The sequence below is a fragment of the Desulfosudis oleivorans Hxd3 genome (assembly GCF_000018405.1).
GTDB classification, from domain to species: Bacteria; Desulfobacterota; Desulfobacteria; order Desulfobacterales; family Desulfosudaceae; genus Desulfosudis; species Desulfosudis oleivorans.
This window is the reverse complement of sequence record NC_009943.1, coordinates 2297798-2413140: the sequence shown is the minus strand read 5'-3', so window position 1 is coordinate 2413140 and position 115343 is coordinate 2297798. Positions and strand designations below refer to the sequence as shown.

General features: G+C 56.1%; 103 protein-coding genes (1 of these 103 cut by a window edge). 56 read left to right on the top strand and 47 right to left on the bottom strand.

Annotated features, from left to right (window positions below):
* Nucleotides 1-1163 carry the 3' end of a thrombospondin type 3 repeat-containing protein gene (locus DOLE_RS10225; protein ID WP_012175410.1) on the top strand. It extends 2803 nt beyond the left edge of the window, so 1163 of the gene's 3966 nt are visible here — the last part of the coding sequence; its start codon lies off the left edge, out of view; it ends in the stop codon at nt 1161-1163.
* Between the two features lie 72 nt (nt 1164-1235).
* Here the strand turns inward: DOLE_RS10225 and DOLE_RS10220 are convergent, their stop codons facing one another.
* From DOLE_RS10220 to DOLE_RS10210, 3 genes are all read right to left on the bottom strand, one after another.
* Nucleotides 1236-1643, bottom strand: a complete 408-nt coding sequence (locus tag DOLE_RS10220; RefSeq protein WP_012175409.1) for an NINE protein — start codon at nt 1641-1643, stop codon at nt 1236-1238.
* Nucleotides 1644-1756: 113 nt separating this feature from the next.
* Nucleotides 1757-3502, bottom strand: coding sequence for a sugar phosphate nucleotidyltransferase (locus tag DOLE_RS10215; RefSeq protein ID WP_012175408.1), 1746 nt, complete (start codon nt 3500-3502; stop codon nt 1757-1759).
* Nucleotides 3499-6144: a 1-acyl-sn-glycerol-3-phosphate acyltransferase gene (locus DOLE_RS10210; RefSeq protein WP_012175407.1), complete on the bottom strand. Its 2646-nt coding sequence runs from the start codon at nt 6142-6144 to the stop codon at nt 3499-3501. Before DOLE_RS10210 ends, DOLE_RS10215 begins: the two co-directional genes overlap by 4 nt.
* A 148-nt stretch (nt 6145-6292) precedes the next feature.
* Here DOLE_RS10210 and DOLE_RS10205 point away from each other — a divergent pair, with 148 nt between their 5' ends.
* The 3 genes from DOLE_RS10205 to DOLE_RS10195 all read left to right on the top strand — a co-directional run bounded on the left by DOLE_RS10205 (nt 6293) and on the right by DOLE_RS10195 (nt 8657).
* Nucleotides 6293-6928 carry a DUF3786 domain-containing protein gene (locus DOLE_RS10205; protein WP_012175406.1) on the top strand — a complete coding sequence of 212 codons (636 nt, stop codon included), beginning with the start codon at nt 6293-6295 and terminating at the stop codon, nt 6926-6928.
* A complete protein-coding gene (locus DOLE_RS10200) occupies nt 6915-7571 on the top strand; it encodes a class I SAM-dependent methyltransferase (RefSeq protein WP_012175405.1) in 657 nt (218 codons plus the stop codon). Before DOLE_RS10205 ends, DOLE_RS10200 begins: the two co-directional genes overlap by 14 nt.
* 120 nt (nt 7572-7691) lie before the next feature.
* Complete coding sequence (locus DOLE_RS10195; protein ID WP_012175404.1) at nt 7692-8657, top strand: NAD(P)H-dependent oxidoreductase; 966 nt, start codon at nt 7692-7694, stop codon at nt 8655-8657.
* 464 nt (nt 8658-9121) lie between these two features.
* Here DOLE_RS10195 and DOLE_RS17440 read toward each other — a convergent pair whose 3' ends face one another.
* On the bottom strand, nt 9122-9970 hold the full coding sequence (locus DOLE_RS17440; RefSeq protein ID WP_012175403.1) for a hypothetical protein: 849 nt from the start codon (nt 9968-9970) through the stop codon (nt 9122-9124).
* A 274-nt stretch (nt 9971-10244) separates the two neighbouring features.
* Here DOLE_RS17440 and DOLE_RS10185 point away from each other — a divergent pair, with 274 nt between their 5' ends.
* Nucleotides 10245-10514, top strand: coding sequence for a hypothetical protein (locus DOLE_RS10185; protein WP_012175402.1), 270 nt, complete (start codon nt 10245-10247; stop codon nt 10512-10514).
* Between the two features lie 60 nt (nt 10515-10574).
* On the opposite strand, the gene DOLE_RS17435 is transcribed toward DOLE_RS10185, so the two are convergent.
* Both DOLE_RS17435 and DOLE_RS10175 read right to left on the bottom strand, forming a co-directional pair.
* Nucleotides 10575-11267, bottom strand: a complete 693-nt coding sequence (locus DOLE_RS17435; RefSeq protein ID WP_012175401.1) for a ribonuclease HI — start codon at nt 11265-11267, stop codon at nt 10575-10577.
* 28 nt (nt 11268-11295) lie between these two features.
* Nucleotides 11296-12468 carry an exo-beta-N-acetylmuramidase NamZ family protein gene (locus DOLE_RS10175; RefSeq protein ID WP_012175400.1) on the bottom strand — a complete coding sequence of 391 codons (1173 nt, stop codon included), beginning with the start codon at nt 12466-12468 and terminating at the stop codon, nt 11296-11298.
* A gap of 134 nt (nt 12469-12602) precedes the next feature.
* Here DOLE_RS10175 and hisC point away from each other — a divergent pair, with 134 nt between their 5' ends.
* The 6 genes from hisC (at nt 12603) to DOLE_RS10145 (ending at nt 19408) form a co-directional block, all read left to right on the top strand.
* On the top strand, nt 12603-13691 hold the full coding sequence (hisC, locus tag DOLE_RS10170; RefSeq protein WP_012175399.1) for a histidinol-phosphate transaminase: 1089 nt from the start codon (nt 12603-12605) through the stop codon (nt 13689-13691).
* A complete protein-coding gene (cmk, locus tag DOLE_RS10165) occupies nt 13688-14356 on the top strand; it encodes a (d)CMP kinase (RefSeq protein WP_012175398.1) in 669 nt (222 codons plus the stop codon). Before hisC ends, cmk begins: the two co-directional genes overlap by 4 nt.
* Before the next feature lie 105 nt (nt 14357-14461).
* Nucleotides 14462-16276, top strand: a complete 1815-nt coding sequence (locus tag DOLE_RS10160) for a 30S ribosomal protein S1 (RefSeq protein WP_012175397.1) — start codon at nt 14462-14464, stop codon at nt 16274-16276.
* Nucleotides 16277-16398: 122 nt separating this feature from the next.
* On the top strand, nt 16399-17298 hold the full coding sequence (gene sppA / locus DOLE_RS10155; RefSeq protein WP_012175396.1) for a signal peptide peptidase SppA: 900 nt from the start codon (nt 16399-16401) through the stop codon (nt 17296-17298).
* Between the two features lie 54 nt (nt 17299-17352).
* Nucleotides 17353-18282 carry a putative 2-dehydropantoate 2-reductase gene (locus tag DOLE_RS10150; protein WP_153304409.1) on the top strand — a complete coding sequence of 310 codons (930 nt, stop codon included), beginning with the start codon at nt 17353-17355 and terminating at the stop codon, nt 18280-18282.
* Between the two features lie 118 nt (nt 18283-18400).
* Nucleotides 18401-19408 carry a hypothetical protein gene (locus DOLE_RS10145; protein WP_012175394.1) on the top strand — a complete coding sequence of 336 codons (1008 nt, stop codon included), beginning with the start codon at nt 18401-18403 and terminating at the stop codon, nt 19406-19408.
* 73 nt (nt 19409-19481) lie between these two features.
* Here DOLE_RS10145 and DOLE_RS17430 read toward each other — a convergent pair whose 3' ends face one another.
* Nucleotides 19482-20279, bottom strand: a complete 798-nt coding sequence (locus DOLE_RS17430; RefSeq protein WP_012175393.1) for a response regulator — start codon at nt 20277-20279, stop codon at nt 19482-19484.
* Between the two features lie 257 nt (nt 20280-20536).
* Between DOLE_RS17430 and DOLE_RS10135 the strand changes: the two genes are divergently transcribed.
* From DOLE_RS10135 to DOLE_RS10100, 8 genes are all read left to right on the top strand, one after another.
* Nucleotides 20537-22438 (top strand): bifunctional acetyl-CoA hydrolase/transferase family protein/GNAT family N-acetyltransferase, encoded by a 1902-nt coding sequence (locus DOLE_RS10135; RefSeq protein ID WP_012175392.1) that lies wholly within the window; start codon nt 20537-20539, stop codon nt 22436-22438.
* A gap of 18 nt (nt 22439-22456) precedes the next feature.
* Entirely contained in the window at nt 22457-24421 is a 1965-nt protein-coding gene (acs, locus tag DOLE_RS10130; protein WP_012175391.1) for an acetate--CoA ligase, read from the top strand.
* Between the two features lie 159 nt (nt 24422-24580).
* A complete protein-coding gene (locus DOLE_RS10125; protein ID WP_012175390.1) occupies nt 24581-25618 on the top strand; it encodes a histone deacetylase family protein in 1038 nt (345 codons plus the stop codon).
* The gene (locus DOLE_RS10120) at nt 25615-27345 is read left to right on the top strand and encodes an AMP-binding protein (protein ID WP_012175389.1); all 1731 of its coding nucleotides are present in this window, start codon (nt 25615-25617) and stop codon (nt 27343-27345) included. The genes DOLE_RS10125 and DOLE_RS10120 overlap by 4 nt, the downstream gene beginning before the upstream one ends.
* A gap of 306 nt (nt 27346-27651) precedes the next feature.
* A complete protein-coding gene (locus DOLE_RS10115; RefSeq protein ID WP_012175388.1) occupies nt 27652-29115 on the top strand; it encodes a lipase family alpha/beta hydrolase in 1464 nt (487 codons plus the stop codon).
* Between the two features lie 393 nt (nt 29116-29508).
* Nucleotides 29509-30552, top strand: a complete 1044-nt coding sequence (locus tag DOLE_RS17425; protein WP_012175387.1) for a glycosyltransferase family 2 protein — start codon at nt 29509-29511, stop codon at nt 30550-30552.
* On the top strand, nt 30543-31544 hold the full coding sequence (locus DOLE_RS10105; protein WP_332306745.1) for a glycosyltransferase family 2 protein: 1002 nt from the start codon (nt 30543-30545) through the stop codon (nt 31542-31544). The genes DOLE_RS17425 and DOLE_RS10105 overlap by 10 nt, the downstream gene beginning before the upstream one ends.
* Before the next feature lie 47 nt (nt 31545-31591).
* Nucleotides 31592-32710: a glycosyltransferase family 4 protein gene (locus DOLE_RS10100; protein WP_012175385.1), complete on the top strand. Its 1119-nt coding sequence runs from the start codon at nt 31592-31594 to the stop codon at nt 32708-32710.
* Between the two features lie 58 nt (nt 32711-32768).
* Here DOLE_RS10100 and DOLE_RS10095 read toward each other — a convergent pair whose 3' ends face one another.
* The 10 genes from DOLE_RS10095 to rfbF form a co-directional block, all read right to left on the bottom strand.
* The gene (locus DOLE_RS10095) at nt 32769-33722 is read right to left on the bottom strand and encodes a GDP-mannose 4,6-dehydratase (RefSeq protein ID WP_012175384.1); all 954 of its coding nucleotides are present in this window, start codon (nt 33720-33722) and stop codon (nt 32769-32771) included.
* Nucleotides 33723-33975: 253 nt separating this feature from the next.
* Nucleotides 33976-34878 (bottom strand): glycosyltransferase family 2 protein, encoded by a 903-nt coding sequence (locus DOLE_RS17420; RefSeq protein ID WP_012175383.1) that lies wholly within the window; start codon nt 34876-34878, stop codon nt 33976-33978.
* Nucleotides 34879-34920: 42 nt separating this feature from the next.
* On the bottom strand, nt 34921-36444 hold the full coding sequence (locus tag DOLE_RS10085; protein WP_012175382.1) for a lipopolysaccharide biosynthesis protein: 1524 nt from the start codon (nt 36442-36444) through the stop codon (nt 34921-34923).
* Nucleotides 36445-36448: 4 nt separating this feature from the next.
* Nucleotides 36449-37231, bottom strand: a complete 783-nt coding sequence (locus DOLE_RS10080; protein ID WP_012175381.1) for a cephalosporin hydroxylase family protein — start codon at nt 37229-37231, stop codon at nt 36449-36451.
* 47 nt (nt 37232-37278) lie between these two features.
* Entirely contained in the window at nt 37279-38238 is a 960-nt protein-coding gene (locus DOLE_RS10075) for a class I SAM-dependent methyltransferase (RefSeq protein ID WP_208596978.1), read from the bottom strand.
* Nucleotides 38239-38326: 88 nt separating this feature from the next.
* A complete protein-coding gene (locus DOLE_RS10070) occupies nt 38327-39178 on the bottom strand; it encodes an NAD-dependent epimerase/dehydratase family protein (protein ID WP_012175379.1) in 852 nt (283 codons plus the stop codon).
* Nucleotides 39175-40398, bottom strand: a complete 1224-nt coding sequence (locus tag DOLE_RS10065; protein WP_012175378.1) for a class I SAM-dependent methyltransferase — start codon at nt 40396-40398, stop codon at nt 39175-39177. Before DOLE_RS10065 ends, DOLE_RS10070 begins: the two co-directional genes overlap by 4 nt.
* Nucleotides 40395-40970, bottom strand: coding sequence for a dTDP-4-dehydrorhamnose 3,5-epimerase family protein (locus DOLE_RS10060; RefSeq protein ID WP_012175377.1), 576 nt, complete (start codon nt 40968-40970; stop codon nt 40395-40397). The genes DOLE_RS10065 and DOLE_RS10060 overlap by 4 nt, the downstream gene beginning before the upstream one ends.
* A complete protein-coding gene (rfbG, locus tag DOLE_RS10055; RefSeq protein ID WP_041280493.1) occupies nt 40958-42061 on the bottom strand; it encodes a CDP-glucose 4,6-dehydratase in 1104 nt (367 codons plus the stop codon). Before rfbG ends, DOLE_RS10060 begins: the two co-directional genes overlap by 13 nt.
* Nucleotides 42043-42819: a glucose-1-phosphate cytidylyltransferase gene (rfbF, locus tag DOLE_RS10050; protein ID WP_012175375.1), complete on the bottom strand. Its 777-nt coding sequence runs from the start codon at nt 42817-42819 to the stop codon at nt 42043-42045. The genes rfbG and rfbF overlap by 19 nt, the downstream gene beginning before the upstream one ends.
* Before the next feature lie 392 nt (nt 42820-43211).
* On the opposite strand from rfbF, the gene DOLE_RS10045 reads away from it, so the two are divergent.
* The 3 genes from DOLE_RS10045 (at nt 43212) to DOLE_RS10035 (ending at nt 45401) form a co-directional block, all read left to right on the top strand.
* Nucleotides 43212-43925: an enoyl-CoA hydratase gene (locus tag DOLE_RS10045; protein WP_012175374.1), complete on the top strand. Its 714-nt coding sequence runs from the start codon at nt 43212-43214 to the stop codon at nt 43923-43925.
* 168 nt (nt 43926-44093) lie between these two features.
* On the top strand, nt 44094-44510 hold the full coding sequence (locus DOLE_RS10040; protein ID WP_012175373.1) for a DUF134 domain-containing protein: 417 nt from the start codon (nt 44094-44096) through the stop codon (nt 44508-44510).
* A 30-nt stretch (nt 44511-44540) separates the two neighbouring features.
* Nucleotides 44541-45401 (top strand): Mrp/NBP35 family ATP-binding protein, encoded by an 861-nt coding sequence (locus DOLE_RS10035; RefSeq protein ID WP_012175372.1) that lies wholly within the window; start codon nt 44541-44543, stop codon nt 45399-45401.
* A gap of 243 nt (nt 45402-45644) precedes the next feature.
* Here the strand turns inward: DOLE_RS10035 and DOLE_RS10030 are convergent, their stop codons facing one another.
* Together DOLE_RS10030 and DOLE_RS10025 are read right to left on the bottom strand one after the other, a co-directional pair.
* Nucleotides 45645-46250 (bottom strand): YfaZ family outer membrane protein, encoded by a 606-nt coding sequence (locus DOLE_RS10030; protein ID WP_012175371.1) that lies wholly within the window; start codon nt 46248-46250, stop codon nt 45645-45647.
* Between the two features lie 196 nt (nt 46251-46446).
* The gene (locus DOLE_RS10025; RefSeq protein WP_012175370.1) at nt 46447-46659 is read right to left on the bottom strand and encodes a hypothetical protein; all 213 of its coding nucleotides are present in this window, start codon (nt 46657-46659) and stop codon (nt 46447-46449) included.
* 106 nt (nt 46660-46765) lie between these two features.
* Here DOLE_RS10025 and DOLE_RS10020 point away from each other — a divergent pair, with 106 nt between their 5' ends.
* The 8 genes from DOLE_RS10020 (at nt 46766) to DOLE_RS09985 (ending at nt 57078) form a co-directional block, all read left to right on the top strand.
* Nucleotides 46766-49645 (top strand): DEAD/DEAH box helicase, encoded by a 2880-nt coding sequence (locus DOLE_RS10020; RefSeq protein ID WP_012175369.1) that lies wholly within the window; start codon nt 46766-46768, stop codon nt 49643-49645.
* Nucleotides 49646-50168: 523 nt separating this feature from the next.
* Nucleotides 50169-50981: a 2-amino-3,7-dideoxy-D-threo-hept-6-ulosonate synthase gene (locus DOLE_RS10015; protein WP_012175368.1), complete on the top strand. Its 813-nt coding sequence runs from the start codon at nt 50169-50171 to the stop codon at nt 50979-50981.
* 17 nt (nt 50982-50998) lie between these two features.
* The gene (locus tag DOLE_RS10010; RefSeq protein WP_012175367.1) at nt 50999-51991 is read left to right on the top strand and encodes a 3-dehydroquinate synthase II; all 993 of its coding nucleotides are present in this window, start codon (nt 50999-51001) and stop codon (nt 51989-51991) included.
* Between the two features lie 13 nt (nt 51992-52004).
* Complete coding sequence (gene pheA / locus DOLE_RS10005; protein ID WP_012175366.1) at nt 52005-53105, top strand: prephenate dehydratase; 1101 nt, start codon at nt 52005-52007, stop codon at nt 53103-53105.
* Nucleotides 53106-53118: 13 nt separating this feature from the next.
* Nucleotides 53119-54390, top strand: a complete 1272-nt coding sequence (gene aroA / locus DOLE_RS10000; protein ID WP_012175365.1) for a 3-phosphoshikimate 1-carboxyvinyltransferase — start codon at nt 53119-53121, stop codon at nt 54388-54390.
* Nucleotides 54391-54469: 79 nt separating this feature from the next.
* Nucleotides 54470-54898 (top strand): shikimate kinase, encoded by a 429-nt coding sequence (locus DOLE_RS09995; protein ID WP_012175364.1) that lies wholly within the window; start codon nt 54470-54472, stop codon nt 54896-54898.
* 288 nt (nt 54899-55186) lie between these two features.
* Nucleotides 55187-56251 carry a chorismate synthase gene (gene aroC / locus DOLE_RS09990; protein ID WP_012175363.1) on the top strand — a complete coding sequence of 355 codons (1065 nt, stop codon included), beginning with the start codon at nt 55187-55189 and terminating at the stop codon, nt 56249-56251.
* Nucleotides 56239-57078, top strand: coding sequence for a prephenate dehydrogenase/arogenate dehydrogenase family protein (locus DOLE_RS09985; protein ID WP_012175362.1), 840 nt, complete (start codon nt 56239-56241; stop codon nt 57076-57078). Before aroC ends, DOLE_RS09985 begins: the two co-directional genes overlap by 13 nt.
* 15 nt (nt 57079-57093) lie before the next feature.
* Here the strand turns inward: DOLE_RS09985 and DOLE_RS18215 are convergent, their stop codons facing one another.
* The 5 genes from DOLE_RS18215 to DOLE_RS09965 form a co-directional block, all read right to left on the bottom strand.
* Nucleotides 57094-57402 (bottom strand): hypothetical protein, encoded by a 309-nt coding sequence (locus DOLE_RS18215; RefSeq protein WP_153304408.1) that lies wholly within the window; start codon nt 57400-57402, stop codon nt 57094-57096.
* A gap of 40 nt (nt 57403-57442) precedes the next feature.
* Nucleotides 57443-57997 carry a DUF2939 domain-containing protein gene (locus DOLE_RS17975; RefSeq protein ID WP_083766578.1) on the bottom strand — a complete coding sequence of 185 codons (555 nt, stop codon included), beginning with the start codon at nt 57995-57997 and terminating at the stop codon, nt 57443-57445.
* 125 nt (nt 57998-58122) lie between these two features.
* A complete protein-coding gene (locus DOLE_RS09975; RefSeq protein ID WP_041280491.1) occupies nt 58123-58488 on the bottom strand; it encodes a PilZ domain-containing protein in 366 nt (121 codons plus the stop codon).
* 39 nt (nt 58489-58527) lie between these two features.
* Nucleotides 58528-59823, bottom strand: coding sequence for an OmpP1/FadL family transporter (locus DOLE_RS09970; RefSeq protein ID WP_167320872.1), 1296 nt, complete (start codon nt 59821-59823; stop codon nt 58528-58530).
* A gap of 133 nt (nt 59824-59956) precedes the next feature.
* On the bottom strand, nt 59957-64066 hold the full coding sequence (locus DOLE_RS09965) for a hypothetical protein (protein WP_012175359.1): 4110 nt from the start codon (nt 64064-64066) through the stop codon (nt 59957-59959).
* 469 nt (nt 64067-64535) lie between these two features.
* Between DOLE_RS09965 and DOLE_RS17415 the strand changes: the two genes are divergently transcribed.
* On the top strand, nt 64536-65297 hold the full coding sequence (locus tag DOLE_RS17415; RefSeq protein WP_012175358.1) for a TetR/AcrR family transcriptional regulator: 762 nt from the start codon (nt 64536-64538) through the stop codon (nt 65295-65297).
* A 117-nt stretch (nt 65298-65414) separates the two neighbouring features.
* Here DOLE_RS17415 and DOLE_RS09955 read toward each other — a convergent pair whose 3' ends face one another.
* A complete protein-coding gene (locus DOLE_RS09955; RefSeq protein WP_012175357.1) occupies nt 65415-67691 on the bottom strand; it encodes an FG-GAP repeat domain-containing protein in 2277 nt (758 codons plus the stop codon).
* Between the two features lie 146 nt (nt 67692-67837).
* Nucleotides 67838-69406, bottom strand: coding sequence for a HEAT repeat domain-containing protein (locus DOLE_RS09950; RefSeq protein ID WP_012175356.1), 1569 nt, complete (start codon nt 69404-69406; stop codon nt 67838-67840).
* 413 nt (nt 69407-69819) lie between these two features.
* On the opposite strand from DOLE_RS09950, the gene DOLE_RS17410 reads away from it, so the two are divergent.
* Nucleotides 69820-70593, top strand: a complete 774-nt coding sequence (locus DOLE_RS17410) for a TetR/AcrR family transcriptional regulator (protein WP_012175355.1) — start codon at nt 69820-69822, stop codon at nt 70591-70593.
* A gap of 351 nt (nt 70594-70944) precedes the next feature.
* Here the strand turns inward: DOLE_RS17410 and DOLE_RS09935 are convergent, their stop codons facing one another.
* Nucleotides 70945-71679 (bottom strand): response regulator, encoded by a 735-nt coding sequence (locus tag DOLE_RS09935; protein WP_012175354.1) that lies wholly within the window; start codon nt 71677-71679, stop codon nt 70945-70947.
* A gap of 157 nt (nt 71680-71836) precedes the next feature.
* Nucleotides 71837-72475 (bottom strand): MBL fold metallo-hydrolase, encoded by a 639-nt coding sequence (locus tag DOLE_RS09930; RefSeq protein WP_012175353.1) that lies wholly within the window; start codon nt 72473-72475, stop codon nt 71837-71839.
* A gap of 85 nt (nt 72476-72560) precedes the next feature.
* Between DOLE_RS09930 and DOLE_RS09925 the strand changes: the two genes are divergently transcribed.
* From DOLE_RS09925 to DOLE_RS09910, 4 genes are all read left to right on the top strand, one after another.
* Nucleotides 72561-73676 (top strand): SPL family radical SAM protein, encoded by a 1116-nt coding sequence (locus DOLE_RS09925; protein ID WP_012175352.1) that lies wholly within the window; start codon nt 72561-72563, stop codon nt 73674-73676.
* Between the two features lie 2 nt (nt 73677-73678).
* A complete protein-coding gene (locus tag DOLE_RS09920) occupies nt 73679-74107 on the top strand; it encodes an NUDIX domain-containing protein (RefSeq protein ID WP_012175351.1) in 429 nt (142 codons plus the stop codon).
* 188 nt (nt 74108-74295) lie between these two features.
* Nucleotides 74296-76377: an elongation factor G gene (fusA, locus tag DOLE_RS09915; RefSeq protein ID WP_012175350.1), complete on the top strand. Its 2082-nt coding sequence runs from the start codon at nt 74296-74298 to the stop codon at nt 76375-76377.
* A 1-nt stretch (nt 76378) separates the two neighbouring features.
* Nucleotides 76379-77089 carry an AAA family ATPase gene (locus DOLE_RS09910; RefSeq protein ID WP_012175349.1) on the top strand — a complete coding sequence of 237 codons (711 nt, stop codon included), beginning with the start codon at nt 76379-76381 and terminating at the stop codon, nt 77087-77089.
* A gap of 15 nt (nt 77090-77104) precedes the next feature.
* Here the strand turns inward: DOLE_RS09910 and DOLE_RS09905 are convergent, their stop codons facing one another.
* The 10 genes from DOLE_RS09905 to DOLE_RS09860 form a co-directional block, all read right to left on the bottom strand.
* A complete protein-coding gene (locus DOLE_RS09905; protein WP_012175348.1) occupies nt 77105-79306 on the bottom strand; it encodes an alpha/beta fold hydrolase in 2202 nt (733 codons plus the stop codon).
* Nucleotides 79307-79521: 215 nt separating this feature from the next.
* Nucleotides 79522-81297, bottom strand: a complete 1776-nt coding sequence (locus DOLE_RS09900) for a sensor histidine kinase (RefSeq protein WP_012175347.1) — start codon at nt 81295-81297, stop codon at nt 79522-79524.
* 200 nt (nt 81298-81497) lie between these two features.
* A complete protein-coding gene (locus DOLE_RS09895) occupies nt 81498-82199 on the bottom strand; it encodes a response regulator transcription factor (RefSeq protein WP_012175346.1) in 702 nt (233 codons plus the stop codon).
* A 12-nt stretch (nt 82200-82211) separates the two neighbouring features.
* Entirely contained in the window at nt 82212-82892 is a 681-nt protein-coding gene (gene phoU, locus DOLE_RS09890) for a phosphate signaling complex protein PhoU (protein WP_012175345.1), read from the bottom strand.
* A 186-nt stretch (nt 82893-83078) separates the two neighbouring features.
* Nucleotides 83079-83834 (bottom strand): phosphate ABC transporter ATP-binding protein PstB, encoded by a 756-nt coding sequence (gene pstB / locus DOLE_RS09885; RefSeq protein ID WP_012175344.1) that lies wholly within the window; start codon nt 83832-83834, stop codon nt 83079-83081.
* Between the two features lie 13 nt (nt 83835-83847).
* Entirely contained in the window at nt 83848-84732 is an 885-nt protein-coding gene (gene pstA / locus DOLE_RS09880) for a phosphate ABC transporter permease PstA (protein ID WP_012175343.1), read from the bottom strand.
* A gap of 9 nt (nt 84733-84741) precedes the next feature.
* Complete coding sequence (gene pstC / locus DOLE_RS09875) at nt 84742-85638, bottom strand: phosphate ABC transporter permease subunit PstC (RefSeq protein ID WP_041281045.1); 897 nt, start codon at nt 85636-85638, stop codon at nt 84742-84744.
* Nucleotides 85639-85782: 144 nt separating this feature from the next.
* Nucleotides 85783-86619: a phosphate ABC transporter substrate-binding protein gene (locus DOLE_RS09870; RefSeq protein WP_012175341.1), complete on the bottom strand. Its 837-nt coding sequence runs from the start codon at nt 86617-86619 to the stop codon at nt 85783-85785.
* 381 nt (nt 86620-87000) lie between these two features.
* Nucleotides 87001-87984 (bottom strand): electron transfer flavoprotein subunit alpha/FixB family protein, encoded by a 984-nt coding sequence (locus DOLE_RS17405; RefSeq protein ID WP_012175340.1) that lies wholly within the window; start codon nt 87982-87984, stop codon nt 87001-87003.
* An 8-nt stretch (nt 87985-87992) separates the two neighbouring features.
* Complete coding sequence (locus tag DOLE_RS09860) at nt 87993-88769, bottom strand: electron transfer flavoprotein subunit beta/FixA family protein (protein ID WP_012175339.1); 777 nt, start codon at nt 88767-88769, stop codon at nt 87993-87995.
* Nucleotides 88770-89049: 280 nt separating this feature from the next.
* On the opposite strand from DOLE_RS09860, the gene DOLE_RS09855 reads away from it, so the two are divergent.
* The 18 genes from DOLE_RS09855 (at nt 89050) to DOLE_RS09775 (ending at nt 104650) form a co-directional block, all read left to right on the top strand.
* Nucleotides 89050-89760, top strand: a complete 711-nt coding sequence (locus DOLE_RS09855; RefSeq protein WP_012175338.1) for a histidine phosphatase family protein — start codon at nt 89050-89052, stop codon at nt 89758-89760.
* 205 nt (nt 89761-89965) lie between these two features.
* Nucleotides 89966-91168, top strand: a complete 1203-nt coding sequence (locus tag DOLE_RS09850) for an acyl-CoA dehydrogenase family protein (RefSeq protein ID WP_012175337.1) — start codon at nt 89966-89968, stop codon at nt 91166-91168.
* 89 nt (nt 91169-91257) lie between these two features.
* On the top strand, nt 91258-91938 hold the full coding sequence (locus tag DOLE_RS09845) for a TetR/AcrR family transcriptional regulator (protein WP_041280488.1): 681 nt from the start codon (nt 91258-91260) through the stop codon (nt 91936-91938).
* Nucleotides 91939-92073: 135 nt separating this feature from the next.
* Complete coding sequence (locus DOLE_RS09840; RefSeq protein WP_012175335.1) at nt 92074-92952, top strand: amidohydrolase family protein; 879 nt, start codon at nt 92074-92076, stop codon at nt 92950-92952.
* Between the two features lie 185 nt (nt 92953-93137).
* Nucleotides 93138-93896, top strand: a complete 759-nt coding sequence (locus DOLE_RS09835; protein WP_012175334.1) for an SDR family oxidoreductase — start codon at nt 93138-93140, stop codon at nt 93894-93896.
* The gene (locus tag DOLE_RS09830; RefSeq protein WP_012175333.1) at nt 93893-94720 is read left to right on the top strand and encodes an SDR family oxidoreductase; all 828 of its coding nucleotides are present in this window, start codon (nt 93893-93895) and stop codon (nt 94718-94720) included. The genes DOLE_RS09835 and DOLE_RS09830 overlap by 4 nt, the downstream gene beginning before the upstream one ends.
* A gap of 26 nt (nt 94721-94746) precedes the next feature.
* On the top strand, nt 94747-95817 hold the full coding sequence (locus DOLE_RS09825) for a hypothetical protein (protein WP_012175332.1): 1071 nt from the start codon (nt 94747-94749) through the stop codon (nt 95815-95817).
* A 282-nt stretch (nt 95818-96099) separates the two neighbouring features.
* On the top strand, nt 96100-96912 hold the full coding sequence (locus DOLE_RS09820) for a DUF3786 domain-containing protein (RefSeq protein ID WP_012175331.1): 813 nt from the start codon (nt 96100-96102) through the stop codon (nt 96910-96912).
* Between the two features lie 241 nt (nt 96913-97153).
* Entirely contained in the window at nt 97154-97330 is a 177-nt protein-coding gene (locus DOLE_RS17970; RefSeq protein ID WP_012175330.1) for a Trm112 family protein, read from the top strand.
* An 8-nt stretch (nt 97331-97338) separates the two neighbouring features.
* Nucleotides 97339-97878, top strand: coding sequence for a DUF4416 family protein (locus DOLE_RS09815; protein WP_012175329.1), 540 nt, complete (start codon nt 97339-97341; stop codon nt 97876-97878).
* A gap of 155 nt (nt 97879-98033) precedes the next feature.
* Nucleotides 98034-98918: a YicC/YloC family endoribonuclease gene (locus tag DOLE_RS09810; RefSeq protein ID WP_012175328.1), complete on the top strand. Its 885-nt coding sequence runs from the start codon at nt 98034-98036 to the stop codon at nt 98916-98918.
* A gap of 174 nt (nt 98919-99092) precedes the next feature.
* Nucleotides 99093-99386, top strand: coding sequence for a DUF370 domain-containing protein (locus tag DOLE_RS09805; RefSeq protein ID WP_012175327.1), 294 nt, complete (start codon nt 99093-99095; stop codon nt 99384-99386).
* 12 nt (nt 99387-99398) lie between these two features.
* Complete coding sequence (gmk, locus tag DOLE_RS09800; protein WP_012175326.1) at nt 99399-100031, top strand: guanylate kinase; 633 nt, start codon at nt 99399-99401, stop codon at nt 100029-100031.
* Entirely contained in the window at nt 100028-100798 is a 771-nt protein-coding gene (gene rlmB, locus DOLE_RS09795) for a 23S rRNA (guanosine(2251)-2'-O)-methyltransferase RlmB (RefSeq protein WP_012175325.1), read from the top strand. Before gmk ends, rlmB begins: the two co-directional genes overlap by 4 nt.
* A gap of 314 nt (nt 100799-101112) precedes the next feature.
* Nucleotides 101113-102354, top strand: a complete 1242-nt coding sequence (gene icd / locus DOLE_RS09790) for an isocitrate dehydrogenase (NADP(+)) (RefSeq protein ID WP_012175324.1) — start codon at nt 101113-101115, stop codon at nt 102352-102354.
* Between the two features lie 4 nt (nt 102355-102358).
* A complete protein-coding gene (locus DOLE_RS09785) occupies nt 102359-103198 on the top strand; it encodes a ComF family protein (protein WP_012175323.1) in 840 nt (279 codons plus the stop codon).
* A 103-nt stretch (nt 103199-103301) separates the two neighbouring features.
* Nucleotides 103302-104114 carry a carbon-nitrogen family hydrolase gene (locus DOLE_RS09780; RefSeq protein WP_012175322.1) on the top strand — a complete coding sequence of 271 codons (813 nt, stop codon included), beginning with the start codon at nt 103302-103304 and terminating at the stop codon, nt 104112-104114.
* Nucleotides 104111-104650, top strand: a complete 540-nt coding sequence (locus DOLE_RS09775) for an NUDIX domain-containing protein (protein WP_012175321.1) — start codon at nt 104111-104113, stop codon at nt 104648-104650. The genes DOLE_RS09780 and DOLE_RS09775 overlap by 4 nt, the downstream gene beginning before the upstream one ends.
* A gap of 38 nt (nt 104651-104688) precedes the next feature.
* Here the strand turns inward: DOLE_RS09775 and DOLE_RS18515 are convergent, their stop codons facing one another.
* The 4 genes from DOLE_RS18515 to DOLE_RS17960 form a co-directional block, all read right to left on the bottom strand.
* On the bottom strand, nt 104689-104994 hold the full coding sequence (locus DOLE_RS18515) for a hypothetical protein (RefSeq protein WP_012175320.1): 306 nt from the start codon (nt 104992-104994) through the stop codon (nt 104689-104691).
* A gap of 154 nt (nt 104995-105148) precedes the next feature.
* Nucleotides 105149-105997 (bottom strand): methyltransferase domain-containing protein, encoded by an 849-nt coding sequence (locus DOLE_RS17400; protein WP_012175319.1) that lies wholly within the window; start codon nt 105995-105997, stop codon nt 105149-105151.
* Between the two features lie 128 nt (nt 105998-106125).
* Nucleotides 106126-106539 (bottom strand): type II toxin-antitoxin system VapC family toxin, encoded by a 414-nt coding sequence (locus DOLE_RS17965; protein WP_012175318.1) that lies wholly within the window; start codon nt 106537-106539, stop codon nt 106126-106128.
* The gene (locus DOLE_RS17960) at nt 106523-106759 is read right to left on the bottom strand and encodes a type II toxin-antitoxin system Phd/YefM family antitoxin (RefSeq protein WP_012175317.1); all 237 of its coding nucleotides are present in this window, start codon (nt 106757-106759) and stop codon (nt 106523-106525) included. The genes DOLE_RS17965 and DOLE_RS17960 overlap by 17 nt, the downstream gene beginning before the upstream one ends.
* 281 nt (nt 106760-107040) lie before the next feature.
* On the opposite strand from DOLE_RS17960, the gene DOLE_RS09760 reads away from it, so the two are divergent.
* Both DOLE_RS09760 and DOLE_RS17395 read left to right on the top strand, forming a co-directional pair.
* Nucleotides 107041-108810, top strand: coding sequence for an N-acyl-D-amino-acid deacylase family protein (locus DOLE_RS09760; protein WP_012175316.1), 1770 nt, complete (start codon nt 107041-107043; stop codon nt 108808-108810).
* Between the two features lie 179 nt (nt 108811-108989).
* Nucleotides 108990-110261: an RHS repeat domain-containing protein gene (locus tag DOLE_RS17395; protein WP_012175315.1), complete on the top strand. Its 1272-nt coding sequence runs from the start codon at nt 108990-108992 to the stop codon at nt 110259-110261.
* Nucleotides 110262-110910: 649 nt separating this feature from the next.
* Here DOLE_RS17395 and DOLE_RS18800 read toward each other — a convergent pair.
* The 5 genes from DOLE_RS18800 to DOLE_RS09735 all read right to left on the bottom strand — a co-directional run bounded on the left by DOLE_RS18800 (nt 110911) and on the right by DOLE_RS09735 (nt 115177).
* Complete coding sequence (locus tag DOLE_RS18800; RefSeq protein WP_083766576.1) at nt 110911-111204, bottom strand: type II toxin-antitoxin system RelE/ParE family toxin; 294 nt, start codon at nt 111202-111204, stop codon at nt 110911-110913.
* Complete coding sequence (locus DOLE_RS09750) at nt 111204-111389, bottom strand: hypothetical protein (protein WP_012175314.1); 186 nt, start codon at nt 111387-111389, stop codon at nt 111204-111206. The genes DOLE_RS18800 and DOLE_RS09750 overlap by 1 nt, the downstream gene beginning before the upstream one ends.
* A gap of 400 nt (nt 111390-111789) precedes the next feature.
* On the bottom strand, nt 111790-112674 hold the full coding sequence (gene lsrF, locus DOLE_RS09745; RefSeq protein ID WP_012175313.1) for a 3-hydroxy-5-phosphonooxypentane-2,4-dione thiolase: 885 nt from the start codon (nt 112672-112674) through the stop codon (nt 111790-111792).
* A gap of 14 nt (nt 112675-112688) precedes the next feature.
* Nucleotides 112689-113072, bottom strand: coding sequence for a VOC family protein (locus DOLE_RS09740; RefSeq protein ID WP_012175312.1), 384 nt, complete (start codon nt 113070-113072; stop codon nt 112689-112691).
* An 8-nt stretch (nt 113073-113080) separates the two neighbouring features.
* Entirely contained in the window at nt 113081-115177 is a 2097-nt protein-coding gene (locus tag DOLE_RS09735) for a bifunctional aldolase/short-chain dehydrogenase (protein WP_012175311.1), read from the bottom strand.
* Nucleotides 115178-115343 lie beyond the last annotated feature (166 nt).

Below are 115343 nucleotides of genomic sequence, written 5' to 3'. Positions count from 1 at the left end.
TGGCCCTTGACGGCCAGGGCGACTTTTCCACGGATATCGACAATGACGGGCTGGCCGACGGGTGGGAGGTTGAAAACAGGCTGGATCCGACTTCGACCGATACGGATGGCGACGGCATGCCCGATGCCTGGGAAGTTGCCAGGGGTACCGATCCCCTGGTGGCGGACGCGGACGGCGACCTGGACGGTGACGGCCTGATCAACTGGTATGAATACCAGGGCGGCACCAACCCGGCTTCGGCAACAGCCGGTCCCGGGATTCCGGACGTGGTGAGCCCGGACAACGGCACCTCAGGGGTGGCGCTGGCGCCGGCCCTGACAGTTGACTACCGGGTCGGTTACAGCGGCGACACCCATGCCGCATCGGTATGGCAGGTGGCCCTGGATGCCGGTTTTTCAAACCTTGTTTTTGACGCCGCTTCGAATGAGGCGCTTCTTGAAATGGCGCTTCCCGAGGCCATGCTGTCGCCGGGCACCTCCTATTTCTGGCGGGCCCAGTTTGTCGATGACAATGGTACGGACTGGCTGTGGTGCGACCCCGTGTCTTTTACCACCGATGCGGCGCCGTTTACCGATGCCAACAGCAACAATATTCCGGACGACCAGGAGGTGACGGCTGCCACGGACCTGGACGATAACGGGGTGAACGACAACACCCAGAACCTGCCGCGGGTGACGGCCCTGGATGGATCTCAGCTGGGCCTGGCCCCCGGCGGCAGCGGGCAGACGGTTGCGGCCCTCAGTATCACCGACCCGGCCGACCTGCCCGATGATTCGGCCATGCCGGATGACCTTCCTCTGGGCCTTGTCAGCTTCCGCGTGACAGTCGAGAACCCGGGAGACACGGCTGTGGTTACGGTCTATTTTTCCGAACCGCTGGATAACGACGCTGTTTGGTACAAGTATGACCCGGTAAACGGGTGGCAGGATTATTCGGCAAACGCTGCTTTTGCCGGTGATATGCGCAGTGTTACCCTGACCCTGACCGATGGCGGGGCAGGGGATGCTGACGGCGTGGCCAACGGCGTGATTGTGGATCCCTCAGGCCCGGCTGTTACGGACGGGACAGCGCCTTCAGCCCCGGCTGCCGCCGGCGGGGGTGGCGGATGTTTTATTGAAACGATGGCGGTTTTTTTCCGGCCTTTTCTAGCGCCGGAAATTTGAGGGCAGTCAAAACCGCCGGACTCATAATGAGCCCGGCGGTTTTTTTATGTCATATCCAATGGGGTCCCCGGATTATACGTCTGTTGATGACCGGTTGATCATGGTGATCTGGTTGTTTAAGGTGCAGAAGTCGTAAAGATAGCCTATGAGAAAAAGTCCCCCGGTGAGCAGGTAGATAATGCCGGTGATCCACTTTCCCATGTACATGCGATGCACCCCGAAAACGCCCAGAAAAGTGAGCAGCAGCCAGGCAATGTTGTAGTCGATTTTTCCGGATGCAAACCGCAGGTCGGCCTGCCGGTCCATGGCGGGGATCAGAAACAGGTCGACGATCCAGCCGACCAGAAACAGGCCGAAGGTGAAAAACCAGATGGCGCCGGTGATGGGCCTGCCGTAGTAAAACCGGTGGGAGCCGGTAAATCCGAACAGCCAGAGAATGTAGCCGAAGGTCTTCATGTGAGTGTCGTTGGAGTTGTTCATAAAATACCTCCTTGGTCGTTTTTGGGGTTACAGCCGTTTTTTATCCAACCGGTATCGGGATCGCTATCGGTATCGAAACCGATTTGCGTTTCATTCCATTTATTCCCAATATATTACGAGCTGTTTTGGCCGTTTGCCCTTATCCGTTCGGCAATATCCCGGGCCAGGGCCTTTAATTTGGGAAAAGGTTTATCAATGGCCTGCTCCATCTCTTCCACATGGCCGGGCAGGGAGGCCGCAGCCGTTGGAATATACCGGGCAAACTGTTTTTTCCCTTTTTGCGTAAGAAATCCAAAGGCACCGAGCATCTGAAGGTTACGTGTCACTTTACAACAGGCGTATCCTTTCAGGAAATTGGCCGGATCAAAGGCTTGGTACTCTTCAAATCGGTCCATGTATTCATGGACCAGTCGCTCCTGAACCGGTTGGGGCAGGGCCACATAGGGGTCGATGAGCAGGGAGGCCAGGTCATACTGCACCGGCCCGATCCGGGCGCCCTGAAAATCGATGAAAAATGGATTTTTATCTTTGATCATGATGTTGCGGGACTGCATGTCCCTATGGATTATTAACTTAAAGCCAAACGTTAATGTTTTGTCGACAACTATCTCAAATTCATCATAAAGTCTTTTATAAAAACCTTCAAGCCCAAGGTAGCCGGATACAAAGGCCTGCGTAAAATAGCGGCACTCCTTTTCCAGGACCAGGGTCTTGTCATATTCCGGCGTCTGGCAGGTCCAGGCCGGGTCAAATCCCTGAGCGCCTTTGACGGCCAGGGTGATCAGGTTCCGGATCACGGGCAGATAAAGGCCAACTGTGCTCTCTTCGGTATGGGCACGGAGCACAAGGTCCTGCAAAGAGGTGGGGCCCAGATCTTCCATAACCACCAGACCCGCAAATGGATCAGCATTATGTATTTTGGGAACATGTACGCCTTTATCGTAAAAATGCCTGCCAATGGCTTCATACGCCTGAGTTTCACCGGTGCCCTCCACTGCCCTGATACCCCGGTCGCAGGCCACCAGGCTGCCCGAATCTGAAACAAGGCGGGCCCACCGGGCATCGGAGCCGTCCGGGGCAATTTCCTGCAAACGGACAGGCGTCGCCTTGCCAAAGGCCCGGATCTGCGCGGTTTCAACTGTTCTTTCAAAGGCCGTCTGCCGGTAGTCCCCGGGTGTGCCGATATCGTGCCAGGTGTGGCCGGAAACAGTCATGGCCTGAAGCGGGACACCCTCTGAAATCATCCGGTCATACACCTCGATGATGTTGGAAAACGCGCCTGCCGGGGGAAGAAATTCAAAAATTCGCGGATCAATTACATGAATGCCGGTAAAGGCCAGCTGCCGAATGCCCGCGGCCTCGGCCTTCCGGTTTTCTCCAAACCCGGTGATGCGATCCTTCTCATCCACCCATACCCGGTTAAAGCGCGGGAAGTCGTGCAGCACCAGGGTGACCGGGGCGTCGTGGCCATGGTGAAATCGCAGCACATCGGCCGGGTCGATATCCGTATAAATATCGCTGTTGATCACCAGAAACGGGCCGCTGTTCAGAAAATCGGCGCAGTTGGCAATGGCGCCCCCTGTGCCAAGAATCTCAGGCTCGTAACGGGTCTGCACCGGCATGGGGTAGCCCTGACGCCAAAGAAAGGACTCGATTTTTTCGTGCAGGTGGTGGGTGTTGACAATGGCGCCCCGGCACCCGGCATCGGCCAGCCGGGTCAGAACGATCTCCAGCAGGGGACGGTTATCTATGGTAAACAGGGGCTTGGGCGTGAGCCGGGTATAAGGCAGCAGCCGCTTACCAAAACCGGCGGCCAGGACCAGGGCGCGCCACTCTCCGGATGTTTCCATCAGTGTCATGCCATCAGCATCAGGAAGGTGTGAATCCGGTCTTCGTAAAAATCGGCCTTGGTCCTGTCGTCAGCGGTAATCACCTGCTGATCCATAAAAAAGTGGTAGGCATTCTGGACCGTGAGCTTGGAAAGGGCTTCAAGGCGCTCTATTTCATTGTTTTTAAACATTTTTTTACCGTGAGCCAGGAGATGTTTGATCTCTTCTTTCTCGTCTGCGGGTTTGCCGTTCGGCGATGATTCTTTCTGTTTCAGGTAATTGAGCACCACCAGGTAGGACTCAAAATAGGGGGCCAGAAAAGCGGCAAACAGTTTTAATTTTTTCAGGCCTTCCGGTGTCAGGTCATACGAACCATGACCCTGGTCGCCGGGAATGATCATGTCGTCCGCCTGGAACGCTGTCATGCTCTCTTTGATAAATTCCGGGTCCGGGGTCTCAATGCTCAGCACAAACTCATTTTCAAGAAGGTGCCGGAGAAACGCAAAGGGCTTGGTCAGGTCCGTGGTGTTGAACTGAAAGGTGTTGCGCTCCAGAACGGCAAGAGCGGTGAACGCAACCGGCACAAAAAAGCAGATGCAGGTGTTTTTATAATACTCCATGGTGGGCCGTTTGGACTCGTTGATCATGAACAGCGGGTTCTCCTTGTCGCTGTCGATCTCAAAGTGTTCAATAAGCTTGCGGCTGACAAAGGCGTCCAGCGCGTTGTTAAACGCATAGGCATGGTTGGAGGTGATGGTGTCCGCCAGCCGGACTCCCAGGGATTGCAGGCAGGTCAGATAGGTCTCCATGATGGACATCAGGTAGTCTGATGTGAACCGTTTCCGGGGGCAGGTGAGAATAGCGCAGGAGACGATGCTGTAAGGGGTCACCGTGGTGACATTGTCGATACGTTTGGTCAGGATGTGGGAGAGGGTGCCGATAAACTCCCGCCGTGCGTCCGGATCAAGAGCGGCAAGATCGGTGCCGGTGTGGGCCAGAAACTCCTTGAGCGAGAGGGGCTCGTTGAAGTTGACGTAAACCTTGCCATACCTGGATTTGAGGGATTTCCTGGCCTTGATCAGTTCCGGCAGGTTTTCCGCCTTTTTTTCACCGCCCTTGATTTCGCGAATATAGGAGGCCTCTTCAATGATCCGGTCATACCCGATGTTGACCGGCACAAACATCAGATCGCTGCATGCGCCCTGGGCATACGCGTCCAGAATAATGGAGAGCAGACCGGTTTTTGGGGAGAGCATCTTGCCGGTCCGGCTGCGGCCGCCTTCCAGGAAGAACTCTACATTAAACCCTTCCTGAAGAATTTTGTAGATGTACTCAAAAAATACTTTTGAATAGAGCTTCTGCCCCTTGAAGGTGCGCCGCATGAAAAAGGCGCCGCCACCCCGGAAGATGGGTCCCAGGGGCCAGAAGGAGAGATTTTTGCCGGCCGCGATATGGGGGCAGGCGATGTTGTTGTAATAAAGCACGTAAGAGAGCACCAGGTAGTCCAGGTGACTTTTATGGGTGGGCACGAAGATCAGGGGCGCCTGTTGCGACACCTGCTTGAGCCGGTTGAGGTTTTCATGATCAATGGCCATGCCGTCAAAAATATGCTTCAGCATCCAGGTCAGCACCATGTCGTAGGTCATGACCCAGTTCAGGCTGTAGTTGGCGGCGATCTCATCCAGGTATTCGTATGCCTCCTTGCTTGTCTGGCGCACCGGCTGGCCAGTTTCAGCGGCCACCTCTTCCACAAACGACTGGAGCCGGCGGCTGCCCATGATGGCTTCCTTGATCTCTTCCCGGGATTTTAAGACCGGACCGGTGACCCGCTGGCGCAGCAGGTTGATCCGGGAGAGCAGCAGGCGGCGCAGGGCCAGTGCCTGGTACTCCTCCCGCATGTTGATGTTTTCCGGGTCTTCCAGGAAATATTTCAGGTTGATCGGCTCGCAGAGTTCAAGAAAGGTGCTTTTGGGGTTGGAAAACAGGGTAAACAGGCGCCGTATTCTGCCCGGCCGCTTGGTCAGGCCGCCGAAGAAGAAGTCAAGCAGGCCCGGCTTGGTCTTCAGGGGCCGTTTGGAAAAAAAAAGCACCTGGGGAACAATGAAGATAGGGGTGGTGGTGCTTTTTTGAATACGGATCAGTTCCTGGACCGGGTTGGTATTGGATTTCATCAGCCGGGGGTAAAAGGTGCGGTTGCCGAATAACGAAAAAAAGGCGGTGCTGCCCCCGGTGAGCTGTTTTTTGAAATAATCGGTTTTATAAGGCGTCAGAAAGGAGAAATGCCGGAAAAAATAGTCCAGGTTGGCCAGGACCACCCTGAAAATACGGCCGGCCGGCTGCAGCAAAACGATCCGCTGGCCGATGGCCACTTCCGGGGCCGGCAGGTCGTGCCTGGCGTACTGGGTGTTGCAGAGCAGAAACTCTATTTTACTTTTGTACTTGGAGACATACACAATGATGCCGGATTTTGAATTTTCCTGGATTCGCGCGGTCTTGTCGTCTCCAATGGCGGTTTTTGAAAAAAAGAGGGCCGACACCGCGCGGGTCAGAATGCCGCTCTGTTGCGGGAAAAAGGACAGGAAATGGTCGTGGGTGTTGTCCAGCAGCCGGCCGGTGTAACCGGCGAAAAAACGACCCATGGCGCTGACCGCGCTTTTGATGGAATCAAACATGATCGTATTTTAAAAACTCCCAATGAATTTTTTTTGATGATCGGATATGGTATGCAATGATACGCTACCGAATATCCGGGGTACCCGCGGCAGGATTGCCGAGCCGGGCATCCCCCCTGTCAGTGTAAGATGCAACAGGATGAACAAAATGTCAAATCCCGGTTCCATATTTGAAAAAACCTACATCGATTACCTGGCCCAGGTCAACCGCCTCGACATCGGTGCCCGTGCTTCCCGGCTGGGAATCGAAACCGCCGGTGAAAAAGGAGTGCGGGTGCCGTTGCTGGGCCAGGCGTTCCATGTCTCCGGAAAAGCGGTCCAGGATGCCGGTGGCCGGCGGCCCGGCTTTGACCTGTGCGTGGTGCTCTGCAAATATTTGCTTCTCTGCCCGGACTCGCCCCCTGAAGGGGAGGAATGGGTCACTTACCGGGGACTGAAGGATGCCGGTCCGTTGACGGTGTTTTTCAAGAATGAGGTGGAGCAGGCCATTGCCGCCTGTTTTGCCGGCCGGTTGCCGGCCTTGCGCAATGCCTGTGCCGCGCTGGGCGGCCAGGTCCGCGACCCCGATGGCGCGTATGACCTGGTGGCATGGTTTGCCGCCTTGCCCAGAGTTCCCCTGCTGTTGCAGTTCAATGACAAAGACGAGGAGTTTGCAGCCGAATGTCGTCTGCTGTTCGAGGAGCGGGCCGAGGCGTATCTTGATGCCGAATGTTTGGCCATGCTGGGCCGGCACCTGCGAAAGCGGTTGCGGCAGAAGGGAAGGCAGGACAATGGTGCCAATTGACCGGCAGGCCGGCTTCTGGGACCGGGTGGCGCGGGACAGGTCATTTACCCACGCGCTGGAGCCGGAGCGGTTTTTGCCCCTGGTCCCTGAAACCGGCCGCATTCTGGATGTGGGGTGCGGCTACGGCCGTATCGGCGATCAGCTTTACCGGATGGGATACACCGATGTTTGGGGTGTGGATGTGTCGGAAAAGATGATTGAGCGGGGCCGGAAAACATTCCCCCATCTTCGCCTGGACATCCTGCCCGGCACCGGCCTGCCCCATGATTCGAATTGTTTTGACGCGGTACTGCTGTTTGCCGTGCTCAACTGCATTCCCACGGATGCCGGCCAGTCGGCCCTGGTCGCGGACATTTTCCGCGTGCTGCGCCCCGGGGGCATTGTCTACATCAGCGATTACTGGATTCAGCCCGATGCCCGGAACCGCCGGCGGTACGACCAATTCAAAGAGAGATACGGCATGTACGGCGTGTTTGAGATTGACGGCGGCGGCGTGGTGCGGCACCATACCCGGCAGTGGACAGAGACCCTGCTTGCCGGCTTTCAGACCATAGACCTTTATGATATAAAAGTAACCACGATGAATGGTAACCCGGCTTTGGGGTTTCAGTATATCGGCAGGAAACCGGAAGAAGAGCGGTGAAATCGATTTCGATCCCGATCCCGATCCCGATAGCGATTCAAGGAGAAGGTGGGGCATCGGCCTGAAAGGGATTTCAGCACCATTGCTTCAGATCTTTATTATTCAAAACAGGAGACGCAAATGTTTGCACTGGGATTGATGGGCAGTCCGCGAAAAAAAGGCAACTCCGCCTACCTGCTTTCCGCCTTTCTCAAGGCGCTTGAAGCAAAGGGGGCTGTCACCCATACCGTGGTGGTGGCGGAAAAAGAGGTGCTGCCCTGCATCGGCTGCACCTACTGCGAAAAGCACGGCCGCTGTTTTCAGCAGACCGATGACATGGCAAAGGAAATGTACGGCCTGTTCCGCCGGGCCGATATCGTGGTGGCGGCTACGCCCATGTATTTCTACAGTGCCCCGGCCCAGCTGAAGATGGTGATCGACCGGACCCAGACCCTCTGGTCCCGCAACTACCGGCTGAACCTGCGCGATCCCCGGGCCGGGAGCCGGGCCGGGTTCATGCTCTCCCTGGGCGCCACAAAAGGGAAAAACCTTTTTGAGGGCATCAACCTCACGGCCCGCTATTTTTTTGACGCGGTCAGCGCTGAATTTACCGGCTGGCTGGGCTACCGCCGGATCGAGAACCCCGGAGACATGGAAAAGCAGGAGGGGCTTGCCGCCGATATCGCGGCGGAAGTCAGCAAGCTGGACGCCCTGTTTGCCCGCAAAAAAATGGTGTTTGTGGGCACGGACAACACGTGCACCAGCCGCATGGCCGAAGCGTTTGCCATGGCCATGGCCGGTGACCGGGTGGAAGCCATGAGCGCCGGTATGAGCCCGGCGGAAAAGATCGATCCTGAAATGGAGGCCGCCATGGCGGAAAAGGGTGTGGACATGGCTTTTGGCCGCCCCCGTTTAATGGATGACGTGCTGTCGGAGATAAAACCCGGTATCGTGGTGACCGTTGGCATCGTTCCCGATTTTACCCCGGTGCCCGGCGCTCAGGTCGTGGCATGGGAGATTCCGAATATCGAAGACCGATCCCCGGAAGGGGTGCGCCGCCTGCGGGATGATATTGAAGCGAGGGTGGCGGCACTCATTCAGGGATAACACCGATTCCAGTCAAGACCCTGAAAGATATATCTGCTGCGTTGTATCTTACGCTTGCTTCATTGCCCTTATCGAAATCGCTATCGCTATCGAAATCGGTATCGATACGTTTCTGTTCTGACGGCAATTCGATTTCGATCCCGATCCCGATCCCGATTTGGATTATAACGCGGAGTCTGTAGGCGGCATGAATGAAAGAGATTGCTTCGTTGTCCCGCTCCCGCGTGACGCCTCGACATAACTCAGGCCTGTAAGCCCTGTCCTTTAATACAAATAATACCCACGGAGAATGGTTTTACAGGTGCAGGGAAAGAGCTCAAGTCATTGCGTAAGGTAAATCTGCTGCGTTGTATCGTGCTCTTACTCGTGCTCGTAATCGTCTTTTTGTTTCGATCAAGAGTACGAGTACGAGCAAGAGCAAGAAACAACAGGGACGCCGGGTCCCAATGGCCAATCCGTATATTTCATGAAACATTCGGGTCAAAGGCCGTTTCAAAGGGCCATTCTCCCCGGCCCAGGAGCAGGCGGGTGATCAGCTTGACAAAGAGCCAGACGATCACAAGGGGCAGCAGGATCGTCTGGACCAGGAACACCACGATCAGGTCCAGTATGTGGTCCACCAGCCGGGCGGCCTTCTCTTTCAGGGACTCGGCCTGTTCGGCCAGCCCGGCGACCGCCTCCATGACCCCGCTCTTTTTTTCAGCGGCGGCAATGCCGTCGGACTGGGCCTGAAGGGTCGCGGCGGCGGTTTCATAGGTGTCATTGAGAAACAGTTTATAGGCGGCGTGGTTGACGGCGGCCATGGCCGGAATCATGCCGGTGAGCAGGATGGTGATCACCAGGGTCTTGCACCCGGACCGGAACAGGAGACGGCCTGCCGAATATCCGGAAATTCTTATGACCAGGGCCAGGATCAGCAGGGCCCCGGCCAGGGGCAACAGCACCATCACCCCGAGCCACGGCATGGCCTGGTTGATAAACATCTGAATGCCCACGGACACGCAGCTGGCCAGCATGATCAGGGAGAACCACTCGGCCAGGTCATTGATGGGGTCCAGCCATTCAAACGGGGCAATGGTGGCAGACCCGCCGGTGCCCAGCAGTTTGAGAGAGCCTCCGGCCTCTATTTTTTGAAGCACGGAAACAAGGGCGTTGATGGCCCGTGCCCCGGCAAAGGAGATGGATGCCTTTTTCAGGGTGTTCTGAAGGTAAATATCGCCGCTCTTTTCCATGGGCTCGGCAAGAAAAATCGTTGTCGCGAACAGGGCCGCCAGCACCATCAGCAGCACCGTGGTCATGAGTGAATGTTTCATTTCAGGCCTCCATGTAAGGGGTGGGATGGTCGCCCGCGACGATCCGGCCGCCGGTTGTTGTGCACTATATCATGAAACAGCAGAATATTTGAAGAACCCCCCGGTCACGGCAGCAGGGCGGGGGTGCGGGTGAAAATTCCGTCAAAACGTGCATGGTTTTAGCTTGAGTTTGCCAAAAGGTATGTTATAATGCCGTTTTTTGAATGTACAGGATGCTTCGTATTTTGTAAATTCAGCATGTTGCAAATAACTTTGGTCAAAGGAGGACAGTGTTATGAAAACATTGATTGGCGGCGCGATCGCATCCGTGATCGGTATTATTCTTCTTGCGGTATGGTTTAATGCATTTCTGACCATTCTGGCGGGGATCATTCCCCTGGTGCTTCTGATGGGCGGCGGTCTGGCCCTTTACCTGGGTTTTGATGAACTCAAGGACACCTGGAAGAACGATACCGCCACTGCTCCTGCCGGTGACAGCAGGGAAGACGAGGTCGCTGAACTGAAAAAAGAGATTGAAGCGCTCAAGGGCAAGGACAACGCTTAATCGTCCTGCTTCGCGTTTTGTCTGTTTATTGAAAAGCCCGTGCCCATGCACGGGCTTTTTTTATTCCGCAAGCTTCTGAATCGCCTCGGTGGCCAGCCGGTCCGCTGTCTCGTTTTCCGCCATGCCGGCATGACCCTTGACCTTGAAAATTTTCAGGTCTGAAAATGTTCGCATCAGCTTTTGAATGCCGGCAATCAGTTCCACGTTTTTCTGCGCCTTCCAGCCCAGGGTGAGCGCGCCCAGGGAATAAGCGCTGTCCGTGAAAAGGCGCACCGGCAGTTTTTTGTTTTTGATTTCCAGCAGGGCCGCTTCAATGGCCTTGAGCTCGGCGATGTTGTTGGTGGCGTGGCCGATGTAGCGGGAGATGGTTTTTTGGCTGTTGCCGTATATCAGCAGCACGCCGATGCCGGCCGGGCCGGGATTGCCCGAGGCGGCCCCGTCGGTGAAGACCTGAATGGCGTCTTTTTCCGCCATTGCCGCCGCTACCTCTGTTCCATTTCCCGCAAAATTTTTTGCCGGGACGGGCTTCTTTTTTGCCGGTGATTTTACCGTTGATGTTGCCGGGGCCGCGCCAGGCCGGTCAAGGGGGCGAAGGCTTTCCTTATGCACACGGTACTCATGGGGCTGATCCAGCTGATACTTGATACGCACCTTTCCGTCCTGGACCAGCAGGTCACCGGCCGGGCCGGTTTCAACCCACACCTTGTTGTTTTTAAAGGCCATCCGCTTCCAGCCCGGCGTGTCAGTGCTCACCGTCCTCCCCTTTACCCGGATATTTCGGTTATGTGTAGAGGTGAAAGTTTTTGCTCAGGGTCTTAAACGATTCAAGATCGTCGTGCCATTCCTGTTCCAGGGCGAAAATTTCTTCCTGCTGTTCGATCCGTTTTCGCAGGTTGCCGTCCCCCAGGATCAGGTCAATGGGCATGCGCTCATGTTCATATTCGTAGGGCGGCGGTTTCCATGCAAAGGCATCGCCGTGAATATTGATCACCACCTGCAGCAGGGCCAGGGAGAGCGTATAGGAACGGTAATGATCAGGCGCGACCGGGTGAATTTGAAAGCCCTGACACGGCACGCCCTGCCACTTGCTCGACGTGGGTTCAAACACCATGGGCCGCAGCACCACGCCTTTTAAAAATTCGGGTTGAATGCGGGCCGCCACGGCGTGCGTATCAAGAAAGGGGGCGCCGAAATATTCAAAGGGCCGGGTGGTGCCCCGGCCTTCGGAGATGTTGGTGCCTTCCCAGATCACCTGGCCGGGATAAACAAGCGCTGAATCCGGCGTGGGCAGGTTGGGCGAGGGCGCCACCCAGGGCAGGCCGGTGTCGGCAAATCGCATGGACCGCTGCCAGTGGGCCATGGGCACAACGGTCAGGTCACACCCGATGCCGAACCGGTCGTTGAAAAGCCGGGCCAGTTCGCCGATGGTCAGGCCGTGGCGCATGGGAAGGGGATACCGTCCCACAAAAGAGGCCCATTCCGGCGCCAGAAGGTTTCCCTCCATGGTGATGCCGTTTATCGGGTTGGGCCGGTCCAGCACCACCACCGGTTTCCCGTGATCACGGGCCGCTTCCATACAGTAGGACAGGGTGTAAATAAAGGTATAGACCCGGGTGCCGGCATCCTGAAGGTCGATGACCAGGGTGTCGATGGCATCCATCATTTCCGGGGTGGGAATCCGGGTGTCACCGTAGAGACTGAAGACCGGAATGCCCAGGTCGGGGTCTGTAAAACCGGCGGACTCGACCATGTTGTCCTGTTTTTCGGCAAAAAACCCGTGCTGGGGGGAAAAGAGGGCGGTCAGCCGGCCGGGAAACGTTTCGCGGAGCAGGTCCCTGGCATGGCGCAGGTGCCCATCTACGGACGCGGGGTTGGCCAGCAGTCCCAGCCGTCCGGTCAGGGGCCACCGGCCCGGCGATTCACACAGTATCTCGATGCCTGGTCTGGTTCTCATAGGCCTTGCATTTCAGTCAAAATCTGTTTACAACCCGGACCATACCCATATATAAATGAAAACTCGATTTCCACGAAAGAGCATTAGCACACCCCGGGTTGAATTTAAAGCACGGATGCATGGAGAAGCGGAACATGAAGATATCGCCGCCGGACTATATTTTATCAATCAAGCCCTATGTGCCGGGAAAGCCCATTGAAGAGCTGGAGCGGGAATACGGCATCTCGGGATCTATCAAGCTGGCCTCCAATGAAAACCCCCTGGGGCCGTCCCCCCTGGCCCTGGCCGCCATTGAAAAAGCACTTTCCGGGCTGCACCGCTACCCCGACGGCAGCGGGTATTACCTGGTCTCAAAACTTGCGCAAAAACTGGGGGTGGCCCCGGAGTCCATTGTCCTGGGCAACGGTTCCGACGACATCATCGGCATGCTCACCCGGGCCCTGCTGCTGCCCGGCGACGAGGTGATCATGACCGATCCCTCATTTGCCATGTATGATATCACCACCTGCATGGTCAACGCGCGGTCGGTCTATGTGCCGCTGATCGACCGGGCACTGCCTCTTGACACCGTGGCCGGTGCCGTTACGTCAAAAACAAAGATGGTGTTTCTCACCAACCCCAACAACCCGACCGGCACGGTTTTTTCCGGAAAGGCGTTTGAACGGTTTCTGGAGGCGGTGCCCTCCGATGTGGTGATTGTGGTGGATGAGGCCTACATCGAGTTTGTTCAGGACCCGGAGTGTGCCCGGGCCTTTGATTTTCTTGACAACAGCCGTCCTCTCGTGGCGTTGCGCACCTTTTCAAAGGCCTATGGCCTGGCCGGCATTCGGGTGGGATACGGCGTCATGCCGCCGTATCTGGCGGCGATTCTAAACCGCATTCGCCAGCCCTTTAATGTCAACTCCCTGGCTCAGGTGGCGGCTATTGCGGCTCTGGATGATGAGGCCTTTTTAAAACAAACCCTGGCCGTGGTGCATGACGGGCTGGCCTGGCTTTATGCCGAGCTGGAGAAAATGGGCCTTCGCTGTTTTCCCTCCCAGGCCAATTTTTTTCTTGTCGATGTAAAAAAAGATGCCGCCGCTGTTTTTGAAGAGATGTTAAAGCAGGGCGTGATCATTCGCTCCATGGTCTCCTACGGATATCCTTCCTATATCCGGGTAACCGTTGGTCTGCCGGAGGAAAACGCCCGGTTTGTGGCGGCGTTAAAGGCGGTGCTGAAATGAAGCCTCTGCTGATTACCATCGACGGCCCGGCCGGCGCCGGTAAAACAACGGTCAGCAAGGCCCTGGCCCGGTGCCTGGGCTATCGGTACGTGGATACCGGTGCCCTGTACCGGGGCGTGGCCCTGGCCGCCAAAGAAAAGGGCGTGGCCCCTGAGGACGACGACGGGCTGGAGCGGCTGTGTACGGGACTTCGGCTGCGCTTTGTGGTGAATGAGGACGGGTCGCGGCTGTTTGACGGGGACCGGGACATCAGCGGTCTGATCCGCACCTCGGAAATCAGCATGCTGGCCTCGGCCGTTTCGGCCCGGCCGGTGGTGCGGAAATTCCTGTTTGACCTTCAGCGCCGACTGGGAGAAGAGAAGAATGCGGTTTTCGAAGGCCGGGACATGGGCACGGTGGTGTTTCCCGAGGCGGAGGTGAAGTTTTTTCTGGATGCCTCTGTTGAGGAGCGTGCCCGGCGGCGCTATGACGAGCGGTCCGCGGATGAGACCCGTACCCTGGAACAGATCGCCGAAGAGATTCGCACCCGGGACCACAATGACCGGACCCGAAGCCACGCGCCCCTCAAACCCGCCAATGACGCGATTTTACTGGACTCCACCGCGATTTCCATCGACCAGGTTGTCCAATCCATGCTGTCCCGCATAAAACAGGTCGATTTTTGAAAAAGGCGTGACTTTTCATTTGCATTTTACCTGTCATACTGATAGGTTTCCCGAATCAAAAGGCCCTGCGGGGCCGTTTAAATTCCGGTAAGGGGGTTTTTTTTAATGGTAGACAACAACACAACGCAGGATGCAGACAACATCGAAAACGAAGAAAGCGGCATGGAAAGCATGGAAGAACTCATGGCCATGTATGACCACACCTTCAAGCAGTTCACCGAGGGTGAGGTGGTCGTGGGCAAGGTCATTGCCGTGGACAAGGACTATGTGCTGGTGGACATCGGCTACAAGTCCGAAGGACAGATCAACATCAACGAGTTCAAGAACGAAAAGGGCGAGGTCAACGTCAAGATCTATGATGATGTTGAAGTGATGATTGAGTTCTGGGACGAGGAACATGAAAAGCTCGTTCTGTCCAAGGACAAGGCCGAAAAGGACAAGATCTGGGAGACCATCAAGGACACCTTTGACAATGACGGCGTGGTCAGCGGCGTGATCATCAATCGCGTCAAAGGTGGTTTTTCCGTGGATGTGGGGCTTCAGGCATTTTTGCCGGGTTCCCAGGCCGACCTTCGGCCCATCCGCAACTTTGACGAGATGGTGGGCCAGACCTATGATTTCAAGGTCCTCAAGTACAATCGCCGGCGCAACAACATCGTGCTGTCCCGCCGGGTACTGCTGGAAGAGACCCTGGCCACCAAGCGGGCTGAACTGATGGAGACCCTGGCCGATGGCCAGGTGGTCGAAGGCATTGTGAAAAACATCACCGAGTACGGTGTGTTCGTGGACCTGGGCGGCATCGACGGCCTGCTGCACATCACCGATATTTCCTGGGGCCGGGTGCGCCACCCCTCCGAGCTGTTTACTGTGGGCGACAACGTGACCCTGAAGGTGCTCTCTTTTGATCTGGACAAGAAAAAGATATCCCTGGGCATGAAGCAGCTGACCCCGGATCCCTGGGAGTCGGCGGCCGAGAAGTACCCGGTGGGTGTCAAGACAACCGGCAAGGTTGTGAGCATCACCAACTACGGCATTTTCGTGGAACTGGAAGAGGGCGTCGAGGGCCTGATTCACGTGTCTGAGATATCCTGGACCCGCAAGATCCGCCACCCCTCCAAGGTGGTCAACATCGGGGAAGAGGTGGATGCCGTGGTGCTGGACATTCAGCCCGGCAACCGGCGTATCTCCCTGGGCATGAAGCAGGTGGAGCCCAATCCATGGGAGGTGATCAGCGAGAAGTACCCCGTGGGCACGGTGATCGAAGGCCGCATCAAGAACATCACCGATTTTGGTCTGTTCATCGGCATTGATGATGATATTGACGGCTTGGTCCATATTTCCGACATCTCCTGGACCAAGCGGATCAAGCATCCTTCTGAGATATACAAGAAGGGGGACCTGGTGCGGGCCGTTGTGCTGGAGATCGACAAGGCCAACGAGCGTTTTTCCATGGGCATCAAGCAGCTTGAGTCTGATCCCTGGGAGAGTGTCCGGGACCGCTACCCCATCGGCACCAAGGTGTCGGGCGTTGTGACCAATGTTACTGACTTCGGCATTTTTGTGGAGCTGGAAGAGGGTATTGAGGGGCTGGTGCACGTATCTGAGGTCAGCACCGAGCGGATCAAAACACCGGTGGGTCAGTACGAAGTGGGCGCCGAGCTGACCGCCCGGGTGATGAACGTCAATGCCGACGAACGCAAGATCGGCCTTTCCATCAAGCGGCTCGACGTGGAAGATGACAAGACCCTGCTCAAGGACTACGTGGACAACTCCAGGGGCACCACCTCCGCCTTTGGTGAGCTGCTGCGGGAAAACCTTCAGAACGGCTTTACCCTTCAGGGGAATCAGGATGCTGCCGAAAAAGAGGCCGCAACATCCGACAAAGACGACGAGGACGAACCGTCGGACACCGACGCGTAAAAAAAGGCGGCTTGCTTTTTTTCACGCGGTTGTAGGATAATCATAAACCGGGGGCCGGATGGTCACGCCCCCGGTTTTTATTTGGGGTTCATCTATTCGGTCATTTCCGGCAGGAGAGAGTCATGTTTTCCAGAAGACATCCGTTTCTTTTTTTCATCCTGGTGCTGTCTGCCATTGTGTTTGGTTCAGCCACGGTTATTTCTTTTGTGGTGGGCCTCTATTCGGGCAAACCCGCTTTCGAGTCCGGTGAAAGGGTGGGGATTGTGGAGGTGAAGGGGGTTATTCTCTCTTCTGAACAGGTGATCGAAGAACTGAAAACCTTTCGTGAGGAGGATGCCATTCGGGCCATTGTGGTGCGCATCGACTCGCCCGGTGGTGCCGTGGGACCGGCCCAGGAGATATTCCGGGAAATTCATAAAACCGCTGCAACCAAAAAGGTTGTGGCCTCCATGGGCTCCGTGGCCGCGTCGGGCGGCTATTATGTGGCGTCGGCAACGGAAAAAATATTTGCCAATCCCGGCACATTGACCGGCAGTATCGGCGTGATCATGAGCTACACCAACTTTCAGGAGCTGATGGACAAGATTGGGCTGCTGCCCGTGGTGATCAAAAGCGGCAAATACAAGGATATCGGGTCTCCGGTGAGACCCCTGGAAGAACGCGAAAAACGGATTCTTCAGGAGTTTGCCGATGATATTCACCAGCAGTTTATTGATGACGTGGCCGCCGGCAGAAACATGGATGCCGGGGCGGTGGCGAAGCTGGCGGACGGCCGCATCTACACCGGCAGAAAAGCCCTGGAGCTGGGCTTGGTGGATGAACTGGGCAACCTGGAAGACGCGGTGGAAACCGTCGGCCGGATGGCGGGCATTAAAGGCGATATTGTTCAGGTCTACCCGGAAAGAAAGACAAAGTTTTCCCTGACCGAACTGTTGACAGGCTCCTCAGCCGAAGAGCTGGCAAACACACTGATGCACGGTCAGGCTCTTTCCGCCGGCTACCTTTACCGGCCGGGATTGTAACATCAAATTAAAATCGGGATCGAAATCGGGATCGGGATCGAAATGGAAGAAACAATGAACTTTGCCATCATCGGAACCGGAGCCGTGGGCGGATATTACGGCGGTCTGCTCTGCCGTCACGGGTTTGAGGTCCATTTTTTGCTGCGTGGGGATTATGTCCATGTTCAGGAAAAAGGCCTGACCATTGACTCAAAGGACGGCAGTTTCCGGTTGAAACAGGTCAACGCCTATTGCCGCGCATCGGACATGCCCCGGTGCGACGTGGTGATTGTGGCCCTGAAAACAACGGCCAATGATCGGCTGGCCGGCATTCTGCCCCACGTGGTCAAGCCCGGCGGCGTGGTGGTGGCCCTTCAGAACGGCCTGGGCGTTGAAAAGACGATTCAGGAGATCGTCCCTGATGCCACGGTGATCGGGGGCCTGTGTTTTCTGTGCAGCAACAAGATCGGGCCGGGCCATATTCATCACCTGGATTTCGGGTCGGTCCGTCTGGGCCAGTACCGGGCCGATGGCGCGGCCGCCGGCATCACGCCGGAACTGCGGCAGGTGGCTGATGCGTTTTCGGCCGCCGGCATATCGGTGGACCTGGCCGAAGACCTGGCCCTGGCCCGGTGGCAGAAGCTGGTGTGGAACATGGCCTTTAACGGCGTTACCGTGGTGTTAAACGCCACCACGGATCAATTGATGGCCGATCCTTCGGCCCTTGCGCTGGTGCGCGGCATCATGGAAGAGGTGGTGGCCGGCGCCAGGGCCTGCGGGCATCCGCTGGATGAAAATTTTATTGAGATCATGATCGCGGCCACAAAAAACATGGTCGCCTACCGGCCCAGCATGATGCTCGATTTTGAAGCCGGCAGGGAGCTGGAAGTCGAGGAGATTTACCGTCTGCCCATTTCAATGGCCGCCGCGGCCGGCGTGGCCATGCCCCGGTCCGAAACCATTGCCCTACAACTGGAATTCCTGGACCGCCGGAACCGGGGATGAAGTAAGGGTGCAAGCCCCCCCCTGGGTCCTTCGCCCCTTTTGTGCCGTGTGATACAGATTTTTCGGTTCTTGTCCAGTGGAGCGGATTTTTTTAAAACGATTTCAAAGGAGATCAGCCATGGCTTTACCTCAGGGATACACGGTGGAAAAGGTGTTCGGTCAAACCGGCCCATTGGCCGACGGACTGGTCCGTTTCTGGGTAGGCAACGGTGCTCTGGATGAAGCCGGGGCTCGTCAGCGGGTTAACCATGTGGCCTGTGTGCTGAAAAACGGGAACGGGGATATTCGTGGCGTCTGTTCCATCGTAGCCACGGCACTGCCCCTGCTGGGCAACCGCAATATATGGGTGTACCGCCAGTTTCTTCCGGATACAGACCGCTCTTATGAGGCCTTTGTGGCCCTGTTCAACGGTACACGTGAAATCGCCCAGAACCTGCTGGAGAAGGAGGGGGCTCAGAAGGCGCCCACCGGTATTTTTGTGATCCTGCCGGACGAGGCCATGGCCCGGCGGTATCCTCAGGCCTTCTGGCCCGAAACAGCCCTGTTTTATGCCGGCCGCACCAGCCAGGGCCAGCATTGCCGCATCGCGTGGCTGGATGAACCCGGCGGCTGGGCCGACGTGCACCGGGAACTGGAACCGGGCTTTTCCATGGAGTGGGTGTTTGGAAAGGTTGACGAGAAACTGGCTGAAGAGATTGTCTCCTTCTGGCTGGCCGAGGGGGCCATCAAGGAAGACAGAGCGCGTCAGCGGGTGCCTGAAGCCGCCAAGATTGGCCGGGATCCCAATGGAACCCTGGCCGGTGTTTGCACCCTGCAATACCGGCAGACCCCCCGGCTGAATAACATGCCGCTGTGGCATGTAAGGGCCTTTGTCAGCAAACCCCATCGACGCTCCAGCCTGGCGTTCTGCCTGCTTCACACCACTGTGGATGATATGCAGGTTCTTTATGACACAGGGGAAGAACGCCGGGCACCAGGCTTTTTCATGGAGGTCGAAAATCCATCCCTGCGCCAGCTTACCCACCAGGGCCTGTGGGCCTATCGCCGTTTTGCCTACCTGGGAGATGATGCAAGGGGAAACCATCTGCGGGTTCAGTATTTCAAGGGGGCGGAACTGAATTTTTAGAGGTGGGTTGTTATAGGGAGATTCTCGTGAAACATCCGGGCTAACGGTGAGGGCGGGCCCGGATGAACGGGTGTCAGTCCCACTGGTACAGCGAGGCAATGTCGTCGCTGTCTTTGGCGGGGTCGTCTTTCTTTTTTGCCGGTTCCGGGGGCCTGGCCGGCCGGGGCGGTCTGGGGGCCGCCGGTTTTGCTTTTTTCGTGGCCGCCATCTCATCCTTTCGGCGGGACCCCTCCATCAGGAGGTTCATCAGCGGCTGCTTGATCTCTTTTTCTTTCTGCCGGTTGAGCTCCAGGATTTCAATCACGGCCGACTCCCAGCAGATCATCTCTATGACTGCTTTTTCAGCCGCCAGGTCCCCGGTTTCCGCGGCGATGAGGGCGCCCTCCAGGCAGTACAGCCGTCCGCTTTTTCCATCGGATTTCACCCGCAGCGTACAGCTTTTGCTTTCCATCTGGATCAGCTGCAGAAAAGAGGCCAGGCTGATGCCGTTGACCGCGCCCCTGGCATTGGATTCAAATATCTCGCGAATGGCGGCCAGCAGCAGGTCCACATCAATGGGTTTCTCAAAGTATTTGAGGGAGCCCATGGCATCAATGCGCTGTTCCAGCTCCGGGGAGCCGTTGGCCGTCATTACAAACACCGGCGTTTCAGGATGGTGATTGCTCAGGTGGGCCAGCAGCTCAAACCCGTCCATCACCGGCATTTCGATGTCAGTTATCACCAGGTCGACCTTCACAGACCGGGCCTGGGCCAGGGCCTCCTTGCCGTTTTCAGCGGTAAGAACCGTAAATTCACTGGTGTACGGCTCCAGTTTTTTGGCCAGAAAGTGCCGTACCAGCTTGGTGTCGTCGACGATCAGAATGGTTTTCATGAAGTGGTCTGTCCGACTGCAAAGATTTTATAATGAAACAAACAGGAAGCTGTATTTATAGTCCTTATCTATAGCAAACCCGGTTTGTGTGTCAATCTTTTTCCGTGCCCGGCCTGTAATTCGTTACCCGGAAAAGCACGCCGGCCCTGCCCGGACCACCGGAACGGCGGCAGAAAGGGGTTGTGGCCCGCAACTGCCTTGTGCTACTATCAATACTGTCAAAAGCGCAATCAACTTTTTTCAATTTGTGGTGCCCCATGCAAGCCCGATACTGGCCTGATGAATATGTCCGGAAAAAAAGAACCGCCAAAGAGGCCCTGTCGGTTCTCAAGTCCGGTCGCCGGATATTTATCGGTTCTTCCTGCGGAGAGCCTCAGCACCTGGTGAACACCCTGGTGGAAGAGGCCGACCGGTTCTCCGACCTGGAAATCGTCCGGCTGATGGGGCTCGAGCGATCACCCATCACGCGCCTGGTCAACCAGGACCGGCTGAACAGCTTCCATGTCCGCAACATTTACCAGGGCGCCGGCGATGCCCGCCACCTGGCGCCCAGCCGGCCGTTTATCACCCCCATCAACATGTCGGCGGTGCCGGACCTGTTCCGCAAGAACCAGCTTCCCCTGCACGCGGCCCTGATTCAGACCTCGCCGCCGGACGACTTCGGCTGGATGAGCCTGGGTATATCGGTGGATGTGGGCATGGCCGCCGCCACGTCCGCGGATATCGTCATTGTCCAGGTCAATGCCCGCATGCCCCGGGTCCTGGGGCACAGCTTCATCCATGTCAATGACGTTGACTTTGTCGTGGAGTGCGATGAGCCGCTTTACACCATTCCGGAGCTGCCCGAGCTCGAATCGGCGCACAAGATCGGTCGGCTGGTGGCCAACCTGATCGAAGACGGTTCCACCTTTCAGCTGGGCCTGGGCGCAACACCCAAGGCCATCCTGCTGGCCCTGTCCGAAAAAAACGACCTGGGGGTCCATACCCAGTTTGTCATCGACGGTATCATGGACCTGGTCTCCCGGGGTGTGATCACCAATCGGCGCAAGGGGCTCAATGAGGGCAAGATCGTGGCCAGCAACGCCGTGGGAACGGAAAATCTGTACGAGTTTGTTCACGACAACCCCTCTATTGAGTTCTTCCCGGCCGATTATGTCAGCAATCCCGGGGTTATCGCCCGCCACAACAAGATGGTGGTGGTCAACATGGTAAAGGAGATGGACCTTGTGGGCCAGGCCTCGGTGGACGCCCTGCCGCACAACTACTTCGCGGGCGTCTCCAGCATTCCGGACTTTGTTCATGGCGCGGCCATGGCCCCGGGAGGCCGGTCGATTTTGCTGATTCCCAGCACCTCGGTGGACAGGAAGACCAGCCGCATCGTGCCCCGGCTGTCGGGCAACGTGGTGGTTTCCATGAACGATGCCGGGTTCGTGGTCAGTGAATTCGGCGCGGTCAACCTGTTCGGCAAAAACCTTCAGGAGCGGGCCACGGCCATGATCTCCCTGGCCCATCCCGACTTCCGGGAAGCGCTTTTTGAACAGGCTCGGGACATGGGATTACTGGCGCCGGGCCGCAAATTGAGCGAATCCCTGCGCGGCGTATACCCGGCCGGCCTGGAAGAGACCCGGACCTACGACGGCCAAACCGTCAAGTTCCGGCCGGCCAAACCCGTGGATGACCGGCGCATTCAGGAACACTTTTACAACCTGGACAAAAAGGATGTGATCGCCCGGTTTTTTCAGAATAAGACCTGTTTTTTCAGGGACGACCTCGAAGGAATGTATGAAATCGACTACATCAAGAACCTCACCATTCTGGCGGTCACCGGTGACTTCGGGTTCGGCGAGGTGGTGGGCATCGGGGCCTACATGCTGGAGTCCCCCGGCAACATGGCCGAAGTGGCTTTTTCGGTGAGCCGGCCGTGGCAGGGAAAAGGCATTGCCACCGTGATCCTGCACAAGCTGGCCTATGCCGCCATGGGCAACGGCATCGCCGGCCTGGTGGCCTATACCGAACCGGCCAACACGGCCATGAAAAAGCTGTTTGCCACGCTGCCCTATGCGATAAAGACCAGCCGGGATACGGACATGGTGACCATGACCTGTTATTTAAACGACGAACAGCCGGCACCGGATGCCGGCCCGGCCCAACGTGATTGATTTCCAAGGAGATGGCCAATGACCGAGTTTAAAAAAGCCTATGACGCCCATCTGGAAGAGTTTCAAAAAAACGCCCATATCAAGGGCATGGAGGCGTATCAGCGGCTCTACAGGGAATCCCTGGAAAGTCCCGATACCTTCTGGGCACGCCAGGCCGACCATTACCTCACCTGGTATAAAAAGTGGGACACCGTGCTGGACTATGATTTTTCCGAGGCCCGGATTCAGTGGTTCGGCGGTGGCCGGCTGAATGCCTCATTCAACTGCCTGGACCGTCACCTGGAAACCAGGGAAGAGGCGGTGGCTTACTACTGGGAGGGGGATGATACGGCCCGGGCTCAGGCCTATACCTACGGCGAGCTCTATCGCCGGGTCAACCGGTTTGCCGCGGCCCTGCGCCACAAGGGGGTTAAAAAGGGGGACCGGGTCATTATTTATCTGCCCATGATCATCGAGCTGCCTGTGGCCATGCTGGCCTGCGCCCGCATCGGCGCCGTTCACAGCGTGGTGTTCGGCGGTTTCAGCGCCGAGGCCATTGCCAACCGCATCAACGACTGCGGAGCCAAAGTGGTGATTACGGCCGACGGCGGTTTCCGGTCGGGCAAACCCGTGGCCCTGAAAAAGAACGTGGACGAGGCGTTGAAAAAGTGCCCGGCGGTAAAAACCGTGATTGTGGTCAACCATGTGGACTCCGGGATTTTTCTTACGCCCGGGCTGGAGCACTGGTGGCATGAACTGATCGCGCTCCCCGGCCTGGCCGACGAGGTGGAGCCGGAGCCCATGGACGCCGAGGACCCGCTGTTTATCCTTTACACCAGCGGCAGCACCGGCAAGCCCAAGGGCGTGGTCCACACCCACGGCGGATATCTTCTTTACGCGGCCATGACCATGGAGTACGTGTTTGACCTGCACCCGGGCGATATCTTCTGGTGCACCGCCGACATCGGGTGGATCACCGGCCACAGCTATATTCTTTACGGCGCCCTGGTCAACGGCGCCACCAGCGTGATGTTCGAGGGCGTTCCCAGCTATCCCGATTTTGACCGGTTCTGGGCCATTGTGGAAAAATACCGGGTCAACAAATTTTATACCGCGCCCACGGCCATCCGATCCCTGGCCAGGGAGGGCGAGGCCCATGTGAAGAAGCACGATCTTTCCAGCCTGATGCTGCTGGGCACGGTGGGCGAGCCCATCAACCCCGAGGCCTGGCGCTGGTATCACCACCATATCGGCAGGGACTGGTGCCCCGTTATCGACACCTGGTGGCAGACCGAGACAGGGGGCCACATGCTCACGCCCCTGCCCGGCGTAGCGCCTGTCAAGCCCGGTTCATGCGCCTTTCCCTTTTTCGGTATCGACCCGGTGATCATAGACGATGCCGGAGAGCCGGTCAAACATCCGGATGAAGAAGGGCTTCTGTGCATTCGCAAGCCCTGGCCCGGCATGGCCCGCACGGTTTTCGGTGATCATGAGCGGTTTATCTCCACCTATTTCAGCCAGGCTCCGGGCATGTATTTCACCGGCGACGCGGCCCGAAAAGATGAGGACGGCTACTTCTGGATCATCGGCCGCATTGATGACGTGATCAATGTATCCGGCCACCGCCTGGGCACGGCCGAACTGGAGTCGGCCCTGGTGCTGCACCCCCACGTTGCCGAGGCCGCAGTGGTGGGCTTTCCCCACGCCATCAAAGGGCAGGGCATCTATGCCTTTGTGATTCTCAAGACAGGCAGGGAGCCGTCCGATGCGCTGAAAAAGGAGCTGGTGGCCCAGGTGCGCCGGGAGATCGGCCCCATTGCCACCATCGACGTGGTGCAGTGGGCCGAAGGCCTGCCCAAGACCCGCAGCGGAAAGATCATGCGCCGCATTCTCAAAAAGATCGCGGCCAATAAGCTCGATGAACTGGGCGATACCTCCACTATTGCCGATGAATCGGTGATTGAAAAACTGATTAAGGATAAGGTGGACGTTTCCAAATTATGAATTTGACCTTATAAAATTGTATCTTCTCCGATTTAGTGGGTGCGCAGGGTTCAAGGATTCAAGGGGTCGAGGGGCCAAGGGGCCAGGTGCACTGCCACAACACCCCCCTGAGCCCTTGAATCCTTCCAGCGGTCCGCGTATGACAGGAAATGACGAAGCATGTCTCGCAAGGTAGCCATATCCCGGGATGACCGCTTTCTGCTTCACAAAACCGGTCACGCCCATCCGGAGAGCCCCTCCCGGCTGGCTTCGATCTATCGCATGGTGGACCGGCATTTTGCCGGCACAGTGACAACAATGACGCCGGAGCCGGCCACCCTGGACCAGCTGGAGCTGGTCCACACCCCCGGCCATGTGAAAAAAATATTAAAGACCGCTGAGCACAAAATCACCAGCATGGCGCCGGACACGCCGGTCAGCGGCCACTCCTACCTGGCGGCCTGGCTGGCGGCCGGGGCCTGCATGCAGGGGGTGGACCTTCTTTTGTCCGGCGCCTGCCGCGCCTTTTTCTCCCTGGTGCGGCCCCCGGGCCACCACGCCCTGCCGGACCGGGCCACCGGTTTCTGCCTGCTCAACAACCTGGCCATCGCGGCCCGGTATGCCCGAATGCGTTACAACCTGGAACGGATTCTGATCGTCGACTGGGACGTGCATCACGGCAACGGCATTCACGACATCTTTTACCGGGAGCCAGGCGTTTTCTACGTCTCTTCTCATGACCTGATGCTGTTTCCCTATTCCGGGGAGGCAGGCGATACCGGCGAGGCCGGGGGCAGGGGGTTTACCCTGAACATGCCCCTGTCCCGCTCCTTTGGCGACGGTGACATGGCATACATCTACCGCACTGTGCTGACGCCGGTTTTCCGGTGGTACACGCCCTCAATGGTAATGATCGCCGCCGGGTTCGACGCCCATGCCGACGATCCCCTGGGCCGTTCGGCCTGGAGCGAAAACGCCTATTTCCTGCTTGCGCGCCTGGTGTGCGAACTGGCCGATGCCGATCATGTTCCCCTTCTGCTTTCCCTGGAAGGCGGATATGACCCCGGCGCCAATGCCGCGTCAGCCAAAGCCGTGCTGGAGGCCCTGGTCTCATACGCTCCGGCCGGACCGGTGCCGGCGCCCCTGGACCCGAATGCGGCCGACGAACTGCTGGAGACTGTTTTTACAACCCACAAACCTTATGGAATCGTGTCATGATCAAGGCCCGGATACCCGCCCATAATTCCCACGCCAACCTTTCCGGCTACGTGGCCGCGCGCCGGTCGTTCAAGTGGTCGAATGCGGCTGCCGAACTGGGCATCAACAGCGATGCCGGGGTCAACATCATCGCGCAATCCATCGATAAATGGGCCGCCCGGCCGGACACGGCCGGACAGCCGGCCATGATATTTCACAAGGGCGGTCACACCGATATCTACACCTTTTTGCAGATGCGCGACATCTCGGCCCGGTGGGCCGGTTTTTTTGTCAAAAACGGTCTTGAGGCCGGCGACTGCCTGATGATTTTTCTGCCGCCCTGCCGGGCGTTCTTTTTTGCCATGGCCGCCTGCGCAAGGGCAGGCATTGTGTTCTGCCCGGTGTTTGCCTCTTCCGGTTACAGTGAACTGGAGTCCCGGCTGGCCGATATCGCGCCCAAAGCTGTCCTGACCGACCCCGGCCTGGTGGAGATGATTCCACCGGAAAGGGCCGCAGCATTGAAAACCCTTTTTCTCACCACAGACGCTCCCGGGCTGTATGACAATGAAATTGTTGTGGGAGACGGGCCCGCGTCCCTGCCTGCCGACTTTTCACCGCGCCTGGTGACCCCGGGAACCGCCCTTTATGTCGTTTACACCTCCGGCTCCACCCGGCCGCCCAAGGGTATCATTCACGGCCATGGCGATATGGTCGGCATCTACGCCTCCGCGAAATGGGTACTGGACCTGAAGGCCGATGACGTGCTGTGGACCGATGCCGACCCGGCCTGGGTCACCGGAACGGTTTACGCGGCCCTGGCCCCCTGGCTTTGTGGCGTGGCCTCTGTGGTTTCAGAAGCCCCTGCCCCTTCTTCCGCCGTCAATGCGTACCGCACCCTTGAGGCCTGCCGGGTGACGGTGTGGTACACCACGCCCAATACCATCCGTGGCCTGATGGAGGCCGGCGAGGACCTGCCCGGCCGTTACAACCTGGACGCCCTGCGCCATATCGTCACCGTGGGTGCCCCGTTAATGCCCGATCCTTTTTACTGGGTCCGAAAACACCTGGGCCTTTCTCCTCATGACAACTGGTGGATGTCTGAAACCGGCATGATCTGCATCGCCAATCTGCCCTGCCTGGACATTAAGCCCGGCGCCATCGGCAAACCCCTGCCCGGCATCGAAGCCGCCGTCCTGGACGACAGCGGCTGGGAACTGCCGGCCCTCTCCATCGGACAGCTGGCCCTCAAGTCCGGGTGGCCGGCCATGATGGTCGGGTTGTGGGGTGACCGGGCCCGGTATGAGGGTCATTTCCAAAACAACTGGTTTCTCACCGGCGATATTGCCCTTCAGGACGAAGAGGGCTATTTCTATCACCAGGGACGGCTGGACGATATTCTGAAAACCAGGGAAAACCGGGCCATCGGGCCCTTTGAAATCGAACAGGCCCTGTGCGGTCACCCGGCCGTGGCCGAAGCCGCAGTCATTGCCAGGGGAGGGGACCGGGACACCGGCACCTCTTCGATCAAGGCTTTTGTCACCCTGAAGCCTGGCAATCCGGCTTCCTCCCGGCTCAATCGGGAGATCCGCATGTTTCTCAAGGCCGGCGTGGCCCCGGACATTGACGTGGATGAAATCACCTTTACTGAAAAACTGCCCCGCACCCGCAACGGTAAACTCCTGCGCCGTGTCCTGCGCGCCTGGGAACTGGGGCTGCCCGGCGGGGATGCAGTCAGTATGGAAGATTGATGATGGCTTGTCGCGCCGAAGCACGCAAGGGCAAAGGCAGAACCGGGCAAACCATTAAAATTGGTTCATCTCCCGAAACAAGCCTCTGGACCCTCGACCCCTTGAATTCTTGAACCCTGCGCACCCACTAAATCGGAGAAGATCCTTAAAACCCGCCTTTTCTATACAGCATTCAGTATATCGACCAAAATAATAAAAATATAATCTATCATTATTTTTTTTCTTTTCATTCGCCCGCATTGATAGTAGAAAAATACAACCCCTGTTTCAGTCAAAACTCAAACCTATTGCGCGGGAGGATAAACCATGAAACTGCACCCCAGGCTGCACCCAATCATCTATGTCCGTGGTTTTGCCATGCGGGATTCTGAAATTGAAGATACGGTGAACACACCCTACATGGGCTTTAACCTGGGCTCGACCCGGATAAGGCAATCTCATGATCGGTCGTTTTTACAATACATCTTTGAATCGCCGTTGATCCGGCTGATGAAGGAATACGGATATAGTGACGTCTACCTGGATGGCAAGATACGTGATGACCGCATTCCCCGGCAGAGCATCATCATCCATCGCTATTATGAACAGGCGGAAACAGGGGAAGGCCGGCGCCCAGGCATCATGGACGCGGCCAGGGATCTGAGCGACCGGATTGAAGAGGTGCGGAATCATGTTTGCGGCGGAGACCCGAAGGCCGAACGTGCCTTCAGGGTCTATCTCGTGGCCCATTCCATGGGCGGCCTGATATGCCGCTGCCTGCTGCAGAATGATAAGGTGGGCAGCCGGGTGGCAAAGCAAAGCGTTGACAAGGTCTTCACTTATGGAACGCCGCATAACGGCATTGAGATCGGCGGGATCAATGTGCCGGGGATTCTTGGCTTGTGGGACATCAGCAACTTTAATCGCGGCAATATCGCCAAATTCCTCGATCTCAAACCGCGTGGCGGCAAGGTCAATCATCTGGATGGAAAGTTCCCGGCAGAGCGGTTTTTTTGCCTGGTCGGCACCAATCCCCGGGATTACAATCTTGCCCGCCTGGTTGTCGGCGCATCCAGCGACGGCCTGGTGCGAACTGAAAATGCCTATGTGGAAGGCGCGCCCCGTGTGTACTGTCACCTGAGCCATAGTGGTCATTACGGTATGGTGAATTCGCAGGAAGGATACCAGAACCTGGTGCGCTTTCTGTTCGGAGATCACCGGGTGATCCTGCGCATGGTGCCGGAAGCGCTGCCCCTGCCGCCGTCCATTCGCAGGGAATATGACGCCAAAAAACGGGTGCGCGGCTCCTACCTGTTCGAATGCACCATGATGCCAAGAGGTGAGGCCGCAATTCCGCTCAGTGACCGGCGCGCCGAACATGCGTCGGCCGTATTCAGAACCTATGACGAGTTGTTTTATCCGGAGCGTGCCGGCCTGCAGGCGCCAAGATATCCCGTACTGGGAAGTATTTTTCTGGACTCTTCGAAAATCACCTCCGGTAAAACCATGGTCTTTACCGTGGATCTTACCGTGCGCAGCACGGATTTCTGGGTGGATGGTATTTTATCGAAAAAGCGGCGCATTCCGGATGAAAATCTTTACCGGGACAAAATCGTCTTGAAAGTTGTGTTGAATAAGGACCAGTGGACGCTTCGTTATATTGAATCAGACGACAACTGGGGCGAAAACCGGGGGACCGGGCTGAGCCGGGATGACGCGGGGCCGTATATCCCCCTGGCTAATCGCAAGGGGTTTCGCGCAAAGCTCTATTTTGACGTGACGTCATGGTAGAAAGCAAAATCACGGATGTTGATTTAAAAGCCGAACCCGGATATTTCATGAAATATTCGGGTTAAGCTGAGCATCTGTTCGTAGTAACGCCGTCAGGCGTTCTACCCCGGCCGCACACGATGCCCTTACGGGCACACTACAAACGGATGCTTCGTCCGCAACGCACATCCCTGTTCGTAGTGACGCCGTCAGGCGTTTTACCCCGGCCGAGTACGATGCCCTTACGGGCACACTACAAACGGATGCTTCGTCCGCAACGCACACCCCTGTTCGTAGTGATGCCGTCAGGCGTTCTACCCCGGCCCTGCCCGGTGTTTTGCCGGTTGACTTCACCTGCGCTTGCCACTAAGATGGGCCGAATACAAGAACCTGAAATTCGTAAGGGAAAACCATATGTCAAACATCCGGCTGCTCGGCATGGTCGTGGGTCTTGCGCTTTTTCTCTTAAGCTTTCGTATCTTCCGCGGCCAGAAGTGGAACCGGGCCAATTTTTTCCTGTTTGCCGGGTCCGGCCTGTTTCTTTTTGCTCTTTCCCTCAATCCCGGCCTGATAAACATTTTACAGCGCATGCTGGCCCTGGATGATGCGGAACGGGGCCGGTTGATGGCCCTGCTGATTTTTGCCGTTGGAGTGCTCTGGTTTGCCCTCATTCTGATGCGCACCTCCTTTCTGAAACACAAGTACCAGTTTGACCGGTTTGTGCGGGCCGTGGGCATCGCAAATTACATTGAAAAAATTCGAACCGACCTTGCCGGATGTGACGTGGCGGTTCTTATTCCGGCCTATAATGAGGCAGACAACCTGCGGGCGGTCCTGCCCCGTATCCCCAAAGAGGTGGGCGGGCTGAAGCTGGGGGTGGTGGTGGTGGACGACGGCAGCGACGACGGCACCTGTGAGTGCGCGATTGCTGCCGGGGCCTTTGCGGTTCGCAGCCCCATCAATCGGGGCGGGGGCGCGGCCCTGCGGCTGGGATATGATATCCTGCAAAAGGCGGATATCGACATCTGCGTCACCATGGATGCCGACGGCCAGCATAACCCCGAGGAGATTCCCGCACTGCTTTCCCCGCTGCTGGAAGAACAATGCGATATTGTTATCGGCTCCCGCATTCTCGGGTCCAGGGAAAAGGACAGTCTGTTCAGGCTGGCAGGGGTCTATTTTTTCAGCTTTATCATCAACCGGCTCACCGGCCTTAATATCACCGACCCGTCCAGCGGGTTCCGGGCCTTTAAAATGGACGTGGTCCGGCGCGTCCCCTTGGACGAGGACCAGTTTCACACCAGCGAGCTGATCATCAACGCGGCCAAGGGCGGTTTTTGCATTCGCGAGGCCCCCATCACCATTCTTCGACGAAAATACGGTGAAAGCAAAAAAGGCAGAAACTGGCTGTACGGCCTCAATTTCGCAAAAATTGTTGTTCGAAGCTGGTGGAGATAGGTGTGAAAGCCAGCGTGATTATTTCGGCTTATAATAATCTGGAGGACCTCCGTCTTTTATTGCCGAGCCTGGAGCAGCAGGTTCTGGATCGCCATGAGATGGAAGTAATTTTGCGGGATGACGGTTCCGGTGACGGCACCGGTGACTGGGTCCGGCAACACCATCCATGGGTACAGCTCATACAGGGAGAAAATGCTGGCTTTTCGAAAAGCAATAATATAGCCGCAGACAGAGCAACCGGCGAAGCCCTTGTTTTTATAAACGCTGACACGATTCTTGACAAAAGATTTATTACTGCCGGGTTGAATGTGTTTGATCATGAGCCGCTTCTGGGGGGGCTGAACTGCAACATGATCATGCCCTGGGTGATGGATGTAAGCGCGTTTCTTGAAGGTCAACGTCCGGCAGCCGGACACGGCCATTTTTTAAACCGGTACGGTTTTGCGGAGTATCGGGAAGTGAAGACGGAACGCTGCCGAACCGCTTTTTTAAGCGGCGGCGGCTGTTTTGTGCGCCGCATGGCCCTGGGAGAGGAATCCCCGTTTGCCGAAGACCTCTGGGGCGGCACTTCCTACTGCGAGGACCTGGACCTGTCGTTGCGGCTGCTGGCAAAGGGGTGGCGACTCTGTTTTGAACCTGCCGCGATTCTGTACCACAACCAGCGCCCGGTTCAGGAGGCCGGTTTCAACCAGTTGAAAAAGTTTCTCCGGATCAGCGCCAACCGAGTCACGGTCTATGCGATCAACCTTTCCCTGTCCTGTTTTCTGAGGGTATTTCCCCGGCTTTTTTACGGGGTGTTTCATAAAGTGGTTCTGCTGCCCTTGCCGGAAAAAATCAGAAAAAAGATACTGGCGGGTGCTCTTATTATGATGCCACTGTTTCTTATGCTGCTGCCCTATTGGATCTATCGCGGAATAGGCTGGGCGTCTGGAAGAAACTCCATTCAGACGCTTTCATTCTTAAAGGAGGGAACCTATGGCTGCGATATATAGCCAATACAAATACTCATTTTATTTGGCCTGAAGAAAGGTGTTAACTGGTGAAAATAGGCATTAACGCGCTCTATCTGCTTCCAGGCAAGGTCGGGGGCTCGGAAACATATATCAGAAACCTTGTGAAGCACCTCGATCTTCTCGGCGGGGATAATACCTATTTTATTTTTATAAACAAGGAAAGCATCGGTGTATTTCCGGAAACGTCGCGCATAAAGACAGTGCTTTGCCCCATCCACGCTGCCAGTCGTCCGATCCGTATACTTTGGGAACAATGCATCCTGCCTTTTCAAATTAAAAAATATAACATTGATGCCGTACTTTCGGCAGGAATGACGGCTCCTTTCTTCTGTCCGGCGCGGTCGATTCTCACCATCTTAGATCTTCAGCATATCAATCAGCCGCAGAATTTTTCACGCTTTCATCTGTTTTTCCTGAGGTCGATAATCTACTTGAGCGCAAAAACCGCAGACGGCATAATGACCATTTCCGAGCATGTAAAACAGGACATCGTGAAGTTTTACAAAATACGTCCGGAAAAGATCGCCGTGGGCTATCTCGCTGTACAGCATAATATTTTTACGCCCGCAGCCGGGAAGGACGATTTGGCTATAAGAGCAAAGTATGGTCTCCCTGAGCGTTATATTCTTTATGCCGCAGCTTTATTGCCCCACAAGAACCATGAGCGGCTTTTAACGGCATTTAAAGCGGTTAAAGACAAGATCCCCGGTAAAAAGCTTGTGTTTACCGGTGCGTGGAACCAGGGATACGATAAGGTCGCAAACACAATCTCTGCGTTGGACCTGAAAAAAGATGTCATCATGCTTGGCTGGCTTCCTTTCGAAGAGATATCCGCGGTCTTTCGCGGGGCGGAGCTGTTCGTCTATCCCACCCTTCATGAAGGGTTCGGTCTCCCTATTCTGGAAGCCATGGCGAGCGGCGTGCCGGTTGTCTGCTCAAAAATCGAACCGCTCATCGAGGTTTCGGGGGATGCGTCGATGTTTGTGGATCCTTTGGACCCTGCCGACATTGCGAACGGGATTTTGTCCGTCCTTACCCAAAACCACCTTCGGGAACACCTTGTGGAAAAAGGTGCAAAACGCGCACGTCAATTCACGTGGGAAGCAACAGCGCAAACAACGCTTGTGTTTCTTAATCGGGCATAGAGGACAAGGCCAGCCCAGGCATGGCCAGAACTCAAATGGAAGGATAAAACGTCCGTATTTATAATGTTTCGTTAACCATAAGCCGCACCACCTCTTCCACCTTGTTTTTTGCCTGCCAGCCGAGTTTCTTCATTGCACAGGCCGGGTTTGCATGGCTTTGCACCAAATCCAACGGACGCAACAGTTCAGGCCTCGTCTCTACATGTTTTTCCCAGTCAAGGTTAAATGCAGCAAACACCAGTTCTACAAAGTGCTCCAGGCTGGTGCTGTGCCCGGTAGCAATGACAAAATCAGCAGGCGAGTCCATCTGCAGAATACGCCACATGGCGTCAACATATTCAGGTGCCCATCCCCAGTCCCGGACCACTTTAATATTGCCCAGCACCAGCGTTTCTTTTGACCCCATGGAGATACGGCGGGCGGATTCGATGATTTTTCGGGTGACGAACCGTTCCGGTCTCAGACATGACTCGTGGTTGAACAGGATGCCGGTGCAGGCGAACAATCCATACGCCTCCCGGTAGGTGGCTACCTGCCAGTGGGCCGCGCTTTTTGCCACGGCGTAAGGGCTCTGCGGGTGGAACGGCGTGGCCTCGTCCGCCGGTTTGTCCACCGTGGTCTCTCCGAAACATTCGCTGGATCCGGCATTGTAGAATCGGATTTTTTTGGAAAGAAACCGTATAGCTTCCAGCATGTTAAGGGTCCCCAGGCTGATGCTTTCCATGCTTTCGACCGGCTGCTCAAAGGAAAGCCCCACTGAACTCTGTCCAGAAAGATTATATACCTCATCCGGCTCCACATCGTTGAGGACGTGCAGCACGCTTCTGAAATCATTCAGCGCCATGGAATAGGTTTTGATGGAATTCAGGATGTCCAGTTTTTTCAGGTTGGAAAAGGTGGCGTTCTGGGCATCTCGGGATGTGCCGCATACCCGGTATCCTTTTTCTACCAGAAGTTTGGCCAGATAGGCCCCGTCCTGGCCGCTTACCCCGCAAATCAAGGCTTTTTTCATCTAGTCATTCCCCAGTACTTTTTTATCAACATTCAGGGTTTCAGCCGCATATTTTTTATGAGAACATTTTAGCGCGTACACGACCTTTTGTTTTCATCCGAATCATTGCCACGCATCTATGTAATGCAACCGGCCGGCAGATCAAGAGCCGCCGCCGGATTGGTTTCTGATGAAACTTCATAAAACATATCGAAAAACCGCCATGCTGCTGGAACCTGGAAGTTTGATGGTTGCAAAGTTTCTTCATGGGGGATTAAACCGAAGGGAATAATTTCTTCTTGATAATAAATTTCATCGCTAATATCCAGAATACAGGACGTTTCAGGAGAATCAATCCAAAAACAGATGAACCAATCACCAGTTTTCCCCAGATAGAGCGTGATTCGTACGCAGCCCCTTTAAAGACGATATCAACCCATGCGGCTTTTGCAATAGATACCATGGGAAACATCGCCTGCATCCTTGACAGCCCCATTGAACGGGCAATTTGACGGTAACTCAGGGTCGCACCACCCAACTCACGGTGGGCATGGGTATCCGGGACGGTTTTGAGCTTGCCCAGGGCCGACAGGCCGGCAATAAGCAGCCAGTCTCCACCCATTGTATTCGACAGGTTAATCTGTCTGATTTGCGCTGTGCGCATCAAGCCATAAAACATACCATTATCCGAAACCTTTATATAATATACAAGAACCCTTAGCCACCACCGTTCTTGTAAAAGGTTGAACCATCTGCCGTCACAGGCCGGTACGCCACTGCGATAGTATCGAGGGCTTCCGCTTACCAGGGATAACGCGGGGTCTGAAAGCAACTCCCGCATACAGGACTTCACATAAGATGAATCAATCCAGTCATCATCTCCAAGCCACATAAAAAATTCGCCGGAGGCCATTTCAAGGACTTTTGAGAAATTAGCGGTTGCTCCCAGATTGACGGGTTGCCGAATATATTTTATCCGGCTGCCATGAGTGTCGGTATAAAATTGACAAACTTCCGGTGTTCTGTCGGTTGACGCATTGTCCGATACCAGCACCTCGATGTTCGGATAGTCCTGCCCCAGGGCCGACTCAATCGAACGGCGCAACAGATCGGCACGATTATAGGTGGGAATACCGATACTGACTTTAGGTGTAGTGGCAATCTTTTCAATGATCATAATTTGTGTACTTCTTTGTTCGTGTCCACGGTTGTTAACACTTCAAACTTTTCGTTTCAAGTGTGTCAAACCAATGCCAGCCATGCTCAAAAGTCTTGCTCTTAGAAGGTTTGAAGACAATGAAGAACCCACCAAGCCAATACTTCCGACAAAAAACAGGAACCCCAACCAGCTTATTCTATTCTCATAACTGTTCGGCTGGATTAGGTTTGCCATTAACATGACGCTGAGGCACGTGATAATGGGTGGTAAAACATCCGCAAAATACCATCGCCGCTTTTCAGATGGAATCAGTCGACGGTGCATCAATTGGACAGCCACTATCACATAGCCGGAATTCAGTGCCACCCAGATCCATGCGGCACCCACAGGCCCATAAATGGGAACCAGCCACAAGATGGCGGGCACCAGAATCATTACTGCTACCGTGTTAACTTGAATGGCCAGTCGGGTCCACCCATGGGCGATCTGCAACAGGTAGGGGATATGCATCAAGCCGTTTAAAAATGTGCCGACTACAAGCACCGACAGGATGGGGGCCGCATTTTCCGCAAGGTGGACATCCCCGGACCACATGAAGACAATACCCTTGGCAAAAAAAACAAGCAGCAGGACAACAGGGGCTGTCAGGGCCGTGACGATCTGTGCGCTTTGATGATAGATAGTGATCAGGCTCTCCCGGTCGTCCATGGTGACCAGCTCTACCATGCGGGGATAAACAGACTGGGTGATAGGACCGACAAGCATGAAAACTACGCCGGCAATAGTCGCGGCCAGGGCATAATAACCAAACGTTGCCAGGGGCAGGAGGCGGGCGAGCAACAGCTTGTCCACCTGCGTCAACAGCAGGGCCAGAAAGGTGATCCCCACCATGCCGCTGGCAAAGTGCCGGACTTCTGTCAAGGCCCGGCGGGATATGCTTGCAGGACAGGTCGTTTCGGGCAGCGACCTGTAGAGTTTAATGGCAAACACGCATACCGTTATCAGCGATGAGACACCCTGCCATATAAAAAAAGCCTGGATTGTGGGGAATCCCCATGCCAGCAGCAGCACAACGCCGCCATGTCGCAGCGTGGCAAGCCCTGCGTTGACGGAGTTAAACCAGATTTGCCGTTGAAGTCCAATCAATGCCCCCCTGTAGATGCCTTCGCATAAACGCAGGGCCAGCACAACGGCAAAGATGGCAATCGCCTGGGCCACGACCTCATCCGGAAGCTGCTGGTTGCGGATCCAGGTGTGCGCCAGATATCCGGATGCCGACCATACGGCCAGGGTGATGAGACCGGCCAGACTGAAGCAGACAACTTCCAGGCTGCGCAGCAGGTTGCGAATGGACTGGGCCGTATGCGCCCCGGCGGTGAACCTTGCCATTTCCCGGTTGAGCGTGGGCGTTATGCCCATGTCGATCAGCGGCAGCCATGCCTGCATCACGGCGAAAAAGCCGATCAGGCCAAAGGACTCCATCCCCAGATACCGGATGTACAGGGGGACAAAGGCGATGGACATGAGCGATGCCCATCCCTGGCCCAGGTAGTTGGCAATAATGTTGGCCCCGACCCTGGACATGATCTTATTCGACCCTCTTCAAATAACCGTCCGGTGCAACAGTGATCAGCAGCTTGTGCTCGATCTCCTTGTCAATTTCAAATTCCCGGTGCGTTTTTAAAAATTCATGGACGGCGGTTTTAGGGTTATTGCCTTTAGCCCAGGGCCGATTCGAAAAAAAATCTTCCGGCAGGTCCTCGACGATGGTGTCAAACACCATGCAGTAGCTTCCCGGGCTGACAAGGGGGGCGTAAGCCTCCAGTTCCGCCAGCACATGGTCATGGGTGTGCATGGAGTCAAGGCAGACCAGAATCCGGCTGAACTCTTTTGCAACGGCATGGACTTTTTGAATGACCTCGGCGTCAACCGAAGACCCTTGAATCATTTGAATGCGGCCGGCCATGGGATGGGCCTCAATGGCGGCGCGATTATGTTCGCGGATATCGATATCAATGCCCAGCACCCGACGAATGGGATTGCCGGGGTCCAATAGCTCGCCTTTTTCCGCGGCATCACAATATTCAAGCAGGGCCAGCATGGAGGCGGAAAAAATCAATGATCCGCCGTGGGCAATGCCGGTTTCAAGAATCAGGTCCGGCTTGACCTTCCAGATTAATTCCTGCATGGCGGCCATGTCCTGGGGGTACTGAATGATCGGCCGGCCGAGCCAGTCAAAGTTGTAGGAGTAGCCGGGCATGATACTGGTTCTCATGAACTCTTCGGCCACCTTTTTCATCTGGCTTTCCTTGTAGGATTCAACGCGCTGACGGCGGGCGTTCATAAACAGCTGTATGGCATCTTCATTCATGGCTTTAATCCCGTGGTGGTTTTTCGGATAGATTATTCACTTTTCTTTTATGGCAAAACATACTGGTATTTCGTTCCGCTCTGGCTTCTGATTTCGTCAAGATAGTTCGGGTTCATTACAAAAATAACATCCCCCGGCCGCAGCCTTTCAAAAGCGGATTCCGGGCTCAGCACGTGCAACCCAGTGGCCGGAAGGTATCTGTTCTGTTTTGCCGGATTGATATCAATGGCAAAGTCCGGAATATGGCCTCTCCGGTGAAGGTGCAGCGAAAACAGGACTCCCTTGGAGGCGGCGCCCCACACGACATGCAGCCTGCCGGGTGTCTTGGTTATAATGTCGATGGCATCATCAATGCCTGAAAAAAAATCAGAAGGGGTAGAAAAGACCTCACTATTTACGGAGTCGTTGAGGCCAAGTGACGCGATGTCGGCCACGACAAAAATATACTGGCCGCCAAAAAATCGGCCGCTGTCTATGATTTTTCCGAAAAACCGGTTGAAGTCAGAAAGTCTGAAATAGTTAACATGTTCGTAAAAAATATCAAACCATGCGTGGTTCTCCATGATCCAGTCCAGGCAGGGGACTTCTATATAAATCAATCCTTTTCCGCCGTTGGCAGTTGCTATTTGTTTAAGAAACTCAAAGGGGAGGGCGATGTGTTCAAGTACATGGCGCAGGACAATCACATCACCGGTCACCCCGAGCGCTGGAGAGAAGTGCTCCCGGATGATGTATGGCGCGTTCCCTTCATAGGCGGGATCAAGCCCGGTTATAGCCATATTGCGGGTATGCAGCATCTCCGTAAAAGTGCCTTTTCCGCACCCCACTTCAAGGACGGTTTTCCCGGCACCATGTTTTTCAATAATACCGGCGACCTGGTCTAAATGCCGGGTGAAGACGGCTGAACATCCCTGTTCGTTCTGATAGTTTTTGTCATATACTACTTTTTCAGGCTGAAAAGCCACATTGGACACAATGCCGTGAAGGGGGCTTTGGGCCAACCGCATGTCTCCCCTGACACACGCCATGGCTTCCGCCCGGGTATTGTAAACCCTGTTTTGTAACACCGGGAGATCCGGGATCTCAAGGATGGTTTTATGGCTCATGTTTTAATACTTGATCCAGTTTTTCAGGAACACCCCAGAACGACATCGGTTCATACTCCGGGTAGGGATAATAGCCCAGGTTCAGGGATATGTTTGACTGTCGTTCGGCGATTCGTTGTTCCACCAGCTGGCGCACGGAAACGGGCTGGCCGCTGCAGCAGTTGATAATGCCCGTGCACTCCGGGTGCCCGACCAGCAAGGCCACACGCCGGGCCACTTCCTCAACCGGCAGGTAATCGCGCAACTGCTCGCCGCCCGACATGTTGAATACAGGCTCATCATTATCAATCGCCGCATCCAGAAGGGAGAGAAGGCTGTTGGGGCTCTGTCCCGGTCCGTACATATAAAACAGCCGGATCCATTGCAGGTTAAAATCGTGATAACGATGAAGCATCTCAAGAGATTTGCGCAATGTGTCTTTTGCCAGGCCATAGGGGTTGGAAGGCATTGTCGGGGTGTCTTCCGATAAAGCGCCTTCCTGCATGCCATACTCAAAACAGGTGCCGGTAACCATTATCCGGGTTACGCCCGACTGCACCAGACGTTTGATAAAAAAATAGGACGCAGGCAGATTCTCTTCAAAATGGAACAGGCTTTTATAGTTCGGCAGGCCCGGCCATGCCAGATGGATTGCCATATCCAGTGAATCCGGCAACAGAGTTGGGTTTGATGTTTCCGTCAAAAGATCAAAAACGATAGGGGTGACCTTATCATACCAGGGCATGGAAGTCGCTTTTCTGGCATCACGGGATGCCGTCACGACTTCATGGCCTCGGGTCAACAACTCGGGCACAAGATGCCTGCCCACAAAACCAGTGGCTCCGGTTACCAGGATTCTCATAACAGCTCCAGTTCCGGCACGGCCACAAAAAATCGGCCGCCCCATTCGGAGATTTTGCCTTGCTGCCGCATGACCTCATCCTTGAGGTTCCACGGCAGAATCAGCACATAATCCGGCTTTTCTTCCTGTAATGCAGACGGTGGCAGGATAGGGATGCGGCTGCCGGGCAGAAACCTGCCCTGCTTGGAAGGGGCCGCGTCGCAGACAAAGGCAAGCAGGTCCGGTTTGATGCCCGCGTAGTTGAGCAGGGTGTTTCCCTTGGCTGCGGCGCCGTAAGCGGCAACGGTGTTGCCCTGCAGTTTCTGTTCGATCAGAAAAGCAAGCAGGTCGTTTTTTATTTTGTCGGCCCGGGCCTGAAATGACTGGTAAACGTTTTCATCCAGCAGGCCGTTTTGCGTTTCTTTGTTTAAAAGACGGCTGACCGAAGGGTCGTCCGGGCGCCGGTCTTCCCGGTGACAGCCGTAAACCCTCAGGCTTCCGCCATGGGTGGGCAGCTCTTCCACGTGCCACACCCGGAGCTCATATGCCTCAAATATCCGGCAGACCGTGTAAAGGGAAAAATAGGAAAAATGTTCGTGATAAATGGTGTCGAACTGGCATTCGCGGATAAGGTTCAGCAGGTGGGGAAATTCCAGGGTAATGGTTCCGCCGGGTTTTAAGGCTGCCTTCAGGCCGGCGGTAAAGTCGTTGATGTCCGGCACATGGGCGTAAACATTGTTGCCGATAATCAGGTCCGCCTGCCGGTTTTCATCGACCAGCTGTTTTGCCAGGTCGGCACCGAAAAACTTTCGTAATACCGGAATACTCAGCCGCTCGGCCGCGTCGGCAGTGGCAGTGGTGGGTTCAATACCCAGGCAGGGAATACCGGCAGCCACAAAGTTCTTCAGCAGGTAGCCATCATTTGAAGCCACTTCCACTACAAAGCTTTGGTCATTAAGCTCAAGCCTCGCTGTGATCATACGGCAGTAGTCGGCCGCGTGATTCAGCCAGGTGGTGGCGGTGGATGAAAAATAGGCGTAATCCGGTGCAAAAAGCTGGTCTGCCCTGGCGTAGTCCTCCGTCTGGACCAGCCGGCAGTTGGTACAGGCCATCACCCTGAGGGGATAAAAGGTCTCCGGCCTGTTCAGGTCCGCGGCGTTCAGGTAGGCGTTGGAGGGCGGGGCCGTGCCAAAGTCCATGAGGGGAAGAGTCAGTTCAGATCCGCAATGACGGCATCTCATAAGGCAACCCCCTCAAATGAATCGCCCAAGAATGGATGACCCTGGTCTCTGTCCGAAAGTGTGACAAGTTCATCCGGCCACTGAATATTGATGGCCGGGTCCTGAGGGTGAAGCCCGCCCTCGTGATCCGGCGCGTAAACCGCGGAGTGACAATAGAGCATCTCAACATCGTCGGTCAGGGTTTGAAAACCGTGGGCAAAGCCTTCAGGAATTAAAAGGGCGTTGGCCGCTTCAGGGGCTAGAATTTCTCCGTGCCACTTCAGAAATGTGGGGGACCCTTTGCGGGTATCAACGGCAACATCAAACACCCGGCCTTTAAGACACATCACCAGCTTTTTCTCAGCGTGGGGTGGGCGCTGAAAATGCATGCCCCGCAAAGTTCCGGCAGCGGCGGTATAAGTGTGGTTGATCTGCGCAATCGGCCCGTCCCATCCGGCCCGGGTCAGCTCTTCGGCACAGAACAGCCGCTCCAGAAACCCCCTGGCATCGCCCATTCGTTTTCGCTGGACAAGACAAAGACCGGAGAGGGGCAGGGGGGTGATGTCGAAGCGCGGCGTCGTTATTGCGCCCATGGCAATCCTTTTGAACGGGCCGACTCGATATAGGCCGCCAGATCCGCGCCGGTCAGAATCGTAGCCTGGTTGTAAAACGCCTGGTACCAGGCTGCGGTCCTTTCAAGGGCCTGGTCACAGTTCCAGACCGGTTGCCAGCCAAGTTTCCGCCTGGCTTTAGAAGAGTCCAGCCGGAGCAGACCGGCCTCGTGGGGCTGGTCCGGCTGTTGGTCCACATCAAAGTCCAGGTCGGACCAGTGAGTTTTTAACCGTTTCAGAAGCGTTATTACCGGAAGCGTGTCTTCTTCCGACGGCCCAAAATTCCAGGCATCGGCAAGTCCCCGGTCTCCTTCAATCAGGCGTTGTCCCAGCATCAGGTATCCGGAAAGCGGCTCCAGCACATGCTGCCAGGGACGGAGTCCATGGGGGTTACGGATTTTCATGGTTTCTTTTTTGTTGAAAGCACGGGCCACGTCCGGAATCAGGCGGTCTTCGGCCCAGTCGCCGCCGCCGATCACATTACCGGCCCGGGCCGTGGCCATCAGGGCCGGATGGCCGGTGCCTGTAGAAAAAAAAGAATTCCGGAAAGCGGCGGTGACAAGTTCCGCGCACCCCTTGGAGGCGCTGTAAGGGTCATGGCCGCCCATGGGGTCGCTCTCCCGGTATCCCCATTCCCATTCATTGTTCTGGTAGCACTTGTCACTGGTCACGATCACCACGGCCCGCACGGATTTTGTCAGCCGGCAGGCCTCGAGTATGTTGGCCGTGCCCATGACATTGGCGGCAAAGGTGTCGAGGGGTTCACGGTAGGACCGGCGCACCAGGGACTGAGCGGCCAGGTGAAAAACGATTTCCGGCTGAAAGGACTGAAAGCAGTCAATTACTTGTCGGATATCCCGGATGTCGGTTTCAGGGGTTTCGTCACCCGGGTTGAGCAGAGAGAAGTGATTGGGCCGGGTCTCGGGCGCCAGGGAGTAGCCGTACACATCGGCGCCCATTTGCGAAAGCCAGAAGGAGAGCCATGACCCTTTAAAGCCGGTATGCCCGGTGACCAGCACTCTCCGGCGGTGATACGCGTTCTGAAAAAGGTTTTTCATTTCCAGGTCTTCCATTCGGCCTGATTGTTTTCCCATAACTGGTTCAGATATATCTTGTCGCGAAGCGTATCCATGCATTTCCAGAATCCATGGTGTTTATAAGCATACAGCTGCCGGTCTTTTGCCAGAGTTTCAAGGGGCGCACGTTCAAACACGCTTTTGTCCCCGTCTTTGATGTAATCCAACACTTTTGGCTGGCAGACAAAGAACCCGCCGTTGATCCAGGCCCCGTCTCCTCTGGGCTTTTCGTGGAACTCCTCAATCAGCCCGTTGTCATCGGAATCTACAGCCCCGAATCGCCCTTCCGGTTGAACCGATGTCATGGTCAGGGCTTTCCCATGCGATTGATGAAAATTTACTAAAGCATGAAGATCAATGTCGGCCACGCCGTCTCCGTATGTCAGCATAAAGGGTTCGTTTTCGACAAAGGTTTTTGCCCGCAGGATTCGGCCACCGGTCATGGTGTTGGTGCCGGTATCCAGAAGGGTTACCTTCCAGGGTTCACAGGCATTGTTGTGAATCTCCATCCGGTTGTTTTTCAGGTCAAAGGTGACGTCGCTTTGGTGAAGAAAATAGTTGGCAAAATATTCCTTGATCACATATCCCCTGTACCCGAGCAGCACCAGAAAATCATTGAAACCGTAATGGGAATAGATTTTCATGATATGCCACAGGATGGGTTTGCCGCCGATCTCCACCATGGGCTTGGGCCGGACATCGGTCTCTTCACTGATACGGGTGCCCAGCCCGCCCGCAAGAACCAGAACTTTCATTTGTCGCTCCTTTGCCCCTGTTTTAGCAGGACAAATGGCCGCCATTGTCGGTGCAAATCTTTTAATGGTTTCTCCTGCGCATGCAGGGGTATCGTTTTTCGCATCATTAAAAACCTGCTGATCATGCGCCCGCCACTGCGTTTTGTCGCCTTACTTTACCCGCACTTCGTTCATTTTTCAAGTGTTGATCAATGCTTATCCGACCAGGAGATGATGGGCTGTGTTTACGGTGCCGGTTTTGTCTTGCCGTCCGGCAGTGAGGGTTGTATTATTCCCATGCGATTAAAAGTGTTGCGGCTACTCCCCGGAACGGCAGGTTTTTCATTCCGGCGGCAAAGAAGAAACAACCAGTTAAAGAACATAAAAAGTCTTTTTATTGTTACGGAGAAAACATGGAACAGCCGATACTGTTTGAGTGTGAAGGCGAAGTGGCGGTTATCACCCTGAACCGGCCGGAGCGGCGCAATGCCATCAACCAGGCCCTGCTGCAGGGGTTGTATGACGCCATTGACCGGGTGGCCGGGGATGGGGGTATCAAGGTGGCGATTATCACCGGAAGCGGTAAGTCTTTCTGTTCCGGCCTGGACCTGGCCTGCCTGGCCACGGACAACCTGATCGACCCCAGGGGTGACGGCAGGGACATGGTGGACGTAATGGGAGAGTGCGAAAAGCCAATCATCGGCGCGGTCAACGGCTATGCCATTACCGGCGGGTTTGAGCTGGCGCTCAACTGCGATTTTCTGATTGCCTCGGAAAACGCATCTTTTGCCGACACTCACGCCAAGGTGGGTATTCAGCCGGGGTGGGGCATGACCCAGTTTTTACAGCAGGCCGTGGGCCGGCGCCGGGCCAAGCAGATGTCTCTGACCTGCGAGTTTATTTCAGCGGGCAGGGCGCTGGAGTGGGGCCTGGTAAACGAGGTGGTGGCGCCGGATGTGTTGATGGACCGGGCAAAAACCGTTGCCCGCCAGATCTGCGCGGTGAATTTTGACATGGCCCTGACCGTCAAGCGGCTGATCGAGCACCGCGACAAGTCCTTTTTCGTCGATGCCCTTGCCAACGAGCGCAAGGGGTTGAAAGAGCTGGCCCGGCTGACGAGAAGCTGATTTTTTTGAATAGGGTATTTGGTCAATTTTACGCTGGATTGCCCGGTCAAGCCGGGCAATGACATGTTTGCGCCGGGTTTTCTTATGGAAAAGCTTGACATTCCCTTGGGCAGTCCTTATCAATAAGTCACCAAGAAACAAATTTTGAGCATATACTCATAATAGACTATGCCGAGACCTACGAAAACACGAACAGTTGTCTCTGAACCGGATGTCTGCTACTTCAAGCCCCGGGGGGTGCCTTTGCGCATGCTCAGGGAGGTGGGGCTGACCGTGGACGAGCTGGAGGCCCTGATGCTGGCTGACCTGCAGGGCCTTCCCCACGAGGAGGCGGGCCGGCACATGAATATCTCCAGGGCCACCTTCGGCCGGGTGGTGCGCAAGGCCCGGAAGACCGTGGCTGATGCCCTGGTCAACGGCATGGCCATTCGCATCGAGGGCGGCAACTATCTTCGCACCGGTCCGGACGGGGCCGTGCTTTTCTGCGGCAAATGCCGGCAGGAGTGGCCCGTTGTCTCAAGCGGCGGGACGCCCCATGAGTGTCCCATGTGCAAAAAGGAAGAAGATAAAAAGGCGGAAAAATAACGCCAGGGTTGATATAAAAGGAGCAGAACCATGAGCAACACACAGCAGGGGGTTCCGCTTTGCGGAACCAAGCAGAAGCAGCAGCAACAGCAGCAACGGGACCCGGGGGCCGGCATTGAGGAATCCCTGGCCCGGATCAAGCACAAGTTCATCGTGATGAGCGGCAAGGGCGGCGTGGGCAAAACCAGCACGTCGGTCAACCTGGCCCTGGCCCTGGCCGACCGGGGATTCAAGGTGGGGCTGATGGATGTGGATATCCACGGCCCGGACATTCCCCGCATGCTGGGTCTCACTGAAATGCCCGGCGTGACACAGGAGCGGAAAATGATTCCGGTGCCCTATTCGGACAATCTTTCCGCCATTTCCATTGAGTCGCTGAGCCTGAGCAAGGATGACGCCATCATCTGGCGGGGGCCCATCAAGCACACCGTGATTCAGCAGTTTATCGGTGACGTGGCCTGGGGGGATCTTGATTTTCTGATCATTGACTCGCCGCCGGGCACCGGGGACGAACCCCTGACCGTGGCCCAGCTGATTCTAGGCGCAAAGGCCATTATTGTCACTACACCTCAGGAAGTGGCACTGGCCGACATCCGCAAGTCCATTAACTTCTGCAAGACCGTGAAGATGGAGGCCTTTGGCCTGATTGAAAACATGAGCGGATTTACCTGCCCCCATTGCGGCAAAACCGTTGACCTGTTCGGTTCCGGCGGGGGTGAGCGGACGGCCAAAGATGCGGACATTAATTTCCTCGGAAGAATTCCGTTTGACACGAATATGGTGACATGCGGGGACTCCGGCATTTCCTATCAGTCTGAATATCCGGATTCACCGGTGACAAAAGCCTTTGCCAGTGTGGCTCAGGCCATGGCCGATCTGGTGGGCAAGTAGACACTTCTGCGCGATTCGAAGAAAAACAAAAAGGGGGGCACTGGCGGTGCCCCCCTTTTTTTGTGTTTCTAAAATTTTTCTATGGTCCCAAACCCGTGAGTGGATGTACGCCCTGTTTGTCGTGTGCCCGTAAGGGCATTGGGGCCGGCCGGCCGGCGAACGCCTCACGGCGTCACTACAAACAGGCACCCGTATATGGACAGGATTGCTTCGCTGGCGCAATGACTTAAATATGTTCAGGAATCAATGGCCCAGCTTCAGCTTGAACCCCAGGTAAATGGAGTCGGCTGACTTGTCAACTTCCAGGCCCCCACGTTCCAGGTCGGTGTCGATTTTCATGTACTCGGCCACAATGGCCCCGTTATTGACAACATAGAACTCCACGCCGGCGGCATACTCAATGTACTGTTCACAGTCGGCAAAGCTCAAAGGGTCCGGGGCATAGACCATGTCGGCAAAAAGAGTCACCGGCACGTTGGCTGTTGTTTTTGAAAAATCAAACGCGCCCAGCAGGTTGAAGCCCACAACAGCAATATCCGGGTCCCAGTGGCCTATCTCGGCTTCGCCCGCCACGCCCTTGAATCCCATTCCCAGGACCAGGGCCGGAGAAAAGACACTCTGCTTGAGCCCGGCCTTGATGTTGTAAAGCGTGAAATCGTCTTCGATATAAAGCCCGCCGGCGCCGGCGTACAGGGTGGCGCCTTCAAACTCTGTTTCCACAAGAGCGTTGGCCCGGATATTATCGGAACTTACGCCCAGGTCAAAGCTCAGGGACTGGGCCTGCGCACACACCGCGGTGATGGCAAGGGTTACCGTGACAACACACACCGTCAGTATACGTCTGATCATGCGGTCCTCCTTTTAAATAACCGGTTTATAAAACTTGGGTGATAAACCCGTAAAAAGTCTATTTGGGATGGCAAAGTAAAAAGTTCAAGATCAAGGCGTCGCAAATCCCGAGGAATGAGGCGTACTTGTCGTACGTCGCAGTGACGAGGGGTGTAGCGCAACGCAGATATTGGGCTTTTTACGAAGCCATCAATCGTCAGTCGATTGCCGGAGAGGACTGGGTGGCCTCCTTGAGCCGCTTTCCCATTTCGGCCGCCTGTTTTTCGGCTTCGCTGGCCGTGTCTCTGGCCTTCTGGATGGTCTCCATTTTTTCGACCCCTTCGGTGGTTTCCGTGGACATGTTCTTCACGACCAGCACTCCCACCACCAGCAGGGCGATCAGCATGACGATAAAAAGAGCGCCTCTCATGGGCCCCTCCTTTTTTGTTTTGCAAATTGGTGTTGCAGTCTTATAAGGTATACAGATTTTCAATGCAAAGTGAAAGAGGTTTTTTGCCGCTGCCAGTCGGGTGCCCATGGATAGAAACGGAACCATAAGTGAATATATTCAGTCTCTTGTAGCTTCACCGCGAATGGCCGGCGAGGTGGTTTACCACACCGCGCTGGATCCGGTGCCGGCCCGGATGGTTAGAAAGCCGGATTGGGGAGTGCCTGAGGCGGCCTGTCTTTCCGCCATACTGGCCACGGAAGGGCTGTATGCCCACCAGGCCGATGCCATTGGCCGGGTGTTGTCAGGAGAGAACGTGGTGGCGGCCACGCCCACGGCCAGCGGCAAGACCCTGATCTATAATATTCCCGTGCTCCAGCGGCTGAAGGAAAATCCGTCGGCCCGGGCCCTTTATCTCTATCCGCTCAAGGCCCTGGCCAGGGACCAGTTGCGGGCACTGCAGGAAACCGCCGGCGCCGCGGGCATGGCGGAGGCCGTGTCCGCGGCCATCTACGACGGTGACACCACGGCCTGGCACCGGAAAAAAATCAGAGACAACCCGCCCTCGGTGCTGATGACCAATCCGGACATGCTGCACCTGGGGCTGCTGCCCTATCATGAGACCTGGCATACTTTTTTTGCCAATCTTGCCTTTGTGGTCATTGACGAGATTCACACCTACCGGGGCGTGATGGGGTCTCACATGGCCCACGTGTTCCGCCGTCTCTATCGTGTCTGCACCCACCACGGCGCCGCCCCCCTGTTCGTGGCCGGGTCGGCCACCATTGCCAACCCGGAAGAGCTGGCCGGCCAGCTCACCGGCCGGCCGACAACGGCGGTCACAAAAAGCGGGGCCCCCAGGGGAAAACGTCACGTGGTGTTCATGAATCCGGTAACCGGTCCGGTGGCCACCACCATTCAACTGCTTCGGGCCGCCCTGTACCGGGGGCTTCGCACCATTGTCTACACCCAGTCCCGGAAGCTGGCCGAGCTGATATCCATCTGGGCGGAAAAGAAAAGCCCCCATGCCCATCAAATCAGCTCCTACCGGGCCGGGTTTCTGCCGGACGAGCGCCGGGAGATCGAGCGAAAGCTTTCCGCCGGCGAACTGCTGGCCGTGATATCCACCAGCGCCCTGGAACTGGGCATCGATATCGGAGACCTGGACCTCTGCCTGCTGGTGGGGTATCCGGGGTCAGTCATGGCTACATGGCAACGCGGGGGCAGGGTGGGGCGGGCCGGCCAGGAGTCGGCCATGATCCTGATTGCCGGGGAAGACGCCCTGGACCAGTATTTTATGCGCAATCCCGGGGCCTTTCTGAGCCTGCCCCCGGAGGCGGCGGTGATTAACCCGGACAACCCGGCCATTGTTGAAAAGCACCTGGTATGCGCCGCCGCCGAACACCGGTTGCGCGTGGATGAGCCTTTTCTGCAGGGGGCGGCCATGCAGCGGGCCGTCGCGACGCTGGAGAAAAAAGGGGAGCTGTTGCGCAGCGCCGACGGGATGTACCTGTTTGCGTCGCGAAAGCGGCCTCACCGGGAGGTCGACCTGCGGGGCGCGGGCCGTAGCTTCAAGGTGATCTGCGACCAGACCGGGGACCACATCGGCGACATCGACGGCATGCGGGTGTTCAGGGACGCCCATCCCGGCGCGGTTTATCTGCACATGGGCCAGACCCACGTGGTAAAAAATCTGGATGTCGGTGCCATGCGCGTGATTGTGTCCCGGCAGCCGGTCAATTACTACACCAAGCCCCGGTCCACCAAGGACACCGAGATTCTGGAAACCTTTCAGACAAAACAGGTGGCCGGCATCACGGTGTGCACGGGCCGCCTTCGCGTGACAGAAACCATCACCGGGTATGAGAAATGGCGGCTGTACGGAAAGCGGCGCGTGTCCGTGGAACCGCTGGACCTGCCGCCCCTTGTGTTTGAAACGCAAGGGGTGTGGCTGGCCATTCCCGACCGTATTCAGGACGCGGCAGAGAGTGAATACCGGCACTTCATGGGCGGGATTCACGCCATTGAGCATGCCGTCATCGGCGTGCTGCCCATCTTTGTGATGTGCGACAGAAACGACCTGGGCGGCATCTCCATGACCTTTCATCCCCAGGTCGGCACCCCGGTCATCTTTATCTACGATGCCGTGGCCGGGGGTATCGGCCTTAGCCGCCAGGCCTATGAAAAGGTGGCAGAGATTCTCGGCTTTACCCGCAACCTGATTTCCCAGTGTCCCTGCAAGACCGGGTGCCCCGCCTGTGTTCATTCGCCCAAGTGCGGCTCCGGCAACCGGCCCATTGACAAAGCCTGCGCCCTTTACCTGCTGGAACAGATGGCCCGGCCACCGGCAGCCGGTGCCCGGAGCCGGACACGACGGGCCGCGGCCCCGGTTTTGCAACCGGCCCGCACCATACCGCCGCCGGTTCGCACCGGAGATGTTCGGTTCGGCGTGTTCGATATCGAGACCCAGCGTTCTGCCGCAGAGGTGGGCGGCTGGCACCGGGCCGACCGCATGGGCATCAGCTGCGTGGTGCTGTACGATTCGGCCACGGATACCTATGACGCATTCCTGGAAAACCAGGTGGCGGCGTTTATTCGCCGGCTTTCTGATTTTGATCTGGTGGTGGGGTTTAACAACAAGCGGTTTGACAACCAGGTCCTGGCGGGCTACAGCGACGCCGATCTTTCCCGGCTACCCACCCTGGATATTTTAGAGGAGGTGCACAAGACCCTGGGCTACCGGCTTTCCCTCGATTCATTGGCAGAGATCACCCTGGGCGCGAAAAAAAGCGCCAACGGGCTGCAGGCACTGATCTGGTGGCAGCAGGGAGAGATCGACAAGATCGTTGAGTATTGCAAAAAGGATGTTCAGATCACAAAAGACCTCTACCTTTACGGCAAAATCAACGGCTACCTGCTGTTTCGCAACAAGGCCAAACAGCAGGTTCGCCTGCCTGTAGACTGGTAATTTTGCTTCGGGCGAGCCGATTTGGCCGCATCTGCTGTGTTGCGGGACATTCGCAGCAGATCGACTACAGCTTCATGCCCCGCGCCTTGTATCTGCGGCCAAATCAACTCGCGTCATATGAGGAGTGGATTTACGCCATCAAGGCGCCTGTTCTGAAAATTGGTTGTAGTTATTGCCAGCGGGAAACACGACCGGTTGGAGCAAAGATCGTACGTTCGAAAAAACTTTTGGAAAAATTGAAAAAAATGATTGACATTTGTTTTTGCCGGGAGTAATTCAGTTTTCAAATAGAGTGAGTTTTAAGCGAAAGCAGATAATTAAGACATGACGGCAACCAACGGTACAGGCAGATTTTATTTTTACTTCTGGTATTTTTATACCGGCCTGCCTGTGGTGTGCTGAACCCTTAATACCCAAAACCAGCAACTTAAAGCCGCGGGCAGACGAAAAAGCCCGCGGCTTTTTTGTTTTTAAAACCCGCGGGACCCGGCAGCGGCGGGCGTTGCAACAGAGGAGAAGAGAGATGACCATCTTAGGCAAGCGGATTCGGATTGAACGGCTGATGAACCGGAACACCGGCAAAACCGTGATCGTTCCCATGGACCATGGCGTGTCTGTCGGCCCCATCGACGGGCTTACCGACATGCGCACGGCGGTGCAGCGAGTGGCCGAGGGCGGGGCCAACGCCATCGTGGAACACAAGGGACTGGTGGGAAAGGGCCACCGGGGCAGCGGCAAGGATATCGGGCTGATTCTTCATCTGTCCGCCTCCACCAGCCTGTCGCCATATCCTCACGCCAAGACACTGGTGTGCAGCGTGGAGGAGGCGGTGAAGCTGGGCGCGGACGGGGTTTCCATTCACGTCAACCTGGGCAACGGGGATGAAAAACAGATGCTTCACGACTTCGGCAGGGTCAGTGCTGATGCCCGGGAGTGGGGCATGCCGCTGCTGGCCATGATTTATCCCAGGGGCGAGAAGATCAAGGACGAGTTTCATGTGTCGGTGATCAAGCATGCGGCCCGGGTGGGAGATGAACTGGGCGCGGACATCGTCAAGGTTTCCTACACCGGCAGCCCCAAGACCTTTCAAGAGGTGGTGGCGGGATGCTCGGTTCCGGTGGTGATTGCCGGCGGGCCCAAAATGGGTTCGGACCGGGAAATTCTGGAAATGGTCAGGGGCTCTGTGGATGCCGGCGGTGCCGGTGTTTCCATCGGCCGAAACGTGTTTCAGCATGCCAACCCCACCCGCATGGTGGAGGCGATTTCCGCCATTGTTCATGACGGCGCCGGCGTGGCCAAGGCTTTGAAGATGCTCGAGGTAAAAAAGTCCAAATAGAGATGAGGGAAAAGCAGATGCGAAAAATATGGGTAACCATCAACCCGTGGGACAAAAATATGGTCACCACGGCCCTGGAGGGCGGGGCCGACGGCGTGCTGGTGCCGGCCGGGTATTCGGAAAAGGTCAAGCAGCTGGGAAAGATTCTCACCATTGCCGAGGACGGTGATCTGAAGCCGGGACAGGACGTGGTCCATTTTGAAATCACCCGGTGCGAGGACGAAGAGGAGATCATTCGGCTGGCCAGGGAAAAGACCGTGATTCTTGGATGCCGGGACTGGACAATCATTCCCCTTGAGAACCTGATCGCCCGGGACGTGAACGTGGTGACCCAGGTCAAAACCGTGCAGGAGGCCAAGACGGCCCTGGGCATTCTGGAAAAGGGAGTGGGCCACCTGCTGATAAACGCCGACAGTCCCGCCACCCTCAAGCAGATCCTGTCCGCGGTGCGGGAGAAGGGCGACACCACGCCGCTCCAGGAAGCCGAGATCACGGCTATTGTGCCGGTGGGCATGGGGGACCGGGTATGCGTGGACACCTGCACGGCCATGACCGAAGGCCAGGGCATGCTGGTGGGCAACAGCAGCAGCGCCCTGTTTCTGATTCATTCGGAAAGCGTGGTCAATCCTTACGTGGCGCCGCGGCCCTTTCGCATCAACGCCGGTGCTGTGCACGCCTACACCCGGGTGCCGGGGGGCAAGACCCGTTACCTGTCGGAACTGGCCGCCGGGGACCGTATTTTTATCACCGATTACCAGGGCAACACCACCGAGGGGGTGGTGGGCCGGCTGAAGATCGAAAAACGGCCCCTGATGCTGATCAAGGCGGTGGTGGATGGAAAGGAAATTGCCACCATCGTTCAGAATGCGGAGACCATTCGGCTCACCAGCCCGGAAGGCGCCCCGGTCTCGGTGGTGGGTCTGAAGCCCGGAGACCGGGTGCTGGTCTCCATGGAAGCCGGGGGCCGACATTTCGGGTACAAGATTGAGGAGACGATCACAGAAAAATAGAAGGGTGCGAATCATGAGTGCTGAAAGCAGCGGCCAGGATGAAAAGATAGCGAACCTGCGCCGGTCCATTGATGAAATTGATGACACCATCCTGGACCTGCTCAACCGGCGGGTCTCTCTGGCCGAAGCGATCGGGACGCTGAAGACGCAGACCGGCAACCGGGTCATGGACAAGGCCAGGGAAGAATCGATCCTGCAGCGGCTGGCCGGGCTCAACCCCGGCCCCTTGTCCTCTGAGATGCTGCGGCGGATATTTGTCGACATCATTGCGGCCTCGCGTCAGGCCCAGGAACCCAAGCGGATCTCCTTTCTGGGGCCGGAGGCCACCTTCACCCATGTCGCGGCCCTGGCTTTTTTTAATGAGCTGGATACCTTTGTCCCCCACCCGAGTATTCGGGACGTGTTTGATGACGTGGAAAAGGGGACCAGCCGGTACGGCGTGGTGCCGGTGGAAAATTCCATTGAGGGCGCGGTCAACCACACCCTTGATCTTTTCCTGGAATCCGAGCTTCACATCTGCGCCGAGTCCTACCTGGCCATTTCCCATGACCTGCTTTCAAAAAGCGGTGACCTGGAAAAGATTCATACCATCTATTCCCACCCCCAGCCCTTTGCCCAGTGCCGGACGTGGCTCAAGACCCATCTGCCCCATGCCGAACTGGTGGAGTGCGGCAGCACCTCCCAGGCGGCCCAGAAAGCCCTACTGGCCGACGATGCCGCGGCCATTGCCGGCAGCGCCGCGGCCCGGCTGTATGACCTGAAGGTGGCGGCGCCGGCCATTCAGGATGCCGTGCGCAACACCACCCGGTTTCTGGTCATCGGCCGGGACGCGCCCCGGCCCACAGGCAACGACAAGACATCCATCCTGTTTGTGACGGCCCATATTCCCGGGGCGCTGTTCAAGGCACTGGAGCCCATTGCCGCGTCCGGCCTCAACATGCTTAAACTGGAGTCCCGGCCGGCCCGGCACAAGAACTGGAGCTACGTGTTTTTCGTGGACCTGGAGGGCCATGTCGAAAACGAGAAGGTGAAACAGTGCCTGGCAAAAATGGAGGCCTTCTGCCAGTTCATCAAAATCCTGGGCGCTTACCCGGTAGCCCTGTCGGACGCATGAAAAAAGGAGACCCATGAAGGAAATACAACAGCAACCGGTCCAGTCCTGTGAGGTAAGCGTTCCCGGTTCAAAGAGCTATACCCACCGTGTCCTGATTGCCGCGGCCCTGTCCGACGGCGTCTGCCGGCTGGGAAACTGCCTGGAGAGTGAAGACACCCACCTGACCCGGGAGGCCCTGGTAAAGATGGGAGTTCGCATTGAAAAAGCGGAAGATCGCCTGGTGGTGCATGGTACCGGCGGCCGCCTGCTGCCCTGCGGTGATCCCATCTTCCTGGGCAACTCCGGCACCTCCATGCGGCTGCTCACCGGCGTGGCCGCCATCGGCCAGGGGACATACCTGCTGATCGGAACGGATCGCATGGCCCAGCGGCCCGTGGCCGACCTGCTGGAAGGCCTGGACCAGATCGGCGTGCCGGCCCGTTCGGTGAACAACAACGGGTGCCCGCCCCTGGAGATTGTCGCCGGAAAAGCCCAGGGCGGGCATGTTCGCCTGCGGTGCGGCATAAGCAGCCAGTATCTCTCTTCCTTGCTTCTGGCGGCCCCCTATATCGACGGCGGCCTGAATATCGAGGTGACGGAGGGGCCGGTCTCAAAACCGTATATCGACATGACCCTGGACATCATGGACCGGTTCGGCGTGACAGTGGAGCGGGACGGGTATACCCGTTTCCGCGTGGCCGGAGGACAGTGCTACCGGAAAGGCGATTACGCGGTGGAGCCCGACGCCTCCCAGGCCAGTTATTTCTGGGCCGCGGCGGCCGTGACCGGTGCCACGGTCAAGGTGATGGGCATGACTCCTGAATCCCGGCAGGGAGACGTTCGGTTTGTAGAAGTGCTGGAGGCAATGGGATGTAAGGTTAACAGGGAGATTGACGGCATTGCCGTGACCGGAGGCCCGCTTTCGGCCGTGGATGTGGACATGGGCGACATGCCTGACCTGGTGCCCACTCTGTCGGTGGTAGCGGCATTCACGCAAGGCATCACCGTCATTCGCAACGTGGCTCACCTCAAGGAAAAAGAGAGCGACCGGCTGGCGGCGGTGGCCGCCGAACTTTCAAAAATGGGGATTACCGTTGTCCGTACCGACACCGGCCTTGAGATCACCGGAGGACGGCCCCATGGCGCGGTCATTGAAACCTACAACGATCATCGCATGGCCATGAGCTTTGCCGTTGCTGGCCTGGTGACCCCTGGGGTGACCATCGCCAATGAGGGGTGCGTGGCCAAATCCTTTCCCGGCTTCTGGCAGGTGTTTGAAGGTCTTTACAGTTCAGGTATTTCATGAAATATTTGACGTAAAACAAATCCCAAAAATAAAATTCACCGTTTTTTGAGAGTCTCCATAAGCAGAGGGACAACAGCCGATGAACCTGTTTATCGTGGGAAACGATCCAGACATACCGGAGGTGGTCCGGCGCGTGGCCGAGCGGGCGGGGTTCGCACCGGTAGACATGGCGGCCCTGCTGGTCGAAAAGATGGGCCGGACTTCGGCTGCCTTTGCCGCTGAAGAGGGGGACCAGGCCCTGGCGGACATGGAGTCTCATGTGCTGCAATCAGTGGCCCGGCGCAGCGGGTGCGTGGTGGCCCTGGGAATGCAGATCGAACCGACCCCGGACAATGTTTCCCGCATGAAGGAACGGGGCCTGATCCTCTGGTTTAAGAAAAACAGTGATGCCCGGACATATCCGGATCGGGTTCCGGTCTTCAACCAGGCGGCGGATTATGTGCTGGCGGTTGACGACCTGGCACCGGACCGGAAGGTAGACGCGGTCTGGGATCTTTTGTGGGGATAGCCCGGATATTTCACGAGTTGATTTGGCCGCAGATGCAAGGCGCGGGACATGAAGCTGTAGTCAATCTACCGCGAATGTCCCGCAACACAGTCCCGCCGATGGCGGGATCAAGGTGACTCGCCCGAAGGGTGAAATTTTTCGACATAAAATTAACATAAAATGCCTCAAATCGTTCACGACAGTTTGTATTTTCAAAAAACGCCTGAAATCATTTTCAACACACTGTATCTTATATAAAAATTAACTAATGGCGAAAAATTTCATGAAATGTCCGGGATAGGAGAATAAATGGCTGGTAATACTTTTGGAGAGCTGTTTCGCGTTACCACATGGGGAGAGTCCCACGGGCCGGGCATCGGTGTGGTCATCGACGGGTGCCCGCCCGGCCTTGCCCTGGACGAAGCCGGGGTGCAGAAAATGCTGGACCGCCGCAAGCCCGGCGGCGGGTCCATTGCCAGCACCGCCAGAAAAGAGGCGGACCGGGCCGTTATCCTGTCCGGCGTGTTTGAAGGCAAAACCACGGGCACCCCGATCCTGATCATGGCCCATAACAGGGATGCCCGGTCATCCGCCTACACCGACATCGCCGGCCTGTTCCGGCCCGGGCATGGTGACATCACCTACACGGCCAAGTACGGCATTCGGGACTGGCGGGGCGGGGGCCGGGCCTCGGCCCGGGAGACCTTTGGCCGGGTGGCGGCCGGGGCCGTGGCCGCTGAACTGCTTCGGCTTTCCGGTATTTCAGTTGCGGCCTACACCCTGGAACTGGGCGGCATCCGCGCAACAACCATTGATGTCGGGCAGGTTGATCAGAACATGTTCGGCTGCCCGGACAGCACTGTTATGGCGGCCATGACTGACCGTGTGACCCAGGTAAAGCGGCGGGGTGACTCTGTCGGCGGCATCGTCGAGGTCCGTGCCGATGGCGTGCCCGCCGGCCTGGGAGAGCCGGTGTTTGACAAACTGGATGCCGACATTGCCAAAGCCCTGATGAGTATCGGCGCGGTAAAGGGAGTTGAGATCGGCGCCGGGTTTGAAGCATCGGGTATGACCGGCTCCCGGAGCAACGATGAAATCACGCCCCAGGGGTTTGCCACCAATAATGCCGGCGGCATTCTGGCCGGCATTTCCAACGGGGACCGGATCGTGGCCAGGGCCGCGGTCAAGCCGATTCCCTCCATCGGCATTACCCAGCAAACCGTGGATACAAACGGCAAACCGGCCTCCATTTCCATCAAGGGCCGGCACGATATTTCCGCCATTCCCCGGATCAACGTGGTGTGTGAGGCCATGGTGTGCCTGGTGCTGGCCGATCATCTTCTTAGACAGAAAGCGATTTCATGGACCCGGTAACAATCGGCATCGCCGGCGGCACAGGCGGCATGGGCCAGTGGTTTCAAAATTATTTTACACAGGCCGGTCATGCGGTGCGGATTGCCGGAAGAAAGACGGAGGTCACCTACGAGGATCTGGTCCGCGACTGTGACGTTGTAATTCTAAGCATGCCCCAGAAGGCGGCCATGGCGGTGGCCGGCCGGATCGGCCCGGCCATGCGCGAAGACCAGTTGCTCATGGACTTTTGTTCCCAGAAGGCGGGTATTGTGGCGGCCATGGCAGGGGCCACCCGGGCCGACGTGATCGGGACCCATCCCATGTTCGGCCCCAGCACCGCGTCTCTTGCCGGTCAGAATATTATCCTGTGTCCGGCCCGGAACAGCCACAACTGGCTCTCCTGGGTGGAAAGGGTATTTGCCGACGGCGGCGCCGTGGTCACCCGCATGGAACCGGAAGAACACGACCGCAAGATGGCCCTGGCCCAGAGCCTGAAACACTTTCTCACTGTTTCTCTGGCTCGGATGCTTCAGACACTTGATATCCGTCCTGACGATGCGTTCCTGTACGCCACGCCGATTTTCCGGCTCAACATCAACCTGATCGGCCGCCTTTTGGCCCAGGACCTGTCCCTGTATGCCGATCTTGTTTCAGGCAACCCCCAGGCGCCTGTGGTGGTGGACCGGTTTCTTGCTGCCATGGAGGAGAGCCGCCGAGCCTTTTTTTCAGGGGACGAGCAAAAGGCTGCCGACTACCTGACGGAGATTCGAAAGTTCTTTGGTGACGACTTCTGCAAAGAGGCCCTGGAAGAGACCAGCCGGGTCATTGATGCCATGTACCGCTCGTGATAAAAAGCGGTCGATTTACGCTGGATTACCGGTCAGGCCGGGTAATGAGTCCTGTGTGTCGCAATGCTCTGACTTTTCCGGACACTGCGCACTCCCTGTCAGGTGAAAAGAGCCTGTTTTTATCCATTGCTGCAAATGCGGCATTAAGGCTTTTAACTGTTCATGACTGATATACATAAGATTTTCTCCGGCCCCTAACCATATGGCCGATGACTTTGGCGGTTCATAATCGCCTACCTTGCTTTGCAAAAGCGTGCATTTATTGCCGTGTCTGTCTGTGACAAAAATTACTTCGCTCCCCCCGAATGTATGTAAAACTTTCATATGTCACCTGATCATTAAAGTGTCGAATGCGCCGTGTCAGTCATTTGTTGCTGATTGGCAAAACAATATTATTCAGTTTCCATAAAAACCGATCCCGGCTTAAAACAAGTTTGATAGTTTTATCGTTCTTGGCAGGCATGGAAAGAATAAAGGTCCGGGTTGATGCAAATGAAAATCTTGTGTTTTTTAAGAGTTTGAATCTTTTTTCATTTCCAGATGGCTGCGATTCTCCCTTATCCCCGGAATACCTCGGGGCTTTACCGCCCTCAACGCCCATGAACCTGCCAAGTCCTTTGGGAGTGACATAAGCATCTACCAGTTGATTTGAAAATCTTTGCGCAAATTTATATGTCACATCACTAAAACGGCTTTCAGTTTCTACTGATTTCCTGGCAAATTTGCTTTCGAGTGTCTGATTTAACTGGTCTTTTAAATTTTTTCGCAATTGAGGAAACTCAACATAATGAGATAATTTTTTTGCATCATTTTCTGCAATGCTGTTTCTAATCTGATAAACGGAGTAAAAAGGAGATAAAATAACACCCCCTAAAACCAGTACTGACAAAGCCCCCAAAAGCCACATGAGTTTCTTCATTGGCAACCATATGTATATTGCTATTATAGATTCCACCGGGCCCGGCAGTAATTGAGAGACCCACTATCAACGCGTGGCAGGTGTCTCCATAGGAACAAACCCGGATTCCCGGAAGTCGGTGCTGTCTATGAATCCATGTCGGATGAACCGGCCGGTAAATACTGCGCGCCGCATCCGTATTGATGTGCTTTTTCCCTTCCGAGTGCCATTCGCCACTTTATTCTGGCCTGACGCGAAATTAGGGCGCCTGAGCCAACCGAGTCATTATCCATTGCCACCCGAACAAAGGTCCCGGAAACGACAGGATATGACGTCTCAAAATAGAAACCCGATTCACTGAAATTGCGAATGGATACGTTAAAAAACTCCAGGGGTTTATCTTTCAGAACCGGAACAGGAATTCTACACCTGAAGCGGGGGTGCGCCCGGCGGTCCTTTTTAGAATTCTGATTTTTCTCCGTTGCCGGCGACAATTTGTTCTGTTTCGACATGACGGTTTCTTTAGCCCCTCATTTCATAAAATATTCGGGCTAGATATTGATGGAGACGCCCAGCATCAACGAGTGACAGCTCCCCCCATAGGAATAGTGCGGGTTTTCAGGGGTCGGTGCTGTTTTGATAACGTCCCGGTCCATCAGGTGCTGATACTGATAGCCGATCGAGAATTCGCTGTTGCCCTTCACCATTGACAGTTTCGGCAGTTGATAGACACACCCGAGTGATACGACATGTTTATCGTTATCCAGAAAATTCATGCGGCCGCTGACCGCTTCATCGGGCACAAAGGAGGGCTCATAATAGTACCCGAAAAGCAGGTCTAAAGATGGGTTGAAGTCATAGGCCAGGCCCAGTTTGGGAACAAAGATATCGTCAAATTCTTTTAGTTCGCCGCCATAGTTCTCTTGCATCGGGGTGGAAAATTCGAACCCGGACCACTGCTGGAACTCCAGATCAGCGGAGAGGGTCAACCGGTTCAGTGAGTAGGCCAGGCCAACGGAATACATTTCCGGCTGATAATAATCTACCAGGGCCATCTTGATATTCAGGGGAATGCCCCCCAGGTCGGTGGACGCAATCGCCCTGAAAGGCGTGATATCCAGCTGAGATTCGGCCCGATAGGCGACGCCCAGCTCTAATGTATCCAGGGACCGCCACAGTTTCCCGGGGCTGAAATAGGCGCCCATCACCAGGGCCTGTTCCATTTTGAGGTCCATTTTGGCCTGCCCGGGCGGGCTTTGGGATTCCGTCTGCAGCTCGACACGTTCCAGGAGAGCGGTCCCCTCTCCGGTAAAAAAGGAGGTAACGCCCAGGCCGACCCCGAAGGTGTCGTGTAAAAATCCGAATCCCATGCCGGTGGTGATCAGCATGCGCTGGCATTCCCGGCCATAGCGCATGAAATTATGCGTGCGGGGGTCGAGGTCGTTTATTTTAACCACGCTCTGGTCATCGTTAAGGCCGATGGCAAGCCCCAGGCGGGTCGAGGATACCATTTCGGGAAGATGTACAAGGGTACCGATATCCAGCACGCCGCCAATAACAATGGTCCCGGTGTCCAGGTCCCTGTCCCCGTTGGTGGCCAGGCGATCGCCGGTGGCGGCTTCACGCCTGACAATCTCGATATCCAGATCCGGGGCATTGTTTATGTAACCCAGAAAAAGCTGGCTTTTGCCGTTAACCAGGTGTTGGGAACGGCCGAGCCCGGCAATATTGTAGTACACGGCCGACCAGTCATCGACTTTTGCCGTCATGGCGTTCCCCAGTGCCATTCCCTCCGGCGAAAAACCAAAGGTGTCGCCAAAGTGGGTGGCGCCGGCCGGCGTCGTCAACATCACTCCCAAAACCAAACATACCGCAACGCATAGTGTCTTTTTCATAATGCCTCTCTCATGTTATGTTCGTGTCATTGATGATGAAATATCCGAGCTATATCATCCCCGCCATAGGCGGGGCGCGTTGTGATCAGTCATTGATCTGGAACCCGTAGCTGTCATAAACGTCGTCAAGAGCGGCTCCGCCACTGGATTGATCCACTGCTACCGCCAAATCAGCCAGGAGTTGGGAAAGGGTCTCCCAGAGCGGCTCAGAATCTCTCACAATATCGTCGGCCAGGAAGGTGTGAAGGTCCTCCAGGATTCCCCGCGCATTAACGTTCGTGCTCATGGCGTCCAGTAGATAATCCGCCTGGCCGTTGTCTTTCAGCATATCCTCGCCGATGATGAGCATGGCGGTGTAGTTTGTGCCGTCATCATCCTTTATCAGCTCATGGATGGCGGGAACCCGCGCATTCAACGTTTTATAAAGACCGTCAAAGCCGGGTTCTCCCTGGACCACCCAGCGACCCGTATCGGTGTCGTAGTAGGTGAACAGCTTGCCCATGCCGTAAATAAGACCGGCGATCTGTTCGTCGGTGTAGGGGGTTTCTCTTGCAAAGATCGCGTCGGTCGACCCGATAAAAGACTCCAGCAGGCTGTAGGGGCTTTCCGGGTACAGAAAGTCTTCCATGATGTCCAGGTAGTGGTTGAAGTCTTTCCAGTTGTCCGTGGTCTCCTGGGTATCCACATAATCGGCCAGACCGTATCCCTCCTTATCCGGCAGGCTGTCGTGACCGATGACCGTGTCCAGTATCTTGTCTAAAATAATGTCTTCATCACGCACATTGTAGAACCCGATATATTCGCCAAAATCCCCGCTGCCATAGCCGGTGGCAAACATCCAGTTCGGGTAGACGATATTCTTGTTGGCCGCCGGGTCGGCGTCAATGGCGGTCATGGTGCCTTGCGTGTATTTGACGGCCCCGACGATCTGTTCCAGCGCGCTGTCGATGCGTGTCGAATCATTGGCATCGCTCATCAGAGCCTTGACCAGGGCGGAAAGGGTCTTGGTCTCGGTCACCAGCGGTAGCAGGCCGTCCATGCGCTTGCCCTCGGCTACCGGTGCGGTGATATCGCTGTCGGTCAGAATGTTGAGCAGGGTCTTGCAGGTTGCCGGCTGGTAATAGAGATTTTCCGCTTCGCTTCCGTTCCAGACCGGGTCCCCGGGAAAGCCCTTGGCCGGCTGTAGGTAATTGTCGCCTATCCAGTAACCGTAATGATCGGTTCCCTGAACCCGTACTTTCCAGGTGTTAAAGGGCACACCCGTCCAAGCAAAGTCAGGAGGAACTGGCCACGAGAATTCCGGGTAGTCGCCGTCCCTCTGGTAATAGACAAGCGGCTTTTGCAGGGCCGGCGCCACCCCGTTGATAAAGCCCTTAATACCGCAATTCAAAGAATCCCGGTCATAGCCGTCGTTATAGGACGGGGTATTGTTCAAAAGCGCGGCCAGCAGGGCCACAAAAGGGGGCATGACGGCATTGCGGTTTTGCCATATTTCATCTCCCACGGTAAACTCCCGGGAGCCCAGCTCGTAATCCAGAACCCCGTTGCCCCGGTCCATCTGGGGGCTTAAGGGGAAAGCCAGGCGATAGACAGATGGCAGGCTGCGACCCACGACTGAGGGAGTACAATGGCCACCTCTGGTGAGAACTCGCTCATAGATGTCGTCAACACCCGCTACGGGTGTATAATTTTCGCCACCTTCTAACACCAGCTCGCACCGGTAGTCGCCGGGGATGTCGGAAGTACCGGAGGCGCCTTTTTTGGCCCACACATGATTGTCCTCAAACAGCCTTAAATTGGACAGCCCGGAAAAGCCGTTCGCTTCCATCACTATAAAAAGAGCGCCTTCACCAAGGGCGCCCTCAGCTATAAACAGACGCTCCATCAAAATAATGACCATCTTCTTTTCCGTATAGACCCATTGATAATTCCGATAAAGGGCCTCTTCCTGACTTTGGCAGGCGCGTTCGTGAAGGGGGGTGTCTTCGGGAATAAGCTCGTTAAAGGTGAGCCGGCCGGCAACATCGTCTTCGGTGACAATGTCGTTAGGACTCAGCTCCACGATGGCAAGATTGCCGTCGACATCATGTTCAACAGTAACAAACTCTTCCGTATCCGGTACTGGGTCGTACCCCGCGTAGGTTTCAAACCGAGCCATCATATAATCGGAATGGAAGGTGGACTGAAACCGGTTGAAGCGCTGGCGCTTGCCGTTATAACCGGTTACTTCGGTTTCCGGGTCTTCCCCGTCTCCTTGTTCCGTGGGATAGATATATTCCCACTCAGGGTTGTCCTTGTTGACCAGGGCATAGACCCGGCCGTCGGGCCGCAAATATTTGAAGTAGTTTTTGCCATCCACATAGACGATTTCCGCGTTCGGGTCTTCGTAATAGTAGGGCCCTTCGCCGCCAAAGCAGGCCTGCGCGGGCCACGCCACAGACCAGGCACCCAACTGATCCTCGCCAAGGCCGGTGGGATTAAACGGGACGTAATTGTTTTTGCCCGGAGGAACCCCGTCCCGGTTGCCGCCGTCGGGCGTGCCCATAATACCGGCACATACACCGGGCATGTTGTGCAATACAGGGCTGTCGGGGCCGAAGCTGAACTGGTAATTGTCCCTGTCTTCTTTATTAAACGCCTTATTGCTTCTGAACAAACGCTCTTCATCGCCATCATGCATGGTGGAATCGTAAGCACTAACACTTCCCCAAACTCCAGTGCGCATGCTGATAAGAGAATCATTAAGGGTCAATGTACCGCAAAATTCACCGTGACCATGCGAAAAGGAGGGATCCCAGGAAAAGTTGCTCTCTCCGGCCAACACGCCGCTCTCCCAGAAGTTGCTATCAAGCCACCCGAAATTTCCCGCCACATTGGTGATAAATATCAGGCTGTCCAGCAGAGAGGCGTCATACGCCCCGGAGGAAGGATCTGTGCGGTCCCGGCCCCATTGGTCATACCGCAGCATATTATACAGCGATGTCTCCAGGCCGGGATCATCAGGGTCATAGTCGATATTTTTAAGCAGATTGATTGTCTCCCGCAGCACATATACCGGCGTATCATTGGTATCCGTCTTGATCAGGGAGGTGGGCCGGTCGGAGCGCATCAACAACTGGGCTGTGTGGGGCATGAGGTCCCGTATCGTCTCTCCCAGCTCCGTATCAGAATAGGTGGGGTCTGTATCCGCGCTTTTGTAAATCGGGTTGCTTTCGTACACGGCCCCGCCCACGGTGAAACAGTCTTCGAGATTGGTCAACAGGGCCTGGAGTTTCAGGTTGTTGGTGGAGTTGGGATCCGGATCAAAGATTTTTCCGGCTTCCCGAATGGCGGTATAAAAATAGTCCCGGGCCGTGGGATCAATCAGCATGCGGTTCTCCCAGGCCGCCAGGTCATTGACGCCTTTTACGGCATTGCCGATGCCGGTATTGGTATGAACCGCCGGGTTGATATTCTCCCGGGGCACTGTATTGCCGTCGTCATCAGCCCAGATGGGATAGTCGGCCTGCAGCAGTGCTTTTCCCAGGACCTCGGCGGTCAGCGTAAAATTTTCATCAAACCGCTCGTCAGTAAGAATGTCGATAACGTCCTGAACGTCATTTTGAATCTGTTCCGGGGTGTTGCTGTCCAGGGTTCGGGCCACGTATTTGACCCCCATGTCTCTTATTTCCTGGTCGCCGGGCCGGTAATCCCCCTCCCACAGGGCGTCCAGCATGCTGTAAAACCCGTCCAGATAATCGGTCGGGCCTTCGGCATACGTGTCGTCATAAACGGCGTTGATACCGGCGGGACCGGTGCGAAAGCCTTTGGAAGGGTCCATCAGTATGTCGATATTTTTATAGAGGTCCGTGCCCAGAAGCCTGGCCACAGGCTGCCCGGGATCGTCCAGTACATCGGAGAATACCGTACTTGAACGGGTAAAAGCGTTTGGATAAGCATCCACGGTATCTTCAAAATGATCGTTAAAGGTCGTGCCGTCAATGCTGTCCCAGATGTCTTGCAGGCTGCCGCGGCCATCGAAGATCTCCAGCAGCTTGAAATCCGGCCCCAAACTGTTGGCATCAAACGATCCACTGTCTTGAAAACCGGCCGCTCCGGTTTTGCCGCCATTCGTCCCATCATCGGACCCCAGGCCGCAGGCCAGAAAAAACAGGCATCCGCACACTACGATCGAAAACAAAAGTTTTTTAAGCATTACGCAGCTCCTTGGTTTTTATTGTCACAACCCGTCATATCGGCACCCTGTGTTATTGAAATAAAAGTGGCCGCCGGGGGAGATGCAAGTCAAAACCAGAGAAGGGAGGAATCAGGTTCGAGTGATGCTCTGCCAATACAGCACCATATTCATCTTTCCCCAGCGCCACTTAATTTAGGAATATATACGACAGGTTTAACTGCTGTCACCTCGCATTCTTAAAATACCGGGCCCCATGTTTTTTTAAATAAGTAAAATAAAATCAAATAATTAATTTAAACAAGCGTCCAGAAAAAAGCATTTCGGTCGATTAGACCTCAGGTTTTGGCTGAGTGGTTCATGAAAATTTCGACGGGGATTTGAGTCGTCAGTAGATTTTCTAACAACATAAATAGATTGATCCCGCATTGTAAAATTTGCTATTAAGGGATTATGAACATTCGGATCAAGGGAGCCCCAAAGGACGCCTATGCCGGAAAAAAACGACCTCAAGCCCCGTAAAAAACCGATACAGGAAAGAGCCAAAGCGACTGTGGATGCTATTTACGAGGCCGCTTTGCAACTGCTTTTAAAGAATCACTATGACACCGTGACAACCGACCAGATAGCCGAACGGGCCGGGGTTTCCATCGGCACGCTTTACCAGTATTTTCCCAACAAGGAGTCGATTCTGGTCGGTATGTGGGAGCAGGTGTTCAATGCTGTTATTATCGGGGGGGCCACCTATTCTCTTCACAAGTCCGGAGTTGCAGGCGAGGTAAAAGCGCCGGAACAACATGAACGTGTCGCCGGCGGGAATCAGGGTGCCGCCGGGTATGTCATGAAGCATATCGCCGGTGTGTACACCGGCGCGCTGTCAGGAATCAGCGAGGTCTCGATTTTTTACCTTCAACACCGGTTTAAGGTCCAGGGCACATGGAAGCTTGATCTCGGTGAGACATCGGTGAAGATTGTCATCAAGGGACTTCCGGTTGTTGATCGAATCACCGGTGCGGGAACCGTTGACCCCCATACCGGTTTTATGGAAATGGTCGTAAAAACCCCGGTCACGGGGAAGCTGCGAGGAACAGGCAGGTTTGACGGCGGTAATTACGCTTTTCATATTCCCCGCGTTGATTATTCAATGTCAGGGACCTTGACTGCGAACGGCTCTGCTTCAGGCAACTGGGAGTTTAATATTTCGTTTATCGTTTTCAGACTGTCCGGGAAAGGTGATCTGTTCCCCGCTTAACCCGACCATACTTCACCGATGCGTAAAAAGAAAAAGGGAGGGGCAATGTGTCCCTCCCTTTTTTCAAGGATTTGTCTTTGTCTGTTTATCTTTATCTGAATCGTGTGCCGGTGACCGTCAGCCGCCAATACTGTTGATAAAACAGCCCTCAGCGGATGGAATCACAAAGGTGTTATTGCCTTTACCATCATCGTCATCATCATCCTCCTCCACCGGCGGCACCACCGGAACAATTTCCCGGTTTTCCAGGAAGAGGATTCTGCCGCCCCATTCACCCACAAACAGATCCTGGTCTCCGTCGCTGTCGATGTCGGCAAAGGCCGGCGAGGTAAAAAGATAAGCGCCATCCTCGTCGCCATAGATGCCAAAAGGGTTGTCCGTGCCGGTGCGTTCCACAAAGATCGGTTCGGTGGCGGTGGCGTCAGCGGTGTTCTCAAAGTAGTGAATGGCGCTGTGATACTCGCCCACAACGGCGTCCATGTCGCCATCCCCATCAGTGTCGGCAAAGGTGGGGGTTGCGTTGTGATCTACCGCGGTCAGGCCAAAGGGGTTGGCCTCGTACTCCGGAAGCGCGGCGTTAAACTCGGCCGCATTGGCGGTCCCGGTGTTCTCAAAGTAATAGATATCGCCGTCTCTATCTCCGATAAACAGATCAAAATCGCCGTCGCCGTCAGCATCCATAAAGGCGGGTTTGTAATCATCGAACGCCGTTCCCCCGATAGTGGCTGCCGGGTTTTGTTGAGAGGGCATAGGGGCAAAATAGGGAGCCGTTGGCGTACCGACGTTTTGAAAATACTGAATAAACACGGACGGGTCCGATATATCGGATACCGAGACAACATCCGGCGTTTCTTCTGCTAGCTCCACGTCCAGGTCAAAGCCGTACCTGGCCCCCATAAAGGCGTCCATGTCACCGTCGCCATCAATATCCACAAAAGCCGGGGTGGTGAAAACGACAAGTGGGCTCATCACGCCTTCGCCCAGGCCGTAGTCCGCGTCCGCGCGCTGCACAAAATGAGGGCTCTGGGCGGTTCCGGTGTTTTCAAAAAAGTTAACGTTGCCATAGACCGCAGGCCGCAGGCCCAGGCCCATGAAAGAGTCACCATCATACTTAAAAGCACCTTTTATAGTACCAAATTCACCCACAAAGGCGTCCAGGTCGCCGTCCCCGTCAATATCCACAAAAACGGGATGGCTGTATTTACCCACATCCACACCCCATGCCGGGCTGTTGACGGTCCGGCGTTCTGTCATGACCGGGGCGCTTGTAGTTCCAGTATTTTCAAAGAATTTCAGGTCACCGGACATACCGCCCACAAAGGCGTCCAGATCGCCATCACTGTCAATGTCGGCAAAGGCCGGAGCACTCCACGGGTCGGTTTCAAGCCCGGTAAAAGGATTGCCCGTACTGTTGTCTGTGAAGTGTGGGGCCGAGGCGTCACCGGTGTTTTCAAAACAGGTGATGCCGCTGATTGGGGAAAGAACCGTACCGAGTACGCCAACGAATGTCTCGTAGGACTGGTATTTGATGCCCATGAAAGCGTCCAGGTCTCCATCACCGTCAATGTCGGCAAAGGCGGCTGCAGGGCTCGATAACGCATCGGTCAGGGCGTCAAGCGGGCCATCCGTCTCCGCGAACCTGGCTGCGGTGACTGTGCCGGTGTTTTCAAAATACCGCATCGGCGTGCTGAGGAAGCTTATGAAGGAGCCCACAAAGAGGTCGAAGTCGCCGTCGCCATCAAGGTCTGCAAAAGCCGGTGTCGAACCCGTATCCGTATATTTTGTTGGATAATAGGTTCTATCCCCTTTGTTATAATACCAGAAGGGGCTTTTCGCACCGGTGCGCATTACAAAGCACGGGGTCGAGACAGTGCCGGTGTTTTCAAAGTAGTCAATCGATCCGTAACTGTTGCCCACGCCGGCGTCCAGGTCCCCGTCGCCATTAAGGTCCGCAAAAGTGGGTGCCGCAAGTGCATCCACAATGTATGGATAATAGGTCCCACACCCGGTGTCGTAATACCAGAAGGGGCTGTCCGCGCCGGTGCGCATTTCAAAGGCCGGAGCCGAGGCAGTGCCGATATTTTCAAAATAGTTAATGGTGCCCGTCTTGTCGCCCACGAAAATATCGACGTCACCATCAGCGTCGATGTCAGCAAGGGCCGGCCGGCTCCACCAGGAAGCGCTCACGGGCATGGGCAGGGGATTGCCCTCAATTCCGTGGGGGAGAAAAGGGCCGGGTGCGGCCAGTGCCTGGTGGGCAGGAGAGGCCAGAAACACGCATCCGGCCACGGAAGCCGCCACGGCACTCGCTTTCAGCATGCCATGCGAAACCACCTGTTCAGAGACAATACCGTCTTTTTGCGCAGACATTTTCTTTAAATAATGTGTTGCCATATACACCTTCCTTATAATTTAGCCTGATATTTTACGGGTTGATTCGGTCGGCAGCCCACAGTGACGGACGCTGGAACATCTGCCGTATTTGCGATAGCCCTTTTGTATATTGGTTTCAGTTTTATGAATGCACCGTGCTTCATGTTTCAGGGGGCACTCTCTGTATATTCTTTAAACACATAGCCGGTGGTGCCGTCGGCTTTTTTTATTTTGATCCATCCGGCCCGGCTCTCGACAACCTCCGCCGCTTCATTACGCAGCAGTTGGCCGACCTGTTCACTCCCAAAAGGCTCTGATCGCATCTCAAGGGCATCCACGATTGGCCGTATTTTGGGAACTGTCGAAGCCGAAGCAACGGCAACCGGTGCGGTGACAACCGGTACCATCGGCATGTTGACAGTGGCTTGCGCCTTCTGTGACTCTGGTTGTAGCACCCTGGAGGCATCCCCTGTCTCATGCACCATCGCTGTGTACTCTTTAAACACATAGCCGGTGGTGCCGTCGGGTTTCTCGATTTTGACCCAATCCACCAGGGTCTCAACCACTGTTGCAATTTCGTTTTGCAGCAGTTTACCTACACGTCGGCTGTTTACACTGGGCATGGCCCGAATGTTAAGCAGATCCACAGTGGAACGGATTTTTGTCTCCGGTTGTGCCGTAGTCTCCACTGCTGCAGTCTCTTCAGGGGCCATAGCGGCAACCGGCGGTCTCAGGGGGGTGGCTGCCGCCGTCTTGTTGTCGATGCCAAATTCGGCAATTGCGCGGGCCGCCGTCTGCCTGACCGCTTTGTCGGTATCCTTCAGCGCGGCCACAAGGGCTTCCGCCGCCGCGTCTGTCTTGGGACCGAAGCGGCCCAGTACCTGAGCCGCCTTTCTTCGCGCATCAACATCCTGATCGGAAAGAGCGTCTACCAGGTTGGGAACCGTATTGTTTGCATACACCTCAAAGGCCCCCAGTGCGTCGGCCGCCTCGCGACGCACACCCGCGTCATCGTCCTTTAACGCGGCCGTTAATGCCTTAACTACAGTGCTGTCGGATGGAGTGCCGATTTTACCCAGGGCCCTGACCGCCTCCAGGCGAACCCCGGGATCTTGATATTTTGAGGCCTTGATCAGCGCGGGACTGGCGGCCGTTGCCGCGGAACGCATCTCCCCAAGGGCGTTTGCGGCGGCGCGTCTTACTTTATCGTACTGCCGGGTCCAGTAATAACTCCATTCTGTTTCGTCCGACAGGGTGGAAATCAACACGGGAACCGCATCCGCGCCAGCCGGGCCCATTTGGGCCAACTGGTCGGCGGCGTCCACACGAGCCGCCCAGTCCTCGGACGCAAGGCGGTTGGCCTGCACCTGCACCATCAGGTTCTTATCCGCTTCCGATACCGGTGCGGTTCCGATAATAGACGAAATCGCATTTGCCGATGCCTCGCGCACCTCGTGCCTGTTGTCGCCCAGTACATCCACAAGATCGGAGAGCGCATCCCTTGCGTCGGGCCCGATCCGTCCAAGGGCCGTGGCCGCCGCCATTCGAACGTCCGGCTTACTGTCCTTCAGAGCTTTTCGTAACTCGGGAACGGCGGAAATTTTTGTCAAATCCTCGCCCGACGTGATGTCATAAGACCGGTACCACGGGGCACACGCAGCCAGCATCCATGCCGCCAGGACAATACCGAATATAACGATTGTGCCTCTGACAATGGTGTGAGTTTTCCAGGGCATACTCTCTCCTTTTGTTTGAAGGGCACCTTTCAGCGGTCCAGGTTTTTAGGGGTACCCTAGAACTATTTTATGGCTCCGTTCTTTGCTTCAGGAATACGGCGCCATGCCGGCCTTTTTGCGGCATCCTTTTGTGTAAAATTACAGAAACTATATCTGACAGGTTCAACCGTTGTCACCTCGCATTCTCAAATTACCGGTCGTTGGGAGTCGTTAATTAAATCAAATAAAATCAAAATATTATTTACTGAAAGCACTTTTGGGAAACATTTTGGGCCGTTAACCCTCAGGTTTTGCCCCGGATGTTTTATAAATTTTTCGATCGTGATTTAAGTTGACAATCAGCTTTCAATATTATGAAATTTGCTGCCAGGGGATGATAAACATTCGGATCAAGTAAAATTCGGGGAAAATCCATGTCGGAAAACAACCACCGCAGACCCCGCAAAAAACCGAGGCAGGAAAGAGCAAAAGTTACGGTGGATGCTATTTACGAGGCCGCGTTACAACTGTTTGTAATAGATAACTACAGCGCCGTGACAACCGACAAGATAGCCGAACGGGCCGGGGTTTCCATCGGTACACTTTATCAATACTTTCCCAACAAGGAATCGATCCTGGTCGGTCTGTGGGACCAGGTGTTTGATGCTGTCGTTATCGGAGATACCACCCATTCTCTTCATGGATCCGAAATTACAGAAGAGGAAAAAGTCCCGGAACAGGATGGAAGTGTCGCCGACGAAAATGGCTTGAAGCGTATCGCCGGTGTATATATTGGTACCTATACCGGTGTGTTGGCAGGAACTATCGAGGGGGCGATTTTTAATATTAAACATCGGTTTAAATTTCGAAGCACGTGGCGGTTTGATCTGGATGAGGAAAGCGTAAAACTTGTCCTCGAGAACCTTCCGGTTATTGAGCGAATCGCCGGTACAGGAACCCTGGACCCCCCCACCGGTTTTATGAAAATGGTTTTTCAGGCACCAATCATGGGGAAGCTGCCGGGAACCGGCTGGTTTGATGGAGGCAACTTCTCCTTTTCTATCCCCCGCGTTGATTTTGCAATATCAGGGGTCTTTGCCTCGGACGGTTTGGCTTCAGGTACCTGGAAATTTAATATTTCGTTTGTCGTCTTAAAAGTGTCTGCAAAAGGAGACATGTCCGGCGAATTGAAAAGGACCAACGCTTAAAATGCCGGCAAGCTAGTGCCAACACCTGAAGATCTGGATAGGGTTATCAGGATTGCATCTTCTCTGAGCTTTTCGATGCCGATTCCGATTTGGATGAAGCCCTCGCAAAAGGGCACCATCGCCTTCGTGTCCTTCGGGTTCTTCGTGCTCTTTGTGTTAAAAAGCGGCCGGCCGTGCCGGAACCACCGGGGGCTTCAACACGAAGGACGCGAAGAAACGAAGCGCACGAAGAACCGGGCTCACCTTTTTTTGTTATACCCGGCCATGGCGCGTGCCGCCTGACCGTAATTTTTTCTTCTTCCGCAATGAGGGGGGGGGGGCATGAGGGGAGGGGGCTTGAACGGCTGACGGCTACCTGAGTGTCCTGACGTTTTTCCGGGAAGAAAAATCGGTGAGGGGCCGCAGCCGTGACTTCTGATCTTTTTCGTCTTTTATTTTCAGGCCTTCCATCAGGATATTCATCAGTGCCTGGCGGATCACCCGGTCCTTCTTGCGACAAACACCGGAGACCTCTATTTTGATCTGGTCCCATGAGAGCATCTCAAAGGCGGCCTGCAGTCCCTTGACCTGGTCAGTGGCCGCGTTGATCATGGCCCCTTCGCGGAAATAGATGGTTCCGGATTTGTTTGGCGTGCTGATTTTCAGGGTGCAGGTTTTGCGCTCCATCTCCAGGAGTTGAAGAAAAGAGGCAAGGCTGATACCGGTCATGACGCCTTCAGCGCCGGAGTTGAGCTGTTCAAAAATGGCGTCAGTGAGCACATCCATGTTCAGGGGTTTTTCGAAAAATTTGAAGGCTCCCAGGGCGTAAGCCTTTTCTTCGGTCTCTTTGGAACTGAAGGCGGTCATCATGAAGACCGGTGTGCCGGGAAAATTCTGATCGATATATTCGAGAAGCTGAAAGCCGTCCATCACCGGCATCTGAAGGTCGCTGATGATAAGGTCAATGGTCTGCCGGGTCATCATGTCCGCCGCCTCGGCCCCATCTTTGGCAGTGAGGATTTCAAAATCCGCGGCATAGGGCTTCATCACCCGCGACAGCAATCCCCGGGATACCGCGTCATCGTCTACGATCAGTACTTTTTTCAACGGATTTTCGACCTTTTTATTTTCCGTACAGTTCTTGCCCGGTTGCGTATAATGTGAATAACAATAATTATATAGTGAATATGGCGAACGGTGTCAAGTGGTAAGTCTGCATAATACAAGGCATTTTAACACAACTCGACCAGCAGGCCACCACCGTTTATATGTCCAGCACCCGGCCGGCGCCGCCTTCCACGTATGCGTGGGGGTAACGGCTTTTGATGGTGGAGATAAATTGAGTGCAGTGAGTGGGGCAGAGAACGTGAATATCCTTGACGGCATCAAAATCTTCAAACCCATGCAGGCCGCCCACCAGCGCGTGGACCGGCCCGACACGGCGGGCCGCTTCCAGAATCGCGTTCACGCCGGGGTGGGAACACCCGGCCACCACAACCGTGCTGCCGTCCGGCCGGACCACCACCAGGGACTGTTCCATGCCGGCAAGGGTGCCGGTGGACCAGATGCCGGGAAAAAGTTCGGTGGGCTGTTCCACGACAGAGACCTGCACGTTCGGGACATTCTGAAAGGCGGACGGCACATGGATGGCCGTCGGATGGCACACCCGGAGCAGGCCGGCAAGGCCGCCTGTGTGGTCCCAGTGATCGTGCGATATAACAACGGCATTAATGGTATCGGGCGCGATTCCAAGGACAACCATGTTGTTTTGAAGGATATCGCCCCTGGCGCCGGTGTCAAACAGGATGTTTCTGCCATGGGCTTCCACCAGGCAGGCAAACCCCCAGTCCGGTGTCAGCCGTTCGCCCCATGCCGTGTTGTCATAAAGAAGGGTGAGTTTCATGGTGTTCCCCCGTTGTGTTTTATGAGGGCCATGGTATATAGGGACATGGTCAAAGTCAAGCAGCCGAAACAGCGGGAATGGTAAAATGCAACCCATATCCACCCTTTACATAGACAGGCGGGCCCTGCGTTATTCTGAAACCGAAAAGGTGCGGGCGGCCCTGAACCTGCCGGCCACGGTGATCGATGATCCAGGCCTGGTCTACCAGGACCTTGCCGGTGCCGAAGACAGCGTGGCCCGGGGCAAGCAGGTGCTGTTGCTGACCCTCAACCGGGGGCCCTTTCTTCGAAAATGTCCCGGCACCCGTTACTACCGGTGCTGCGGCTATAAAATTCTGCACATCGGGGCCTTCTGTACCATGGACTGTTCCTACTGTATTTTGCAGGCCTACTTTCATCCACCGGTGCTGCAATACTACGTAAACCAGGACAAAATGGGCAGGGAGCTTGATCGGGCCTTTGCCGGTGCCCGGCGCCCTCTGCGGATCGGCACCGGCGAGTTTACCGACAGCCTGATCTGGAACACCTGCACCGACCTGAACACGCGGCTGGTCAATGTATTTGCCGGCCAGCGGAAAGCGGTCCTGGAGTTAAAGACAAAAACAGTAAATGTGGAGGGATTGAAACCCCTGGCTCATAACCGGAAAACCATTGTCGCCTGGTCCTTGAACACGGAACGGATCATGGCCTCAGACGAACGAGAGACCACGACCCTGTCCCAGCGGCTGGCCACAGCCAGAGCCTGCCGGGAACTGGGCTACCCGGTTGCCTTTCATTTTGATCCTATTGTCCTTTATGAGGGGTGCGAAGAAGAATATCTGGCGGTGGTGGACCGGATGTTTGAAGCCGTGGCGCCGGAACATATCGTCTGGATCAGCCTGGGCACCTTCCGGTTTATGCCCCAGTTGAAGCCCGTGATTCAGGAGCGGTTTCCGGATTCGCGGATCGTCTATGGCGAGTTTATTACCGGTATGGACCGCAAGATGCGTTACTTTAAACCCCTGCGTATTGCCTTGTGCCGAAAAATAGCACAACGGATCCGGCAGCATGACCCTGACGTGACGGTCTATTTCTGTATGGAGGACGACGAGGTGTGGCAGCGGTGCATGGGGTTTGTGCCGAAGCAGAAGGGCGGGCTTGCCCGTATGCTGGATAAAAGCGCGGTGGCCCACTGCGACCTGGACAAAAAGCTTTTGGGATGATCATGACAACACCGAGAAACCCGGCCCTTACCGTTGACATTATTATAGAGGTTCATGGCAGTATCGTGCTGATCGAACGGCGCAATCCGCCTCCTGGCTGGGCCCTGCCCGGCGGATTCGTGGATTACGGCGAATCCCTGGAGGATGCGGCCCGGCGGGAGGCAAAGGAGGAGACCGGACTTGACGTGACCCTGACGGAACAGTTTCACGCCTATTCCGACCCCGGTCGCGACCCCCGCCAACACACGGCCAGTGTGGTGTTTCTTGGAACCGCCGACGGAACACCGGCGGCAGGCGACGATGCCGGAAGCCTGGGCCTGTTCACCCGGAACGCTCTGCCGCCGGTTCTGGCCTTTGACCACAGCCGCATTCTGGACGACTATTTTCGGTACCGGGCCGGAGAGCCCCGCAACCAAATATTTCGCTTTTGAAAAGCAATTGCATTTTTTTTGCTTTTATCTTGCAGTCTGGAAAAGAAGCTGTTATATACAGCGGGTTTTGGCGGCTTTGCACAGGTTTTCCCCATCCCTTGCATTCGATTCTCCGATTTACCGCGCATGTGTCAGGGGTACGTTTATTTTGGGCCGCCTGTATTTTAAAGAGAGGTTAAAGGCAGGAAATGGAAAAGGAAGTTCGAAAATTAAGGAACATCGGCATCAGCGCCCATATCGATTCGGGCAAGACCACGCTGACCGAGCGGATCCTCTTTTTTACCCAGCGCATTCATGCCATTCATGATGTCAAGGGCAAAGACGGCGTGGGCGCCACCATGGACTCCATGGAGCTGGAGCGGGAGCGGGGCATCACCATTGCGTCCGCCGCCACCTTCTGCCAGTGGAAGGGGTTTAATGTCAACATCATCGACACGCCGGGCCATGTGGATTTCACCATTGAGGTGGAACGCTCCCTGCGGGTGCTGGACGGCGCCATCCTGGTACTGTGCGCGGTGGGCGGGGTCCAGTCCCAGTCCATTACCGTGGACCGGCAGATGAAACGGTACAACGTGCCGTGCGTGGCCTTTGTCAACAAGTGCGACAGAAGCGGCGCCGACCCGTTCCGCGTCACCCGGCAGTTACGGGAAAAACTGGCCCACAATGCCGTGATGCTGCAGATGCCCATCGGCCTGGAGGCGGATCTGAAGGGGGTTGTCGACCTGGTTTCCATGCAGGCCCTCTATTTTAAAGGCGAACACGGCGAAACCGTTGAGTCCGGACCGGTGCCGGCATCGCTGGCGGAAAAAGCGGCTGGTATGCGGGAAGACCTGGTGGATGCGGCCTCTGCTTTTTCCGATGAACTGACCGACGCCATTCTTGAAGGCAAAGAGATCCCCGAAGCCCTGCTTGTTTCAGCGATACGGACCGGTACCCTGTCCCGGGGGATGACCCCGGTATTTGTGGGATCGGCTTATAAGAACAAGGGGGTCCAACCCCTGCTGGATGCAGTCAATGCCTATCTGCCGGCTCCCGAGGAGGTGGCGGTGACGGCCCTGGACGTGGACGGCGACAACGCGCTGGTGCCCCTGGAAAGCGACCCGGCAAAACCGGTGGTGGCCCTGGCCTTCAAGCTGGAAGACGGCCGATACGGCCAGTTGACCTATGTCCGGGTTTATCAGGGCACACTGGCCAAGGGCGCCACGGTGATCAACTCCAGGACCGGCAAAAAGGTGAGAATCGGCCGGGTGGTGCGCATGCACGCCGATCAGATGGAGGATGTGGATGCCATATTGGCCGGCGGCATCGGCGCCCTGTTTGGTATTGACTGCGCCTCCGGTGACACGTTTACCGCCGAGGGGGTGCGTCTGGCCATGACCTCCATTTTTGTCCCTGACCCGGTGATCTCCCTGGCCATTCATCCCGACGGTACACAGTCGGAAACCGCCATGACCAAGGCATTGAACCGGTTTTCAAAGGAAGACCCCACCTTTCGCGTGTACGTTGACGAAGAGACCTCGGAAACCATTATTCAGGGCATGGGGGAGCTGCACCTGGATGTTTACATCGAACGCATGAAACGGGAATACGGTGCCACGGTTACGGCCGGATCCCCCCAGGTGGCCTACCGGGAGACCATCACCCGGAAAGTGGAATTCAATTATACCCATAAGAAGCAGACCGGCGGCGCCGGCCAGTACGGCCGCATTGCCGGATACCTTGAACCGGCGCCGGGAGAAGGGTTTGACTTTCTCAACAAGATCACCGGCGGCGCCATTCCCACCCAGTTTATCCCGGCCTGTGAAAAAGGGTTTCGCAAGTGCATCGCCAAGGGACCGTTCATGGAGTTCCCGGTGGTGGATGTGCGCGTCTGCATCAACGACGGCGCCTCCCACGCGGTTGACTCTTCTGAAATGGCCTTTGACGCCGCTGCCCGGGGTGCTTTTCAGGAGGCCTATCGCAAGGCCGGTCCCGTTATTCACGAGCCGATCATGCGGGTCTCCGTGGAGACCCCCACCGGATTTCAGGGCGGGGCGCTCAAACTGCTGAACCAGCGGCGCGGCATGATTGTGGGTACCCAGGAAGAGGACATCAACTGTACCGTTGAGGCCCAGGTGCCCCTGGCTGAAATGTTCGGGTTTTCCAATGTACTTCGATCGGCCACCCAGGGCCAGGCCCAGTTCACCATGGAGTTTCTTACCTACCGGGAGGTCCCCCGGTCTGTGGCCGAAGAGCTGGAAAAACAGAAAACAAGAAAGCAGGAGAAGTAGCATGTGCGCAGAATATAAAAGCATCCCCGACGCGTTATCGCCCGTGATTCATGTCACGACCCATGCATTGAAAGCCGGAGAGATCGGGGCTGTGGTGGCCCGGCCCGGTGTAGGCAAAACCTCGTTCCTGGTGCAGGTGGCCCTGCACGCCATGATGAGCGGGAAAAAGGTGATGCACGTCAATCTCAAGGATTCCATCAAAAAGGTCACCCTGTGGTATGGTGAAATTTTTTCACTTCTGTGCAAAAAGTATCAGGGGCTGGAAGAGGGTGTAGCTCTTGATTCGCTTCTGGCCCGTCGCTTTATCATGACCATGCAGGTCCAGGGGTTTTCCACCGACGCCATTGGAGAACGGCTGGCCGACCTTCTGGAACAGAACATTTTTACACCAGACATTCTGATCATCGACGGACTTTCCTTTGATGCCTCCCGCCAGGAAACCGTGGACGGGTTTGGTCGCATCAGCCGGGAGTTTTCCATGGGTATATGGGTGTCGGTGCCGGCCCACCGGGAAGAACCCAGGGACGATGCCGACATGCCGGCCCGGATCGGAGACATAAAAGACCACTTTGCCCTGGTATGGGAGTTTGTGCCGGAGGGACAGGAGATTCGTCTGAAACAGCTGGTTCCGGAAGGGGCGGACACAACAGCAGGCGCTCCGGCCCTTTCTCTGGATCCCGCCTCCATGCTGCTGGACGTCCGCACCGCATAGCTTTGGATCATCTTCTCAGGCGGAGGGGGACTGCGATTCGTTCCCAAGGACGCGCTCAATAAAATCCGTGATCGCCTGGTAGACGCGTCTTGTGTCTTCGCCGTTGATGATGCCGTGCCGGGGAATGTTGACCAGCAGGTACTCTTTTTCTTTTGCGGCAATCCGTTCGAAAATAGACAAGGAGCCCTTGGAGCTGACCACGGGGTCGGCCATGGACTGAAGCAGCAGCGTGGGGATCTCTATTCGGGAGAGCCGGGCCGCGGTCCGGTCCATCAGTTTGCCCATTTCCGCCACAGCGGACAGGGGATTGCGCAGGTAGTTGATGTGGGGATTTTCCGGATGGTTGTTCGCGAACGCTTTCCTGTTTTTATCCCGGTTCATTCGGTGCATCACCCGGTTCCACACGTTGATCATCGGCACCAGCCGTGTGGAAAAGTCCTGAAGCCGCATGGGCGGTGAAATCGCAAAGACACCGTCCAGCCCGTCCACCCGGGAGGCCAGTTCCAGGGCCAGGCCCGCACCCATGGAGAATCCGCCCGCAATCACGGTTTTGCATGTATATTTTAAAAGGGCATATCCTTCATCCACCGAATCGATCCATTCCAAAAAGTGCCGGCCGGCCAGGTCTTCAGGGGAGGTGCCGTGGCCGCGAAGCCGCGGCGCATAGACACGACACCCCAGGGTTTCGTGCAGGTGGCGGGCCAGCGCCCTGACCTCCATGGGGGCCGCCATATAACCATGAATCAGCAGCACGCCCGTTTCCGCGTTTCCGTTTCGAAGCAGAAACGGGCGGCCGACATTTTTTTTCTTTGATTCGCCGTTGATAAAAAAACGGGCGTAATCCTTTTCAAAGGCAAAATCCGCATTTTTGATCAGATGGGTCGCCACGTCGGCGCAAACCGCGTCCGGCGATTCCGCGGCGGTTTCACGAACCACCCGCTGAAACTCGATAAGCGGTTCCACCTCGTTGGCAATGACCACCAGCGGGTTTTCGGTGCGCACCGCGTGGAAATCGACGGGAGCCGAGAACAGAGCGCTGTTTTTGACCAGGACGCCGTTCTCCTGCCGAAGGACACCGGTCTGCCGGGCAACGGCAAGAAAGTTGCCGATTTTGGCGTGGCGGTCGTCGGTAAGCAGATGGGTCTGGCTTTTTTCCAGGCTGGTGTGCCGGGAAACAGGCTCTGAAAGGGCGTTCAGGCGGGTGGCGACAAGATAGGCCCGTGCCCTCAGGTCGGCTTCATCGATCCGTTCTTCCGGGCAGTGTTTCAGCAACGAAGTGAGAATGTGGTCGTGATTGACCGTGGTCATGGCATAGATGGCCGCCATGTATCGCTTCATGATGTGAACCGCCGTGGATCGCATCATCTGCTTGGCGGCAATGGAATCGTTAAAGTCGATGCGGGCCGCCAGCTCGATGTTTTCCGTAATTACATCGGCCTTGAGGTAGGTGTCCACGGCAATGGGGTCGCCGAACCGGATATCGATGTCAGCGCCGGACAGCAGCATGGTGCCTTCGGCCATCAACTCTTCCAGGGTCCGGGCCGGAATGTTGTCAAACACGCTTTTGGCCAGGTTGCTTAAAATGTTTTCTTTTGCCCGGATGGGGTAGTAGGTGACATTTACCGGAACCAGGCAGGTGGGCAGTGAAACCACCTGGTCCATGGTGTCGACCCGGTAGAGGGAGAGCAGGCGACGGGCCTCGTCCGGATATATCTCGGCCATTTTGAGAATGCGCTGCCTGTAGAATTCGGTTCGCAGGGCCAGGGTGGCGGCGCCGGTATGGGGCGGATGCTTTCCCACCGAAGAAGAGATGACAAATTCACCCTTTTCATCAACCATGTCAAAAATTTTTTTGTTTTTCACCATACGGCCTTCTGGAAAAATGACCCAGGCCGCCTCGTTGGTGAGCAGGGTCTTGACCATCAGCAGGTCCCGGTCCGGGGCCGCGGTGGAAAGGGCGCCCAGCTTTTCAAGAAAGGCGCCGAAACCCCCGGCAAACAGGTCCTTGCTGGCAAGGGCCCAGATGGTTTTACCGGTCAGCTTGTGCAGGTAATAAGGGACAAGAAGGGTTTCGGCCCGGGTAAAATGGTTGATGACAAAAACGGTGGGATTATGCCGTGGAATTTTTTTCGCGTCGTGAATATTGATGTTCGGGCGGACAAAACCGGACAGTGCGCGAATGGCAAGGGCAGTGGTGCGGTATGCGTATCGGTTCATCCTTTATTCCTGAAGATGAGCAGCGGCCGCCGGAAGCACAATGGATGATAACCGCTTCAGGTCAAAATACTATAGTGCATAACCGCCCGTATGGCAATAGGTTTTTGCTGACAGGGCCAACGGTCCGGACGGGTTTGAAATGCCTCGGTTCGAAGACCAAACGCATGAAAATCGTGCGGGCAGGGCGGATGATTCCCGTTATGCCGGGACGGCCATTACATCGGCCGGGGGAAAATCAGGGTAAAGGCAGAACCCTTACCCGGTGTGCTTTGAACCTCAATTCTGCCGCCGTGAATCTGGGCCACGTGCTTGACAATGGCAAGCCCCAGGCCGGTGCCGCCCAGTTCGCGGCTTCGGGCTTTGTCTACCCGGTAGAACCGTTCAAATATCCGGGGGATGTGGGCTTCGGCAATGCCTGTGCCGTGATCGATCACAGAGACATGAACCTCCCTGCCCTTGTCCTCGGCTGAAATCCCCACTTCGCTGTTGTTTGGACTGTATTTGACGGCGTTTTCCACCAGGTTGACCAGGGCCAGCTCCAGGAGAAACGGGTCAATGGGCAGTGCCAGGTCGGCGGGGCAGTCGCTTTCCAGTTTTATCTGTTTTGAGTCCAGGTCCGGCCTGCAGATGGCCGCCGCTGAATTTATCACATCAGCCAGGGGCGCTTCCTGAAAGTTAAAGTCCTTCTGCCGGTCCGCGTGCTCAATTTCCGACAGCTTGAGCAGGTCGTCGATAATGGTTGTCAGACGCTTTGTGTTGTTGGCGATAATTTCAAGGCAGCGGACCACATGGGCGTTGTCCAGAAGGGATGGCTCGGCCAGCAGGGTCTCGGTAAAGCCCTGGATGGAGGTCAGCGGGGTTTTGAGTTCATGGGAAACATTGGCGGCAAAGTCTTTGCGCATGGTTTCCAGCTGGCGCATTCGGGTTACGTCGTTGAGGATCAGCAGTGCGCCCATGCGCTCCCCGGTTTCATCCACCAGGGCGCTGGCATGAATGTTGATAATATGGGTCTTCCCGTCCAATTCAAAGGGCAGGTCGGCCTCCGACCGGTCGGTTTTTACCGCTGATTCGACAAATTTTTTAAAATCGTGGTTTCGGATTACTTCGTAAAGAAATGTCCCATTCAGGGCCTGCCTGGATTTGCGCAGAAACGTCTCGGCCGCGTGATTCACCCGCAGAATTTTTTCATTACTCCCGATGGCGATTACCGCCTCGGTCATGCTGGAAAAAACCGCGTTAAGCTCGTTTTTTTGCCGAATGGCGGTTTTGATGCGATCATCCAGGCGGCCGGCCATGTCGTTCATTGCTTCGGCAAGGCTTGCCAGTTCAGCCGATGCGGGCAGAACCAGTTTTGAAGAAAGATCCCCGCCGGCAAACCGCCTGGCGCCCTGTTCCATCTCCCGGATCGGCAGGGCGATGTTCCGGGAAATGACCAGGCTTACCAGGGCCACCAGCAGGGCCAGCACCAGGGCCACGGCAAATATGTTGAATTTGATGCCGCCCAGGGCACTGTAAATTGAGGTCACCGGCAGAGCGGTGCGAACCACCAGCCGGGCACTGTTTTCTCCGGTCATCGGCAACGCCACGTACATCATCTGTGTTTTCAGGGTGGCGCTGTATCGCAGGGAACTTCCGGACCCGGTTTGCAATGCCTGTAAAATTTCCGTCCGGTCGGTGTGGTTTTCCATCCGGGCCGGATCCTCTTCGGAGTCGGCCACCACCCGGCCTGAGGGTAACACAAGGGTGATGCGGGTTTTGGCGGCACTGCCCGCCGTCTTGCACCAGGCGTCAAGGGCCGGCTCTGTCAGCCCGGTGGCTTTAATGTGATGTTTGATCAGTTCAGCCCTGGCGGTAAGGTCCCGGCGGGTTTCATCAAGAAATAATCCATTGAGTGTATGGAAAACAAACCATATGACAACAAAAAGGGAGCCGAAGGTAACCACCAGATAGGTGGGGTAGATCTGGTGCAGTATTTTTTTTCGTTTCTTCAATAGAAACTCCGAAACCTTACTCCGTAGTTTTTAAAATAGTCGTGATTATTGTGTCAGCACCCGTCTGACCTTTTTTAACACGAAGGGCACGAAGCACACGAAGTTCACGAAGAGCAAGTATCTTCGTGTGCTTCGTGTTCTTCGTGTTGAAACACATGCCCGATTCAGACGGCCGTAATCGAAAAACTTGGATCCGCTCGTCATTCCTCGATTTCCCTGAACCGGTACCCCACGCCGCGGACTGTTTCGATATATTCGCCGTAATCCTCCAGTTTCTTTCGAAGCCCGGAGATCAGTACATCCACGCTTCTGTCGGTGACGGCGTAGTGCTCTCCACGGATCTTGTCCACGATCTGCCATCGGGTGAACACCAGCCCGGGCCGGGAAGCAAGAAAAGACAGGATATCAAATTCCGACGGGGTCAGGTCAATTTTTTTCCCATTCACTTCCACGGTGTGTTTCCGGGGATGGATGGTGATGCCGGAAACGGCGATGGTCCGGCCGGGGTCCGGTGGCGCGGCTTTTGCCTGCTGCCTTCGTAAAACAGAGCGAATGCGGGCAATCAGTATTTTCGGGGAAAAGGGCTTGGTGATGTAGTCGTCAGCCCCCAGTTCAAGGCCGGTGATAATGTCCGACTCTTCCCCTTTTGCCGACAGCATCAAAATCGGGGTCCCCTGTATCCGGTCGTCGTTTCGAATCGCCCTGGCCACTTCAAGACCGTCGATGCCCGGCAGCATCAGGTCCAGCACCACCAGGTCCGGCCGGCCGGATAAAACAATTTCCAGGGCCTTTTCCCCGGATTCCGCGCACGCCACCTGGTAGCCGTCCCGTTCCAGGCTGAGCCGAAGCAGCTCGAGGATGTCTTTTTCATCATCCACGATCAGGATTTTTTCTTTTGCCATGGTTGTCCCCGGTCACTCTTTTTTTGACAGTATGTTTCCATGGGCATGCCGGACGATTTCTCCCTCCACCATGTAAATCACCTCTTCGGCGATATTGGTGGCGTGATCGGCAATCCGCTCCAGGTGACGGGATATCAGGAACATGTTGAGCAGGTATTCGGTATCCATGATATTGCCCGTGTCACCGGTGCCTTTTAAAATATCGTAAATTTCGCCCCGCAGCATATCGATTTCATCATCGGCAAACAGCACCGCCTTGGCCGCCTCGGCATCTTTCTGCACAAAGGCGTTGAGGCTTTTCTGAACCATGCTTTTCACCTTTTTCCCCATGGGCGCGTAGTCGTAATAGAACCCGGTAGCCTGCTTGCCGGCAATGGCCTGGACCCGCTGGGCGATATTGACCGCCTCATCGGCGATACGTTCCAGGTCGTTGTTGATCTTGATGGTCACCACCAAAAACCGCAGGTCAATGGCCACGGGCTGGTGCAGGGCAATGATCTTGAGGCAATCCTCCTCGATTTCAACCTCCAGGTCATCGATTTCATAGTCGGTGGCGATGATCTGTTCGGCCAGGTCCCGCCGGCTTTCGCACACGGCGGTGACGGCCTTGTTGAGGCGGTCCTCGGTCATGGCGCCCAGATCAAGAATTTGCCGTTTGATGGCGGCCAGTTCGGTTTCAAAATGTTTGGTCATGGGGTATCCTTAGAAGTTTATGCTTTGTGTCAAGCAATTGCTATTAAGAATTTAGATAATCAATCTTCTGTTGCAGCCTCTGCCGATCGAAATCGTTATCGAAATCGGGATCGGTATCGAAAAAGCAACAATATTCGATCCCGATAGCGATCCCGATTTCGATATAGTGTATTATATGTTTTCTATCTATCCAAACCGCCCGGTAATATAATCTTCCGTCTGTTTTTTCTCCGGCCGCGTGAAGATCACGTCGGTTTCACCGGTCTCGATCAATTTACCTATATAGAAGAAAGCCGTGGTGTCCGACACCCGGGCCGCCTGCTGCATATTATGGGTCACGATGATGATGGTGTATGACGCCTTGAGCAGGTGGATCAGTTCCTCGATTTTCTGAGTGGCAATGGGATCCAGGGCCGAGGCCGGTTCATCCATCAGCAGGACTTCCGGCTCAACAGCCAGTGCCCGTGCAATGCAGAGCCGTTGCTGCTGGCCTCCGGAAAGGCCTAAAGCTGATGCCGACAACCGGTCCTTGACCTCCTCCCACAGCGCCGCCTGCTTCAGGCTCTCTTCCACCTTGTTGGCAATCAGGGATTTATCCTTTACACCGTTGATGCGCAGGCCGTAGGCGATATTTTCAAATATGGTCTTGGGAAAGGGGTTGGGTTTCTGAAACACCATGCCCACCATGCGGCGCAGGTTGACCACGTCCACCCGGGAGCCGTAGACCGGCTGGCCGTCCAGGGTGATCTCGCCCTCCACCCGGGTGCCGGGAATCAGATCGTTCATGCGGTTCAGGCAGCGCAGAAAGGTACTCTTGCCGCAACCCGACGGCCCGATCAGGGCCGTAACCTGGTTTTGTTCGAAATCCAGCGTGATATCGGAAAGGGCTTCAAAGTCGCCGTAAAAAAAAGACAAATGATTTGCGGACATTTTGATCGGCATGGGAACTCCTGTGTTATCCTTTCAGCTTTTTTCGCATTTTAGACCGGGTGATGATGGCAAACAGGTTCATGCCGCATACCAGGACAATCAGTACAAGAGCGGTACCATATTGTAAGGGCCGGGTCAGGGCGATATCCGTTCCCGCCGTGGCCAGTACATAGATATGATAGGGCAGGGCCATGACTTCGTCAAACAGCGAAGACGGAAGAACCGGGGTGAAGAAAACCGCTGCCGTAAACATGATGGGCGCGGTCTCTCCGGCGGCCCGGCTCAGGCCGAGAATGGCGCCGGTAAGAATTTCAGGTATGGCCGCCGGCAGCACCACCCGGTAGATGGTCTGCCACTGGGTGGCGCCCAGGGCCAGGGATGCCTTGCGATAGTCGTCCGGCACGGCTTTTAACGCCTCTTCGGTGGCGCCGATGATTACGGGCAGGGTGAGCACACCCAGGGTCAGGATGCCGGCCAGAAGGCTGACACCCAAACCGAGCACGATACAGAAAAAAGCCAGGCCGAACAGGCCGAACACGATGGAGGGAACCCCGGCCAGGTTGTTGATGCCGAACCGGATGATGCGCAGCACCCGGCCCTTTGCGGCGTATTCATTCATATAAACGGCCGATGCCACACCAATAGGCAGGGCAAAGCAAATGGCGCCGGCGGCCAGGTAGAATGTGCCCAGGATGCAGGGGAAGATGCCGCCTTTTGTCATGGAGTCGGTAGGCGGCTGAGTGAGAAACTCCCAGCTGATGGCTTCCGCCCCGTTGGAGATGACAAAATAACCGACAACAAAGAGGGCAAGGCCGTTGACCACGGCGGCGCCCCGGAACAGCCAGAAAAACAGGCCCTCAAGCAGGCGCCGTTTTTGAAGTCCGGCAGGTTTTTGATGGATGGTGTTCATGGTCTTGCGCTATCCACTTAATTGCTTGCGTTTATACCGGCTGGACAGGTAGTCGGCGGTCAGGTTGAATACCAGGGTAAAAAAGAACAGCACCGCGCCGATGGCAAACAGGGCATGATAATGGCTGCCCCGAAAGGGGGCCTCGGCCATTTCCGCGGCAATGCTGGCCGGCATGGGCCGCACCGGGTCAAACAGGGATTCGGGAATCATGGCGGCACCACCGGCCACCATCAGTACCACCATGGTCTCGCCGATGGCCCGGGACATCCCGAGAATCACCGCTGTGGCAATACCCGAAGCCCCGGCGGGCAGCACGATTTTGATGATGGTTTCAAGGTGGGTGGCGCCCAGGGCCAGCGACGCTTCCCGCAGTGAGCCGGGCACGCTGCGGATGGCATCTTCGGAGATGCTGCAGATGGTGGGCACGGCCATGAATCCCAGCATAAGGGAGGCATTGAACAGGTTGACCCCCACGGGAATGCCGAACATTCTCTGAAGCAGGGGGGCCACCACCACCAGGCCGAAAAGGCCGATCACCACCGAGGGCAGGGAGGCAAGAATTTCCACGGTAGGCTTGACGATTTCCGCGGTTCTCGGCCCGGCGATTTCGGCGATATAGATGGCGGTCATGATGCCCAGGGGGACGGAAAAAATCGCTGAAAGAAGGGTAACACAACCGGATGCCACGATCAGCGGCAGGATGCCGAACAGGGGCGGCTCCCGGGTGGGATACCACAGGGTGCCGGTGATCAGCTCTTTTACCGACACATATTGCAGCACGGGCAGCCCCTCTAAAAAAAGAAAAACAGTGATCAGGCCCAGGGTCGTGATCGACGCCAGGGCAATGCCCAGGAAAATGGACTTGATGATTTTTTCTTTCAGGCTGCGTCTGCCGGCGGATGTCATGTTTCTTTCTTTCCGAAAAGCCGGATATGTCATGAAAGGCGCGGCAAATCGGTTGTATTCCGCGGGGAGAGCGCCTTTTACAGTTTTCTGTTTGCGCGCCCCATGACATATCCGGTTGGGCTGGTTCGGTTAATTGGTTTCCATTTAATTGCCCGGGTTAAACACCGGCACATTGCCCACTTCCCGTGCCAGTTTCTGGCCGGTTGGGGAGAATATAAAGTTGATAAAGTCCAGGGGCACGCCAGTGGGCCAGCCGTTGGTGAACATGAAAAGGGGCCGGCTGATGGCGTACTGGCCGCTGCGGGTGGTCTCTTCCGTGCCCAGCACACTGTTTACCGTTAACTGCTTGATCGCATCGTTGAGGTAGCCCATGCCGATATAGCCGATGGCGCCCTTGGTGCCGGCCACGGTCTGGACCATGGCCCCATTGGAGGCAACGGTCAGTGCCCTGGGAGTGACCATCTCTTTTCTCAGCACCAGCTCTTCCCAGACTTCGTAGGTGCCGGAGGAGGTGTCACGGGACACCACCACGATACCCAGGTCGGGGCCGCCGAATTCTTTCCAGTTTTTGGCTTTTCCGGTATAGATGTTTTTCAGATCGTCCATGGAAAGATCCTTGACGGAGTTGTCCTTGTGGACCACCGGAACAATGCAGTCCAGGGCCACCCGGAAGGGGACCGGGTAACGTTTTTTGTTCATGGCCATCTGGACCTCGCTGTCTTTGATGAAGCGCGAAGCATTGGCAATGTCGGTGGTGCCATCCACAATGGCCTTGATCCCGTTACCGGAACCGCCACCGGACAGGGAAACGGCTACGTCAGGCCTGGCTTTCATGTAGGCCTCGGCCGCTTTCTGGGCATAGGGCAGAACGGTGGTGGAACCCTTGATGACGAGCTGCCCGGCCATGGCCTGGGGTGCGACCAGGCTGACCGACAGCAGCAGGCACGCGGTCAAAGCGAAGAACTTGAAAACGGTTTTCATGGTGTATCTCCTTTTTATGGTTTTGGTTTTGTTGTGTGTGCAACATGTCGCTTGTGTGAAGTTATAAAAAGAAGATGTTAGGAAATTATTAGGACGAGGTTAATTTTTCGTGAAAAATACCGGATGACTGTGCGTATCTTAAACTTACTTTTACGCTTAATCCCAATAAAAGTAAACATTTGAATAAAAAGCAGGGTCTAAAAAACACGAACAGGAACGCCGGGCGCAAGAGGCCGGGCCGCGATCTTTTTATGGAAGCCTGAATACTTCGACAGCATCTTTCATATCAAAATCGGTATCGATACGTTTTTGTTCGGGCGCCACTTCGATCCCGATCCCGATCCCGATCCCGATTTCGATTATAAATAAGGAATGAAGGCTTCAGGCCTTTTTCATCTCGTCATAGGCCTCGGCCAGCAGGGGAAGAAAGGTCAACAGGTCCTCCACCACGCCGATATGGGCCACGGAAAAGATCGTGGCATGGGGATCGGTGTTCACGGCCACGATCCACTGGGAATCCTTCATGCCGTAAACATGCTGCTGGGCACCGGAGATGCCGCAGGCGATGTAGAGCCGGGGGGTGACGGTTCTGCCGGTGGCGCCCACCTGGCGGGAGTAGGGGAGCCACTGAAGGTCGCACAGGGGGCGGGAGGCGGCCACGGCGGCGTTGGGCAGGCGCCGGGCCAGGTCGTTGACGATTCCGAGGTTTTCCGGGTCTCCAATGCCCCGGCCCACGGCCACGATGATGTCCGCATGCTCCAGGGCCGCATCGCCCGAGGCTTCCCGTGTCAATTCGACGGGAGAAAACCCCGTCGCTTTTTTTTCAACTTTTTGCAGGGTCATGGCGGGCGGGGAGTCGGATGGGGCCGGTGGCCCGGCGGGCTTGAAGGCCCCGGGCAGAAGGGTCAGTACAACGGGCCGGCGCCGGGGTATTGCCGTGGTTTTCAACCGGCCATTGTGCACGGAACGGCGAAAGACAAGCGCGTCTCCCTCTTTTTCGACACTTTCCACCGCTGGAACGCAGGGCGCGTCCATCAGGGCGGCGGTGCGGGCCGCGGCATGACAGCCGCAGGTGGTGTGGGGATAGCAGACAATCTCCGCATCGGTCTGCTCCACCAGTGAACCGATAAGATCGGCCAGAATTTCCGGGTTGGGAAAAGCAAGGTCCGGGCCTTCAAAGGCGGTTACCGGTATGCCGGTGCCTGCTGCCAGTTTTTCGGCTGATGTTTTGATGTCGCTTCCGGCAAGGGCAAACATCGCCGTCATGTTTGGGGCCAGGCGTTGCGCAAGGCCGGTCATTTCCAGGCTTGTGCCGGTTACGCGGTTGTCAATAGTCTCGGCAATCAGCAGAAGGGTGGCGTTCATGGTCTGCCTCACAAAATCGATTTTTCATGCAGCCGGGAAATCAGGCTTTCGGCCTTTTCCCGGGGTGTGCCGGTCAGGATTTCGCCGCCGCCTGTTTTTGCGGGAACAAAGAGCGGACCGAAGGCCACCCCGGTATCGGGAATGTCCGCTGGATCAACCCGGACCACTTCAATGGCCTGGGACCGGGCCCGCAGCCGGTTGGACAGAGAGGCGTAACGGGGCAGGTTGATGCCGGACTGGACCGTGACCAGGGCCGGCAGGGCCAGTTCCACGGTTTCGTGGAGCCCGCCTTCCAGCTCGCACACAACAGTGACCGCTTTTTTTTCCATGTCCAGCCGGGTCTTGATCACCGACGTGGCGCAGGGAAGACCGCGCAGGGCCGCCACCATGGGGCCTGTCATGCGCTGCATGGCATCTTCGGACATCACACCGGCCAGGATAAGGTCGTAGTCTCTGTCCGCCGTGGACCGGTCAATCAGGTGTGCCACCGTTGCCGCCGGCATCATTGACATGTCCGGTGTATGAACATGAATGGCGTTGTCGGCCCCCAGTGCCAGGGCTCGGCGCAGGGTGGTCTCCACCCGGTCCGGTCCCACGCTGACCGCGTCAATGGTCACATCCGGCAGTGTCTCCTTGAGCCGTACCGCTTCTTCAACGGCAAAGGTGTCGTAATAGTTGATATCGTATTCCGGTTCCAGGTCGGCAAGCCGGATGGTGCCGCCTTCCGCGGGCAGCTCCGGATCGGTCAGCTGGGCCGCCTGCTTGACGCATACGAGAATTCTCATGGGTACTTTCCTCTGCGGTAGATTTGTTTTGATAGTATATCAGCGGAAAACAGGTTACAAGAAAAAACGAACGTTCGTTCGTTTTTTCTTGACAGCCGCTTTGATTCCTCTAAGATGGCAGGAATGATGGCTTCGTAAAAAGCCCAATATCTGCGTTGCGCTGCACCCCTCGTCACTGCGGCGTACGACAAGTACGCCTCATTTCTCGGGATTTGCGACGCCTTGATCTTGAACTTTTTACTTTGCCATCCCAAATAAACTTTTTACGAGAGCATCAGGCATGAGTATCCTCTATTTTATAAGGCACGGTCAGGCATCCTTCGGCAAAAGCGACTACGACTCCCTTTCACCGGTGGGGGAGCTTCAATCCCGGCTGCTGGCCGATTACCTGCTGTCGTCCCACATGACTTTTGACGCGATCCTGGTGGGGCCCCAGCAGCGTCACCGACAAACGGCCCGGCCCCTTATCGACGCCTGTCAGGAAAAAGGCGGCACCGGTCCTGAAATTGTCGAAATCCCGGAAATGGCGGAATACGATTTTACCACGGTGTTAAGGGAGCTGATTCCGGTGATGACGGCGGAAAGCGAGGCATTCAACCGGGATGCCGGCCTGATGTTTACCGACCGAAAGGCGTTTCAGCGACTTTTTGAGGCGGTCATGCTGCGGTGGGTCGGGGGCGATCACCATCTGCCCGCAGAGTTGACCTGGACCGCCTTCAAGGCGCGTGTCATCCGGGGCGTTGAAACGCTCATGGCCCGTTACGGCCGTGGAAAAAACGTGGCTGTCTTTACCTCCGGCGGCCCCATATCGGCGACTATTCAAGAGGTACTGCGGCTTTCCGATGCCATGGCCATGCAGGTCAACTGGCAGGTGGTCAACGGATCAATGACCCGGTTCAAGTGTACCCATGAAAAAATCATGATGGCGTCCTTTAATGAATATCCCTGGCTGGAGATGCACGCCGACAGGGAGATCATCACTTACCGGTGAAGTATGGTCGTCGGAGGTGGCGGGTAGAAGAGAAATACCTTTTTAATAAATCGCTATCGCTATCGGTATCGGTATCGGGGTCGAGAGTTCCACCCCAACCTTTTGTCAAAGGAGCAGACACCAATCGATCCCGATAGCGATCCCGATACCGATTTTGATAAGAGGTAAAACAGATATTAACACCCCATAAAGTAAGGAGAAGATCATGGATTTTGCAATTTCCGATAAAATGCAGACGATTCTGGAGATGATCGACGAGTTCGTGGAAAAGGAACTGATTCCCATGGAGCCTGAGTTTCTGACCCGTTCCTTTGCCGACATGGTGCCCGCACTGAAGGAAAAGCGCAACATGGTAAAGAAGATGGAGCTGTGGGGTCCCCAGATTCCAAAAGAGCTGGGCGGCATGGGGCTCTCCCTGGTGGAGCATGGCCTGGTGTCCGAATCCCTGGGCCGCAGCCCCCTGGGCCATTACGTGTTCGGGTGCCAGGCACCGGATGCCGGCAACATCGAGATTCTCCATTTACACGGCACCGAAGAACAGAAGGAGATGTATCTCAAACCCCTGGCCGCGGGCGACATCCGCAGCGCCTTTTCCATGACCGAAGTGGACATGGCCGGTTCCAACCCTGTGATGCTGGAGACCACGGCGGTCAAGGACGGAGACGACTACGTGATCAACGGTCATAAATGGTACACCACGGCGGCGGAAGGCGCCAAATTCACCATTGTCATGGCCGTAACCAACCCGGACGCGCCTTCCTATCTTCAGGCCAGCATGATCATTGTGCCCACCGACACCCCGGGCTTCAACCTGGTGCGCAACCTGCCGGTGATGGGGGAAAAGGGCAGCGACTATGCCAGCCACGCCGAGATTCTGTTTCAGTCCTGCCGGGTGCCGCAAAAGAACCTGCTCGGGCCTGAAGGCCATGGCTTTGTGATTGCCCAGGAGCGGCTGGGCCCGGGACGGATTCATCACTGCATGCGGTGGCTGGGCATCTGCAAGCGGTGCTTTGACCTGATGTGCCGGCGGGCCAACCAGCGCATGATTCTGCCGGACGGCAGCACTCTGGCCACCCGCCAGATTATTCGCGAATGGGTGGCCGATTCCGCGGCCGAGATGCAGGCGGCCCGGCTGATGACCCTGCATGCGGCCTGGAAGATCGATAAATACGGCGCTCGCGAGGCCCGGTACGACATCTCCTTTATCAAGTTCATGGTGGCCAACACCATGCTGCGGGTGATTGATCGGGCATTACAGGTCCACGGCGGCCTGGGCATGACCGATGACACGATCCTGGCCTTTTACTACCGCCACGAGCGGGCCGCCCGGATTTACGACGGGGCCGACGAGGTGCACAAGATGTACGTTGCCAAGCGCATTCTCAGGGACTACGAAGGAAAGAAGTAGGGGAGAGGGTTCAAGGGGCCGAGGGATATCGATCCCGATACCGATCCCGATTTCGATAGCGATATAAGAGAGAAGGCGTTATCCAGTCAATGACATTTGAATTATTTTCAAACCAGGTCATGATCTCCATGGAGGATATCTGCCGGGATATCTTTCAGGCCCACCAGGACACCATCAAGGTGAAAAAGGAGGCCGTGGGGATCAAAAACCTGATCAATATTTATAATGCCACCCTGAAGCTGAGCAACACCAAGGGGTTTCACGCCATGACCCTGCGGGACCTGGCAAAAGAGACCGGCCTGAGCCTGGGCGCCCTGTACTCCTATTTTTCCAGTAAAGAACAGCTGCTGGGCATCATTCAGGAACAGGGCTACCAGCTCACCAGCCGGATTCTGACCGGCGCGCTGGAAGGGGTGACCACGCCTGAAAAGCGGCTTTCCACCGCCATTCGTACGCATCTCTATCTCAGCGAAACCATGCAGCCGTGGTTCTATTTTTTTTACATGGAGGCCAAGCACCTGGGCAAAGAAGACCAGAAAAAAGCCATTACCAGTGAACTCTATACCGAGCAGCTCTACACCGGTATTCTGGAGCAGGGGGTTAAAACCGGCGCGTTTCGCAGCCACAACACCCTGTTGACAGCCTCGGTGATCAAGGCCATGCTTCAGGACTGGTACCTGAAACGATGGAAATACTCCCGCCGCAAGGTGGGGGTGGATGTCTATGCCGATTTTGTGTGTGATATGGTGAATACCTATGTCCGGCCCTAACACTATCGAAATCGGGATCGGTATCGGTATCGGGATCGAAAAAAACAGACGATCACGAGTAAGATTCGGAATGCAGGAGCAGTGGAGCAGAGTAGCGCAAAAATCGCTGCCTTTACTCATTGAAAGGAGGGCGCCATGATCATCGATTGCCATTTTCATTTAGACGAACGGCTGATGCCCGTGGATACGATCCTGCGCAAGATGGACGACGCCGGGATTGACCGGGTGGCCCTGATGGCGCCCCTGGTGGATGCGTTTACCGAGCCCCCGCCATTTCTGATCTCCGCGTTGCAGTTTCTGCTGTTTCACCGGCCCCTGCGATGGGCCGGCAGGGCGGCGGTGTCCAATTTTACGAAAACTGGTGACATCAAGATCCTGGGGCGGCCCTGTCCGATTTATGCCGAACTGGACAATGCCTCGGTGTTTAAAACCGTGGATGCCCATCCCGACCGGTTTTACGGGTGGGTGTTTGTCAATCCGGCCGGCCAACAGGACCCGGTGGCTGAATACGATAAGTGGCGGGACCACCCCGGCTGCGTGGGGATAAAAGCCCACTCCTTCTGGCACCGCTACGCGCCCGCCGAATTGATACCCGTGGCAAAAAAAGGGGCGGCCGACGGCCGGCCCCTGTTAAACCATGCCGGGTTCGGGACCCACGGCGATTTTATGCCCCTGCTGCACGCGGTGCCGGACCTCAAGCTGGTGCTGGCCCATGCCGGGTTTCCGCTGTATGCCGATACCTGGGAGGCGATACATCACATACCCAACGTGCTGGTGGACCTTTCCCAGACCAGTTATGTGAGCGAGCGGATTCTGGCCAGGGCGGTGGCGGCCCTTGGCCCGGACCGTTGTATTTTCGGAACGGACGGGCCGTTCGGCTTTCATGACCGGGACCACACGTTTGACATGGGCCTGATCAAGGCCCGCATTGAAAAAATATTTCCCGACAGCGCTGTTCAAAAAAAGCTGCTGGGAGAAAATTTTATCCGAGTGGCAAAAGTGATAAATTCGTAAAGAGTCAAAACCGGGACGGCAAAGTAAAAAGTTCAAGTTCAAGGCGCCGCAAATCCCGAGGAACGAGGCGTACTCGTCGTACGCCGCAGTGACGAGTGAATGCAGCGCAACACAGAAATTGGGCTTTTTACGAAGCCGTCAAAAGTGAGTGTTTAATCAAACTTGATTATAAGGAGGCATAAGCCATGGTTAATTTTTCTTTGGAAGGCAAGGTGGCCCTGATTACCGGCGCCAGCAGGGGCATCGGCGAGGCTATTGCCCTGGCGGTGGCGGAGAGCGGGGCCCGGTGCATTCTGGTCAGCCGGAAGATCGAACCCCTTCAGGCCGTGGTGGAAAAAATCGCGCAAGCGGGCGGCAAGGCCGATGCCGTGGCCTGCAACGTGGGCGATATGGACCAGCTCAAAGCCCTTTTTGCCAAGATCCAGGCCGATTACGGCAGGCTGGACATACTGGTGAACAACGCGGCCACCAATCCCTACTTCGGGGACCTGCTGGGTGCCGAGGAGTGGGCCTGGGACAAGACCAACGCCGTCAACCTGAAGGGGCCGTTTTTCATGTCCCAGTACGCGGCCAAAATGATGAAGGCCGGTGGCGGCGGTTCGATTGTTAACGTGGCTTCGGTCAACGCCGTGAGTCCGGCCCCGTTCCAGGGTATTTATTCTATCACCAAGGCCGGGGTGGTGGCCATGACCAAGGCGTTTGCCAAGGAGTTGGCCGCGGATAAGATCCGCGTCAATGCCCTGCTGCCCGGCCTTACCGAGACCAAGTTCAGCGAAGCCATCATCGCCAACAAGGGTATTTACGATTACGCGGTGAGCCGGATTCCCATGAACCGTCACGCCACCCCTGAAGAGATGGTGGGCGCGGTGCTCTACCTGGCTTCCGATGCCTCTTCCTTTACCACGGGAAGCTGTATTACCTGTGACGGGGGCATGCTCTCGTGAACCAACGTATTTTTATCACCGGCGGGGCCTCCGGCCTGGGCCAGGCCCTGGCCCGGCAATATGCCGCCAGGGGCTGGCGGGTCTGTATCGGTGACGTCAACCAGGAGGCAGGCGAGGCGTTTGCGCAGACCCTGTCCGAGGACATCGCCCGGGCCGCCTTTGTCCCCTGCGATGTGACCCGGGAAAGTGACCTGCAAGCGGCAGCCGATTGGCTGGAGAAAAACTGGGGCGGCGTGGACATTGTCGTGAACAACGCCGGCGTGGCCGCCGCCGGCGGCATTGCCGAGGTCCCGCTTTCCGACTGGCAGTGGATTCTGGAGATCAACCTGCTGGGCGTGGTGCGGGGCTGCAAGGTATTTACCCCCCTGTTTCGCAAGCAGGGACACGGCCGGTTTGTCAACATCGCCTCCATGGCGGGCCTGTTGAATCCCCCGTCTTCGGTCTCTTACAACGTGAGCAAGGCCGGTGTGATTTCCCTTTCCGAGACCCTCAGTTTTGAGCTGGCCGACGACAATATTGCCGTCACCGTGGTGTGCCCGTCTTTTTTCAAGACCAACCTGGCCAGTTCACTGCGTTCCACCAGCGATCACCTGACCCGCCTGACCCAGGGGTTGATCAATAAATCAAAGTTTGACGCCGACCAGATTGCCGGGGCGATCTGCCGGGGCATTGACCGGGGTGATTTTCTGGTGATTCCCCAGGACAAGGCAAGGACCGCCTGGCGGGTAAAACGGTTCGCCCCTTTTAAACTGTTTTCAAAAATTGTTGCAAAAGAGAAGAAGCGCTTTCTTGCGCCCCGGCCGGCCGGGAACAAAACATCGTGAGATATTTCAAAAAAGACGGGTAACCGATGAACAGACCGTTTGTACTGATGGCCGGCAAAAAAGCCCTGGCCCGGATTCGGGACGAAGGGCTTCATCCCGATGCCGTGTCCGTGGTGGCCGGAGCTGCCGGCGGTCCCAAGTGGCTGGTGCTTTACGGCCTGGACCGGCTGCTCTTTGGCCGCTGGTTTTCCGGACGGTCAGCACCGTTGCACCTGATCGGGTCATCCATCGGTTCATGGCGTTTTACCGCGGCATCCACCGTTGATCCTGAAGCCGCCTTTGACCGGTTTGTCGAGGCGTATATCAACCAGCAGTACTCGGCCCGTCCCTCGCCGGAAGAGGTCACAACCGAAAGCCTGAGAATCCTGGACCGGTTTGTGGATGACGACCAGGTCGACCATATTCTTTCTCACCCGGTATTCCGGCTCAACTGCCTGTCGGTGAGATGCCGGGGCGCCCTGGCCGGAGAGCAAAAGCTGTTGCAGGCACCGGCCATGGGGCTGGCCGCCCTGTTTAACGCGGCCGGCCGCCGGACCCTGCGGCTTTTTTTTGAACGGACCCTGTTTTGCCATCCCAAAGGCGGTGACCGGTTTTCGGGCTTTAACGACTTTCCCACCCGGACCGTGGTTTTGCGCCGGGACAATCTTCGCCAGGCGGTGCTGGCTTCGGGCTCCATTCCCATGGTGATGTCCGGTGTTAAAAATATTGCCGGGTCTCCGGCCGGCACCTACCGGGACGGGGGCCTGATCGATTACCACATGAACATGCCGCTGGGCAATCATGATGGCCGGATTGTCCTGTTTCCCCACTACGTGAACCGGGTGATTCCCGGCTGGTTCGACAAACCCCTTGCCTGGCGCAGGCCGGTTGCCGCACACATGGAAAACACATTGATGGTGGCCCCGTCACCGGCTTTCATAAAATCCTTGCCCATGGGAAAAATCCCGGATAGAAAGGATTTTATGGCCTTTCGGGGCCGGGACACCGAACGCATGGCCTGCTGGCGCGTGACAGCGGACAGAAGTCGCGAGCTGGCCGATGCCTTTTTTGAATCAGTGGCGTCCGGCCGTATACGTAGCGATGTGACCGCCTTTTAAAATTGATGGCTTCGTAAAAAGCCCAATATCTGCGTTGCGCTGCACCCCTCGTCACTGCGGCGTACGACAAGTACGCCTCATTCCTCGGGATTTGCGACGCCTTGATCTTGAACTTTTTACTTTGCCATCCCAAATAGACTTTTTACGAGAGCATCAAAATTCAATGGGCCATCACGTTGAGTCCGATCCCGATCCCGATAGCGATCCCGATTTGGATAAGATGTATTTTTGTTTGCAGGTTTTTTCTGATAAAAATTATTTGAGTGTGTAAAGGAGTAACGCGTGTCTTCGTTTAAAACCGTGATGGATGTGTTCAAGCTGCTGGACAAGTCCAACTGCCGGGCCTGCAACGAGAAGACCTGCCTGGCCTTTGCCGCCGCTGTTTTCCAGGGCAAGCGCCCGCTTTCAGACTGCCCCCGGCTGGATGCGGAAACCCTTCGGCAGTACGACGGCTTTGTGGAAAAAAAACCGACCATCAGCGACGGCATGGACGACTTCGTGGCCCAACTCAAAAAACAGATCCGGCAGATCGACCTGGCCGAGGCGGCCAGGCGCGTCGGCGGTGTCTTTGCCAACGGGCGGCTGACCCTGAAGGTGATGGGCAAGGATTTTCATATCTATTCGGACGGAAAAATGGCGTCCGAGATTCATGTCAACCCATGGGTGGCCATCCCCCTGCTGATCTATGTGATGGAATCCGCCGGCCTGCCCGTGTCCGGGGAGTGGGTCCCCTTTCGTGAACTGAAAAACGGGGCCGAACGAAACGGCCTGTTTGTGCAGCGGTGTGAACAGCCCCTCAAAAAGGTGGCGGATACCTACACCAACCTGTTTGAAGACATGGTGCACCTGTTTAACGGCCAGCGGGTGGAAAACCTTTACGAGGCCGACATCTCCATCGTGCTTTACCCTCTGCCGCTGGTGCCCATTCTGATCTGTTACTGGAAGCCGGACGAGGGGCTCGAATCCAGCCTCAACATCTTTTTTGACAGGACCGTTGAAAAAAACCTGGGTGTCGACCCCCTGTACAGCATCATTGCCGGCATCGTACAGATGTTTGAAAAGATTTCCCTGCGCCACGGCGTGCCCGGCGCCTGATTGGTATGTTTCATAAAATTTTTAAGCAGGGTAGGGCACGGTTCTCTCGGCTTTGTAAAAAGTTCAAGTTCAAGGCGCGCAAATCCCGAGGAATGAGGCGTACTGGTCGTACGCCGCAGTGACGAGTGAATGCGGCGCAACACAGAAATTGGGCTTTTTACGAAGTCGTCAAGGTTTCATTTTACAGGTTCGGTCCGGTTTGCTATATTCCGATAAAATCCGGTAAAAAGGAGCAGTGAGCATGTCCATCAAAAAAGAACTTCTCGAAATTCTGGCCTGTCCCAAATGCAAGGGGGATATTCATACGGATGATGCCGAAAACTGGCTGATCTGTGACGCATGCCGACTGAAGTATGAGATTCGGGACGGCATTCCCATCATGCTGATTGAAGAAGCCGTTTCCGTGGACCAAACCTAATTCTTTTCATGAGCACTCCTGCCGCCCCCATACCGGCCCGCCTGGTCATCAGTGTTTTTTTAAATGAAAAACTTTTGATCGAAACGGTTGCCGAAAAACTGGCCCACGCCTTCGGCCCCATGGACCTGGTCAGCGCGTGGCTCGATTTTGATTATACCGACTATTACGCCGCCGAATTCGGCGCCCCCCTGTTCCGGCGGGTATTTTCCTTTTCCCGGCCCGTGGACCAGGACCGTCTGGCCGATATCAAGCACACCACCAACGCCATTGAGGCGCGGTTTGCGGCAAACGGGCGCCGCCGGGTCAACATTGATCCCGGCTATCTGACCATGGAGCGGTTTGTGCTGGCCACAGGCAAGAATTTTACCCACCGGGTTTACCTGGAACAGGGCATCTATGCGGATTTAACCCTTTTGTACCAGCACAACGATTTTACGCCCCTGCCGTGGACCTACCCGGATTACGCCGGCAGCGAGATGCGACATTTTCTTTTGATGGTCCGGGAACGCTATGTACGGGCGCTGGAATTTCCGGACGCGCGGGATTAAATTCCCACTCGCGCCGAAAAAGGCGTTTGCGCGAGGGAAGCCAGGGGCCAGAGGGAAATAATCTTTGAGAGCATCGCCGAAACTACAATTCGATTTCGATATGGATAAACAACTGATCGGGCGATGAACCGAAAAATAAAATCACAGGAGCACAAATGGTCAAAAGCATGACCGCGTATGCGGAAAAAACCGTGGAACACGATGGGTTGTCCGCGTCAGTGGAGATACGGACCTACAACAGCCGGTTTCTGGATCTGGTGCTTCGCCTGCCGGCCAACTGCCGGCAGTTTGAGGCCGCCATTAAACAATGGATTACCGAGAGCATCGACCGGGGCAGGGTGGAGTGCGCGCTTACGGTCAAAGAGAGCCGTGGTGAGGCGGTTCCCCGGTTTACCGTTGACACGGCCCGTGCCGCCGGCTATCACGCGGCCCTTGTCTCACTCCAGGAAGCACTGGGAATTCCCGGACCGGTGCCCCTGGAGATGGTGGCCCGGTTTGAAGGGGTGATCACCCCAACGGAGCCGGACAGGCCATGCGAAACCGAGCTGGCGGTGATTCAGGAAGCGGTGCTGTCGGCCCTCGCCGATATTAATGTCATGCGGGAAAAGGAGGGAGCCTTTCTTGAGGCAGACCTGACGCAACGCGTCGGGGCCATTGAAACCGCCGTGGGCACTGTTGAAAAGGCTTCGGACGGGCTGGTGGACGCCTGCGCCCGTCAGCTTGAAGAACGGATGGCCTCTCTCCTGAACGGCACGGTGGAGATCGATGAATCCCGGATTCTTCAGGAAGCGGCCCTGCACGCGGACCGGTGCGATATCTCTGAAGAGATCGTAAGGATAAAAAGCCACATCGCCCAGTTCCGGGCCGCCATGGCCGATGGCGAATCGTGCGGCAGAAAGCTCAATTTTTTGCTTCAGGAGTTCAACCGGGAAGTCAATACCATGGGGGCCAAAACGGTCAACTCCGGGGTATCCGCCACCGTGGTGGCCATGAAAACCGAACTGGAAAAACTGCGGGAGCAGGTGCAGAACGTGGCATAATCCGAATCTTTTCCTGTGTTCATTCATCTTTTATGCGGACACGAAAAAGGTTTCCAATCCCAAAAAAAGGACATTGATGGATTCAAACATGCTTGCTTCCGCCCCGTTTCGGTGTTAAAGAAAGATTTTTAAAACTGTCGTCTGCCCTGTTTATCCGGAAAGGCAATCAGGTTCATGCACCGAAAAAACCTATTAAATATAGGGTTTGGCAATCGTATTGTAGCCGAAGACATCATTGCCGTTGTTTCACCGGCATCGGCGCCGGTCAAACGGATGAAGGACGAGGCCAAAAAGGCCGGCCGGCTGGTGGACGCCACCCAGGGCCGGAAAACCCGGTCTGTGATCGTGATGGCCAGTAATCACGTTATTCTCTCCGCCATTCATACGGAGACCATTTCTCAACGGTTTGCCGCCATCAACGGCAACCGGCTCGGACCGGATGATGATCCGGACCTGATGCCCGAATAGTCCTGCCCCGATATGCGTAAGACACAACAAGCCACAAAAGCTTCCGTAAAATCCAAGCTCCTGAGCAGGGCGCCGGGACGGCTGTTTATTGTTTCCGCGCCCTCCGGCGCCGGTAAAACCACCCTGTGCGCGGCCCTGCTCAAGCGGATGCCCCGCATGGTCCGTTCGATTTCCTACACCACCCGCACACCCCGGAAAAACGAGCAGAACGGGGAGGACTACCATTTTATTTCCGACGCGGAGTTCCGAGAAGGGATTGAACAGGGCCGGTGGGCCGAGTGGGCCGAGGTCCATGGCAACTTTTACGGCACCTCCGCCGACTTTATCCGGTCCCGCCTGAGAATGGGCATTGACGTGGTCCTCAATATCGATGTCCAGGGCGCGGAGCAGCTCTTTGCCCGGTACCCGGACAGCGTCGGTATTTTTATTCTGCCGCCCTCCATCGAAGAGCTGCGCCGGCGCCTGGAAAAGCGCGGCGGCGACGCGCCGGACGCCATTGAACGCCGCATGGCCGCCGCCGAACAGGAGATGGCCCGCAAGGACCTGTACCACCATGTGGTGCTTAACGATGATCTTTCCAGGGCCACCGAGGAACTGGTGGCCATTGCTCAGCGCTATCGACAGGCACCAGGGAGGCCTGATTGAAACGGCCGGACCGTTCGGAGACCCTTTACGGCATTCACCCGGTAATGGCGGCCATCACCGCCGGCCGGCGAAAGGTGGACACGCTTTTCATCGCATCCGGCCGGGAAACTCGGCAGCCCCATCAACAGGCCCTTCAGGCCGCGGAGCAGCACAACATTCCGGTCAACGAAATTCCGGCCCGGGACCTGGAGCAGATGACCGGGGGAAAGGTCCACCAGGGAATCGCGGCCCGTGTTTCGGTCTATCCCTTTGTGCCGCTTGCGGACCTGCTGGCTGCCGTGCCGTCAACAGACACGCCTTTTATTCTTGTTGCCGACGGTCTCACCGACCCCCACAACCTGGGGGCATTGGCCCGTACCGCCCTGTGCGCCGGCGTTCACGGCCTGATCATTCCAAAGGACAATGCCGCTTCTCCCACACCCGCGGCGGTCAAGGCCTCGGCCGGAGCCCTGGAGTTCCTGCCCGTTGCGCGGGAAACCAACATCGCCCGGGTCCTGGATGCCCTGAAGGATGCCGGCCTCTGGATCGCGGGGCTGGACGGCAGGGGCGAACAGACCATCTACGACAGCGACCTGACCGGCCCCCTGGCCCTGGTGGTGGGTGACGAAGGCAGGGGCATTCGCCGCCTGGTGGGTCAGAAGTGCGATTTTATTCTTTCCATTCCCCAGACCGATATGGTTCATTCCCTCAACGCCTCGGTGGCAGGGGCCGTTGCCATGTACGAGGCATTCCGCCAGCGGCGGGCAAAGGCCGTCATCGGTCGTTAATCCGAATATTTCACCCTTCGGGCGAGTCACCTTGATCCCGCCATCGGCGGGACTGTGCTGCTCCGACATTCTCAAATACGGTAGGGGTGAACCCTGTGTTCGCCCGACTGATGGCCAATGCTTGCTCTGCGTGTTCCGATCCCGATCCCGATCCCGATCCCGATTTCGATAGCGATTGAATATGCAGAACCTGATGTCGGCCGGTCTCCCGGTTTTTGTTTGCCATTCATTCCTCTGTTTTGTAAGATACCCGGACACTTCATGCAGTTGTTGAACACAAAAATACCAATCGCAAGACAATGGAGAAAAACAGAATGGCAAATACGCAGAAGATCACCCGGAACCCCGACGGATCGTTGAATGTCCCGGATATGCCCGTTATTCCTTTTATCGAAGGGGACGGCACCGGACCGGATATATGGAAGGCGGCGAAGATGGTGCTGGACGCGGCAGTGGACGCGGCCTACGGCGGCAGCCGGAAAATCGCATGGCAGGAAGTTCTTGCCGGTGAAAAGGCCTATGAAAAGACCGGCCAGTGGCTGCCCGAAGAGACGCTGGACACCATCCGGGAGTACGTGGTGGCCATCAAGGGCCCCCTGACCACGCCGGTGGGCAAGGGAATCCGCAGCCTCAACGTCTCCATCCGCCAGCTGCTCGACCTTTACGCCTGCGTGCGGCCGGTGCGCTACATTGATCCCATTCCCAGCCCCATGAAACAGCCGGAAAAGGTCAACATGGTGGTGTTCCGGGAAAACACCGAGGATGTCTACGCCGGCATCGAGTGGGAGGCGGGCAGCGCCGAGGCGGAAAAGCTTATCGCGTTCATGAAAAACGAGCTGGGGGCTTCCGTGGCCGCCGGTTCGGGCATCGGCATCAAGCCCATGAGCGAAATCAACACCCGCCGGCTGGTGGCCCGGGCCATTGCCTATGCCATAGCCAAGGGGCTCTCCTCGGTGACCCTGATGCACAAGGGCAATATCATGAAGTTTACCGAAGGGGCCTTCTGCACCTGGGGATACAAGGCCGCCAGAGAGCTGTTTGCCGACCGGACCATCACCGAGGCCGAGGTCTACGAAAAGCACGACGGCAAACCGCCCGGGGGCAGGGTGATGATCAAGGACCGGATCGCGGACATGCTGTTTCAGCAGATCCTGCTGCGGCCGGACGAATACCAGGTGATTGCCTGCCCCAACCTCAACGGTGACTATATTTCCGACGCGCTGGCGGCCCAGGCCGGTGGGCTGGGCATGGCGCCGGGCGCCAACATCGGCGATGAATGCGCGGTGTTCGAGGCCACCCACGGCACGGCCCCCAAGTACGCGGGCCTGGACAAGGTCAATCCCGGTTCCCTGATTCTTTCCGGCGCCATGATGCTGGAACACATGGGGTGGGACGAGGCCGGCGCCATGATCTGGAAGGCCCTTCAGCAGGCCATTGCCGACGGCGAGGTGACCTATGACCTGGCCCGCCAGATTGAAGGGGCCCGGGAGGTCAAGTGCTCCGTGTTCGCGGAAAGGGTCTGCGAAAAGCTGCGGGCCCTGGGGCAACAGGCCTGACACCATGACAGCGCCGTTTCTTGCCGCGGCTTTTCGGTCGATTGTGGATGCCGTCTATCCGCCGGCCTGCTGCGCCTGCGGCGGCCCTGTCTGCCGGGAAACCAGCGGCGCCGTCCTTTCAGAAACGCCGCCGCCCGGTTTTATTGACGACACCGAAAATCCTTTTTCGCATGTGATGGGGCCGGTGCTGTGCGATGTCTGCGTCAAGGCCTTTACGCCGATCACGCCGCCCTTTTGCCCGGTCTGCGGCAACATGTTTGTCAGCCGGGATGCCGAGGACCACGTGTGCGGGGCCTGCGCGGATTTTCCCAGGCGGTTCGGCCGCGCCCGCGCCGTGGGCGCCTACGAGGCATCCCTGATGGCCGCGGTCCACAAGTTCAAATACGCCGGCCGCACCGGCCTGGCCGGTCCCCTGGGCATGCTGCTGTTCCTGTCTTTTTTGCGGTGGTATGATCCGGAGCAGGTGGACCTGGTGACGCCGGTGCCCCTGCACCGGGGGAAACTCAGAAAACGGGGGTTCAACCAGTCCTTTCTCATGATCCGGAAGTGGCACAGGCAGGCAACTGCCGTGGGAACGGTGTTCCCCGGGGAGAAGATCAAGCGGGACCTTCTGGTGCGGACCGTTAAAACCCGGTCCCAGACCGAGCTTTCCAGAAAGGAACGGATGTTGAATGTAAAGGGGGCCTTTGCCCTGACCGACCCATCGGCCGTGGCCGGCAAACGGGTGCTGGTGGTGGATGACGTATTTACCACCGGCGCCACGGTCAACGAATGCGCCCGGGTTTTGCTGGCCGGGGGCGCAAAACAGGTGGATGTCCTGACCCTGGCCCGGGTAAACAGTTAGCCCGACCATCATTGTTCAAAACGGCTTTAAACATGGCAGAGCCGAATTCGTTTGTTTATCCAAATCGCTATCGGGATCGAAATCGAAAAAACAGGAGCGACAGATGACTCCAAAAACCATACGGGCCGGGGTGGTGCAGTTTGACACCCGCCTCGGCGATATTGAGGTCAACCTGAAAAGCGCGCTTGACGGCATTGCCGGCCTGGCCGCGCAAGGGGCCGACCTTGCCGTGCTGCCGGAACTGTGGCCCTGCGGGTTTGACAACCGCCACCTGGCGGCCCATGCCGCCCAAACCCCCCGGATTCTGGAGATTGTTTCGGCTCAGGCCGCGGAACATAGCATGGTGATCGCCGGTTCCGTGCCGGAGGCCGGGCCTGACGGCATCTGCAACACCCTGGTGGTGATGGACAGGGACGGCCGGGAAGCCGGCCGGTACCGGAAAATCCATCTTTTTTCCGCTGGCGGTGAAGAGCGCTTTTTTGCAAAAGGCAAGGCCTGGGCCGTGTGCGATACCGCCGCGGGAAAACTGGGCCTGATGATCTGTTACGATCTTCGGTTTCCCGAACTGTGCCGGGTCCTGGCCTTAGACGGCGCCGCGTGCGTCATCGTACCGGCCCAGTGGCCAGAAGCCCGGATTGACCACTGGAACGCGTTGCTGAAAGCCAGGGCCATTGAAAACCAGTTGTTTGTGGTGGGGGCCAACCGGTGCGGCCATGATCCATCCCTGGCCTATGGCGGCGGCTCCCAGGTGGTCTCTCCGACAGGAGAGGTGCTGGCCCTTGCTCGGGCGGACGCGCCGCAGGTTATTCTGGCGAACCTGGACCGGGCCGTGATGGAAAATTTCAGAAAGCACATACCGTGTCTTCAGGAGCGGGCGCCGGAAAGCTATCAAACCGGGCCAAAGGGAAAATCATGAAACAGGTGGTTGTCAGAAACCGGCAGACTGTTTTTAAAGCCGGGGTGTTTAAGCTGGAAACCGAAGAGATCACCCTTGAAAACGGGGTGGACACCCACGTGCATATCCTTCGCCACCCCGGGGCCGCGGCCATTGTGCCCATGCTGGATGCCGGCACCGTGGTGCTGATTCGCCAGTACCGGCACGCCATGGGCGGGTTTGTGTGGGAGGTGCCGGCCGGCACCCTGGACGGTGCCGATGCCGATCCCCTGGCCTGCGCACAGCGGGAGCTGGTCGAGGAGACCGGCTACCGGGGCGGTCATTTCGAAAACCTGGGCGTTATCGCTCCGTCACCGGGGTATTCTGATGAACGGATTCACATCTTCCTGGCATCCGGCCTGACCCTTGAGCGGCAGAACCTGGACAAAGACGAGGTACTCCATGTTCATGCAAAACCGTTTGATGAGGCGATGAAGATGGCTGGAAACGGTGAGATTGTGGATGCCAAGACCATTGCGGCCCTGTTTTTCGCAAAACGCCGTCTTTCCGGACGGTAAGAAAAAAGCCGGTGTGCCGCAGGGCAGGGGACACCGTTTTACTCAAAATCCCCCAATGGCCGCGCAAAGGTGAACTTGCCCGGATAGATCACGAGGGTGTTCCATGCCTGGCAGAAATTGCCCCCCAGCGCGGAAAAAGGGGAGGAAACGATAAACATGCCCAGGCCGGCCACGGTCATTACCATGCCCACGGGCCGGGCCACCAGGGCGTCGACGACCATGCTGCCCGCATTGATCTGGAGGTCCTCGGTTTCCATCAATTCAGCACTACTGGCACCGAGGGGCACCATGATCATGGCCAGAACAACCACCAGTGTGATCCATTTCCTGCCGAGCATTATCATACCGCCTCCTTGTTTTTCTCCGGGTGACGCACAAAAGCCCCACCTCAAGCACTTTCTTTGCTTCCTCATCAATTCATGAAATATACAGGCTGCGACCGACTATATCAATTCTTCCATGCAGAGACAACAATTGACTGCACGGCACCGGGTTGATTCACGGTCGTCCATGCCGCTGTCCGGCCTGTTTTTTTACGGCCCCAAACATCAGCACCATCTGCCTGTGAACCACGCCATCCATCTTTCCGAACCCCGCTTCGATTAAGGCCTGCTGGAGCTTGTCCTCGTCAAAGAACTGAAAGGTCATCAGCAGGGAAAATATTTTCTGCACAGGGGACAGAAGCCGAACCTTTCTGCTGGTCAGGCAGGTAAAAACCGCGTCTTTAGAAACCGTTCGGCCAAGCTCCCGAATGGTGCGCGGCGCGTCCGGAAACAGGTGCAGCGCCCCGAAACAGTTTGCCCGGTCAATCGAGTTGTTCCTAAAGGGCAGGGCACCGGCGTCGGCCCGAATGTGAAGGATGTTTTTAATGCCCGCGGCGTTTGCGTAAGTAACGGCCTGTTCAAGCATGGGCAGGGAGATGTCTGCGGCAAAAACAAGGTCCGGCGCGTAAAAATCGTTCAGCATCCTTGCGTATTTGCCGGTGCCGCAGGCCAGGTCCAGCACGGTTTTAACCGGCCGCCCGGTTTGAACGCTTTTCAGCCATACCATCTCCTCTTCATAGGTAATGGGGGACCCCATCCGTGTAAAGGCCGGCCTGAAATACGTTTCATATACCGAAACAACTGCCCTGTTTTCCATGAGCCACTGGGCCAGGCCCTGCTGCCGATGCTCATGATAGTCCGGCAGAAAGTCGAGCACGCCGTTGACAACCGGATAACTGGCCCGGCACCCGGTGCACTGAAGGGCCGGGGCCGGGGCGCGGACAAAAGAGAGGGATGCCTCCGCATTGGCCGAGCAGGCAGGGCAGGACAAAAAATCCAGGGCCTTTTCAAGAAGGATGTTCAATGGTGCGGTCTTCCTGTTTATCGGTGTTTAAGACTGAAAAATATTATGGTAAACGGCTTTATCCGCGGCTTAACACCTTCACCCACCAGACGCTGTAAGCGGTCTGGTGCGGTGAATTGTTGGCCATTCTAAACAGGTTTTATCTTCAATCCGGCCTTCTTCGCCGCCGAAAGCTGTCGGTTGTCTGATGATACAAACAACTCAGCTTTCCAAGCTAAAGCACACGCTACGTGAATGGCATCCATTGCCCGAAGCGGTGAGGATTCAAGAAGTTCAGTCGACATTCTTATTACTTCTGGTGTCAGATTAATTATTACAGCATCCCGAACATCACCTGATAAGTGCTGTTTAATAGTAATGTAATCCTGGTGAGAAAGACATTTTTCCCGAAGTCGACGATTCAGAGCGGATATTATCTCAGGGACACAGATAACACTGAGGCATATCTCTGTCGCTTTATAACAAATGTCGTCAACAAGTTGACTTCCTTTTTCCTCAATATATCTTTTCGCAAATGCTGAAGAATCAAAGAACGTTTTCACGTTCACGCTCCTCTAAAATAGCTGACGACAATTCTGTTCCTTTTATGGAGAGTCTCAAACCGGGTTTTTTCCATGAAGGTAGTCCGTCAGGTTGAGAGGGGGGAGATATTTCAGCAACAGGTTTCCCATGGCGCAAAACGGTTATAGTTTCTCCGTCTTCAACTGCAGAAAAAAGCATAGACGCATGTTTACGAAATTCAGTGAATGTTACTGTTTTCATCTGTCACCCCTTTGATTTATGTACATTAGTGTGCATAATAATGTACATATTGTCAAGCGTTTTATGGCCTGGTTATGTTCCACCGGAAGCATTCTTTTCAGCAAAGACCCTTGAAACTTGATTTCACAAAACGATCCGCCGCGGGAAAATGCATCCCGAGCCGTAATTTAAGGACGATTACACCGTCTTGACCCGGCCTCATCGATTGACATACCATGTGTTTCTGAAAGCATAGTGATGACGCGGCATTGGTAAACCACAAAATGATTGGGGGTAAAGAGATGAGGCTGGACACTGTTCTGGAAAACGCGCTTGTTGTGGACGGCTCCGGTGAAAAACCCTACCCGGCCGATGTCGGCATTCAGGGAAGCGCCATCGCCGCCATCGGTGACCTGAGCGGCTGTGAGGCCGGCCGGCGCAAGGACGTGAGCGGCCGGGTGGTGTGCCCGGGATTTATTGACGTTCATTCCCACGCTGACCTGGCCTTTTTCAGAAGCGACCATGACGTCATGCTGACCCCCCTGGTGGAACAGGGCATCACCACCTTTGTCGGCGGCAATTGCGGCATGGCGTTGGCCCCGATAACAGAAGCAAACCGGGAGGGGATTAAAACCTACCTGGAAGTGTTCACGCAAATGGATTTTGAGCGGGATGTTCAGTGGGACACAATGGGGTCCTATATGGACCATATGGATAAGACGGGCGTGCTGTTAAATTCCGCCCAGCTCGCCCCCCATGGGGTCATGCGCATCTCCGCCCTGGGGTTGTCCGATAAACCGGCCGACGATAAAGCAATCGCCTTTATGCGGAAACTGCTGGAAGAAAGCCTGGAAGCCGGGGCCTTTGGCCTGTCAACCGGCCTGCAGTACGCGCCGGGACTGCATTCGGACACCCGGGAACTCTCCCTGGTCTCCAAACCGTTGTCCGCCTATGACGCTGTTTTTACCAGTCACCTGCGATCCTATACCAGCAACTGCCTGAACAAGGCCATTGATGAGGTTGCCCGGGTGGCCGGTGACAACAACATCCGGGGCCAGATATCCCACATTTTTTCGGTGCCCTGGACCGGCCCGGTGTTTCATCCCCTGGCGCTGAAGGTGATCAAGTGGCTGGCCCGGCGTGACAGGGCAGCCGTTCAATGGATACCCGACGCGCTGCTGGACGCCGAGATGAACCGTATTTTAAAAAAGGTGAAAACCGTCCGGCAGGCCGGTATCGGCATGGGCATGGACATGATGCCGACCACTACCGGGTTTACGCATCTGCTGGCCTTTTTCCCGCCCTGGGCGCTGAGCGGCGACCGGCAGGCGGTGCTGGAACGCCTGCGGAACAGGGACACCCGGCAGGAAATAAGAAAGGACATCGAGCAGGGCCGGCCCATCTGGCCCCACCGGGGAAAGAATACCTGGTCACTGAACCTTATCCGTCAGATGGGCTGGGACGCGCTGATTGTCATGGCCGTCAACAGCGAAAAGAACAAGCCGCTGGAAGGGCGGCGGTTTACGGAAATTGCCGCCGAGCAGGGCAAACATCCGTTTGATGTCATGTGTGACCTGCTGCTGGAAGAGGACGGGCAGGTCCTGGCCTTTGAAACCATGAGCGACCCGGATGACCTTTTCACGGAACGGTACACCTTCCCGGGTCTCAAGGACCCGGACACCATGATCTCCACCGACACCATTCTGCTGGGCATGGGCCGGCCGTCATACCTGTTTTACGGCTGTTACCCGAAATTCATCAACCGTTATGTCTACCAGTTGAACCTGCTCGACCTGCCCACCGCCGTTGCCAAATGCACGTCCATTCCGGCCGAACATTTCGGCATTCGGTACCGGGGCGTGGTGAAAGAAGGGAACTACGCCGACCTGCTGGTTATTGACGCGGAGAACTTCCGCACGCGGGCGAGTTTTGCCGATCCCCGGCATGCGGCCGAAGGGCTGGACATGGTCTTTATTAACGGCTGCCAGGTGGTTGAAAACGGTACCCGGATACGCCAGACGCTTTCCGGAATGATGTTAAGGAAAAACAGCCAGCCGGCGCCGACCGCATAGTGTCGGGGATTTAAAAGTCATGGGTTTAAGAGGTGTTGCCGCACTGGGGTGCGGCGCTCCCGGAGAGAAGGACTTGCCGCATGGATGGAGTTCGATCCCGATTCCGATAGCGATTTCGATTTCGATTTGGATGGGGGAGAGAGCACGGTTACCTGTATGACAGCAACCGCCTGGCCGGGGTGCTGATCCCCAACCTGGGCTTTGTCACCATCAGCGACTACACATGGAACCGGCCGGCTGCCATTACCCTGCCAGGCGGGGCCACCCGTGAGTTTGAATACGATCCCCTGATGCGGGTAAAAGAGATCACCTCTCTTGACCCGGGCGGCAATGCCCTGTTAAATTACACCTACGCCCATGACGCCATGGACAACATCACGGCCAAGCAGACCGAGCACGGGGATTATGGGTATGGATATGACGATCTGCACCGGCTGGCTACGGTTGACAACCCGGCCGCGGGCCTGGCCGACGAGGCCTTTACCTATGACAGCGTGGGCAACCGCCTGACCTCGGCCCAGGCGGCAGGAGACTGGACATACAATGACAACAACGAATTGTTGTCATCCGTTGGAGTGACCGGGGGATCCACATACGAGTACGACGCCAACGGCAATACCATTAAAAAGACAGTGGGCGGCGTTGTCACCAGTTATGTATACAACACGGAAGACCGGCTGACCCAGGTCTGGAGCGGCCTGCCCGGTTCCGGTTCTTTGACAGCCACGTACTATTATGACCCGTTTGGCCGCAGGCTGTGGAAGGGGGTCGGGGGAACACGGACGTACTTCCATTACAGTGATGAGGGCCTCGTCGCGGAAATCAATGCCTCCGGAACCGTGGTCAAGTCCTACGGCTGGCAGCCCGGCGGCACCTGGGGCACCGATCCGCTGTTCATGAAGGTTAGTGGGAATTATTACTTCTACCACAATGACCACCTCGGTACCCCTCAGAAGCTGACGGCCAGTAACGGGGCGGTGGTTTGGAGTGCTAAGTACGAGAGCTTTGGGGATGCGACTGTTGAGATCGAGACGGTTGAGAATAACCTCAGGTTCCCGGGCCAATACTTTGATGGGGAGAGTGGGCTGCATTATAACCTGCATCGTTATTATGCTCCTGAGCTAGGACGGTTCTTGAAAGATGATCCAATCGGACTTCGGGGTGGGATTAATCAATATATTTATGCAGATAACAATGTGAGTAATAATACTGATCCTTACGGATTGTTTTCAAAAAAGACTAAATGCCAGATAGCTTGTAATGTGGCATTAGGCTATACTTGTACTGTTTTAGGTATTGGATCAGGCATAGTCTCCGGGCCATTAGTTGGAATTGGTGTTGGGGTTGTATGCAGGGTAGTTTCATTTGGTATATGCTATGCAACTTGTTCAGGGGCACCAGATGATTGCTCAGACTTTCCACCGGGAGACTATTCTTTTTCTTATGCCTAATATACTAAATTATTTTTAAAAGGGATGAAGATGTATAGGGGAATAACATATGAATTGCCATAGATGTAATAAGAAAATATCACTAAGCAAGATTCGCAAAGAATTTTTATGCCCACATTGTCAAGTCGAAATCTCAACAAAATATTATTATACTGCGTTAATAATTGCTTTTGTGTTTTGGTTGCTTATCTACAGTCCATTGATAATGTTTTTTATTGATGGAGTAGCTATGGCCTTACTGATAGATATATTTGGGGGAGCGCTTCTTTCGCTTATTCTCATAAATACTTTACTGTTGTTGGGTAATAAGAGGAAGAATTTCCGAAACCACGATACTGAATAGCCAAGATTAGCAAGGTTTTGTGAGTGGGGGACGGTTTTTTTGAAGCCCCTTTTGGGAGAACTCAGGGCGGCACCCTGCCGGGAGCGTAGCGCATGGATAAGAACAGACTCATATACTATCTTCTCAAGGGGCTGGCCTTTATCTGTGTCGGCGGGATTTTTTACACGCTTTTCTGCCTTAACGGCACGTGACCGGCCTCCATTGCCGCCAGTATGGTGACACGGGTGATTCCGCTGCTGGTGGGCTACTATATTTTTGATTCGCTGGCCAAGAGATACGGATAGGCTGCTTGCGACTCGGCGCGATTCAAGAGGTGTTGCCGCACTGGGGTGCGGCGCTCCCGGGGAGAAGGACTAGCCGCGCTGGGGTGCGGCGTCCCCGGGAACCAGCATTGGCTTTTGTCGCATGGATGGAGTTCGATCCCGATCCCGATTTGGATTCCGGAACCTTTCGGCCTGAGTGAGGGTGATCGGCTATCTGGATAGAACGTCTGGTGATTTTATCGACGGTCTGTTTGGCATAGGTAGGGGAGTTGGCGCCAATGTACTCATAGATGTTTACAAGATGGCCGATGGCATTTTCGGTCCAGTGGACTTTCATTATGCCAGGCCAAATCGCTGACGTACTTCTTTGACATCCACTGTTCTGCCTTCATCACTGTCTTGTATACCCGCTTCAATGGCTTGTCTTACATAAATCTGGTACATCAGGTCATCCCAAGTGGCCTGGTCCGGCAGTTGGTCCAGTAGACGGTGGGCTTTCTGTTTTATGTTGTCTGTCTGCATAATACACCTCTATATATGTTTCAATTATCCTGAATCGGGGTAAATATGTCAAAGAATTTCACAGACAGGAGAAAAAATCAGGATAAACCTCAACGGCACGTGACCGGCCTCCATTGCCGCCAGGATGGTGACACGGGTGATTCCGCTGCTGGTGGACTACTATATTTTTGATTTGCTGGCCAAAAGATACGGTTTAACAGGTTTTGCCGCACTGGGGTGCGGCGCTCCCGGGAACCGTATTGGTTTTGCCGCACTGGGGTGCGGCGCTCCCGGGGAGAAGGACTTGCCGCACGGATGGAGTTCGATCCCGATCCCGATTTCGATTTGGAGGAGGGGAGAGCCCCGGCCATGCCTTTTTGCAGGCAGGGCCGGGGCAAAATGGACTTGCGGGGTTGCCGGGTTACCGGCCTTCGTTTTTCAGGGTGGTGTAAAGGTCAAAGGCCTTTTGCGGGGTCTCGTTGTCATGCACCACGGCTTTGACCGCCTGGATCATGGCCACCGGGGCTTCTGACTGAAAGATGTTCCGGCCCATGTCCACGCCGGCGGCGCCCTGCTGCACCGCGTTGTAGGCCATGGTCAGGGCGTCGAGTTCCGGAAGCTTCTTGCCGCCGGCCATCACGATGGGCACCGGGCAGGAGGCGGTGACTGTTTCAAAGCCCTCATCGATATAATAGGACTTGATGTACTGGGCCCCCAGTTCGGCGCAGATACGGGTGGCCAGCCGGAAATAGCGGGCGTCCCGTGCCATGTCCTTGCCCACCGCAGTCACCGCCAGGGTGGGAATGCCGTACCGGTTGCCCATGTCCACCAGGCGGGTCATGTTGATGATGGACTGGCGTTCATACTCTCCGCCGATAAAGACCTGGACGGCCATGGCGCAGACATTGAGCCGAATGGAGTCTTCGATGTCCACGGCGATCTCTTCGTTGGACAGCTCCTTGAGAATGCTGGTGCCGCCCGAGGCCCGCAGCACGATGGGGGTGGTAAAGGACGGGGGAACGATGCTGCGAAGAATGCCCCGTGTGAGCATCAGGGTGTCGGCATAGGGCACCAGGGGCATGATGTTGATGTCGATGCGCTCCAGGCCGGTGGTGGGCCCCTGGAAATAGCCGTGGTCAATGGCCAGCATCACGGTTCGCCCGGTTTTGGGATTAAAGATACGGGCCAGCCGGTTTTTCATTCCCCAGTCCAGGGAGTTGGACCCCTTGAGGAAAAAGCCTTCCGTTGTCTGGGGGGTTTCGGTGTGGTACTGCTTGCCTTCCTTGAGATCGTCCACGTCTGGCATGGTCTGCTCCTTTGTTACGGTTGTTCTTTGATTTCGTATTGATTGCCGTCATCGTCTTTGACAAAGACAATGGCGGTGCCGTCAGTTTTCGGGATTTGCCGTGCGCCAAACCCCATGGCCGCGCATTTTTCCATAAACGCGACCCGGTTGTTCACCTCCAGGCATAAATGGGAAACCGGGTGATCTTCCTCAAGTTCCGGAATAACAAACACCTCCAGAAGCATTGTTTCATTGCCGTATTCGATGATCAAGGCATCCTGGTCGATGTCGAAAATTTTTTTGATCATCTCTCCCGGCACGGTTCTCTCCCGCTTTTTTTCAAGACCCAGCAGGTCCCGGTAGAAACGGTCGCCGGCGGATGACGACCGGCAGGCAATGCCGATGTGGTGCAGATTCATTCGGGTTCCTATCTCGGGAATGCCGCGGCGTTGCCCCCGTCCACCGGAAAGCTGGCGCCGGTGGTGGGGGAGAGCTCGCTGGCAAAAAAGACCACCACGTTGCCCACGTGTTCAGCGGTGACTGTTGCCTTGAGCAGGTTGCGCTGGCGGTAGTATTCTTTTAATCCTTCCGGGTCCAGGCCCCGGGCCTTCATCCGGTCCGGCCCGATCAGCTCCCACAGCTTGGAGGGCACGGCCGCGTCGCCGAACACCGCGTCCGGGTTGACCATGTTGGTGCGGACCCCCAGGGGTGCCAGCTCGATGGCCGCGATCTTGGCGATCTGGTGGGCCCCGGCCTTGGCCGAGCTGTAGGCCCCGAAAGCGGCGCCCGGATCAAACACGTTCTTGGTGCTGATCACGATGATGTTGCCGCCGGTGCCCTGGCGTTTGAAAATCGGGACCGAGGCCTTGATGGTGTTGAACGTGCCGGTAAGGTTGACGGACACCACCCGGTTGAAGGCGGCGGGAGCAAGATCCTCAATGGTGGCCACATGGGCGATGCCCGCGTTGGGCACCACGATATCGATACCCCCCATCTTCAGGCAGGCCTTCATAAAGGCCCGTTCGGTCTGGTCGTAGTCGGTGACGTCAAAGGAGACGCTCTCCACGCGGTCTTTGCCGTGACGTTCTGAAAGCAGGTCGCACACATTGGCAAGGCCGGTTTCGTCCAGGTCAGCGGCCACCACCACGGCGCCGGCAGCCAAAAGCCGGTCGGCCACGCCGAACCCGATGGCCCCGGCCGCGCCGGTGACCAGGGCCACCTGGCCCTCAAGGGGAAGGGCCGGGTGTTGCGCCACTTTCTTTAACTGAAAGGGCCAGAACTCCATGTCAAATACGTGTTGTGGTGCAATGGCCCGGTAGGCGTCCATGCCGCACCGGTGCTTGATCCGGATGGTGTGGGCCGCGATGTCCGCGGCCACGGTCGCCGCCTTTCGGGTAACGCCCAGCCCCACCAGGCCCAGGCCGGCCACCAGAAACACCCGGGGCAGGGGGTCTGTTTCAGGACATTCCGCTTTGTCGGCATGGGCCGCCACGTAGCGGCGGTACTCTTTGGCATAGGCGGCCACGGTTTTGTCGACCAGGGCCTTTAAAACCTCGTCGCTGTCGGGAATTGACGGCAGGTAGGCGATCCGGTTTTTGGTTCGAATGGCATGGTCCGGTGTCAGCACGCCGGAAGCGCAGATTTTTTGGGCCGACCTGTCCAGGGAGATGGCCACCAGGTCGGTATCGGTGCGAAGATCGGCCAGAAGCCGGGTGGGTTTCCCCTGCCTGTCCACATGGGCGCAGGCACCGCGGATCACCTGGACCACGCGGGCGCAAACGGCGCCCGGCGGGGCCGCCATGGTCTCGGGCACGGCCGTTGGCTGATGGGCCGCCAGCCATGCTTCGGCCTTGCGGACATGTTCCAACATTCGGTTGCAGGCGGTTTTCGCGTCATCGGAAAAGGTGAAGATGCCGTGATTCAGCACCACCACGGTGTCGGCAGCCGGCTGCTTTTCCCATGCCGCGGCCACGTGCCGGGCCAGGGGCAGGCCTGACTTCTCATAGGCCACCACGCAGACGTCCGGGCCGAGGACCTGGCGGACCACGGTTTTTGCCTGCCTGCGGTTGGTCAGGCCGAGCACGGCATCGGCATGGGTGTGATTGACAAACCGGTGGGGCAGAAAGGCGTGCAGAAAGGTTTCCACCGAAGGGGCAGGGGCCCTGACATTCAGCCGGTGACGGGAGAGCTGGTTTTCCATCTCTTCGTCACTTAAGGCCCTGATGCCCTGTATTGGCTCAAGGGCCGCCAGGTCCATGGCGGCAAACCCCTCCGGCTCAATATGGGCCATGTCCACGCCGCTGCCTTTTATACAAAGAACCCGCAGCTCCTTGCCGAAAAGGTCTTTTTCCACCAGCTTGACCGAGGTGTTGCCGCCGCCGTGGAGCACCATGGCCGGGTCGCCGCCCAGCAGGCGGGAGACATGAATGCAGGCGGCCAGGTCTGGAGACAATTCAGGCCGGGCCTTTAAAATGGCATGAACCGCTTTTTTGTCGTACTGGGTCGGCATATTACCGTCTTTCATCGGCTGGTTTCAGGGAAAAGCGGCCCGCTGGGTCTCCGTGCCGCCGTGCAATGTGCCAGTATGCTAAAAAAGGCCGATACCTGTCAAGACCTGATATGGCGCACGGATTTCCGTGGAATTTGTGTTGACACCAGACCGGCCCGTGACTGATGATGGCAAAAAATGA

Excerpts from the sequence above, each read along its gene's own strand:
- DOLE_RS17405 (WP_012175340.1), bottom strand. The coding sequence starts at position 87,984 with ATGAACGCCACCCTTCTGCTGATTGCCGAGACTATTGACAACCGCGTA.
- DOLE_RS10030 (WP_012175371.1), bottom strand. The coding sequence starts at position 46,250 with ATGATCAGACGTATACTGACGGTGTGTGTTGTCACGGTAACCCTTGCC.
- DOLE_RS09870 (WP_012175341.1), bottom strand. The coding sequence starts at position 86,619 with ATGAAAACCGTTTTCAAGTTCTTCGCTTTGACCGCGTGCCTGCTGCTG.
- DOLE_RS17410 (WP_012175355.1), top strand. The coding sequence starts at position 69,820 with ATGTCGGAAAACAACCACCGCAGACCCCGCAAAAAACCGAGGCAGGAA.
- DOLE_RS10060 (WP_012175377.1), bottom strand. The coding sequence starts at position 40,970 with ATGGGCGCAATAACGACGCCGCGCTTCGACATCACCCCCCTGCCCCTC.
- DOLE_RS10025 (WP_012175370.1), bottom strand. The coding sequence starts at position 46,659 with ATGAGAGGCGCTCTTTTTATCGTCATGCTGATCGCCCTGCTGGTGGTG.
- pstB (WP_012175344.1), bottom strand. The coding sequence starts at position 83,834 with ATGCCGATCAAAATGTCCGCAAATCATTTGTCTTTTTTTTACGGCGAC.
- DOLE_RS10160 (WP_012175397.1), top strand. The coding sequence starts at position 14,462 with ATGGTAGACAACAACACAACGCAGGATGCAGACAACATCGAAAACGAA.
- acs (WP_012175391.1), top strand. The coding sequence starts at position 22,457 with ATGACCGAGTTTAAAAAAGCCTATGACGCCCATCTGGAAGAGTTTCAA.
- DOLE_RS09950 (WP_012175356.1), bottom strand. The coding sequence starts at position 69,406 with ATGCCCTGGAAAACTCACACCATTGTCAGAGGCACAATCGTTATATTC.
- DOLE_RS09995 (WP_012175364.1), top strand. The coding sequence starts at position 54,470 with ATGAACCTGTTTATCGTGGGAAACGATCCAGACATACCGGAGGTGGTC.
- DOLE_RS09975 (WP_041280491.1), bottom strand. The coding sequence starts at position 58,488 with ATGTCGAAACAGAACAAATTGTCGCCGGCAACGGAGAAAAATCAGAAT.
- DOLE_RS17970 (WP_012175330.1), top strand. The coding sequence starts at position 97,154 with ATGTCCATCAAAAAAGAACTTCTCGAAATTCTGGCCTGTCCCAAATGC.
- rfbG (WP_041280493.1), bottom strand. The coding sequence starts at position 42,061 with ATGGAAGACCTGGAAATGAAAAACCTTTTTCAGAACGCGTATCACCGC.
- DOLE_RS09905 (WP_012175348.1), bottom strand. The coding sequence starts at position 79,306 with ATGAACCGATACGCATACCGCACCACTGCCCTTGCCATTCGCGCACTG.
- DOLE_RS10040 (WP_012175373.1), top strand. The coding sequence starts at position 44,094 with ATGCCGAGACCTACGAAAACACGAACAGTTGTCTCTGAACCGGATGTC.
- DOLE_RS09925 (WP_012175352.1), top strand. The coding sequence starts at position 72,561 with ATGCAACCCATATCCACCCTTTACATAGACAGGCGGGCCCTGCGTTAT.
- DOLE_RS17440 (WP_012175403.1), bottom strand. The coding sequence starts at position 9,970 with ATGAAACATTCACTCATGACCACGGTGCTGCTGATGGTGCTGGCGGCC.
- DOLE_RS10175 (WP_012175400.1), bottom strand. The coding sequence starts at position 12,468 with ATGAGAACCAGACCAGGCATCGAGATACTGTGTGAATCGCCGGGCCGG.
- DOLE_RS10195 (WP_012175404.1), top strand. The coding sequence starts at position 7,692 with ATGTTTGCACTGGGATTGATGGGCAGTCCGCGAAAAAAAGGCAACTCC.
- DOLE_RS09930 (WP_012175353.1), bottom strand. The coding sequence starts at position 72,475 with ATGAAACTCACCCTTCTTTATGACAACACGGCATGGGGCGAACGGCTG.
- DOLE_RS10200 (WP_012175405.1), top strand. The coding sequence starts at position 6,915 with ATGGTGCCAATTGACCGGCAGGCCGGCTTCTGGGACCGGGTGGCGCGG.
- DOLE_RS10135 (WP_012175392.1), top strand. The coding sequence starts at position 20,537 with ATGCAAGCCCGATACTGGCCTGATGAATATGTCCGGAAAAAAAGAACC.
- DOLE_RS10070 (WP_012175379.1), bottom strand. The coding sequence starts at position 39,178 with ATGAGAATCCTGGTAACCGGAGCCACTGGTTTTGTGGGCAGGCATCTT.
- DOLE_RS17975 (WP_083766578.1), bottom strand. The coding sequence starts at position 57,997 with ATGAAGAAACTCATGTGGCTTTTGGGGGCTTTGTCAGTACTGGTTTTA.
- DOLE_RS10085 (WP_012175382.1), bottom strand. The coding sequence starts at position 36,444 with ATGTCCAGGGTCGGGGCCAACATTATTGCCAACTACCTGGGCCAGGGA.
- DOLE_RS09810 (WP_012175328.1), top strand. The coding sequence starts at position 98,034 with ATGGTCAAAAGCATGACCGCGTATGCGGAAAAAACCGTGGAACACGAT.
- DOLE_RS10210 (WP_012175407.1), bottom strand. The coding sequence starts at position 6,144 with ATGTTTGATTCCATCAAAAGCGCGGTCAGCGCCATGGGTCGTTTTTTC.
- DOLE_RS10035 (WP_012175372.1), top strand. The coding sequence starts at position 44,541 with ATGAGCAACACACAGCAGGGGGTTCCGCTTTGCGGAACCAAGCAGAAG.
- DOLE_RS09895 (WP_012175346.1), bottom strand. The coding sequence starts at position 82,199 with ATGGCAAAAGAAAAAATCCTGATCGTGGATGATGAAAAAGACATCCTC.
- cmk (WP_012175398.1), top strand. The coding sequence starts at position 13,688 with ATGAAGCCTCTGCTGATTACCATCGACGGCCCGGCCGGCGCCGGTAAA.
- DOLE_RS17960 (WP_012175317.1), bottom strand. The coding sequence starts at position 106,759 with ATGAAAACAGTAACATTCACTGAATTTCGTAAACATGCGTCTATGCTT.
- DOLE_RS10010 (WP_012175367.1), top strand. The coding sequence starts at position 50,999 with ATGCGAAAAATATGGGTAACCATCAACCCGTGGGACAAAAATATGGTC.
- DOLE_RS10115 (WP_012175388.1), top strand. The coding sequence starts at position 27,652 with ATGAAACTGCACCCCAGGCTGCACCCAATCATCTATGTCCGTGGTTTT.
- DOLE_RS09825 (WP_012175332.1), top strand. The coding sequence starts at position 94,747 with ATGAACAGACCGTTTGTACTGATGGCCGGCAAAAAAGCCCTGGCCCGG.
- DOLE_RS09760 (WP_012175316.1), top strand. The coding sequence starts at position 107,041 with ATGAGGCTGGACACTGTTCTGGAAAACGCGCTTGTTGTGGACGGCTCC.
- DOLE_RS09775 (WP_012175321.1), top strand. The coding sequence starts at position 104,111 with ATGAAACAGGTGGTTGTCAGAAACCGGCAGACTGTTTTTAAAGCCGGG.
- DOLE_RS09735 (WP_012175311.1), bottom strand. The coding sequence starts at position 115,177 with ATGAAAGACGGTAATATGCCGACCCAGTACGACAAAAAAGCGGTTCAT.
- DOLE_RS17425 (WP_012175387.1), top strand. The coding sequence starts at position 29,509 with ATGTCAAACATCCGGCTGCTCGGCATGGTCGTGGGTCTTGCGCTTTTT.
- DOLE_RS10020 (WP_012175369.1), top strand. The coding sequence starts at position 46,766 with ATGGATAGAAACGGAACCATAAGTGAATATATTCAGTCTCTTGTAGCT.
- DOLE_RS10015 (WP_012175368.1), top strand. The coding sequence starts at position 50,169 with ATGACCATCTTAGGCAAGCGGATTCGGATTGAACGGCTGATGAACCGG.
- DOLE_RS09910 (WP_012175349.1), top strand. The coding sequence starts at position 76,379 with ATGTGCGCAGAATATAAAAGCATCCCCGACGCGTTATCGCCCGTGATT.
- aroA (WP_012175365.1), top strand. The coding sequence starts at position 53,119 with ATGAAGGAAATACAACAGCAACCGGTCCAGTCCTGTGAGGTAAGCGTT.
- DOLE_RS10080 (WP_012175381.1), bottom strand. The coding sequence starts at position 37,231 with ATGAATGAAGATGCCATACAGCTGTTTATGAACGCCCGCCGTCAGCGC.
- DOLE_RS10075 (WP_208596978.1), bottom strand. The coding sequence starts at position 38,238 with ATGCGGTTGGCCCAAAGCCCCCTTCACGGCATTGTGTCCAATGTGGCT.
- DOLE_RS09920 (WP_012175351.1), top strand. The coding sequence starts at position 73,679 with ATGACAACACCGAGAAACCCGGCCCTTACCGTTGACATTATTATAGAG.
- DOLE_RS09985 (WP_012175362.1), top strand. The coding sequence starts at position 56,239 with ATGGACCCGGTAACAATCGGCATCGCCGGCGGCACAGGCGGCATGGGC.
- DOLE_RS09805 (WP_012175327.1), top strand. The coding sequence starts at position 99,093 with ATGCACCGAAAAAACCTATTAAATATAGGGTTTGGCAATCGTATTGTA.
- DOLE_RS17430 (WP_012175393.1), bottom strand. The coding sequence starts at position 20,279 with ATGAAAACCATTCTGATCGTCGACGACACCAAGCTGGTACGGCACTTT.
- DOLE_RS09860 (WP_012175339.1), bottom strand. The coding sequence starts at position 88,769 with ATGAGAATTCTCGTATGCGTCAAGCAGGCGGCCCAGCTGACCGATCCG.
- lsrF (WP_012175313.1), bottom strand. The coding sequence starts at position 112,674 with ATGCCAGACGTGGACGATCTCAAGGAAGGCAAGCAGTACCACACCGAA.
- icd (WP_012175324.1), top strand. The coding sequence starts at position 101,113 with ATGGCAAATACGCAGAAGATCACCCGGAACCCCGACGGATCGTTGAAT.
- DOLE_RS09750 (WP_012175314.1), bottom strand. The coding sequence starts at position 111,389 with ATGCAGACAGACAACATAAAACAGAAAGCCCACCGTCTACTGGACCAA.
- DOLE_RS09855 (WP_012175338.1), top strand. The coding sequence starts at position 89,050 with ATGAGTATCCTCTATTTTATAAGGCACGGTCAGGCATCCTTCGGCAAA.
- DOLE_RS10205 (WP_012175406.1), top strand. The coding sequence starts at position 6,293 with ATGTCAAATCCCGGTTCCATATTTGAAAAAACCTACATCGATTACCTG.
- sppA (WP_012175396.1), top strand. The coding sequence starts at position 16,399 with ATGTTTTCCAGAAGACATCCGTTTCTTTTTTTCATCCTGGTGCTGTCT.
- DOLE_RS09965 (WP_012175359.1), bottom strand. The coding sequence starts at position 64,066 with ATGCTTAAAAAACTTTTGTTTTCGATCGTAGTGTGCGGATGCCTGTTT.
- DOLE_RS10185 (WP_012175402.1), top strand. The coding sequence starts at position 10,245 with ATGAAAACATTGATTGGCGGCGCGATCGCATCCGTGATCGGTATTATT.
- pstA (WP_012175343.1), bottom strand. The coding sequence starts at position 84,732 with ATGAACACCATCCATCAAAAACCTGCCGGACTTCAAAAACGGCGCCTG.
- DOLE_RS09840 (WP_012175335.1), top strand. The coding sequence starts at position 92,074 with ATGATCATCGATTGCCATTTTCATTTAGACGAACGGCTGATGCCCGTG.
- pstC (WP_041281045.1), bottom strand. The coding sequence starts at position 85,638 with ATGACATCCGCCGGCAGACGCAGCCTGAAAGAAAAAATCATCAAGTCC.
- DOLE_RS18515 (WP_012175320.1), bottom strand. The coding sequence starts at position 104,994 with ATGATAATGCTCGGCAGGAAATGGATCACACTGGTGGTTGTTCTGGCC.
- DOLE_RS09850 (WP_012175337.1), top strand. The coding sequence starts at position 89,966 with ATGGATTTTGCAATTTCCGATAAAATGCAGACGATTCTGGAGATGATC.
- DOLE_RS10145 (WP_012175394.1), top strand. The coding sequence starts at position 18,401 with ATGGCTTTACCTCAGGGATACACGGTGGAAAAGGTGTTCGGTCAAACC.
- DOLE_RS09815 (WP_012175329.1), top strand. The coding sequence starts at position 97,339 with ATGAGCACTCCTGCCGCCCCCATACCGGCCCGCCTGGTCATCAGTGTT.
- hisC (WP_012175399.1), top strand. The coding sequence starts at position 12,603 with ATGAAGATATCGCCGCCGGACTATATTTTATCAATCAAGCCCTATGTG.
- DOLE_RS17415 (WP_012175358.1), top strand. The coding sequence starts at position 64,536 with ATGCCGGAAAAAAACGACCTCAAGCCCCGTAAAAAACCGATACAGGAA.
- aroC (WP_012175363.1), top strand. The coding sequence starts at position 55,187 with ATGGCTGGTAATACTTTTGGAGAGCTGTTTCGCGTTACCACATGGGGA.
- DOLE_RS09835 (WP_012175334.1), top strand. The coding sequence starts at position 93,138 with ATGGTTAATTTTTCTTTGGAAGGCAAGGTGGCCCTGATTACCGGCGCC.
- DOLE_RS10125 (WP_012175390.1), top strand. The coding sequence starts at position 24,581 with ATGTCTCGCAAGGTAGCCATATCCCGGGATGACCGCTTTCTGCTTCAC.
- DOLE_RS10065 (WP_012175378.1), bottom strand. The coding sequence starts at position 40,398 with ATGAGATGCCGTCATTGCGGATCTGAACTGACTCTTCCCCTCATGGAC.
- DOLE_RS09955 (WP_012175357.1), bottom strand. The coding sequence starts at position 67,691 with ATGGCAACACATTATTTAAAGAAAATGTCTGCGCAAAAAGACGGTATT.
- gmk (WP_012175326.1), top strand. The coding sequence starts at position 99,399 with ATGCGTAAGACACAACAAGCCACAAAAGCTTCCGTAAAATCCAAGCTC.
- DOLE_RS10150 (WP_153304409.1), top strand. The coding sequence starts at position 17,353 with ATGAACTTTGCCATCATCGGAACCGGAGCCGTGGGCGGATATTACGGC.
- pheA (WP_012175366.1), top strand. The coding sequence starts at position 52,005 with ATGAGTGCTGAAAGCAGCGGCCAGGATGAAAAGATAGCGAACCTGCGC.
- DOLE_RS10095 (WP_012175384.1), bottom strand. The coding sequence starts at position 33,722 with ATGAAAAAAGCCTTGATTTGCGGGGTAAGCGGCCAGGACGGGGCCTAT.
- phoU (WP_012175345.1), bottom strand. The coding sequence starts at position 82,892 with ATGACCAAACATTTTGAAACCGAACTGGCCGCCATCAAACGGCAAATT.
- DOLE_RS09740 (WP_012175312.1), bottom strand. The coding sequence starts at position 113,072 with ATGAATCTGCACCACATCGGCATTGCCTGCCGGTCGTCATCCGCCGGC.
- DOLE_RS10120 (WP_012175389.1), top strand. The coding sequence starts at position 25,615 with ATGATCAAGGCCCGGATACCCGCCCATAATTCCCACGCCAACCTTTCC.
- rfbF (WP_012175375.1), bottom strand. The coding sequence starts at position 42,819 with ATGAAAGTTCTGGTTCTTGCGGGCGGGCTGGGCACCCGTATCAGTGAA.
- DOLE_RS18215 (WP_153304408.1), bottom strand. The coding sequence starts at position 57,402 with ATGAAAGTTTTACATACATTCGGGGGGAGCGAAGTAATTTTTGTCACA.
- DOLE_RS10220 (WP_012175409.1), bottom strand. The coding sequence starts at position 1,643 with ATGAACAACTCCAACGACACTCACATGAAGACCTTCGGCTACATTCTC.
- DOLE_RS10215 (WP_012175408.1), bottom strand. The coding sequence starts at position 3,502 with ATGACACTGATGGAAACATCCGGAGAGTGGCGCGCCCTGGTCCTGGCC.
- fusA (WP_012175350.1), top strand. The coding sequence starts at position 74,296 with ATGGAAAAGGAAGTTCGAAAATTAAGGAACATCGGCATCAGCGCCCAT.
- DOLE_RS09780 (WP_012175322.1), top strand. The coding sequence starts at position 103,302 with ATGACTCCAAAAACCATACGGGCCGGGGTGGTGCAGTTTGACACCCGC.
- DOLE_RS09785 (WP_012175323.1), top strand. The coding sequence starts at position 102,359 with ATGACAGCGCCGTTTCTTGCCGCGGCTTTTCGGTCGATTGTGGATGCC.
- DOLE_RS10045 (WP_012175374.1), top strand. The coding sequence starts at position 43,212 with ATGGAACAGCCGATACTGTTTGAGTGTGAAGGCGAAGTGGCGGTTATC.
- DOLE_RS18800 (WP_083766576.1), bottom strand. The coding sequence starts at position 111,204 with ATGAAAGTCCACTGGACCGAAAATGCCATCGGCCATCTTGTAAACATC.
- DOLE_RS09845 (WP_041280488.1), top strand. The coding sequence starts at position 91,258 with ATGACATTTGAATTATTTTCAAACCAGGTCATGATCTCCATGGAGGAT.
- DOLE_RS17420 (WP_012175383.1), bottom strand. The coding sequence starts at position 34,878 with ATGATCATTGAAAAGATTGCCACTACACCTAAAGTCAGTATCGGTATT.